General features: G+C 65.8%; 77 protein-coding genes, 3 pseudogenes and 1 riboswitch. Of the genes and pseudogenes, 47 read left to right on the forward strand and 33 right to left on the reverse strand.

The window, feature by feature from the left end:
• Nucleotides 1–44 precede the first annotated feature (44 nt).
• From dgoD to ACWEO2_RS18215, 8 genes are read right to left on the reverse strand one after another with little or no spacing between them, the layout of a single operon-like run.
• Nucleotides 45–1,190 (reverse strand): galactonate dehydratase, encoded by a 1,146-nt coding sequence (gene dgoD, locus ACWEO2_RS18180; protein WP_355181361.1) that lies wholly within the window; start codon nt 1,188–1,190, stop codon nt 45–47.
• The gene (locus tag ACWEO2_RS18185) at nt 1,187–1,942 is read right to left on the reverse strand and encodes an SDR family NAD(P)-dependent oxidoreductase (protein ID WP_452406365.1); all 756 of its coding nucleotides are present in this window, start codon (nt 1,940–1,942) and stop codon (nt 1,187–1,189) included. Before ACWEO2_RS18185 ends, dgoD begins: the two co-directional genes overlap by 4 nt.
• 10 nt (nt 1,943–1,952) lie before the next feature.
• Nucleotides 1,953–2,897: a sugar kinase gene (locus ACWEO2_RS18190; protein ID WP_452406366.1), complete on the reverse strand. Its 945-nt coding sequence runs from the start codon at nt 2,895–2,897 to the stop codon at nt 1,953–1,955.
• 28 nt (nt 2,898–2,925) lie between these two features.
• Complete coding sequence (locus ACWEO2_RS18195; RefSeq protein WP_452406367.1) at nt 2,926–3,540, reverse strand: bifunctional 4-hydroxy-2-oxoglutarate aldolase/2-dehydro-3-deoxy-phosphogluconate aldolase; 615 nt, start codon at nt 3,538–3,540, stop codon at nt 2,926–2,928.
• Nucleotides 3,537–4,424 carry an SMP-30/gluconolactonase/LRE family protein gene (locus ACWEO2_RS18200; RefSeq protein WP_452406368.1) on the reverse strand — a complete coding sequence of 296 codons (888 nt, stop codon included), beginning with the start codon at nt 4,422–4,424 and terminating at the stop codon, nt 3,537–3,539. The genes ACWEO2_RS18195 and ACWEO2_RS18200 overlap by 4 nt, the downstream gene beginning before the upstream one ends.
• Before the next feature lie 36 nt (nt 4,425–4,460).
• Nucleotides 4,461–5,519, reverse strand: coding sequence for an ABC transporter permease (locus ACWEO2_RS18205; protein WP_452406369.1), 1,059 nt, complete (start codon nt 5,517–5,519; stop codon nt 4,461–4,463).
• The gene (locus ACWEO2_RS18210) at nt 5,516–7,036 is read right to left on the reverse strand and encodes a sugar ABC transporter ATP-binding protein (RefSeq protein WP_452406370.1); all 1,521 of its coding nucleotides are present in this window, start codon (nt 7,034–7,036) and stop codon (nt 5,516–5,518) included. The genes ACWEO2_RS18205 and ACWEO2_RS18210 overlap by 4 nt, the downstream gene beginning before the upstream one ends.
• Nucleotides 7,027–8,076: a substrate-binding domain-containing protein gene (locus ACWEO2_RS18215; protein WP_452406371.1), complete on the reverse strand. Its 1,050-nt coding sequence runs from the start codon at nt 8,074–8,076 to the stop codon at nt 7,027–7,029. Before ACWEO2_RS18215 ends, ACWEO2_RS18210 begins: the two co-directional genes overlap by 10 nt.
• 147 nt (nt 8,077–8,223) lie before the next feature.
• Between ACWEO2_RS18215 and ACWEO2_RS18220 the strand changes: the two genes are divergently transcribed.
• Complete coding sequence (locus ACWEO2_RS18220; protein WP_452406372.1) at nt 8,224–9,450, forward strand: ROK family protein; 1,227 nt, start codon at nt 8,224–8,226, stop codon at nt 9,448–9,450.
• A gap of 327 nt (nt 9,451–9,777) precedes the next feature.
• Here ACWEO2_RS18220 and ACWEO2_RS18225 read toward each other — a convergent pair whose 3' ends face one another.
• On the reverse strand, nt 9,778–10,155 hold the full coding sequence (locus ACWEO2_RS18225) for a hypothetical protein (protein ID WP_452406373.1): 378 nt from the start codon (nt 10,153–10,155) through the stop codon (nt 9,778–9,780).
• Between the two features lie 7 nt (nt 10,156–10,162).
• Here ACWEO2_RS18225 and ACWEO2_RS18230 point away from each other — a divergent pair, with 7 nt between their 5' ends.
• Nucleotides 10,163–10,420, forward strand: a complete 258-nt coding sequence (locus ACWEO2_RS18230; RefSeq protein WP_452406374.1) for a hypothetical protein — start codon at nt 10,163–10,165, stop codon at nt 10,418–10,420.
• A gap of 269 nt (nt 10,421–10,689) precedes the next feature.
• On the opposite strand, the gene ACWEO2_RS18235 is transcribed toward ACWEO2_RS18230, so the two are convergent.
• From ACWEO2_RS18235 to ACWEO2_RS18255, 5 genes are all read right to left on the reverse strand, one after another.
• The gene (locus ACWEO2_RS18235; RefSeq protein WP_452406375.1) at nt 10,690–11,343 is read right to left on the reverse strand and encodes an ester cyclase; all 654 of its coding nucleotides are present in this window, start codon (nt 11,341–11,343) and stop codon (nt 10,690–10,692) included.
• Between the two features lie 17 nt (nt 11,344–11,360).
• A complete protein-coding gene (locus tag ACWEO2_RS18240; protein WP_452406376.1) occupies nt 11,361–11,840 on the reverse strand; it encodes a hypothetical protein in 480 nt (159 codons plus the stop codon).
• A gap of 67 nt (nt 11,841–11,907) precedes the next feature.
• Complete coding sequence (locus ACWEO2_RS18245) at nt 11,908–14,400, reverse strand: FtsX-like permease family protein (protein WP_452406377.1); 2,493 nt, start codon at nt 14,398–14,400, stop codon at nt 11,908–11,910.
• Nucleotides 14,397–15,125 carry an ABC transporter ATP-binding protein gene (locus ACWEO2_RS18250; protein WP_452406378.1) on the reverse strand — a complete coding sequence of 243 codons (729 nt, stop codon included), beginning with the start codon at nt 15,123–15,125 and terminating at the stop codon, nt 14,397–14,399. Before ACWEO2_RS18250 ends, ACWEO2_RS18245 begins: the two co-directional genes overlap by 4 nt.
• The gene (locus tag ACWEO2_RS18255; RefSeq protein ID WP_354959430.1) at nt 15,125–15,565 is read right to left on the reverse strand and encodes a type II toxin-antitoxin system Rv0910 family toxin; all 441 of its coding nucleotides are present in this window, start codon (nt 15,563–15,565) and stop codon (nt 15,125–15,127) included. The genes ACWEO2_RS18250 and ACWEO2_RS18255 overlap by 1 nt, the downstream gene beginning before the upstream one ends.
• 337 nt (nt 15,566–15,902) lie before the next feature.
• Here ACWEO2_RS18255 and ACWEO2_RS18260 point away from each other — a divergent pair, with 337 nt between their 5' ends.
• The 13 genes from ACWEO2_RS18260 (at nt 15,903) to ACWEO2_RS18320 (ending at nt 39,173) form a co-directional block, all read left to right on the forward strand.
• On the forward strand, nt 15,903–22,310 hold the full coding sequence (locus ACWEO2_RS18260; protein WP_452406379.1) for a type I polyketide synthase: 6,408 nt from the start codon (nt 15,903–15,905) through the stop codon (nt 22,308–22,310).
• Nucleotides 22,307–23,221 carry a metallophosphoesterase family protein gene (locus tag ACWEO2_RS18265; protein WP_452406380.1) on the forward strand — a complete coding sequence of 305 codons (915 nt, stop codon included), beginning with the start codon at nt 22,307–22,309 and terminating at the stop codon, nt 23,219–23,221. Before ACWEO2_RS18260 ends, ACWEO2_RS18265 begins: the two co-directional genes overlap by 4 nt.
• Nucleotides 23,218–23,451 carry a hypothetical protein gene (locus ACWEO2_RS18270; RefSeq protein ID WP_354959426.1) on the forward strand — a complete coding sequence of 78 codons (234 nt, stop codon included), beginning with the start codon at nt 23,218–23,220 and terminating at the stop codon, nt 23,449–23,451. The genes ACWEO2_RS18265 and ACWEO2_RS18270 overlap by 4 nt, the downstream gene beginning before the upstream one ends.
• A complete protein-coding gene (locus ACWEO2_RS18275) occupies nt 23,448–24,014 on the forward strand; it encodes a hypothetical protein (RefSeq protein ID WP_452406381.1) in 567 nt (188 codons plus the stop codon). Before ACWEO2_RS18270 ends, ACWEO2_RS18275 begins: the two co-directional genes overlap by 4 nt.
• Nucleotides 24,011–25,531, forward strand: a complete 1,521-nt coding sequence (locus tag ACWEO2_RS18280; protein ID WP_452406382.1) for a flavin-containing monooxygenase — start codon at nt 24,011–24,013, stop codon at nt 25,529–25,531. Before ACWEO2_RS18275 ends, ACWEO2_RS18280 begins: the two co-directional genes overlap by 4 nt.
• Entirely contained in the window at nt 25,528–26,388 is an 861-nt protein-coding gene (locus ACWEO2_RS18285) for a class I SAM-dependent methyltransferase (protein ID WP_452406383.1), read from the forward strand. Before ACWEO2_RS18280 ends, ACWEO2_RS18285 begins: the two co-directional genes overlap by 4 nt.
• Complete coding sequence (locus tag ACWEO2_RS18290) at nt 26,385–27,791, forward strand: NAD(P)/FAD-dependent oxidoreductase (RefSeq protein WP_452406384.1); 1,407 nt, start codon at nt 26,385–26,387, stop codon at nt 27,789–27,791. The genes ACWEO2_RS18285 and ACWEO2_RS18290 overlap by 4 nt, the downstream gene beginning before the upstream one ends.
• A gap of 128 nt (nt 27,792–27,919) precedes the next feature.
• The gene (locus ACWEO2_RS18295) at nt 27,920–28,813 is read left to right on the forward strand and encodes an alpha/beta fold hydrolase (RefSeq protein ID WP_452406385.1); all 894 of its coding nucleotides are present in this window, start codon (nt 27,920–27,922) and stop codon (nt 28,811–28,813) included.
• Nucleotides 28,810–35,013: an SDR family NAD(P)-dependent oxidoreductase gene (locus tag ACWEO2_RS18300; RefSeq protein ID WP_452406386.1), complete on the forward strand. Its 6,204-nt coding sequence runs from the start codon at nt 28,810–28,812 to the stop codon at nt 35,011–35,013. The genes ACWEO2_RS18295 and ACWEO2_RS18300 overlap by 4 nt, the downstream gene beginning before the upstream one ends.
• A gap of 16 nt (nt 35,014–35,029) precedes the next feature.
• Nucleotides 35,030–36,514 (forward strand): beta-ketoacyl synthase N-terminal-like domain-containing protein, encoded by a 1,485-nt coding sequence (locus ACWEO2_RS18305; protein WP_452406387.1) that lies wholly within the window; start codon nt 35,030–35,032, stop codon nt 36,512–36,514.
• Nucleotides 36,515–36,545: 31 nt separating this feature from the next.
• The gene (locus ACWEO2_RS18310; protein WP_452406388.1) at nt 36,546–37,049 is read left to right on the forward strand and encodes a PaaI family thioesterase; all 504 of its coding nucleotides are present in this window, start codon (nt 36,546–36,548) and stop codon (nt 37,047–37,049) included.
• 132 nt (nt 37,050–37,181) lie between these two features.
• On the forward strand, nt 37,182–37,391 hold the full coding sequence (locus ACWEO2_RS18315; protein WP_452406389.1) for a hypothetical protein: 210 nt from the start codon (nt 37,182–37,184) through the stop codon (nt 37,389–37,391).
• Nucleotides 37,392–37,613: 222 nt separating this feature from the next.
• On the forward strand, nt 37,614–39,173 hold the full coding sequence (locus ACWEO2_RS18320) for an alpha/beta hydrolase (protein ID WP_452406390.1): 1,560 nt from the start codon (nt 37,614–37,616) through the stop codon (nt 39,171–39,173).
• Between the two features lie 249 nt (nt 39,174–39,422).
• Here the strand turns inward: ACWEO2_RS18320 and ACWEO2_RS18325 are convergent, their stop codons facing one another.
• Both ACWEO2_RS18325 and ACWEO2_RS18330 read right to left on the reverse strand, forming a co-directional pair.
• Complete coding sequence (locus ACWEO2_RS18325; RefSeq protein WP_452406391.1) at nt 39,423–40,289, reverse strand: LLM class F420-dependent oxidoreductase; 867 nt, start codon at nt 40,287–40,289, stop codon at nt 39,423–39,425.
• A 48-nt stretch (nt 40,290–40,337) separates the two neighbouring features.
• Nucleotides 40,338–41,585, reverse strand: coding sequence for a cytochrome P450 (locus ACWEO2_RS18330; RefSeq protein ID WP_452406392.1), 1,248 nt, complete (start codon nt 41,583–41,585; stop codon nt 40,338–40,340).
• A gap of 283 nt (nt 41,586–41,868) precedes the next feature.
• On the opposite strand from ACWEO2_RS18330, the gene ACWEO2_RS18335 reads away from it, so the two are divergent.
• On the forward strand, nt 41,869–43,539 hold the full coding sequence (locus ACWEO2_RS18335; protein WP_452406438.1) for a bifunctional 3'-5' exonuclease/DNA polymerase: 1,671 nt from the start codon (nt 41,869–41,871) through the stop codon (nt 43,537–43,539).
• A 30-nt stretch (nt 43,540–43,569) separates the two neighbouring features.
• On the opposite strand, the gene ACWEO2_RS18340 is transcribed toward ACWEO2_RS18335, so the two are convergent.
• On the reverse strand, nt 43,570–44,202 hold the full coding sequence (locus ACWEO2_RS18340) for a glyoxalase (RefSeq protein ID WP_452406393.1): 633 nt from the start codon (nt 44,200–44,202) through the stop codon (nt 43,570–43,572).
• Between the two features lie 162 nt (nt 44,203–44,364).
• Here ACWEO2_RS18340 and ACWEO2_RS18345 point away from each other — a divergent pair, with 162 nt between their 5' ends.
• Together ACWEO2_RS18345 and ACWEO2_RS18350 are read left to right on the forward strand one after the other, a co-directional pair.
• On the forward strand, nt 44,365–46,722 hold the full coding sequence (locus tag ACWEO2_RS18345; RefSeq protein WP_452406394.1) for an arylsulfatase: 2,358 nt from the start codon (nt 44,365–44,367) through the stop codon (nt 46,720–46,722).
• A gap of 350 nt (nt 46,723–47,072) precedes the next feature.
• Nucleotides 47,073–48,419, forward strand: a complete 1,347-nt coding sequence (locus tag ACWEO2_RS18350; RefSeq protein ID WP_452406395.1) for a family 1 glycosylhydrolase — start codon at nt 47,073–47,075, stop codon at nt 48,417–48,419.
• A gap of 40 nt (nt 48,420–48,459) precedes the next feature.
• Here ACWEO2_RS18350 and ACWEO2_RS18355 read toward each other — a convergent pair whose 3' ends face one another.
• Nucleotides 48,460–49,158, reverse strand: a complete 699-nt coding sequence (locus tag ACWEO2_RS18355; RefSeq protein ID WP_452406396.1) for an AIM24 family protein — start codon at nt 49,156–49,158, stop codon at nt 48,460–48,462.
• Nucleotides 49,159–49,351: 193 nt separating this feature from the next.
• Between ACWEO2_RS18355 and ACWEO2_RS18360 the strand changes: the two genes are divergently transcribed.
• Both ACWEO2_RS18360 and ACWEO2_RS18365 read left to right on the forward strand, forming a co-directional pair.
• Nucleotides 49,352–50,782 (forward strand): serine hydrolase domain-containing protein, encoded by a 1,431-nt coding sequence (locus tag ACWEO2_RS18360; RefSeq protein WP_452406397.1) that lies wholly within the window; start codon nt 49,352–49,354, stop codon nt 50,780–50,782.
• A gap of 28 nt (nt 50,783–50,810) precedes the next feature.
• The gene (locus ACWEO2_RS18365) at nt 50,811–51,530 is read left to right on the forward strand and encodes a MerR family transcriptional regulator (protein ID WP_452406398.1); all 720 of its coding nucleotides are present in this window, start codon (nt 50,811–50,813) and stop codon (nt 51,528–51,530) included.
• A 491-nt stretch (nt 51,531–52,021) separates the two neighbouring features.
• On the opposite strand, the gene ACWEO2_RS18370 is transcribed toward ACWEO2_RS18365, so the two are convergent.
• Entirely contained in the window at nt 52,022–52,753 is a 732-nt protein-coding gene (locus ACWEO2_RS18370; protein WP_452406399.1) for a TetR/AcrR family transcriptional regulator, read from the reverse strand.
• Nucleotides 52,754–52,763: 10 nt separating this feature from the next.
• Between ACWEO2_RS18370 and ACWEO2_RS18375 the strand changes: the two genes are divergently transcribed.
• Together ACWEO2_RS18375 and ACWEO2_RS18380 are read left to right on the forward strand one after the other, a co-directional pair.
• Nucleotides 52,764–53,735 carry a zinc-binding dehydrogenase gene (locus ACWEO2_RS18375; protein WP_452406400.1) on the forward strand — a complete coding sequence of 324 codons (972 nt, stop codon included), beginning with the start codon at nt 52,764–52,766 and terminating at the stop codon, nt 53,733–53,735.
• Nucleotides 53,736–54,077: 342 nt separating this feature from the next.
• Nucleotides 54,078–54,524, forward strand: a complete 447-nt coding sequence (locus tag ACWEO2_RS18380; RefSeq protein ID WP_452406401.1) for a hypothetical protein — start codon at nt 54,078–54,080, stop codon at nt 54,522–54,524.
• Here ACWEO2_RS18380 and ACWEO2_RS18385 read toward each other — a convergent pair.
• From ACWEO2_RS18385 to ACWEO2_RS18395, 3 genes are all read right to left on the reverse strand, one after another.
• Complete coding sequence (locus ACWEO2_RS18385; protein WP_452406402.1) at nt 54,521–55,900, reverse strand: flavin monoamine oxidase family protein; 1,380 nt, start codon at nt 55,898–55,900, stop codon at nt 54,521–54,523. The genes ACWEO2_RS18380 and ACWEO2_RS18385 overlap by 4 nt on opposite strands.
• A gap of 457 nt (nt 55,901–56,357) precedes the next feature.
• On the reverse strand, nt 56,358–59,249 hold the full coding sequence (locus ACWEO2_RS18390; protein WP_452406403.1) for a hypothetical protein: 2,892 nt from the start codon (nt 59,247–59,249) through the stop codon (nt 56,358–56,360).
• Nucleotides 59,250–59,482: 233 nt separating this feature from the next.
• Nucleotides 59,483–59,794: a hypothetical protein gene (locus ACWEO2_RS18395; RefSeq protein WP_452406404.1), complete on the reverse strand. Its 312-nt coding sequence runs from the start codon at nt 59,792–59,794 to the stop codon at nt 59,483–59,485.
• A gap of 1,937 nt (nt 59,795–61,731) precedes the next feature.
• Here ACWEO2_RS18395 and ACWEO2_RS18400 point away from each other — a divergent pair.
• Nucleotides 61,732–62,076: a hypothetical protein gene (locus ACWEO2_RS18400; protein ID WP_452406405.1), complete on the forward strand. Its 345-nt coding sequence runs from the start codon at nt 61,732–61,734 to the stop codon at nt 62,074–62,076.
• 13 nt (nt 62,077–62,089) lie between these two features.
• The gene (locus tag ACWEO2_RS18405; protein WP_452406406.1) at nt 62,090–62,638 is read left to right on the forward strand and encodes an HNH endonuclease; all 549 of its coding nucleotides are present in this window, start codon (nt 62,090–62,092) and stop codon (nt 62,636–62,638) included.
• 243 nt (nt 62,639–62,881) lie between these two features.
• Here the strand turns inward: ACWEO2_RS18405 and ACWEO2_RS18410 are convergent, their stop codons facing one another.
• Nucleotides 62,882–63,505, reverse strand: a complete 624-nt coding sequence (locus tag ACWEO2_RS18410) for a TetR/AcrR family transcriptional regulator (protein WP_452406407.1) — start codon at nt 63,503–63,505, stop codon at nt 62,882–62,884.
• Nucleotides 63,506–63,662: 157 nt separating this feature from the next.
• Between ACWEO2_RS18410 and ACWEO2_RS18415 the strand changes: the two genes are divergently transcribed.
• Both ACWEO2_RS18415 and ACWEO2_RS18420 read left to right on the forward strand, forming a co-directional pair.
• Complete coding sequence (locus tag ACWEO2_RS18415; protein ID WP_452406408.1) at nt 63,663–65,057, forward strand: MFS transporter; 1,395 nt, start codon at nt 63,663–63,665, stop codon at nt 65,055–65,057.
• The gene (locus tag ACWEO2_RS18420) at nt 65,054–66,292 is read left to right on the forward strand and encodes an FAD-dependent monooxygenase (protein WP_452406409.1); all 1,239 of its coding nucleotides are present in this window, start codon (nt 65,054–65,056) and stop codon (nt 66,290–66,292) included. The genes ACWEO2_RS18415 and ACWEO2_RS18420 overlap by 4 nt, the downstream gene beginning before the upstream one ends.
• A 341-nt stretch (nt 66,293–66,633) precedes the next feature.
• Here ACWEO2_RS18420 and ACWEO2_RS18425 read toward each other — a convergent pair whose 3' ends face one another.
• Nucleotides 66,634–67,767, reverse strand: coding sequence for an FAD-dependent oxidoreductase (locus tag ACWEO2_RS18425; RefSeq protein ID WP_452406410.1), 1,134 nt, complete (start codon nt 67,765–67,767; stop codon nt 66,634–66,636).
• A 110-nt stretch (nt 67,768–67,877) separates the two neighbouring features.
• Between ACWEO2_RS18425 and ACWEO2_RS18430 the strand changes: the two genes are divergently transcribed.
• From ACWEO2_RS18430 to ACWEO2_RS18450, 5 genes are all read left to right on the forward strand, one after another.
• The gene (locus tag ACWEO2_RS18430) at nt 67,878–68,564 is read left to right on the forward strand and encodes a TetR/AcrR family transcriptional regulator (RefSeq protein WP_452406411.1); all 687 of its coding nucleotides are present in this window, start codon (nt 67,878–67,880) and stop codon (nt 68,562–68,564) included.
• Entirely contained in the window at nt 68,561–68,686 is a 126-nt protein-coding gene (locus ACWEO2_RS18435) for a hypothetical protein (protein WP_452406445.1), read from the forward strand. The genes ACWEO2_RS18430 and ACWEO2_RS18435 overlap by 4 nt, the downstream gene beginning before the upstream one ends.
• Complete coding sequence (locus ACWEO2_RS18440) at nt 68,637–69,197, forward strand: class I SAM-dependent methyltransferase (RefSeq protein ID WP_452406412.1); 561 nt, start codon at nt 68,637–68,639, stop codon at nt 69,195–69,197. The genes ACWEO2_RS18435 and ACWEO2_RS18440 overlap by 50 nt, the downstream gene beginning before the upstream one ends.
• Nucleotides 69,198–69,291: 94 nt before the next feature.
• Nucleotides 69,292–70,287, forward strand: coding sequence for an IS110 family transposase (locus ACWEO2_RS18445; protein ID WP_452406413.1), 996 nt, complete (start codon nt 69,292–69,294; stop codon nt 70,285–70,287).
• An 834-nt stretch (nt 70,288–71,121) separates the two neighbouring features.
• Entirely contained in the window at nt 71,122–71,715 is a 594-nt protein-coding gene (locus tag ACWEO2_RS18450) for a DUF6461 domain-containing protein (RefSeq protein ID WP_452406439.1), read from the forward strand.
• A 696-nt stretch (nt 71,716–72,411) separates the two neighbouring features.
• On the opposite strand, the gene ACWEO2_RS18455 is transcribed toward ACWEO2_RS18450, so the two are convergent.
• Complete coding sequence (locus ACWEO2_RS18455; protein WP_452406414.1) at nt 72,412–72,777, reverse strand: hypothetical protein; 366 nt, start codon at nt 72,775–72,777, stop codon at nt 72,412–72,414.
• Between the two features lie 203 nt (nt 72,778–72,980).
• Between ACWEO2_RS18455 and ACWEO2_RS18460 the strand changes: the two genes are divergently transcribed.
• From ACWEO2_RS18460 to ACWEO2_RS18480, 5 genes are all read left to right on the forward strand, one after another.
• Nucleotides 72,981–73,580 (forward strand): alpha/beta hydrolase family esterase, encoded by a 600-nt coding sequence (locus ACWEO2_RS18460; RefSeq protein ID WP_452406440.1) that lies wholly within the window; start codon nt 72,981–72,983, stop codon nt 73,578–73,580.
• Between the two features lie 78 nt (nt 73,581–73,658).
• The gene (locus ACWEO2_RS18465) at nt 73,659–75,218 is read left to right on the forward strand and encodes an AMP-binding protein (protein WP_452406415.1); all 1,560 of its coding nucleotides are present in this window, start codon (nt 73,659–73,661) and stop codon (nt 75,216–75,218) included.
• Nucleotides 75,219–75,345: 127 nt separating this feature from the next.
• Nucleotides 75,346–75,894: a transposase gene (locus ACWEO2_RS18470; protein WP_452406441.1), complete on the forward strand. Its 549-nt coding sequence runs from the start codon at nt 75,346–75,348 to the stop codon at nt 75,892–75,894.
• Between the two features lie 595 nt (nt 75,895–76,489).
• Nucleotides 76,490–77,038: an IS110 family transposase gene (locus tag ACWEO2_RS18475; RefSeq protein ID WP_452406442.1), complete on the forward strand. Its 549-nt coding sequence runs from the start codon at nt 76,490–76,492 to the stop codon at nt 77,036–77,038.
• Nucleotides 77,035–77,283, forward strand: coding sequence for an IS110 family transposase (locus ACWEO2_RS18480; RefSeq protein ID WP_452406416.1), 249 nt, complete (start codon nt 77,035–77,037; stop codon nt 77,281–77,283). Before ACWEO2_RS18475 ends, ACWEO2_RS18480 begins: the two co-directional genes overlap by 4 nt.
• 86 nt (nt 77,284–77,369) lie before the next feature.
• Here the strand turns inward: ACWEO2_RS18480 and ACWEO2_RS18485 are convergent, their stop codons facing one another.
• Nucleotides 77,370–77,579 carry a hypothetical protein gene (locus tag ACWEO2_RS18485; RefSeq protein WP_452406417.1) on the reverse strand — a complete coding sequence of 70 codons (210 nt, stop codon included), beginning with the start codon at nt 77,577–77,579 and terminating at the stop codon, nt 77,370–77,372.
• Nucleotides 77,580–78,186: 607 nt separating this feature from the next.
• On the opposite strand from ACWEO2_RS18485, the gene ACWEO2_RS18490 reads away from it, so the two are divergent.
• The 3 genes from ACWEO2_RS18490 to ACWEO2_RS18500 all read left to right on the forward strand — a co-directional run bounded on the left by ACWEO2_RS18490 (nt 78,187) and on the right by ACWEO2_RS18500 (nt 81,268).
• Entirely contained in the window at nt 78,187–79,218 is a 1,032-nt protein-coding gene (locus ACWEO2_RS18490) for a tyrosine-type recombinase/integrase (RefSeq protein ID WP_452406418.1), read from the forward strand.
• Entirely contained in the window at nt 79,215–79,550 is a 336-nt protein-coding gene (locus ACWEO2_RS18495; protein WP_452406419.1) for a helix-turn-helix domain-containing protein, read from the forward strand. Before ACWEO2_RS18490 ends, ACWEO2_RS18495 begins: the two co-directional genes overlap by 4 nt.
• Before the next feature lie 284 nt (nt 79,551–79,834).
• Nucleotides 79,835–81,268, forward strand: coding sequence for a hypothetical protein (locus tag ACWEO2_RS18500; protein WP_452406420.1), 1,434 nt, complete (start codon nt 79,835–79,837; stop codon nt 81,266–81,268).
• A 211-nt stretch (nt 81,269–81,479) separates the two neighbouring features.
• Here ACWEO2_RS18500 and ACWEO2_RS18505 read toward each other — a convergent pair whose 3' ends face one another.
• On the reverse strand, nt 81,480–82,109 hold the full coding sequence (locus ACWEO2_RS18505) for a TetR/AcrR family transcriptional regulator (RefSeq protein ID WP_452406421.1): 630 nt from the start codon (nt 82,107–82,109) through the stop codon (nt 81,480–81,482).
• A 71-nt stretch (nt 82,110–82,180) separates the two neighbouring features.
• Between ACWEO2_RS18505 and ACWEO2_RS18510 the strand changes: the two genes are divergently transcribed.
• From ACWEO2_RS18510 to ACWEO2_RS18520, 3 genes and pseudogenes are all read left to right on the forward strand, one after another.
• Nucleotides 82,181–83,053, forward strand: coding sequence for a ketopantoate reductase family protein (locus ACWEO2_RS18510; RefSeq protein WP_452406422.1), 873 nt, complete (start codon nt 82,181–82,183; stop codon nt 83,051–83,053).
• Between the two features lie 469 nt (nt 83,054–83,522).
• Nucleotides 83,523–84,480, forward strand: a pseudogene (locus ACWEO2_RS18515) (Tn3 family transposase); the annotation flags it as partial.
• Between the two features lie 48 nt (nt 84,481–84,528).
• Nucleotides 84,529–84,609, forward strand: a riboswitch (ZMP/ZTP riboswitch).
• Nucleotides 84,610–84,631: 22 nt separating this feature from the next.
• Nucleotides 84,632–85,786 (forward strand): annotated as a pseudogene (locus ACWEO2_RS18520) (phosphoribosylaminoimidazolecarboxamide formyltransferase); the annotation flags it as partial.
• A 915-nt stretch (nt 85,787–86,701) separates the two neighbouring features.
• Here ACWEO2_RS18520 and ACWEO2_RS18525 read toward each other — a convergent pair.
• Nucleotides 86,702–87,877 (reverse strand): ROK family transcriptional regulator, encoded by a 1,176-nt coding sequence (locus ACWEO2_RS18525; RefSeq protein WP_452406423.1) that lies wholly within the window; start codon nt 87,875–87,877, stop codon nt 86,702–86,704.
• Nucleotides 87,878–88,059: 182 nt separating this feature from the next.
• Between ACWEO2_RS18525 and zwf the strand changes: the two genes are divergently transcribed.
• The 5 genes and pseudogenes from zwf to glpX form a co-directional block, all read left to right on the forward strand.
• A complete protein-coding gene (zwf, locus tag ACWEO2_RS18530; protein ID WP_452406424.1) occupies nt 88,060–89,550 on the forward strand; it encodes a glucose-6-phosphate dehydrogenase in 1,491 nt (496 codons plus the stop codon).
• The gene (gene edd / locus ACWEO2_RS18535; RefSeq protein WP_452406425.1) at nt 89,547–91,364 is read left to right on the forward strand and encodes a phosphogluconate dehydratase; all 1,818 of its coding nucleotides are present in this window, start codon (nt 89,547–89,549) and stop codon (nt 91,362–91,364) included. Before zwf ends, edd begins: the two co-directional genes overlap by 4 nt.
• Nucleotides 91,364–91,582: a hypothetical protein gene (locus tag ACWEO2_RS18540; protein ID WP_452406426.1), complete on the forward strand. Its 219-nt coding sequence runs from the start codon at nt 91,364–91,366 to the stop codon at nt 91,580–91,582. Before edd ends, ACWEO2_RS18540 begins: the two co-directional genes overlap by 1 nt.
• Nucleotides 91,579–92,217 (forward strand): bifunctional 4-hydroxy-2-oxoglutarate aldolase/2-dehydro-3-deoxy-phosphogluconate aldolase, encoded by a 639-nt coding sequence (eda, locus tag ACWEO2_RS18545; RefSeq protein ID WP_452406427.1) that lies wholly within the window; start codon nt 91,579–91,581, stop codon nt 92,215–92,217. The genes ACWEO2_RS18540 and eda overlap by 4 nt, the downstream gene beginning before the upstream one ends.
• Nucleotides 92,218–92,594: 377 nt before the next feature.
• A pseudogene (gene glpX, locus ACWEO2_RS18550) lies at nt 92,595–93,566 on the forward strand (class II fructose-bisphosphatase); the annotation flags it as partial.
• A gap of 766 nt (nt 93,567–94,332) precedes the next feature.
• On the opposite strand, the gene ACWEO2_RS18555 reads toward glpX, so the two are convergent.
• The 5 genes from ACWEO2_RS18555 to ACWEO2_RS18575 all read right to left on the reverse strand — a co-directional run.
• A complete protein-coding gene (locus ACWEO2_RS18555; protein WP_452406428.1) occupies nt 94,333–94,992 on the reverse strand; it encodes an HNH endonuclease in 660 nt (219 codons plus the stop codon).
• Entirely contained in the window at nt 94,904–95,515 is a 612-nt protein-coding gene (locus ACWEO2_RS18560; protein WP_452406429.1) for a reverse transcriptase domain-containing protein, read from the reverse strand. Before ACWEO2_RS18560 ends, ACWEO2_RS18555 begins: the two co-directional genes overlap by 89 nt.
• A gap of 13 nt (nt 95,516–95,528) precedes the next feature.
• Nucleotides 95,529–96,221, reverse strand: a complete 693-nt coding sequence (locus ACWEO2_RS18565) for a hypothetical protein (protein ID WP_452406430.1) — start codon at nt 96,219–96,221, stop codon at nt 95,529–95,531.
• A gap of 164 nt (nt 96,222–96,385) precedes the next feature.
• Nucleotides 96,386–97,735 (reverse strand): alpha/beta hydrolase-fold protein, encoded by a 1,350-nt coding sequence (locus ACWEO2_RS18570; RefSeq protein WP_452406431.1) that lies wholly within the window; start codon nt 97,733–97,735, stop codon nt 96,386–96,388.
• 833 nt (nt 97,736–98,568) lie between these two features.
• Nucleotides 98,569–99,416 (reverse strand): LLM class flavin-dependent oxidoreductase (locus ACWEO2_RS18575; protein ID WP_452406432.1); only part of this gene is annotated, 848 nt, incomplete at its 5' end.

Raw genomic sequence — 99,416 nt, forward strand, 5'->3', positions numbered from 1 at the left:
GGATAACGAAGCCCGGTGCGATACCACGCCGCGCGAGGGGCCCATCACCATTCGGCGAATGACCCGTCCTTTCGATACCAGATCGGGTTGCGCCATCGATGGCCCTGCACGGCGGCTCGCGCCACCGCTTGCTCGTCGATTTCGATGCCGAGGCCGGGGGCTCGCAGCAGCTCGACGTAACCGTCGCGGTAGGCGAAGACGGCCGGGTCGAGTAGGTAGTCGAGGAGATCGGAGCCGGTGTTGTAGTGGATGCCGAGACTTTGTTCCTGGATGAGCAGATTCGGGGTGGCGAAGCCGACCTGCAGGCTCGCGGCGAGGGCGATCGGGCCGAGCGGGCAGTGCGGGGCCAGGGCGACATCGCGGCCTTCGGCCAGTGCGGCGATGCGGCGGACCTCGGAGATGCCGCCCGCGTGCGATAGATCGGGCTGTACGACGGCAATGCCCTGATCGAGGACAGCGTTGAAATCCCAACGGGAATACAGTCTTTCGCCGGTCGCGATGGGAATGCTCGTCGCGCGGGTGATCTCGCCGATCTGCGCACTGCATTCCGGGACCAGCGGTTCCTCTACGAAGAACGGCAGATACGGCTCTAGCAAGGGCAGCACCCGCCGCGCCATCGGAATCGACAGGCGGCCATGGAAATCGACGGCGATATCGAACTCGTCACCGGTCGCCGCGCGCACCGCGGCCACCCGGTCGACGATCTCCCGGGTTGCGCGTGGTGTATCGATCGGCTCCAGTTCGGCCGAGCCGTTCATCTTGATCGCGGTGAAACCCTGCGCTTTTCGCTCCAGCGCGGCCTCGGCGACATCATCGGGACGGTCACCGCCGATCCAGCTGTACACCCGGATCCGATCGCGGACCGCGCCGCCGAGCAACTGCCACACCGGCACGCCGAGCGCCTTTCCGGTGATATCCCACAGCGCCTGGTCGATGCCAGCGACCGCACTCGACAGAATCGGCCCGCCCCGATAGAAACCGCCCTTGGTGAGGACCTGCCAGTGCGCCTCGATACTCATCGGATCCTTGCCGATGAGATAGTCGGCCAATTCGTCGACGGCGGCGGCGACGGTGTGCGCGCGGCCCTCGATTACCGGCTCGCCCCAGCCGGTGATGCCCTCGTCGGTTTCGATCTTCAGGAAGCACCAGCGCGGCGCGACCAGGTAGGTGGTCAGTGCGGTGATTTTCACCGGGACTCCTTTCGCACGCTCCAGCCGCCGTCGACGACCAGGTTGGCGCCGGTGATGAAGGAGGCGTCGTCGGAGGCGAGGAAGGCGACGGCGGCGGCGACCTCCTCGGGTGCGCCCATCCGGTCCAGGGCGGTGGCCGCGGCGGACAGCCGCCGACCGGCCTCGTCGACGTCGTCCCATACCGGGGTGAGGATCGGGCCGGGCAGTACGGCATTGACCCGGACGCGGGCGCGTCCGTACTCCACGGCCAGCTGTCGGACCAATGCGGTCAACCCGCCCTTGGCGGCGGCATAGACCGGATAGCCGGGCAAGCCGAAATGTGCGTGCACGCTGGAGATCGCGACCACATTGCCGCCGCGGTCGCGCAGATCGTCGATGAAGGTGCGCAGGCCGAGGAACAGCGGGGTCAGATTGACCGCGAGGCCGTCGTCCCAAGCCCGGCGGGTCAGCTCGTGTACCGGGATGGTGGCCTGTTGGGATGCGTTGCTACACAAGAAGTCCAGCGGTCCGAACAACTCGTTGACCCGATGCCGGAGTTCGATCCAGGACTCTTCCGAGGACACATCGCAGCTGACGAATTCGGCCCGATGGCCCGCCGCCCGGATCTTCGAGGCGACCTCGCGTCCCGCCGTTTCGGCAATATCGGCGATGACGACCAGGGCGCCATCGGCGGCGAGCCGGTGGGCGGTGGCCGCACCGATGCCGGAGGCGGCCCCGGTGACGACCGCGACCCGGTCTGCCAGACGACTCATGCTCTTCCCCTCATCGGTTGATGTCGGCGCCGGTGATCAGGCCGAGTTCGTGCCGCGACGGCAGTCCCGCCCAGTCACCGGATACGGATACGGCGAATGCGCCGCAGGTGGCGGCCAATCGCAGGCGGTGGCGCGCGGACCCGTTGTCGAGTACACCGGCGAGGTAGCCCGCGACGAATGCGTCACCCGCCCCGACCGGGTCGACACTGCGGACCGCCACCGCGGGCTGTCGGATCAGCTCGCCGCTGTGCAGTGCGAGTGCGCCCTCGGCTCCGAGTTTGACCACGACTTGCGAAGGGCCGAGTGCGGCAAGGGATTGCGCCATGGCGTCCGGGCTCGCGGCCGGGACGAGCAGGGCTGCTTCCTCGAGCCCGCCGAAGACGATATCGGCTCGGGAGACCAGCTTCGAAAGCTCCACCGTGGCATCGGCTTCCGACCACAGTGCACGGCGATAGTTGATGTCCAGCGAGACGGTCACTCCGGCGTCGACGGCGGCATCGAGTGCGGCGTGCACGGCGTCGCGGGCGGATGGGCTCAAGGCGGGGGTGATTCCGGTGAGGTGCAGTATGCGCGCGGCGGCGATCTGGGTGGTATCGATATCGGCTGCCGACAGTCGCGAACCCGCGAAACCCTTGCGGTAGTAGGTGACTCGGATGTGGTCGGCGGTGCGGCGCTCGCGCAGCATCAGACCGCTCGGCAGTTCCGGATCGATCCGGCACCGCGAGATATCGACGCGTTCGGCGCGCAGCCGGTCGAGCACCATGGTGCCGATGGCATCGGCGCCGACGCTACCCACCCATGCGCTGTCGTGGCCGAGCCTGCGGACGCCGATGGCCACCGTCGCTTCCGCGCCCGCGAAATCCATGCGGAGTGCGGCACCGGGAGCGAGCGGACCGGGTTCGGTGGCGGCGACAACCCCCAGTGCCTCGCCCAGTGTTACCAAGCCACCGGTCATGGCAGTTGCTTCCGCGCAAAGCACTCACTCATAACAGTGCCTTTCGCACGGCGACTGCCCGCTCACGCAGCGCGTCCAGATCGCCGCTGATACACGCGTCACCGACCAGCGGCGAGCCCATCCCGAGCGCGGTGGCACCGGCGTCCAGATACGCGCGGGCGTCGGCGAGCCCGATACCACCCGTCGGCACCAGCGGGATCTGCGGCAGCGGACCCCGAATCGCCTTCAGATATCCGGGACCGCCGACCGCGGCCGGGAACACCTTGACCATGGTGGCGCCCGCTGCCCAAGCGCTGTGGATCTCGGTGGGTGTGAACGCGCCGCAGATCACCGGGACACCCAAGCGGCGGCCCTCGGCGATCACCTCGGGACATACAGTCGGCGTGATCAGGTAGGCCGCACCAGCGTCCACGGCTCGTGCGGCATCGAGGGCGGTGAGTACCGTGCCCGCGCCGACCGGGTGGGCGAATCCGGAGCTGTCGCGCAATGCGTCCAGTGCGCCGGGGGTATTGAGCGTGAACTCCACCGCGGTAATGCCCGCCTCGTGCAGGGTGGCGGTCACCTCGGCGAACCGGGCGGCCGAGGGGGCGCGCAGGATCGCGATCGCCGGCAGATCCAGGGGCAGGCCGTGATCGGTGGTCATGGGTTGCTCACCAACCTTGCGTCGGAGTAGGTATTCGTCGGGAGGCCGGTCGCACCGGGCCGGCAGGTGAACAGCGAGCCGGCACCCGGTGCCGCGGCACCTTCGGCGGCGGTGGTGATCACCAGCACATCCAGATCCGGTCCGGCGAAGGCGCAACTGGAGACCTGTGCCGGGCCGATATCGATGACCGCATGCGGTCGGCCCGCGGGGTCGAATGCGCGCACCTGTCCCGCGCCCCAGACCGCGACCCAGACGAAACCCCGGGCGTCCACGGTCAATCCATCGGGGAGACCGTCCGGGAATTCCGCGAAGGTCCGGCCACCGCTGAAAGTGCCGGTGGCCATGTCGTAGTCGAAGGCATCGACCCGATGCGTCGGGCTGTCGGCGTAGTACAGCGTGGTGCCGTCCGGGCTCCAGCCGAGACCGTTGGAGATCGTCACCTGCTCGCGCACGACGCGCACCGTCGCATCGGGATCGAGTCGATACAGCGCGGCAGTGCCAGCGATTTCGTCCTCGGACATGGTGCCGGCGAACAGCCGGCCGTGTGGGTCGGCCTTGGCGTCGTTCATCCGTCGGCGCACCCCGTCATCGGGCAGGGAAAGCGCCGCGACCTCGGTGATCGTCCCGGCATCGGTGATGTGCAGGAAGGTATCGACGGCGGTCGCGATCAGCCCGCCCGATGCGCACGGCACCACCGCGCTGACCCGCCTGCCCACCGCAACGGTGGACCGGCGTTCGAGGTCGCCGTCGTGCAGCGCGGCACGATGGATGCGCCCGGCCGGAATGTCCACCCACAGCAGCTCATTGGTGCGCGCATCCCAAACCGGTCCTTCACACAGCCTGCCCGGCCGAGGCGAGCACCGGTCGGCTTTCAGTTCGATCATCGTTTGCTCCTGGTATGAGTCGGCAACGGCGACGGGCTACGTCGGTAGCCCGACCGCGCGCTCCCCGCTGCGCCGCTGCTGAATAACGACCGCGGCGACCAGCAGTGAACCCTGAGCAACGTTCTGCCAGAACGTATTCACCCCGACCACGTTGAGCCCGTTGTCCAAGGCACCGAGCAGCACGACCGCCAGCAGCGTGCCGCCGATGGTGCCCTTGCCGCCCTTCAACGCACAGCCGCCCAGTGCCGCCGCGGTGATCGCCTTGAGCTCGAGCCCTTCACTACCCGAAACCGGCTGTCCGGAGCCGGTCCGCGCGGTCAGGATGATTCCTGCGATCGCCGCCACCGCACCGGCCAGCACGAATACCGCGATGAGGTACTTGTTGATATTGATTCCGGAAAGCCGTGCGGCCGTGTCATTTCCGCCGATGGCGTAGATATTGCGGCCGATATCGGTGTACTTGAGCAATACGTGCATGCCCGTCGCGACCACCGCGAGGATGACCACCGGCACCGGCAGGCCGAGAATCTTGCCGCGGGCGATGAAGATGAACACATCATTGCCCAGCACGAAACCCTGTGCCTTGCCGCCGGATATCAACTGCGCGACACCCTTGAATGCGGCCAGTGTGGCCAGCGTTGCGATGACCGGATTGACGCGACCGTAGACGATGATCAGCCCATTGATCGACCCGAGCACCAGCCCGACACCGATCGCGGCCAAAATGCCGAGCAAGGCATTGTCGGTGGTCGCGGTGAACGCCATCGCACTGATCACCGACGCGACACCGGCCTGCGAGCCGACCGAAATGTCGAGTGCGCCACAGATGATCACCACGGTCTGCACCACGGCAAGCAGGCCGAAAACCGTGACAGCTTCGCCGATTCCGGCCAGATTCGCCGGATCGAGATAGCCGTCGTTGAGCCAGGCGAAAATCGCGACGACCACCGCGAGCGCGCCGATCAGACTGAGATTGCCGGTACCGATCGCCTGCACCAGACGCCGCGGGGTGAGCGAGGCCGCACCGCGCGCCAGCACCGAGGGCGGCGCGGCCGCGGCGGTCTCCACCGGGAGTGAGAGTTGTTGGTCTGTCATGGGTTTCCTCGAGATGTATGCGACAGGTCTTCGGCCATGGCCAGCGCGAGAATCGCCTCCTCGCTGGCCTCGCTCCGCTCCAGCTCGCCGGTGACCCGGCCGTGCTGCATGACGACGATCCGGTCGGCCAGGCCGAGCACTTCGGGAAGTTCGGAGGAGATCACCAGCACCGCGACACCGGATTCGGCCAGTTCCTCGATGACGTGGTAGATCTCGACCTTCGCCCCGACATCGACGCCGCGGGTCGGCTCATCCAGGATCAGCACCTTGGGTTTGCGGGCCAGCCAGCGGGCCAGCACCACCTTCTGTTGATTGCCACCGGAGAGCTTGCGCACCTCCTGCTCGATCGAAGGTGTTCGCACCCTGAGTGATTCGACGTACTGCCGAGCCAGCTGCCGTTCCGCGCCGCGCCGGATGAAGCGCAGCCGCCGCAACCGGTCGAGCATCGCGAGCGAAATATTGTCGCGCACACCGCGATGCAGCAGCAGCGCCTGCGCCTTGCGCTCTTCCGGCGCATACCCCAACCCTGCCCGCACCGCATCGCGCGGCTGCCGCAGTCGCAGCTTCTTACCGTCCACCCGCACCTCCCCCGAGCGGATCGGCAGGTCACCGGCGAGCGCACCGGCCAGCTCCGAGCGACCCGCGCCGACCAGTCCGGCCAGCGCGACCACCTCACCGGCGCGCACCTGCAGGCTCACCTCCCGCACATCGTCGGTCGTGACCGCATCCGCGTCGAGGACGACCCGCCCCGGCGTGCTGTGCTTGCGCGCGAACAGCGTCGACAGGTCCCGGCCGACCATCATTCGGACGATCTCGCGATCGGTGGTCTCATCGGTCGCCCGCTCGCCGATGAGCGTGCCATCGCGCAGCACCGCAACCCGGTCGGCCAGCCGGAAGATCTCCCGCATCCGGTGCGATACATAGATGACCGCGAGGCCCTGCTCCCGCAACCGGCCGATCAGCGCGAACAGCGATTCGGTCTCATGGTCCGATAGCGATGAGGTCGGCTCGTCGAAGGCGATCACCTTCGCGTCGGTGGTCAGCGCCCGCATGATCTCCACCAACTGCCGTTGTGCGGCAGTGAGTTTCGAACCGAGGGTGTCCGGATCGAGATCACGGTCGAAACCCAGTCGGGCGAGGTCGGCACGCATGCGCTCGCGCAGTGCCGCCCGGTCGAGCAGACGACCCGCGCGCCGCGGCAGCGTACCGAGGTAGACATTCTCGGCGACCGAAACATGCGGAACGATCTCGGGCTCCTGGCCGATCACCCGGATCCCGGCCGACCGCGCGGCGGCCGGGGTGGCCACCTCGAGTCGCACACCATCCAACTCGAGGTGGCCACTGTCCGGGCGGTGATCGCCACCGAGGATGCGGATCAGGGTGGATTTACCCGCCCCGTTCTCACCCATCAGCGCGGTCACCGCACCAGCGGGAAAGTCCAGGCTCACTTCGCGCAGGGCCGGCACCCCGGCGAAGCTCTTGCTCAGCCCGGACACCCGCAGTCCGGTCAGCTGCATGTGACGCCCGCCTGCTGCCAGTTGGTCGAGTCGACCATCTTGGTCGGCGCGTACGCCTCGGGCGGCATCTGCTTGCCGTTCTTCAGGTAGTCGTACATCGTCTGAACCGACAGCGCGCCAACGTCTTTGCCATTGATGAACAGTGCGGCCTTGAATCCGGTCGGCTTGCCGCCGCGCCATTCCTTGCAGGCCAGATAGGCGCCGAGACCGACACCGAGCACATTGTCGGCGGAGTATCCGGCGTTCTGGATCGCCGCGACACCGCCGCTGACGTTCTCGTCATTGCAGCCCATGACAATCCAGTTCTTCACCGACCGGTTGCCCGACACCGTTGCCGAGATCTTGTTCTGCGCATCCGATGGGGTGTTATCGGTGCCGACCTCGATCACCTTGACATCCACACCGGCGGCCTCCCGGAATGCCTTCTGATTGGCCTTGACCCGATCGGTGCAGACGGTCACGTCCTGCTTCCAGGCGTCGATGATCGCTGTCTCCTCCGGCTTCCATCCCGCCTTCTTGAAGTCCTGACCGGCGCGGGTGCCGACCTCGGTGCCCATCTGGGTGCCGCTGAAGCCGACCCGGGGCACGAGATTGTCCTTGGCGCAGGACGACGGATCCGGACCGTTCGTACAGACCTGGTCATCGGAGGTCAGCAGCGCGACGCCACCGGCCTTGGCCAGCTGTGCGACCTGCGGGCCGACCGACGGATCGGGCACCACCACGATCACGCCGCTGGCCTTCTGGTTGACCGCGTTCTGTACCTCGGTGACCGCCTTGTTCGCATCATTGCTGAGATTGACCACCTTCAGATCGATGCCCAACTCCTTGGCCTTGGCCTTGGCGCCTTCGGCCTCACCGATGAAGTACTCCTGATCGCCCTGCTTCTGGGCGTAGACCAGGCTGATCGAGCCGCTGGTGTGTTGCGGCCCGGTCGCCTTCGAGTCGTCGTCCTTGCCGGATGAGCAGGCCGACACGGCTAGTGCGAGCGATACCCCGCAGAAAACGGCTCTGGTCCAACGGCTTTGGTGGGTCCAGGACATGGGGTGCTCCTTGTGTTATCTGCCGCGCACTCGGCGTCTGGTGGTGACCTGGGTTACAGTAGGACTTCCGCTAACGGTTGTAAATACTGTTGGCCGAAGTGCTCGGGTAACGTCTGCGAATATCAATCGGAAGGAGATGGCCCGACCGTGTACCAGCTGACCGCGCGCGATATCCGACGGCGGAATCGGTTCTATGTGCTGCAGGCGGTCTATGCCGCCGAGGGCCACACCAGCCGTCAGGAGATCGCCCGCGTCACCGGGCTTTCGTTCGCCACGGTGGGCAATATGATCGCCGAGCTATTGGATGTCGGGGTGCTCGCCGAACTCGGCTATGACGCGCCGGGGGTCGGCAGGCCGCGCGCCCAGCTTGCGATCAATCCGGAGCGGGGCATGCTCGTCGGCGTCGATATCGCCGAAACCAGCATCCATTTCGACCTTTTCGACCTGGCCATGACGGTGCTGCGTTCGGTCGAGATACCCGTCGATCCCGAGGCCACCCGGCCCGACGATGTCGCCGAACTCATTATCCGCGGCATCCGCGAACTGACCGCCGACGAGGCCGACAAGGTGCTCGGCGTCGGATTGAGCGTGCCCGGTCTGGTCGAGCCCGAGGGCGGGGTCTCGGTGTTCTCGCCGTACTGGCACTGGCACGACGTTTCGCTCAAGTCACTGCTCGCACCGCGGCTGCCGCATCCGCTGTACCTGGACAATCCGCTGAAAGCCAGTACGGCGGCGCATCTCTGGTTCGGGGCCGGACGCGATGTGGACGATCTGATCGTCGTGACGCTGCGCGCCGGTGTCGGCATCGGTGTCGTCATCGACGGCGCGCTCTACCGCGGCGTCACCAATAGCGCGGGCGAATGGGGCCACACCAACCTCGTCCTCGACGGACGCGAGTGCCGATGTGGACGCCACGGCTGCGTCGAGGCCTATGTGAGCGCACGCGGCATCGTGCAGACCCTGCGCGAACTCGCCCCGACCAGCCCACTACTCGCGGCCGACGACGCCACCACCATCACGGCCATAGCCGCCGCCGACGATGACCCCATCGCCCGCGAGGTCATCGAAAAGACCGGCACCTACCTCGGTGTCGCCGTCGCCAACCTGGTGAACCTGTTCAACCCCCGCACCATGGTCTTCGGCGACCTGGTCGCAAATGTGTTGGGCGAACGCCTATTAGAAGTAACCCGCCGCGTGGCCGCCCATCACGCAATGACCGACCCCTACGCTGCCGTCACCCTCCAACTCTGCACCCTCCCCCACAACCCCTCCAGCCTCGGCGCCGCCACCTTCGCCCTGGAAGGCTTCCTCGCCGACCGCGAAACCTTCGGCTCGATCGCCGCCCGCCGCGCCATCCGCACCTCAACGCCCTAAATGCCCCGCCCACCTAGCTCGAATGCTCGCCGAGCGTAGTCGTACGGCGATCGAAATGGCCTGGGCGACCACCATTCGACAGACCCCGGGGTGCCCGGCGCGGAACCAGGATTGGGGACCGAACCACCTCAGCTGGAGTGTCTGGAATCAAGAACTCGGCAGGGCCGGTCGGCGATGGGAATTGATCAGCGAGTGGGTTGCTGCCGGTGGTATTCGGCGCAGCCGGTATCCGATCGGCGGTCTAGCCGCGGCCAGCCCGAGCACCCGGTTGGCCCGGGGTGGAAGGGGGCTCCGGAACGGGCGGCCGCGGTGAAAGGGCTTGCTGGGCTACGGTTCAACGGTGATGGGCAAGGATGCCGTGGGGGTCGCGCCGATCGGCTTGTTGGTGGAGACGTCGGTCATTGTTACGTCGATCGCGGACTCACCCGCGTCGACGGGATGGTCGGTGGGGAGCGCCAACTCCAGTTCATAGGTGGTGGTCTGCCCGTGATCGAGCTCGAACGGCGCAACAAGGGTTTTGGTGAGGAAATCCGTGCCACCCCCTTCCGCCACGTAGGGCACCGTCTGCCACGTGTTGGTGGCGGCGTCGAGCATGCGCATCGACCCGGTGGGCATCATCTTGAGCGGGCCCGGATTGCACGTGCAGTGCGCCAGCGACACCACCAAGCCCACCTGAGCATCGTCGGTAGCTTCGGTGTTGACCAATGTGACATTGAAGCGCATCGGCGATCCGCCCGGCCGGATGGTGGTCGGGGTTTGCGCCGTGATGGCCACATCGATGCCGCCGGCCGATCCCGTGGCCGGCAGAGCGGCGGCCGAGCCGGCACCCGACCAACCGACAAGAGCCGAGACCACCGCCGCGAAGCCGAGCGCGGTGCCGAAACGCGAAGAAGTATTGATGATGTCCTCCTACATGATTCGTGGCTGCAACGCAGCCGATTCTCGTACCGTGCTGTTGCCGGGGATATGAACCATTCACCCCCGTTCACACCCTGCCACAGTACAGCCGCTCCGCTCTGGGGCTTGCCCCCAAAACCACTGGGGACACGACAACGGCCCCCGGTCACGAGTGCGAGAAATTCACTCCCCGCCGAGGGCGTTTATGGTCCGGATCACCGGCACTCCCGAATCGGATTACCCACCCCCGCAACGGTTCACGGCACGACCACAGCGTTGCGGGCCGAACGCGGCAAGATACTGCGGGCCACGTGCGGTTGAGCTAATGGATCGGGCCCGTGACTACCGCTGTGCACGTTCTCCGTATCGGTGGATCATGCGAAGTAGCGGTGCGCCCAGGCGTTGCATGCGAATCCCGAACTGGAACAGTCGGGTTCGCGGACCGGGGAGCATGCCGACCTGTTGGGCGAGATCGAACAGATCGGTTGTGGTCGACCATCGGCAGAGCAATCCGTCGCTCAGCTCGTAGATGTCGACTCCGTGGGTGTCGAATCGCCGACCCGTCGGTGCGATTCCCAATGGCGACGGGCCACCGCCCATATCCCCTGCGAATGTGGCGCGCATTCGCCAAGGCACTGCCATGCCGGTGCCGAGCACGGCCAGGTAGGGAGTTCCCGAGAGCTCGAATCGCACATCGGGGAACGCACGCCACGTCATCGCCACGACTTCCCGGAGGGCGGCTTTGCCGGCGAGCCGCTCGCCGAACAGCGAAGGGTCCTCGTAGACGACATCGTCGGTGACGAGCGCCAGCACCCCCTCGAGGTCGTGCTCGCTCCACGCATCGAGCCACCGCACCGACCAGTCACGCCACATGATCGCTTGATCGGTGGCTCGCCCGACGAATGTCGTCACCAATTCCGGCATCGCCGCGGCGAGTTCATCGGAGGTCATGCCTTCGACGAGGGTGGGCTCGAGACCCGCGATCTCGATGCTCATGGTGTCCTTCCCTCCGGCTACTTGCAGGCTGACGAGGCGAGCTGCGCATTGGCGAGCATCTGACAGGCCCATGCCTTCTGCAGCTTCCAGCGACCCCCCTCGGCTATGAAGGGGATCTGCGCTTGGCCATCCACCGGCTTGCCGTTGAGCGTGAGCGTCGCGCTCGCTTGCATTACGCCGTCACCGACGTACTCCACCTTCGTGACGGTCATGGTCACGTTGTTGGCCGCTCCGGCCTGGCTCATCTTGTCGATCAGATCCGGATCGGCATCCGCGCCCTGCACGGCGCCGATCTTCTGCTCCCGCGGCGTATTGGGGTCCAGCGCCAACAACAGGCCGGCATTGAGGTCACCCGGGCCGGGCAGCGGCAGCGGTGGTTGGTCACCGGCAGGCTTTGTCGTGCTGTGTTGTGCAACAGGTTTCGCGCTGTGGTCGTCGGAACCACCGCATGCGGCCATGGTGGCGGCCACAACTACGGCGAGCATGATCGCGGCCATGCGGCCGCGAGTAGCCTTGTGCCCCTTCATCTGCAGTCTCTCCTGATCTGTAGTCTCTGCTGCTCGGTCATTCGATGCTCACTGCCTCGATGATGTTCAGTCGCGATGCTCGGACGGCAGGTGGAATCGAGCCGAGCAGACTGAGTCCTATTGCTGCCGCGGCGAAGACGAGAACCATCGAGCTCGGTGCATATGCGACATCGATGTTCATGATGTCCGGGGTGACACTGTCGAAGAAGTACTGGCTGGCCATGCCGAACAGCAGCCCGAGTCCGCCGCCGACAACGCCGATGCCGGCGGCTTCGGCGAGCACCATGCGCAGCATGACGCGACGGCTCGCGCCCATGGCCCGCAGGACCCCGATCTCTCGTCGCCGCTCCAATACCGAGAGCGTGAGGGTATTCAGCAGTGCTATTGCCGCGATCAGCACGACGATCACCCAGACGGCGTTCGCCACGGCCATGCCTTGCCGGATAGCGCTCTCGACACCTGCCAGCGATTCCGCCCCGGAGTAGACGTGCACCTCGGCAGGACTCGCCTGTCGGATCGATGCCAGCAGCTGTGCCTTCTCGACGCCCGGTGCGCCTTCGACCTGCAGCAGTGTGGCCCCCGGGCGGTCGAACCAGTCGCGCATCTGATTCAGGCCGATCCCGGCGGTACCCGTCAGCGCCGAGAAGTATGAGACCACCCCCAGCACCCGGATCCGTTGGAGTCCGCGCGGAGTTCGAATCGGCAGTTCGTCGCCGACCCCGACGCCCAGGGTGCGGCTGAGATCTCGGGAAAGCACCATGCCGTGCCCGGCGACCACATCGGCGCGGACCGCCGGGTCCAAGTCCTGGTACATCGGGCTGACGCTGCCTTGATCCAGGCCGTAGAGAATGACCTTCTCGTCGCCGAGGGTGGCATAGGCAAGCTGTCCCTCGGTGACGCGCGCGACGCCGGGCAACGCTGCGACTTCGGCGGGCAGGTTAGCTGGCAATGCGCTGGTCGGAAACTGTTCCGGTGGATGCGATGCCACCCAGACGTCGACATCTCCGACGGCTCCCAGTGAGCTGCGCACCGAATTCAGCAGGTCATTGTTCGCGCCCGTGATGGTGATGGTCACCGTCACGGCCATGAAGACCGTCATCATGGTCGCCCAGACTCGCCGCGGGGCGCGCTCGAGCGTCGCTGCGGCGAGCTCGCCCGACCGGCCGAAACGCCGGGACACCCATGCGGCCGCGCGGACCAGACCCCCGATGCTCGCGAAGCACAGGGCGATACCCGCGCCGAAGAACATCGACAGTGCGACCCCGGACCAGAGGAAGTTACCCAGCCGCAGGACCACCAGGACAATGGAAACCGTCAACCCGCCGACCGTCACGCAGATCGCGGCCAGGCGCAGCCAGGGGCGCACCTGATCGGCGACCGACGCTCCGACCGGGGCGAGTGCTTCGATCGGTGACACCTTGTACACCTGGTGTGCGGCTACCGCCGATGCGGCGACACTGGTGCACACCGCGGCACCGATGGCGAGCGGAATCGCGTAGCGGGGAAGGGAATACACCGTTCGCGCCTCTACCGACTGCATCAGGGCAACGGGCAGGGTCCCGATGGCGGTGCGGCCGAAGGCGATTCCGATCACGGAGCCGATCGCACCACCGATCAGCCCGATCACCGCGGCCTCGGTGAGCAGATCGGCGACGATGGTGCGACGACGCCCACCGACGGCGCGCAGCATCGAAATCGTCGGCCGCCGTTGGGCTATTGCCATCGTCATGGTGGTGTAGATCAAGAATGCCGCGACGATGAACGCCAGCGCGGCACCCATCAGCGTCATGTACTGCAGTATTCGCACGCCGTTGCCGGTCTGCACGGCCCGAACGCTGGGTTCGGCCACCAGGGCCCGGCCGTTCACCGCACGGTCGACGGCCGCACGAAGTGCCTTCGAATCCGTATGCGGTGCGGCGACGATCATCACCGAATCCAGCCGTCCCGCGTGCCCGGTCACCTGTTGCGCGATAGCGAGGGACGTCAGGACGTAGTGGCCCTCGTTGAGCCGCGCCGCTGTGCCGCCCTGGATCACGGCGGCGACCGTGACCTGATGCGATCCCAGCCGAATGGTGTCGCCGGTTGTCGCGTCGACACCCGGACCGACCAAGACCCCGTTCACCGTGGACACGAGCGCCGCGAACTGATGCTCGACCGCCTGCTGGAGATCGCTGCCCAGTGCGGTCGCGGTCGCGTCGGCGCCCAGCAGAAGCAATGGGCCGCCATCGGAGTCGATCTGGGTCCGCACCATCGGGACCGCTGCCGCGACCCCGGGGGTGGTGGCGATGTCGTCGCGGATCGACGCGGGAAATCCGGAATCGGTGACTCCGGTGACCTCGAGCGCGGCGTTACCGGCGAGGCCTCCGACCAGCCGGTCCACCGACCCGGTCAGTGAGCCGAAGATGCCGAAGACCGATACCAGGAATGCGGCGGACACCGCCATCACCGTTACCGAGGCAATGGTCCGTCCGCGGTGGATCGTGAATTCGCGCAGGCTGAACAGCCGCCAGCGATCGATCAGTGCGGTCATCGAACCTCCGCGACCGGGTCGTCGAGAACCACTGCATGGCAGGAGGATTCGTCGCCAACTAGGCGGCCGTCGGCCAAGGTGAGTATCCGGTCCGTGGTGTTCGCGGCCTCGGTATTGTGGGTGACCATGACGACGGCGCGTTCTCGCTGATCGTCGTGGGCGATCCGGGCCAGCAATGCCATGATATCGGCGCCGGTCTTGGAATCGAGGTTCCCTGTCGGTTCGTCCGCGAGGATGAGTGGGGGATCCATCACCAGGGCGCGTGCCAACGCGACTCGCTGCATCTGCCCACCGGACAGTTCCGACGGTCGATGTTCGGCACGCTCGCCCAATCCGACCAACTCGAGCAGCTCATGGGCGCGAGTCTTGGTGGCGCGAAGCCCGGTGCCGTCCAACAGCTTCGGGACCGCGACATTCTCCCACGCGGACAGCGTCGGCAGCAGGTTGAAGAACTGGAACACGAATCCCACATGGTGACGGCGGAATTCGGACTGCTGATCGTCGTCGAGATGCCCGATCTCGCGGTCGCGGAATCGGATCGATCCGCTGTCGGGCAGATCCAGCGCACCGAGTAGATGCAGCAGGGTGCTTTTGCCGGCACCGGACGGGCCGACCACTGAGACGAATTGCCCTGCGTCGATGCGGAGATCGATGCCATCCAGTGCGCGCACGGATTGTCCACCGATTCGGTAGGTCCGGACCACCTTGCCGAGTTCGAGCATCATCAGGCATCGGATCCGGTGATCTTGCACAGCCTGGCCATGGATTTGGTCAGCTGCGCCTGCGCGTCGCCCTCGATCACCTTGGCCAGCTGTCCCGTCAGAATCGGACCGGCGAAGTCGCCTGCGATGGTGAGCCGGCAACCACCCGGGCTGCGTTCGATGATGAAGCTGAACTCACAGGTGACGCCAGCAGGACTGCTGCCCGAAAGGGTCAATTGCATCGGCGGTTTGAACGCGGCGATGGTCAGTTCCAGCCGCTGGGTCGTGCCGAGCATGCGAATGTTCTGCACCAGCTTCGTGTTCACGCCGATCCGCTCCGGCGGCTGCTCGGCGAACCCGCCGTGCAGCAGGAACCAGTCCCCCCACGTCGAGGTGTCGGCAATGAGTGCGTACAGCTGCGCCGGGCTAACCGCCAATGCGCTGGTGACTTCGAACTCGGCCATGCTTCACCCTTCTCTGTAATTAGCTAGCAAACTCATGGGCGCGAAGCGCTTTGATTGCTGAACGAGAGGATTTTCCCCACCCCATACGAGCCCCACTGGTTTGAACTTGACTGTGAGCGTTCATGATTCACCGGGAGTTTGCAAGTTACCTACTGTCACATCAACTTCGTTCTGAAATGTGTTGCAGTCGTAACCGGCCTGGGTTACGGTGACTTTCGCCGCATCGATGCCGAGCGCTCGGCGCGGACTCGACTTCTCTGGCCACTCACGGTCAACCAATCATGAGAACGTGTTCTATCCGCAGGCTTTGCCTGCATGCCGAGGAAAAGGGGACCTCATGGCGAATGAAGAAATCTCGTCGAATGCTGTCGCTATCGTCGGAATGGCGTGCCGCTTCCCCGGGGGAATCGACTCACCGGAGTCGTTATGGCGCTTCCTGGTTGAAGGTAAGCACATATCCAGCAAATTTCCGTCGGATCGATCCATGACGGAGCTGGCAGATATGGCCTCGCCCGAAGTGGCGGCGGCCATGGCACCGATGGGTGGATTCATCGACGAGCCCGGGCAATTCGACCCGGAGTTCTTCGGGATCAGCCCCCGCGAGGCCAGAGCGATGGATCCGCAGCAACGGATGGTGCTCGAGGCCACCTGGCAGGCGCTCGAGGACGCGGGCATCGACCCGACCACGTTGCGCGACACCGACACCGGTGTCTATGTCGGTGCGATGGGCGGTGACTACGCCTATTTGATCCCCGGTCAGAAGGACCTCGACCCGGGATATGTCTCATTGGGCGTCAGCCAGAGTGTGCTGTCCGGGCGCGTGTCCTACGTCCTTGGGTTGCAAGGTCCCACGATGAGCATCGACACCGCCTGCTCGTCCTCGCTGGTGGCGATGCACCTGGGTGGTCAGGCGCTGCAGGCCGAGGAATGCTCGCTGGCGCTGGTCGGTGGCGTCTCGATCATGTCCACCCTCACCGGCTTCTTCGCACTGGGCCAGCACGGCGCTATCTCCAAAGAGGGTCGCAGCAGGCCCTTTTCGGCCGATGCCGACGGCTTCTGCATGTCAGAGGGCGTGGCGATGCTGGTATTGGAGCGGCTCTCCGACGCCCGCCGCAACGGTCATCGGGTGCTGGCCGTCATGCGTGGCGCGGCCGTCAACCAGGACGGCGCCACCAAGGGCTTGACTGTGCCGAGTACGCCGGCGCAGCAGAAGCTGATCAGTGCGGCGTTGGCGAACGCCGGACTGGCTGCCGCCGATGTCGATGTCGTCGAGGGACATGGAACCGGTACTCCGGTAGGCGATCCCATCGAACTGCGGGCGCTGTTCGACACCTACGGTCATGATCGCGCCGCGGGGCAGCCGCTGAAATTGGGGTCCATCAAGGGCAACTTCGGCCACACTCAAGCGGCGGCCGGTGCGGCCGGAGTCATCAAGATGGTCCAGGCGATGCGGTACGGCGTGCTGCCGCCCACTGTCAACGTCAGCGAACCGACCCAAGCGGTGGATTGGTCGCACGGCGCGGTGGAATTGGTGACGCAGGTCGGTCCGTGGCCGGACCATGGCCATCCGCGTAGAGCTGGGGTCTCGTCGTTCGGCATCGCCGGAACCAATGCGCACGTCGTCCTCGAGGAAGCCCCGCCGGTTGCTGAGCAGCCGTCTGCCTCGTCACCGGAATCGGTTGTGCCCGTTGCTGTGTGGCCGATCTCCGGCAAGACCCCAGAGGCATTGGCCGACCAGGCGGCCCGGCTGGCGGATCATGTCAAGGCACACCCGGAATTCGCCCTGCGTGATGTGGGTTGCGCCTTGGCGACCACGCGGGCGACATTCGAGCATCGTGCCGTGCTGCTCGGCACCAACCGAGTCGATCTACTCGCCGGTCTGGCCGAGGTAGCGGAGCGCAAGCCGGTCGGGCCGATTCGGGGCCAGGCGCATCCGGATCGTCGGGTGGCCTTCGTCTTTCCTGGTCAAGGCGCGCAATTCGCCGGCATGGCAGCGCAATTGATGGCGGAATCGCCCTTCTTCTCGGAGCAGATCCGCGCATGTGAGGACGCGTTCGCCGAATTCGTGGATTGGTCGCTGACCGATGTGCTGCGCGAAGCGGACGGCGCGCCGTCGATCGAACGCGTCGATGTAGTGCAGCCTGCCTTGTTCGCAACCATGGTTTCCCTTGCGGCGCTGTGGCGTTCGTACGGCATCGAGCCGGCCGCCGTGATCGGGCATTCGCAGGGCGAGGTCGCGGCAGCCTACGTGGCGGGCGCGCTGTCGCTGTCCGACGCCGCCCGGATCGTGACCATGCGCAGCAAGCCGCTGCGGAGCCTCCCCGGTTCCGGCGGCATGGCCTCCATCAACGCTTCGGCCGACCGGGTCCGAGAACTCATGGACGGCCTCGATGACCTTTACCTCGCCGCGATCAATTCCCCGACCACCACCGTCGTCGCCGGTGGCGCGGCGGCGGTGACCCGAATCGTCGAGCTCGCCGAAGCAAGTGGAGTGCGTGCCAAGCGCATTCCGGTGGACTATGCCGCACACACTCCGCATGTGGACCCACTGCGGGAGCAGTTGCAGGCGGCTGTTGCGCCGATCGTGCCGACAGGCACCGATGTGCTGTTCTTCTCCACCGTGACCGGCGACGTATTGCCGGCCGAGCAGTTGGGCCCCGACTACTGGTTCCGCAATCTGCGCGAGCCGGTCGACTTCGAGCGGGGCTTCCAAGCAGCGTTCCAGTCCGGATTCGACGCGTTCATAGAGATGAGCGTGCACCCGGTGCTCACCTCCGCGATGCACGAATCCCTGGACCACGCCGGATCTTTTGCGGATTCCTGCCTCATCGTCGGCTCGCTCAAGCGTGAAGACGCCGGCATTCGCCGGTTCCTGACCTCGGTGGCCGAGGCGCACGTCAAGGGCGTCTCACCGGACTGGTCGAAGATCTATCCGGTCGGTACCGCTCGGCCGGTTACGTTGCCCACCTATGCTTTCCAGCGTCAGAATTACTGGCTGGCGAGTGTTGCCAACACCGGTGGCGGGAAGCCGAGCGGCTTGGGCCTGGTCGCCGCGGGCCACCCCCTGCTCGGTGCGGTGTCCGAGCTGCCCGGCGCCGATCGATTCCAGTTCAGCACCCGCCTGTCGGTGACCAGCCATCCCTGGCTGGCAGACCACGCCCTGCACGGCAATGTGCTGGTGCCCGGCGCCATGCTGCTGGAACTCGCACTGCATGCCGGTGACTCGCTCGGCTGCCCGCGGGTGGAGAAGCTGAGTATGTACACCCCGGTCACCTTGCCTACGGAGGGCGCCATCCACCTGCAATTGGTGGTGGGCGAGCCGGAGAAGGGCGGGCGGCGCAAAGTAGCGATCTATTCGCGTCCGGAGGTGAAGGACGAGCTGCCCGGTGCCAGCCAGTGGAGCCTGCACGCCGACGGATTGCTGACCGCTGCGGCCAAAACCGATGAGACCGACGGGCACAGCCTCGAACTGTGGCCACCGGTGGGCGCGGAGCAGGGCATGGATCCCGAGACCGCGTACCGGACCCTGGCCGCGCTTGGCTACCAGTACGGTCCCGTCTTCCAGGGGATGAAGGCCGTATGGAAGCGCGGCGAGGATGTCTTCGCCGAGGTCGCGCTACCGGAGACGGTGGGCGACGCCGACAAGTACGGCCTGCACCCGGCACTGCTGGATGCCGCTATGCAATCCGCTGCCGCCGCCGCGGCGTTGCTGCCTTCGGAAGCGGGCGCGATTCGGCTGCCCTTTGCCTGGGAACGGGTAGAACTGCGTGCGGTGGGCGCGAAAGCGCTGCGGGTCAAGCTGACTCCGGTCGGAAATGACCGACTGCGCTGGGTACTGGCAGACAACACCGGCCGCGTTGTCGCCATCGGCGACCTACAGGTGCGGTCCATCTCCATGGGCAAACTCGCGACCGGCGGCTTGTCGGGACGCCAGGAATCGCTGTTCGGCGTGGACTGGCTGGCCCTGCCCGCTCAGCGCGCCCGGTATTCGGCACGGCGGGGTGAATGGGTCGTCGTCGGCGGCGAACCGTTCGGGGTGTCCGACGACAGCGAACTGACGAGCTATGCGGATATCGACGCGTTGCGCGCGGCGACCGACTCCGGTGCAGAGGCTCCGAAGGTTGTGCTGCTTGCGCGGCTTGCGGGATCCGCGGGCGCCGAGCCGGGCGCGCACCTGACGGTCACCATGCGCGACGAACTGCTGCGGACGCTGACCCAGCTGCAAACCTGGTTCGCCGATGCACGATTCGCCGAGACGAAGCTGGTCGTGCTCACCAGGCGGGTGCAGGCGCTCGACATCTCCGAAGAGGTTTCCGACTTGGCCGGCTCGACGGTGTGGGCGCTGGTGCGAAGCGCTCAGTCGGAGTTCCAGGACCGGATCCAGCAGATCGATCTCGATGAGGCTGATATCACCCTCGATCAGCTCAGCGCGGTCCTGCAGACCGACGAACCCGAGCTGGTAATGCGTGCCGGCGAATTCTTCGGCCGCCGACTGCGCTCGGGCCTGGAAGCCGCGGCCACCGTCGGGGGGCGGCTGGGCGGCACGTGGCGGCTGGCGATCCCCGCGTCCGGCAACCTCGACGACGTCACGCTGTCCGAAGCCGACGACGACTCCGCCGCGGACACGCTGCCACCGGGCACGGTCTCGGTCGCGCTGCGTGCTGCCGGTCTGTCCTTTCCGGTCGCGCTCACCGGATTGGCCGCGTCGTCCGGGACGCCGTCGCGGCTGGTGCACGAGGCGGCCGGTGTTGTCGTCGCGATCGCTTCGGACGTGACGGATCTCGCGCCAGGTGATCGGGTGTTCGGTCTGTTCGACGAGATCGCCGGTACCTCGGTTGCCGATCACCGGCTGCTTGCCGCGGTTCCGGCGGGATGGTCGTTCGCTCAGGCCGCCGCCGCACCGGTCGCCTATCTGACCGCACTGTACGGCCTCCGCGAGGTCGCCGAGGCCCGAGCCGGGGAGCGAGTGCTCGTGCACGCCGCCACCGGTGGCGTCGGCACGGCTGCGGTGAACCTGTCCCGGCATCTCGGCCTGGAGGTTTTGGCGACCGCAAGTCGCACCAAGTGGGATGACTTGCGCGGCCTGGGTTTCGCCGAAGATCATCTGGCGGATTCCCGTTCCTCGGACTTCGCCGCCCGGTTCGCGAACCACGACATCCAGATCGTGCTGAACCTGCTGCCGGACACCTTCACCAACGACTCACTGGGACTGCTCGCATCCGGCGGCCGGTTCGTGGAGATCGCCCGGGACGTGGTGCGCGATCCGGCGGAGGTGCGTCGCACCCACGATGTCACCTACTCCTCGTTCGAGTTGGGTGCACTGGCTCCGGACCTGGTGGGCGGACTCCTCGCCGAGTTGGCGGAGCTGTTCGCGAATGGCGTCCTGGCCCCGCTGCCATTGACCCGTTTCGATGTGCGGCATGCCGCCGCGGCGCTGCGTCTGATGTCCGAGGCGCGGCACGTCGGCAAGGTGGTGCTCACCTGGCCGACCGCCTTCGATCCGGAATCGACGGTGCTGATCACCGGCGGCACCGGCACGATCGGTGCGATCATCGCCCGGCATCTGGTCTCCGACTACGGTGCCAAGCATCTGCTGCTGACCAGTCGCAGTGGCATGCAGGCCGACGGAATCGCCACTCTGGTCGGGGAATTGGATGCCATGGGCGCCAGCGTGACGGTCGCCGCGTGTGATGCCGGTGATCGGGACGCGCTGGCAGCGGTGCTCGACTCCCTGCCCGCGCAGCATCCGCTCGGCGGCGTGGTCCATCTTGCGGCCGCGTTGGCGGACTCGACTTTCGCCGGGCTGACGGCCGAACATCTGGACGCGGTGCTGCCTGCCAAGGCGCACGGTGCCTGGCATCTGCACGAGCTGACCCAGCACCTGGATCTGTCGATGTTCGTGCTGTTCTCTTCGGCGGCAGGCACATTCGGTAGCGCCGGTCAGGCCAACTACAGCGCGGCGAATGTCTTCCTCGACAGTTTGGCCGTGCACCGTTACCACCGTGGGTTGCCCGCCACCGCGATGGCGTGGGGCTGGTGGGCGGAGGACACCTCCAATACCGGTGGCATGGACGAGAAGGATCGTTCTCGCCTGACCCGCATGGGCGTGACGCCGATCCCGACGCAGGAGGCCTTGGAACTGTTCGACGCGGCGTTGCGTACCGGGCGGCCGCATGTGCTGCCGGTCGGTATGGATCTGTCGCTGCTGCGAGTGGCCGCTCAGGTGACCGAATTGCCGCCGTTCTTCCGTGCGCTGCTGCACACCCGGCCGCGTGCCACGCAGCAGATGGGCGATCCCTCTCAGCTGGCCAAGCGGCTGGGCGGACTCGGCCCGTCCGAACAGCACGAGGTGATCGTAGATCTGCTCAAGACGCCGATCTCGATGGTCTTGGGCTACTCGTCTCCCGATGCGGTCCAAGCGGATCGGGAGTTCACCGAGATGGGTATCGATTCGCTCAGCTCTATCGAGCTCGGTGCGCACCTGCGGGCACTCACCGGTGTGAAGCTGGCGAACTCGGCCATCTTCCAGTACCCGACGGTGAACCTGCTGGCCCGGCATGTTCTCGACCAGGTGACTCCGCAGGATGCGGAGCTCGCCGATCCGATCGTCGCCGAGGTGGAGATGCTGCTGGAGCGGCTGACAGCGATTCACACGGACGGCGATGTGCCCGACGAACTGGTCACCCGGCTCTCCGGGGCGGTGCGCAGGCTGGGTGGTTCCGTTGCCACCGAGGCGGTTTCGTGAGTCGGTTGCTCGCGGTGAGCGACCTACATATCAGTCATCCGGGGAATCGGGAAGTGGTCGAGCAGATTCGGCCCGATTCCCCGGACGACTGGCTGATCGTCGCGGGTGACGTGGCGGAGAAGACCGATGCGATCCGCTGGGCGCTGGGACTGCTGCGCGAGCGCTTCGCGAAGGTGATCTGGGTGCCCGGCAACCACGAGATGTGGACCACTGCAAGGGATCCGCGCCGCCGCCGCGGCGAGGGGCGGTACCGGCATCTGATCGACTCGTGCCGGGAGCTCGATGTGATCACACCGGAGGATCCGTACCCGACCTGGGCGGGTGCGGGCGGTCCCGCGGTGTTGGCTCCGCTGTTCCTACTGTACGACTACAGTTTCCTGCCGCGCGGCGTGCGGACGAAGCAGGAGGGTCTGGCGCGCGCGGAGGCCACCGGATCGGTCGCCACCGACGAGCAGCTGCTCGCCTACGACCCGTACGTCTCCCGGGAAGAGTGGTGCCGGCAGCGGGTGGAGTACACCCGCGCCCGGCTCGACGAACTGGATCCGGCGGTGCCATTGGTACTGATCAACCACTTTCCGCTGCTCCGGCGGCCGACCGAGAGGCTGTTCCGGCCGGAGTTCGCCATGTGGTGCGGCACCGAGCTGACCGCGGATTGGCATCGCCGCTACAACGTGCGGTGCGTGGTGTACGGGCACCTGCACATTCGCAAGACCGACCACTTCGACGGAGTGCGGTTCGAGGAGGTGTCCATCGGCTACCCGCGGGAATGGCGGCGCCGGGGGCTCCCCGAACCGCTGCTGCGGGAAATCCTGCCAGGTCCGGACGATTCGTCGCGATCGGTCGGCGCGCTGAGCCGGCGCGCCGCCGGTCATGCCTGGCGAATGGCTCGAAAAGGAATGTTGCCACGATGACCGAGAGAATCGGCGCGAGACGAAAACTCGAGAGTGAGCTCGGCGAGGGCCTGACCGCGCTCTACCTGTTGTCCGAAGACCAGTGCGCGGACCTGCTCACGCTGCTGAACGAAGCGCCCGGACGTGACCGCGCCCTTGCTGAGACCGCGTTGGCGGACAATATAGCCCGACTGCCATGGGGAACCAGATCCATTGTGCGTGCGGCACTGCTGGGGAGGCGGCGGCGGTGACCGATCGTGTGACGAGCATTCATTTGACGAAGCTGGCCCACGCGCTGCACGTGCCCATCGAGCGCATCGAGTACCTGGGCGTGCTCGGTGGCGAACATCTGGCGGCGCTGCACGAGCAGATCGTGAGCAACCTGCGATCGCGCTATCCCAGTGAGTACCAGCGTTATTCGGCACTGGGACGGCGGGTGCCGTTGCGGCTGGCGGTACCGTTCGCCACCCGGGTGCTGCCGCCCCGGCTGCTGGGCCGCTCGATCGGCAGCGAACTGCTCGACGGGCGTACCGACAAGTCTCTGGCCATGCTGTCGAATATCGATCCCGTGGTCATCGCGGACGCCGCGCCCTATATGAACCCCGCGGTGGTCGGCCGGCTGGCGGAGATCGCCGCACCGGAACTGATCAGCGGTGTGATAGCAGAGCTGATGGCGCGCGAGGATTTCGACACCGCAGACCTGTTCGTCGATTACGTCACCGAGTTCTTCATGGCCGCGGCGGAACCGGTCGGCGATTCGGATGCGCGACGGCCACGTCGGGGCCTGCTCCGGAGACTGCGGAGGAAGCGGTGACACCGGCGGGCGAGCGCGAATTCGAAGTCGTGGTGGTGGGCGCCGGCTTCTCCGGCATCTGCGCCGCAATCCGATTGCGGCAGGCCGGAATCCACGACTTCATCATGGTGGACAAGGCCGACGACGTCGGCGGCATCTGGCGTGACAATACCTATCCCGATGTGGCCGTGGACATTCCGATCTGGGGATACTGCTACTCCTTCGAGCCGAATCCGGACTGGCGATACGCCTATGCCAAGGGCGACGAGCTGAAGTCCTATGCGGACCGATGCGTCGACAAATACGGCGTGCGCCCGCATCTGCGCCTCGGCACCGAGGTGACCGGCATCCGATTCGACGACGAACTTCACCACTGGGACGTGCAGACCAACCGGGGTCCGCTGCGCGCTCGATTCGTGATCAACGCCTACGGTGCACTGGGGCGGCCGAAGTTTCCCGACATCGCGGGTCTGGACACCTTCGCCGGAGCGGTGATCCACAGTGCGCGCTGGGATCACACGGTGTCGCTCGCAGGCCGGGTCGGGGTGATCGGCACCGGGTCGTCGGCGGTCCAGATCATCCCCGAGGCCGCCGAGCGCGCGGAACGGCTCGCGGTATTCCAGCGCACACCCATCTGGGTGATTCCCAAGCCGGATTTCCCCATTCCGCTGCTCCTGCGCTGGGTGTTCCGCCTCATCCCCGGACTGCTGAGACTGCCGCGCTGGATCGTGCTGGTGTGGCTGGAACTGCTGTACAACGGCATCTTCCGGTTCAAAGCGCCCAGTGCGGTGACCGCGCTGGAGTGGATGGCCCGGCTCGCCCTGCGAGCGCAGGTGCCCGATCGCTCGGTCCGCGAGCGGCTTACGCCGCAGTATCGCTTCGGCTGCAAATTCCTGACTCTGTCGAATAGGTACTACAAAACTTTCGCGCGCGACAATGTCGACCTGGTCTATGCGGACATCGTGGCGATCACGGCCACTGGTGTCACCACCAGCGACGGTCACCATCACCACATCGACACCCTGATCCTGGCAACAGGTTTCGAGGTCTTCGAACGCACCAGCCTGCCTCGGTTCCCCATCACCGGCAGCGGCGGCGTAGATCTGGGCGACTATCTGGATCGGAATCGCAACGCCGCCTATGAGGGCGTCACGCTCCCGCCCTGCCCCAACGCCTTCATCATCCACGGTCCCTACTCGATGACCGGATCCTTCTTCATGACCATCGAAAATGCGGTGGCGCATGCGATTCGGTGCATCTCCGAGGCGCGGCGGCGCGGCGCCACCCGGGTGGCGGTAAAGCCGGCAGCCTATGCACGCTTCATCGAGGAGATGATCACGCGTCAGGCCGGGTCCATCTTCTACAACTCGAACTGCGAGCAGGCCCGCAGTTTCTACTTCGACCAGTTCGGCGATGTACCGCTGTTCCGGCCGTCGACAAGTGTCGAAGCGTGGTGGCGTATGCGGAGATTCCCACTCGCGGACTACGCGTTCACAGCGTGCGAGGAGCGGACCGCCGAACATCAGGAGGCGTCATGACTTCACCGTCGATCGGCCACGTTTCCGATACCGCGCGCTGGGTGGCGGTCTACCGGGCGCTGGAATCGGCACGACCCGATGCGCTGTTCCAGGACGAGCTTGCATCGATGCTGGCCGGTGCGCAGGGCGTGACGCTCGGTGCATCGGGCATGCTGCCGCGCGGCGCGCGCAACCACTGGCCGACGGTGGTGCGCACCAGGCTGGTCGACGATCTCGTCATCGACTCCCTGCAACGGGGATGCGACCGGGTGATCAATCTGGCCGCAGGTCTGGACACGCGTCCCTATCGGCTCGACATTCCAGCCGAAACGATCTGGTACGAAGCGGATCTGCCGGAACTGATCGCCTACAAAGACGCGCGACTGGCCGGTCGGCGGGCTCGCTGCGAGCGGGTCACCCGGACCGTCGACGTCACCGACCAGGCCGCGACCGCGGAGTTCCTCGCCGAGGCGTGCGACGGTGCACGCGCCGTCCTCGTCATCACCGAGGGGCTACTGCCGTATCTCGAGGCGGCGCAGGTCCGGATGCTGAGCAACGCCCTGCTTCGGCCGGAAATCCGCTGGTGGGCGCAGGATCACTGGTCACCCGCCATGCTGCGGATGGTCAATCTCACGATGGGGCGCGAACTCGGCTCGGCGCGTTGGACTTTCGCGTCCAGCCTCAACTTCTATCAGGACTGGTCGGTCGAGACCGCGCACTCGATATTCCGGGCCGCGGCCCGATGGCAGCGTTCCCCTCTGGCGCTGCGCGGGTGGGCGCTGCTGCCGGACACCGAACCGGGAGCGAAGCTCGACCGCTCCCGACTGTGGTGCGGCGCAGTGCGTCTGACCAGCCGTGACCGGGAGGGAAGAGGATGACCGCGGCAAGAGCGCAGGTGGTTGTGCTCGGCGGCGGCTTCGCCGGCTTGCTGGCCGCCTCGGCGGCGGCCCGGCACGCCGGTGCTGTCACCGTAATCGAGCGAGACCGATACCCGGAGCGACCGGAGTCACGCCGTGGGCTGCCGCAGGCCCGACATCCGCACTTTCTCGCGCCCGGCGGTGTGCTCGGACTCGAGCGGCTACTGCCCGGGATCGCCGACCGGCTGCTCGCGGCCGGCGCGCATCGCATCCGCGTCAATGCCGACTTGCTTTTCCGCCCCAACGTGGGCGGCTGGATGGCCCGCAACCATACGGGCCGATTCGGGATCACCTGCAGCAGACAGCTGCTCGACCATGTCGTTCGTGCGATGGTCAACGAGCAGGATGGCGTCACCGTTCGGCAGGAGTGCGAGCCGATGGGGCTGCTGGGCTCTGCGACCGCAGTCCGCGGTGTGCGGTTGCGGGACACAGCGACAAGCACGACAGAGCAGTTCGACGCCGACTTGGTGATCGATGCCACCGGCCGCGGATCGCAGGCCGGCCGGTGGCTGGACGCGCTGGGAGTCGTTGTGCCTCCCCCGGAAATCGTCGACTCGGGGCATACCTATGCCACCCGGGTCTTCCGCGCGGCATCGGGCGCCGAATCGGGTTTTCCCGCAGTGCTCATCCAAGCCGAATCCCGTTCCGGTGAGCCCGGTGGCAATGCCACCTTATTGCCGATCGAAGGCGGCCGGTGGATCGCGGCCGTGGGAGGTACCCGAGGCAGCAAGCTGCCCACCGAGGACGACCATTTCATCGACTTCGCCCGGCACGGCGTATCCGATCCGCTGATCGCCGAGATCCTCACGGCAGCCGAGCCGTTGACCGGGACGATGCGCTCGCGCAGCACCGGTAATCGGCGCTATCGGTTCGACCGCATCCGAACCTGGCCCACCGGATTCGTGGTGGTTGGCGATGCCGCGACGGCATTGAATCCGGTATACGGCCAAGGACTTTCGGTTGCGACACGCTGCGCCGGCGCGCTCGGTGCGGAATTTGCGCGCAGCGGCGTCGGTGCCGGTTCGGCACCTCGCCTGCAACGCTCGATCATCCGGGCGGCTGCTGATCCGTGGCAGATGGCGACCAGCCAGGATCTCGCGTTCCGCAATACCGAAGGCCCCGGACAGGCCGTGCTGCATCGCTGGATGCTTCGCTACGGCGCGCGGGTGTTCCGCGCTGCGGAGTCGCGGCCCGCGGTGGCCACCGTGGCGTCGGATGTGATGTTCCTGGCTCGCCCGGCCCTGGCCATGGGGCATCCGGCGGTGCTGGCCGGAGCCGTCCTGGGCCCACGGAAGCCGCCGCTGACCGAGCCGCCGCTGACCGGCTGGGAACGCGGATTCATCGCCGGGAGACGTCTCGGATGATCCGGAGCCTACCGCGGGGCGTGGCGCGGGCAGCGCTCGCACTGCTCGCGATGGTTATTATCGTACTCCCGAAATCCGCTGTAGCACTGGCAGATGCAACGCAACTGGCGGACGCAGCGGTACTGCCGATGCCTGCCTCGACGGACAGTTGGGTGCTGAGTTCCGGCGACGTTCGGCTGCGCGTGCACGAGTACGGACCGCCTGCCGATTCGGCATCGACCGTTGTCCTCGTGCACGGTTATCTGTCCACCTCGCGCGCCTGGGATCAGGTCGTCGCGCGACTGGCACCGAACTATCACGTGGTCACCTACGACACCCGCGGCAATGGCGAGAGCGATCATCCTGCACGGCAGGAGAACTACGCGCTCCCCGTGCTGGCCGCCGATATCGGCGCGGTCATCGACGCTACCGCCGGCGGCCGCCGAGTGCATCTGGTGGGCTGGGATTGGGGTGCCGGCGAGGGCTGGGAGGCTGCCGCTACCCCGGCTGTCGCCGCCGAGCTCCTCGACTTCACCGCTCTGTCCGGGCCGAATCTCGATCTGTGGGGGCGATGGCTGGCGCGCACCGTGCGGAATCCAGCGGACCTACCGGCAGTGCTCGACCAGGCGGCGCGTTCGGTGTACATCCCACTCTGGAACCTACCTGTCGTCGCCGAGGCCATGTGGAACACGGGCATCACGGGAGCCACACTCGACGCGTTCATCCAATGGGAGGGCGCTCCGGCGCCACATGTGCCGCCCGCCGACGGGATCGCGGCGTTGAACCGGTACCGGGCCAATGTGTTTCAGCGCCTCGCCGATCCGACCTACAGCCGCCTCATTGTGCGTGACGTGCACGTCATCGTCGCGGTGCACGACCTGTATGTCGGGATTCCGGTCATGACGCGGGCGATCGAAGGCGCGGCAGACCACCTGACCTTCACCGAAATCGATTCGGGCCACTGGGCCCCCATCACCGATGCACAGCAGGTCGCGGACGCGATCGTCGGCGGATTCTCGCCGCAGCCGGAAGGAACGCCATGAACGAGCCCATCGCGATCGTCGGCATGGCCGGCCGATTTCCCGGGGCCGACGATCTCGACGCGCTCTGGGATCTGCTGATCTCGCGCGGTGACGCGATCAGAACGGTCCCCGCCGACCGCTGGGACGCCGCCGCTCCACTGGACGGATCCAAACGGGTGCAGTCGGTCGGCGGCTTTCTCGACGGTATCGACGGCTTCGACGCGGCACTGTTCGGCATCTCGCCGCGCGAGGCCGTCGATATCGACCCGCAGCAGCGACTCATGCTCGAAACAGCCTGGCGTGCAATGGAAGACGCGGGTGTGCCCGCACACACTTTGCGCGGCACCCGGACCGGGGTGTACGTCGGCGCCTCCTGGCACGACTATGAGACGCTTCGCGCACAGCGGGGTATCGCCGCCACCCAGCACAGCCTGGTCGGCACCGCGCTCGATGTGATCGCTTCGCGCGTGTCGTATGTTTTCGGCCTGGCCGGACCCAGCCTCGTGGTCGAGACCGGATGTTCCTCGGCACTGGTGGCGCTCGATCTGGCGGTTCGCGCGATCCGCACCGGCGATATCGAATCCGCTCTCGTCGGCGGCGTGAACCTTATTCTGGCGCCGGATATCTCGATCGGACTCACACATTTCGGGGCGCTGTCCGGTGCCGGACGGTGTGCGGCATTCGGTGCGGGTGCGGACGGATTCGTTCGCGGCGAGGGCGTGGCGGCGGCATATCTCAAGCCGCTGAAGGCCGCACGACGCGACGGCGACCGGGTGCGAGCGATCATCGTCAACACCGTCGTGAACAATGACGGCGGCGGCGAAAGCCTGGTCACGCCGAGCATCGACGGCCAGCGAGAGCTTCTGCACCTGGCCTACCGGGAGCGCGGGCTGGACCTCGACCGACTGGCCTACGTCGAAGCGCACGGAACCGGCACCGGCAGAGGCGACCCCATCGAAGCCCAAGCTCTGGGCGAGGTCCTCGGAATACCCAGGAATTCCGAGCGCGGCCCGCTGCTGATCGGTTCGATCAAAACCAATATCGGGCATCTGGAGGCGGCGGCCGGCCTCGCGGGTCTGATCAAGTGCGTGCTGTGCCTGGAGCGCGGGAGCGTGCCGCCGAGCCTGCACTCCGGTGAACTCAATCCCGAGATCGCCTTCGACGACCTGAATGTGCACGTCGCGCGTGATCGCGTCGAGCTGCCGGCCGATGCGCCGGTCTATGTCGGCGTCAACTCCTTCGGATGGGGTGGCACTAATGCGCATGCCGTCCTCGAGCGCACGGAATCCGCAGACAGCGAGCGTGATTCGTACCCATCGCGAATCGGTTTCGTGCCGGTCTCGGCGCACTCCGACGAAACGCTACGTCAGCGGTGCAATGACATCGCGGACCTGCTGACCGCTGATCCGGAGCAGCTGGATCCAGTGGCGGCCACACTCGCCCACCGTGCGCCGTCGATGTCATGGCGCGCCGCCGTGCTGGGCTTCGCGCCGGATAAAGTGTCGGCGGCGCTGCGTCGTTATGCCGCGGACCCAGCTGCCGAGCAACCCGAGGTGCTATCCGGCCGCGCTCGCGACGTCGGTCGGGTGGCCTTCGTCTTTCCGGGTCAGGGCGCGCAGTGGCACGGTGTCGGCGCGGCGCTCTATGGGAATGACCAGGCATTCACCACCGCCGTCGAGGCATGCGCAGCCGCGCTCGAGCCGCATGTGGACTGGAGCCCGCTACCGGTGATATCCGGTGCGGCAGGGCCAGGTTGGCTCGAGCGCGTCGATCAGGTGCAACCGGTGCTGTGGGCGCTGTCGCTGGGCATCGCCGCCATGTGGCGGCGCATGGGCATCGCTCCCGATGTGGTGGTCGGCCACAGTCAGGGCGAAATCGCGGCGGCCACGCTAGCCGGCGGGATCAGCCTGGAGGACGGTGCGCTCGTCGTGGCCCGGCGCAGCGCGGCGCTGCGAGCGCTGGCGGGCTCCGGCCGAATGCTTGCGGTCGAACTTTCCAAGGATGAGATCCCCTCGGTCCTAGCGGGCTTCGAGAATTCCGTTGGACTGGCAGTCGACAACGGTCCGAGATCCTGTGTGCTGTCCGGTGATACCGACTCGATCGAAGCGCTGCACGAGATTCTCACGGCCGAAGGCGTGTTCTGCCGGATGGTCAAGGTGGACTACGCCTCGCACAGCCCGCAGATGAACCAGCTCCGGCCCGAACTGTCGGCGGCGCTCACCGCGGTGACAGGGCGTGCGGGCAGTGTCGAGATGCATTCCACCGTCACTGGGCGCCGCGTCGGGCCCGATGAGCTCGGCGGTGACTATTGGATCGAGAACCTCTGTCGCCCAGTGCTGTTCGCCGAAACAATGACAGCGCTGTTCGACTCGGGCGTCACCCACGTGATCGAGATCAGCCCGCATCCGGTGCTGACACCGGTCAGCGAGCAGCTGGCCGCCACGCGGCCGCACCCACCCATCGCGCTGTCGTCGCTGTACCGGGACCGCGATCCCCGCACCGAGATGTGTCGCAGTCGCGCCCGGGCGTACATCTCGGGCCTGCACCCATTTGCTGATATCGCCGCCCCGGCCGCCACACCGCTGCCTCCGTATCCGATGCGGCGACAGTCCTTCTGGCTTCCGGCGCGCGAAGCGGGTGTATCGGCGGTAGCTACGCTGCGAGTTCCCGCGTACCCCAGTGTCGTCGAATCCGGGGCATGGCACGCCACCCTTCCCATCACACTCGACGCCATGGCGTGGCTGGCCGACCATCGCGTCGGCGACGCCGTAGTGCTGCCCGCGGCCATGATGATGGCCATGGCGGTCGCGGTCTGCCGTACCAGATACGGGCACGCACCAGCGGCGTTGCGGGACTTGCGGTTCACCCGTGCCTTGACGCTCAACGACACCCCGACCCGCCTCGATGTGATGCTGCGCGAAGACGTCACGGCGGGTGCGAGCGTCGAGATCAGGTCGCTCGACGACGGAGCGCAGACGTGGACGCCGCATGCCCGAGGCCGGGTGATGCACGTGGTGGAGCGCACAGATTCTCCGAACTTCCCGGCCGAATCACCGGGCGACGATCCCATGGGCTCCGCGGACTTCTACGAGCTGTGCCGACGGCGAGGACTGAACTACGGCCCCGAATTCCAAGGTGTGCGCGAGATCCGGATTTCGCGCGACACCGCGCTCGCCCGGATCGCACTCGGTGCACAGGGACGGGCACAGCTGCACCGAGGTGAGCTGCACGCGGCAGTGCTCGACAGCGCAATGCAGGTCGCCCTGGTGCTGTTCGACGAGGAGCGAACGGTCGTTCCAGCGGCGGTCGAAGAGCTCAGGCTGTACGCCGAACCGGCCGATTACATCGACACGGCCTGTGTGTACGCCGTTCGGAGGTCGGCGAATTCGGCGGACATCCATCTCTTCGATGCGCAGCGGACGCCGTTGGCCGCCATCCGCGGACTCGAGCTGATCGCCATCGACGGCGAACGGACCGCTGCCCGGCGATTCGATCGAGAGTTCCACTTCGTGTTGCGGCGCGAGGACACCGCTGAGCAGGGCTCGGCGGATGTCATTGCGCGCGGCTCGGCGGATACCCAGTTCGTCCTGGACGGTGCGGCAACACATCAAGAGGCATTGCGGGAAGCCCTTCGTCGACGCGGCCTGTCCGTGCGCACCGCCGAGCACAACCGCATCGAACAGACCACCACGGTGGTCTATCTTGCGCCCACCGCCGACCTCGATTCGCAACGTCGAGGACTTGTGCAGCTCGCCGAGCTGGCACGCGCCCACGTCGGTTCCGCAACCGTGCCGCGGCGGCTGGTCGTGGTGACCGCAAATGCCTGCGCCGCCGAGTTTGCGGATCGACCAGATCCAGGTGCCGCCATGTTCTGGGGATTCGTCCGGGTCCTGCGACGTGAGCATCCCGAACTGTCCGCCGAGATCATCGATATCGCCCTGCCCGACGGGATCGACGACTGCGCAGACGAACTCCTGGCGGCGACCGGAGAAGACCAGGTGGTGCTGCGTGCCGGGCGACGCTACATCGGCCGACTCGAAGGCGGTGAACGTCCGAGCGAGAGCGTAGTGCGCCCGTGGCACCCACTCCCGCAGCCCTTCCGGCTGCGGTCGGCTCCGGACCGATTCTGGGACGGGCTGCGCTACGTACCGCTCACCCCCCGTGCACCGGGCGACGGTGAGGTGCTGGTCGAAATCGAGTCGGCCGCAGTGAATTTCATTGATGTGATGAAGGCGGCTGGAACCTATCCGGATACCTCACCGGGAGCCGGGGATTTCGGTGTCGAATGCGCCGGTGTGATCCGCCGGATCGGGCCGGGCGTGACCGGTCGAGCCGTCGGCGATCGGGTGGTGGCCTGCGGACTGGGGACATTTGCCTCGCACATCACTGTTCGGGCCGATCACACCGCGCCGATCCCCTCCGGCATGACCGCCGAGACCGCTGCGGCGCTGCCCATCGTGACGACCACCGCCTGGTATGCGCTGGCCGTACTCGGGCGCGTGGGACCGGGCGATACTGTGCTGATTCATTCCGGTGCGGGTGGATTGGGCCTGGCGGCCATCAGCGTGGCCCGCTATCTCGGCGCGCAGGTGTTCGCTACTGCCGGGTCCGCAGCGCGCCGCGCGTTCCTGCGAAATGCGCACGGTATCGAGCACGTCTTCGACTCGCGCGCGCTGACCTGGGCAGACGAGGTAAAGGCCGGGACCGGTGGGCGCGGAGTGGATGTCGTGCTCAATTCGCTGTCCGGCGCGGCCATTGATCACGGTCTCGACGTGCTCGCCGAGGACGGCCGTTTCATCGAGGTCGGGAAGAAGGACATCTACGCCGATCGCCGACTCGGCTTGCGGGCGTTCGCCAAAGGCATCGGGTTCCTCGCCGTCGACCTGGCCGGGATGATGACCCGTCGACCCGAGCGCTTCGCGGCCGCATTGCATGAGTCGTGGCAGTTGGTCCTCGACGGTCACCTCGCACCGGTACCGACCACCACCCGCGTGCTCGCCGATGTCGCGGATGTGCTGCGGGACATGGCCCGCGGCGAACACATCGGCAAATTCGTGCTCAATCGCCCCGAAACGGTGCGCGAGATCGCCCCGGAGCCCATGCCGGACGGCCGATTCCGGGCGGACGGGACATATCTGATCACCGGCGGCCACGGTGCGCTCGGGCGCAGCCTCGCCAGCTGGCTGCTCGCGCACGGAGCCGGAGCGGTCGCGTTGCTCGGGCGCAATGCACCCGGGGGAACGCTGCCGATCGGCGAATTCGAGACTGGAACGAGCTCCGGCGCGACGGTGCACAGCTATCGTGCCGACGTCTCAGATCACGAAGCTCTCGCTGCCGCACTGGATTCGATCCGGACGGAGCTTCCGCCGCTGCGCGGGGTGTTCCATGCCGCCGGAGTGCTCGACGACGCCACCGTGCTCGGACTCTCCGCCGAACAGGTCGAACGCGTATTAAGACCGAAGGTCGACGGCGCGCGCCATCTGGATGCACTGACCGCGCACGATCCACTGGATTTGTTCGTGCTGTTCTCCTCCGCTGCCGCGCTCGTCGGTAACCCGGGCCAGTCCGCATACGCCGCAGCGAACTCCTATCTCGATGCGCTCGCGGTGGCGCGCCGCTTCGACGGCCGACCCGGACTGAGCATCCAGTGGGGACCCTTCGCGGACATCGGTTTGGCTGCGGCGCAACAGAATCGAGGTGAGCGGTTGGCCGCGCATGGCATGGCCGGCATCACCGAGACCGACGCATGGACGGCGCTCGGCGGATTCCTTGCCGAGGACCGCCAGATCATCGGGTATCTGTCCTTCGATTCGCGCCGGTGGTTCGACGCGTATCCCGACTGTGCCGCACAGCCGAGCTGGAAAGCATTGCGGCACAGCACCGATACCGCTGCTGCGCCGGGGCTCGCTATGAGCGAGTTCCGCTCCGTCTTATCCGATGCGACGGACGCCGAAGGGCCCGGGCTCGTGCTGGACAAGATCGTCGAAGTTGCCGCAGGCGTGCTCCGGATGGCCGCGGATGGCGTCGACGTGCGAACGCCATTGCGCGCCATGGGGCTCGACTCGCTCATGAGTCTGGAGATGCGCAACAGGCTCGAATCCGTATTCGCCCTGCGGATCTCGCCGACGCTGCTATGGACCCACGGCACCGCCGAGGCACTGGCCATCGCACTCCACGGCGAACTGGTCGCCGCGCCCGGCGAACCCGCGCGAACAACGTGACATCAGGAGATACAGGATGGATGAAATAGCCACCGCGAGTGCGGGCGCACCGGACAACATCGCCCTGCGCCGCGCCACCGAGACCATCAAAAAGCTACGCGCACAGCTGGATCAACGATCCGAGGTCGGACCCATCGCGATCATCGGCGTCGGGTTGCGCCTCGCCGGCGGGATCAGCGACCTCGACGGATATTGGGCGGCACTGCTGGAAGGCCGGGATCTGATCGGCGACATGCCGATGCACCGGCGCTGGCCATTCGAAGATGAATGGGCGCAACTGCCGACCCGGGGCAGCTTCATCTACGACGCACTAGATTTCGATCCGGACTTCTTCGGGATCAGCCCGCGCGCCGCGCAGGCCATCGATCCGCAACATCGGATGCTGCTGGAGGTCGCCTGGGAAGCTTTGCAGCACAGCGGCACTGACCCGGATCGGCTGCGCGGGCAAGCGGTAGGCACGTTCATCGGGATCAGCGGTCGTCAGGACTACGCCGACTGGGCCGGGCAGCACGGCGACGCGCACTGGGCGCTCGGCAACGGGCACAGCTTCGCGGCCGGCCGAATCGCCTACACGTTCGGGTTCACCGGGCCCGCCGTTGCCTTCGATACCGCGTGCTCCTCCGCACTGGTCGCGATCACCCACGCGGTGCAGTCATTGCGGCGCGGCGAAACGGAGATCGCGGTGGCCGGCGGCGTCAATCTGATCCTCGCGCCGGGCTCCACCCGGACGATCAGCCGAACAGGCTCACTGGCGCCCGACGGCCTGTGCAAGGCCTTCGATGCGCGGGCCAACGGCTTCGTACGCGGTGAGGGCTGCGCTCTGATCGTGCTGAAGCGCCTCACCGACGCCCGGCGCGACAATGACCCAGTGCTCGGCGTCATTCACGGAGTCGCGCTCAACCAGGATGGCCGATCCTCCGGATTCACCGCGCCCAATGCCGACGCCCAGCGTCGGTTGATCGAGGCCGCGCTGGCCGATGCCGCCTGCAGCCCAGCGGATCTCGGCTTCATCGAAGCGCACGGCACCGGAACCGCCTTGGGTGATCCGATAGAGATGAGCGCTATCGTTGCGGCGCTGGCCGCTCGAAACGGCGGTAGGCCATTGCATGTCGGATCTCTGAAGACGAACTTCGGACATCTCGAGGCAGCGTCGGGGGCCGCGGGCCTCATCAAAGCCCTCATGTGCGTTCGAGAACGTGTGATCCCGCCGCTCCTGCACTTCGATACCCTCAATCCGCGAATTGATCTGAACGGCACCGACATTCGGGTATGCAACCAAGCTGAACCGTGGATAGCGACGCAAAGCGGCCCGCTGGCCGGTGTGAGCTCATTCGGCATCATCGGAACAAATGCTCATGTAATCGTCGGCCCGGCCGACTCGGCGGAAACCATACGGGGTGACCGACCGTCGGTCGAAACCGGACAACCCCAGTGGAACCGGGTGCCCTGCGTGCCGGGGTTCCTCGGTGCGGCTCCACCCGCATACGCCACAGTGCGATGACCCCACATCATCAAGTGAGGAAGGTTCGTTCATGAAACCGCTGGACTCCACGGCTGCTGGTCATCCGCGCGCACCCCGCTCACTGCCGGCGGACCCCTCGCGGTTCCGGCTGCTGATGAGCCTGTATCCGCCGTTGTTCTTCTCGGGCGTGCGAGTGGAAAGTGTCGCCGAAGACTGGACCAGGATCCGGGTCAGCCACCGGGTTCGTCCGTGGAATTGCAATGTCAACCGCTCCGCCTTCGGCGGCACCCTGTTCGCCATGACCGACCCTTTCTATGCGGTCATGGCGGCTGGTCAGCTGGGCAGCGGCTACCGCATCTGGAACATCGTCGGCGGCATCGAATTCCTCGCGCCCGGACGCGGAACTGTCAGCGCGACCATGGAACTACGCGCTGACCAGGTCGACAAGATCCACGATCAGATCCGTGCAAATGGTCATTCGGTGACCACGCACACCACCGAGATTCGCACGGCGGATGGCAATTTGGTGGCGCGAGCGTCCCAAGATCTCTCGGTGCGCCCAGTTCGCAGCTAGTGCCGCATCCAGATACCTCCTGCCGTGCAGCGACCCAGCACGCGCACCGGAAACCCCGTCATCTGGTTCTCGGCTTCGCGACTACCGTCACCGAGATACCGTCGATCCGCACCGGACGAATGTGTAGTCGGCATGGTGGACACCTATGCCAACCTCACCCAGGTACTGCGGCAGTTGCTGGACGCGCTCCAGCGCATCGACGCACAGGTGTTGTCCATCGATCTGCTCGGTACAACCTTGGTGGCCACCGCGATCGAGGCGACGCCGGCCGAAACCGTCTACGTCAGACCCGAAGCGGATGTCCTCGAGCAGCTGGCCGCACTGGCCGCCGAGGCCGGATAGCTATTCGTCGTCAAAGGCATGTGACCCGCTGTGATAAGTGGCGGCGTTTCCCGCCGGGTGTCGAGCAGCCGCGCCGATGGTCGACGTAACCCGACATTTGCTCGATGGTCGGCTACGGTTAGCGAAATTTCCTTGCAGCACAGCCACGCACTTTCCCCGTGACGATAGCGAGGATCCGTGTCGAACCGCCCGCATTTCCCCCGACGCGTGGTGACTTCCATAATGATGGCCGCAGTCCTGGCCTGCGGTGCTGCACCCGCCGCTGCCGAGCCACCGGACCCGACACCCATGGCGACGCCCACTCCGGTCTGGACCCCGTGCCCCAACGCCGCCGGTTTCGAATGCGCCACCGTGACCGCACCGTTGGACTATCAGCATCCGCAAGCGCGCACGATCGAGCTGGCGGTCATCCGGCACCCAGCAACCGACCCGGCGCATCGGATCGGCAGCCTGCTGTTCAACCCCGGTGGGCCCGCACCGGCTATCGACCTGTTCATCATCGAGTATCCGTTCTTTCCCCAGGAGATGCGGGAACGGTTCGACATCGTCAGCTGGGACCCGCGCGGGTTCGGTCGCTCAACCGCCGTCCAATGTTTCGCCACTGCCGCGGAGTACGCAGCCTGGTTCGCGCAGATGCCCAAAGGGTTTCCCGTCGGCCACGAGGAAGAGCGGCAGTGGATCGAAGGCAACATCGAACTGGGTCGGCGTTGTGAACAGCGTGACCCGGTCTTGCTGCGGTTCGTCTCGACCACAGACTCGGCACACGACTTGGATCTGCTGCGCGCAGTCTTGGGCGACCAGCGGTTGACCTACCTGGGGGCCTCCTACGGGACGCTGCTGGGCGCCACTTACGCCAACCTGTTCCCCGACCGAGTGCGGGCGATGGTGCTGGACGGCAATGTCGATCCCACGGCCTGGTACGACGACGACCCGGCGCTGCCGACGTTCCTGCGCGAAGGCTCCGACCTGGGGACGGCCCAGACACTAACGCAGTTCCTCGACCTGTGCAGCCGAGCAGGCCCCAGCGGCTGCCCCTTCGCGGCCGACACTCCCTGGGCGACCCGAGTCAAGTACGAGCGACTGATGGACCGCCTGCGCATCCACCCGGAGGGCATGTTCACCTTCGCCGTCACCGCCTCCACCGTTCGCACGGCCCTGCAACTGGTCCATCCCCTCGACGCTGCCCCGAACTGGTCGACGCTGGCCGAGCTGCTGCAGGATCTCTGGCTGGGCCAGACGCCCCAGAGCATCGCATCGATGGTCTCGGTCCCGACGATGCCGACCGAGGTCCTTCCATCCTCTGCGAGCGACTTGTCGCTGGCTGCCTCCGACCAAGACCAGAGCTACTCAGGCATCGAGCAGGTCTATGCCCTGATATGCAGCGAGAGTCCCAACCCGCGCGATCCGCACCTCTACGGCCCCCTGGCCAAATTCGCCACCCTGCGGGCCGGGACGGTCGGGCCCTTCTGGGCGTGGGTGACCGAGGCGTGTTCCACCTGGCCGGGCAAGGCGGCCCACCGCTACACCGGCCCGTGGAACCGGTCCAGGACACCGATTCTCACAGTCAACACCGTCTTCGATCCCGCCACCCCGTATCAGGCTGCCCAGTCCATGACCGCCCATCTCGGCAACGCTCGACTGCTCACCGTCGCCGGATACGGACACACCACACTATCCAACCCGAGCAGTTGCGCGAATGCCCACGAAAGCAACTACGTCGTGCGCGGCGTGCTGCCCCCGCGCGGCACAGTATGTCGACAGGACACCCCACCGTTCACCTAGACCGATTCCGACGAATCCGCCCCGCCGCGCCGAAGACCGCGCTGGAGCCGACCGCAAAGCTGGTCTTCGGCCGCCTGTGTGGCAGGGCGTCTGTGCAGGTGGACGGTGTAGGGGAGCTGGGCATCCCACACAGTGAGTATGTTGCGAGCGACTACGGTTATCCGCCCGTCGCGAAAGGTGCTGCGCCGGATCATGAACCGCCGGGTGAACCGCCCGCGGCGGCAATCGCGGATGCGCTATGCGGTGCCGTCAGAGGTCACTGACCGCGAGGGTCAATTCGAAGATCTTCTCGAAGTCCTCGTCCATGAACGGGCCCTGGCGGCCGAGCACCACGTGCTGGATGCCGACCTCGGCGAACTGGGTGAACGAATCCGCCTGCTCCGCAATCGGTTTATCCGGGTAGTAGTACGCGACCATGGTCTTCTCGATGTCCTCGTATGGTCGGCCGACCGCCTCGCAATGTCCGCGCAGAACGGCGAGTTTGGCCGTGACGGCGTCGACGGATCCACCGAAGAGATTGCACGCGTCCGCGTACTGCGCGACCAGGCGCAGCGTTTTGCGCTCGCCCTGGCCGCCGATCATGATGGGCGGATGCGGGCGGGTCAGCGCATTGGGCACGTTCAGCGGTCGTTCGAGCGTGTAATGCCCACCGTGGAACGGCTTTTCCGAACCCTCCCACATCTGCTTCGCGATCCGCAGCGTCTCCTCCAGTCGTTCGTACCGCTCGGATCGCGGCGGAAAGAACAGGCCGAGCCCCGCGGCTTCCTCGGCATACCAAGCCGCGCCGATGCCGAGCCAGGCGCGGCCTCCGGAGAGCACATCAAGGGTCGTGACGCTCTTGACCAGCAGCCCCGGATCCCGGTAGCTGACGGCGGTGACCAAGGCGCCGAACCGAATTCGTTCGGTCCGAGCCGCGATATAGCCGAGTGCGGCATAGGCCTCGAGCATGTCGTGTTCGGCCGGGCCGTTCGGGCCGATCTGGAACAGGTGATCCATGACGAATACCGAGTCGAGCCCGGCCTGATCGGCGGCGCGCACGATCCGATCGACCCGAGGTCCGATCGCATCCGGCGAATCCGGCCAGGTGAAGTCGGCGAGGGAAATACTCAGTCGCATAGGCCGAGCGTGGCACGAACAGCGCGCGCCGGGGAGGCTCCGCCGGTCCTAGGAGGGCAGCGGCAGCGGCGGCGACTTGGGGAAGACGGCCGGTAGTGCGGTCAGCGCCCGGTGGAATGGGCCCGGCCGCCAGGTCAGTTCATCCGCCGGCACTGCGAGGCGGATCTCGGGCAATGCGTCGAGCAGTTGGTCGATGGCTTCCTGAGCGATCAGATATGCCAGGGAATTCGCGGGACACACATGCGGTCCGGCGCCAAAGGCCAAATGGGATCGATTGCCCGCGTACTGGTTCGCGGCAATCGTCGGATCGGTATTGCAGGCGGCAATGCTGATGACGACCGGCTGATTCGCGGGCAGCCAGACATCATCGATCAGGATCGGCTGGCGCGGGAATGTGAAACAGAAATTCGCCATCGGCGGATCGTTGAACAACACCTCGTCGAGCGCGTCCCGGGTGGATAGGGTCCCGCCCAGCACACTGCCGCCGAAGCGCTCATCGGTCAGGATCAACAACAGCGTATTGACGATCAGGTTCTGCTGCGGCTCGATGCCCGCGCCGTACAGCGTGCCCAACTGGTGCACCATCTCGTTATCGCTCAGCCCGGCCGGATGCCGCAGCATCCGCGTGGTGATATCGTCGCCCGGTTCGACCCGCTTGAGCTGGGTCAACTCCAACATCGCACCGGCGAGCAACTGGTTGCCACGCTCGGCGTCGACACCCTCGAAGATCGCCGCCATCCCGGTCGCCGCCTGCTGCGCGATCTCGGCCGGACATCCGAGCATGGCATTCAACACCGCGAAGGCGAGCGGAAATGCGTACTGGCGCACCATATCCGCGGACCCATTAGCACAGAACTCATTGATCAGCGGCACCGCGAGCTCGGCCACCGTATCGTGCAGGCCGTACTGATCGACCTTCTCCAGACCAGCGAGATTGGCCTGCCGGTATCTGGCATGCGCGTCACCGGCATTGCGCAAAGCGTTCGGCCGCCACTGCATCATCGGCAATACCGGACACTCCGCGGGCACATTCTTCTGCCATGCACGCGGATCCGCCGGAAAGTGGTCCGGATCATTGAAAATCCGCAACGCCGTGTAGTAGCCGACCACCAATGTCGCGGGCACCCCCGGCGCCAGATCCACCGGCACCAGCGCCCCGTACCGCCGCCGCATCTCCCGATACACCGCGTGCGGATCCGCCGCGAACTCCGGGGTGTACAACGACACCCGGGGTCCATCGGTGTCGATCGGCGAGGTGAGCGGAGCGCGACTGTGTGCTGGCGATGGCATCGTCATCGAGAAAAACTCCAGGCGTTTCGAAGAATTGGCCTCGTGAGCCTAAGCACCCGGCACAGCGCGTGCATCCGGAACATCGAAACGTCGGCCCGCGTGGCTCATCCGCAGGGGCCTCGGCGCCGCTGAAATGTCGAAGGCGTCTTCCACCCGACCGTCGCCCGGCTGCCGCCGCTACGCGCCGCCCGCTGAGCCGGACGACCTCACCCGCGTTGTCAATATCGGCTCGGTGGACGGCATCCGCCCGGGTGTCGAAGGCCGTCGCCCCGGTGCAAGACTCGACAATGTGCGATGGGCGGTGGCGGAAACGGGCGACGGAGGTGCCCGGCTGTGCCCACTCGATCAGTACGGTCGGCCCGCCGGACCGGTGCTACGCGAGCCCTCGCTCGCCGAGGCGGTGCGCGCACGCCCCGAGGTCGAGCGATGGGTCTGGCGATCGACAGCCGAGATCTACCGACCGCTGCTGGCGGTCGGCGTGCCGGTCGAACGCTGCTACGACGTGCAGGCCGCGGAGGCCCTGCTGATCGGCCACGAGCAGGGCCAGTCGGGCCAGGCCCACTCGCTGGCGGCCGCCTGGGCACGACTGCACAACCTGCCCGTCCCGCCGGACGGGCCCGCACGTGCCGCAGAGACCCAGCCGTCACTCTTCGATTCCGGCCCGGTACCACTGCCACCCGGCACGGACGAATTCGACGCCCTCCTCGAGGTCTACGCGGATCAGCTGGCCCGTACGGCGAAGACCGAAAATCCGGAACGCATGCGGCTGCTGCTCGCCGCCGAATCGGCGGGCATGCTGGTTGCCACGGAGATGTCCCGAGCCGGAATACCCTGGCGCGCCGACGTCCATCGCGAACTGCTGGACAAGCTACTGGGTGAACGCTTTCCCGGCGGGCTGGAGCCGCGCCGGATGGCGGAGTTGGCCGACGAAGTGTCACGCGCCTTCGGGGCAGGGGTGCGGGTCCGGCCGGACCTGCCCAACGACATCATCCGAGCCTTCGCCCGCACCGGAATCTCGTTGTCCTCCACCCGAAAATGGGAGCTCCAGCAGATCGATCACCCCGCGGTAGCGCCATTGCTCGCCTACAAATCGCTGTACCGCTTGTACACCGCCCACGGCTGGTCCTGGCTCGAGCAGTGGGTACACGACGGCCGCTTTCGTCCCGAATACCTGCCCGGCGGAACGGTTTCCGGCCGCTGGACCACCAACGGTGGCGGCGCCCTGCAGATTCCCAAAGTGATCCGCCAGGCGATTCGCGCGGACCCGGGATGGCGTCTGGTAGTGGCCGACGCCGACCAAATGGAACCGCGAGTACTTGCCGCAATCTCCCGCGACCCGGGATTGATGGCGGTGGCCGGTCGCGACGAAGACCTGTACGCGGCGCTGGCGGAAAGTGTCTTCGGCGGCGACCGTGCCCAGGCCAAAATCGCCCTACTCGGCGCCATTTACGGCCAGACCTCCGGCGATGCCCGCACCCATATGGCCGAACTCCGCCGACGTTTTCCGGCCGCGATGGCGTACGTCGACGATGCGGCTCGCGCCGGTGCGGAGGGCCGCTTGGTACGCACCTGGCTGGGGCGCACCTGCCCACCGGTCTCCGTCACATCGCCCGACCCATCCCACGAGCAGGAGCAGTTCGGCGAGTACGGCAACACCTCCGCAACACGCGCTCGCGGCCGCTTCACCCGTAATTTCGTGGTGCAGGGCAGCGCCGCCGACTGGGCCCTGCTGCTACTGGCAGGTGTACGTCATGCGATGGCTCGCGCGGGGCTCCGCGCCGAACTGGTCTTCTTCCAACACGACGAGGTAATCGTGCACTGCCCAGCCGAGGAAGCCACGGCGGTCGCCGAAATGATCGCAACCGCGGCGCAGAACGCAGGCCGAATCGCCTTCGGGCCGACACCGGTGCGGTTCCCGTTCACAACAGCGGTGGTGGAGTGCTATTGGGATGCCAAGTGAGAAAGCGCGCGAGATCCTTCCCCGACCGGCTCAGGCCGGTGCGACCTCCCAGGCGAACCCGTCCGGGTCGGTGCAGGGCCCGATACCGCCGCCGATGACGATCCGGTGCGATCCGGTGCCCTCTGCAGGAACGCCCGCATCCTTGGCAGCGGCACGCCGCCCGTACAGCGCCAACTTGACCGAAGACGGCGCCGCATCGAACTCGACGTACTTGCTGCCGAAACTCTTCGCAACGGTCAATCCGCGATCGACGTAGAACTGTTTGGTCGCCTTGACATTGTCGACCCCGAGCAGGACCACGAAATCGTCGATCTCGCGGGTGGCCGGACCGGTGTCCTTCTTCGCCGACGTCGCGATCTTCCAAATCGCCCCATCCGGAGCCTGCACGACGCCGCCGTAGCCCCAGAAGCTCTTCTTGGCCTGCTTCAGTGTCGTCGCACCCGCCTCGACAGCGGTACCGATGAGGCTGTCGACGGTAGTCGGCTGCGACACCACGAGAGACAGGATGAAGCCGCGAAAGCCGCTGGTCGGCGTGTCGGAAGCGCGCACCTGCACCCGGTCGCCGAGACCGAACGCGGCGGTGTAGAAAGCCGCGGCGGCCGCGGCGTCGGGCACCTCGAGGATGACGGATTCGATAGCTGCCTGATCAATGGTGATGTTCATGGCAGTAACGCTATTTACTGCCCGGCAGCCAGCGCTTCTCGATTCCTGATCGCTTTTCCATGTCCCTCGACGGCACTGTTCGGATCCTCTTGGCGACCCCTTGGCAACCACCGACGGCCAGTGCTTGGCTGAGAAAGGGGAGCATCACAGAGGAGACATACCATGACCAAACCGTTCAGGGGTGTAGTCAACCTCGACATTCGCGACTCCGTCCCGGACTGGGGTCCGTACGAGCAACCAAAAGCGCCGCCCCGCTCTCCGAATGTGCTGTACATCGTCCTCGACGACGTCGGATTCGGCGCTCTCAGCTGTTACGGCGGGCCGATCGATACTCCGAACATCGACAAGATCGCCGCGAACGGTCTGCGCTACAGCCAGTGGCACACCACTGCCCTCTGCTCACCGACCCGCTCCTGCCTGCTGACCGGGCGTAACCACACCACCAACGGGATGGCCTGCATCAGCGAAGCGGCGGTCGGATTCCCGGGTGCGAACGGGCACATCCCGCCCGAATGCGCCACCCTCGCCGAGGTTCTGGTCGAGCACGGTTTCAGCACAGCGATGGTCGGCAAGTGGCACCTGTGCCCCGAGGACGAGATGAATCTGGCCTCCACCAAACACAATTGGCCCGTCGGCCGCGGCTTCGAACGCTTCTACGGCTTCCTGGGTGCCGAGACCAATCAGTGGTATCCCGACCTCGTCCACGACAACCACCCCACCCAGCAAACAGCCACTCCGGAGCAGGGTTACCACTTCAGTGTCGACATCACCGACAAAGCCATCCAGTACATCGACGACGTCAAAGCAATCCTCCCCGAGCGACCGGTCTTCCTCTACTACGCGCCGGGCTGCGCACACGCACCACACCAGGTGCCCCGCGAATGGGCCGACCGCTACCGGGGCCGGTTCGACGACGGCTACGAGGCCATGCGTGAGCAGACCTTGGCACGGCAGAAGGACCTCGGCCTCGTCCCCCACGACACCGAACTGCCCCCACTGAATCCGATCGGCACCCCCGACACGCGTACCGGACCCGACGGCCAGCCCTTCCCACCGCTGGACTACACGCGCCCCTGGGACACCCTTTCCGGCGACGAGAAGCGACTCTTCGCCCGCATGGCGGAGGTGTACGCGGGGTTCCTGTCGCACTGCGACGATCAGATCGGCCGGCTACTGGACTACCTCGAGGACATCGAACAACTCGACAATACGATCATCATGCTGGTTTCCGACAACGGTGCCAGCGGCGAAGGCGGCCCCAACGGCTCGGTCAACGAGAACAAGTTCTTCAACGGCATCGCCGACGATATGGCCGAGAATCTGCGGATGCTCGACGAACTCGGCGGCACCAGGACCTACAACCACTACCCGAACGGGTGGGCGATGGCGTTCAACACCCCGTTCAAGATGTGGAAGCGGTATTCGTTCAACGGCGGCACCTGCGACCCGTGCATCATCTCGTGGCCTACCGGGATCGCCGCCCGCGGCGAGACCCGCGACCAGTACCACCATGCCGTCGACCTGGTCCCGACCGTGCTGGACTGCCTCGGGATCGAACTCCCGGCCACGGTCAAGGGGTACACCCAGCGCCCGCTGCAGGGCGTGAGCATGCGGTACAGCTTCGACGCGGCCACCATCCCGACGGCCAAGCACACCCAGTTCTATTCGATGCTCGGTACCCGCGGCATCTGGCACGACGGCTGGAAGGCCGTCACCACCCACCCCGCCGTCAGCGGCTGGGGCCACTTCCCGGAGGACACCTGGGAGCTCTACCACGCCCAGGTCGACCGGTCGGAGTTGCGCGACCTCGCCGCCGAGCAGCCCGGGAGGCTCACCGAACTGGTCGGGCTGTGGTTCCACGAGGCCGGTGCCGATCAGGCGTTCCCGCTCGATGACCGGTCCGCCGTCGAGGTGCTGGCCACCCCGCGTCCGCAGCTCGCGGCGCCGCGCAACCGGTACGTCTACCGGCCGGGTGGGGCCGAGGTGCCCGAGTCGGTGGCGGTCAACATCCGCAACCGCTCCTATTCGATCGGTGCACTCGTCGACATTCCCGGACCGGGTGCGGCCGGGGTGCTGTTCGCGCACGGCGGCCGGTTCGGGGGCCATTCGCTGTACGTCAAGGACAACCGGCTGCACTACGTGTACAACTTCCTCGGCAGCGAGGCACAGCGAATCGTCGCCACCGAGGACCTGCCGACCGGCGAAAATGTAATCCTGGCAGCCTCTTTCGACAAGGACGGTGAGGACCCGCCCGGCACCGCCCGCGGCACCTTGAGCCTGTTCTACGGGGATCTGAAGGTCGGCGAGGGCCGAATCCGAACCCAGCCCGGCAAGTTCACCCTCGCGGGCGAGGGTCTCACCGCTGGCCGCGACAGCGGGGAACCTGTCACCGACGACTACCCCGGCACCGCGCCCTGGGCATTCACCGGCGCCACCCTGCGCCGGGTTGCCGTCGACGTCAGCGGCGAACCGTACGTCGACCTCGAACGCGAAGCCGCCGCCATGCTCTCCCGCGAATAACACCATCGCCCCCGTCACCCGGTCTTCCATACCGGGTGACGGTCACGAAGCGCCCGGCCAGATCCAACGCCGTCCGAAACCAGGACAACAACGGCCCAGTCGAAGGCGTCAACACGAAAACCGAACTGCCCGAAGGGCGAACGTATGGCCGCACCGGATTCCCCGGTGCCGCCCAACACCTTTCGATCAGCCGAAACCAGTAGCGGTTCGGCCCAGGCGGCTATCGCTGGTACCGGGTCGAGATCAGCGCGATGGTACCGCGGAACCGACCCGGACGGAACGCGAAACAGTTTGTCGCCCAACATTCCTGATTCATCCAACGCCGACCGTGATCGCGTTACCCTGAGTCGATGCGATCCCGGCTCCATCGATACCTTCTGGCCGCGCTCGCCGCCGCCGCGTCGACATTGCTACTGTGCACGCAATCCTCGGCCGTCCCGCCGATCCGGTCGAACCTCGCCCTACCGGTGCTGGACCCGGATTTCCTCTGGGGTGTCGCGGCCTCCGGATTCCAGTCCGAAGGCCATGCGCCAGACAGCAACTGGACGCGGTACATCGCGAACTCCGGCGACGACGAACTGCACGATTCGGTCGACTTCTACGACCGATACGCCTCCGACATCGACATGGCGGCCGCGCTGGGTGTGAAGGTGTTCCGCCTCGGGATCGAATGGGCTCGTGTGCAGCCCGCGCCGGGCGCCTGGGATGGCGCCGCGTTCGGTTTCTACGACGCGGTGATCGCAAAGATCGTGCAGGCCGGGATGCGACCGATGATCACGCTGGACCACTGGGTCTATCCCGGCTGGGCCGCCGACCGCGGCGGCTGGCGCAACCCGGGCATGGTCGGGGATTGGCTGGCCAATATGCGCACGGTCGTCGACCGCTATGCATCCCGAAATCCACTGTGGGTCACCGTGAACGAGCCGGTCGCCTACATCGTGCAAGAGACCCGCCGGGGCGCCGCGAATGCGGACGAGATGCTCGACCGGGTCGCGCAGGCCCACAACGCCATCTACGACTACATCCACCGGATCCAGCCCGGCGCCCAGGTGACCAGCAATGTCGGCTATGTGGCAGGCTCGGAGGCTCAGGTCAACGGCGAGTTCATCGATCGCATCGCGGACCGGCTCGACTACGTGGGCGTCGATTACTACTCCGCCTACGACCCGGTGCAGCCGCTGCTGAGCTCCATCACCCGGGCCATCGGATCGGCGATGCCGGAGCTGCCCGGACAGCGCATCTGGGAGCTGCCGGTGCGCACCGAGGGCATCTACTATGCGCTGCAATACTATTCGCGCCGCTTTCCGAACAAACCGCTCTACATCGTCGAGAACGGTATAGCCACCGAAAACGGTATGCCCCGAGCCGACGGCTACACCCGCGGCGATCACCTTCGCGACACCATCTACTGGATCCAGCGCGCGAAGGCCGACGGCATGAACGTCATCGGCTACAACTATTGGAGCCTCACCGACAACTACGAATGGGGCAGCTACACACCACGATTCGGCCTCTATACCGTCGACGTGCGCACCGACCCGACCCGCACACGCCGCCCGACCGATGCGGTCGGCGCCTACACCCAGATCATCGCCGCAGGCGGTCTCCCCGCTGACTTTCGCCCCACCCGCAGCCCAGCGATCTGCGTGTTCGTCGACCCCCCGGCCAGCTGCCTGACCCCGGTCGCAAACCCGTAACGCGCACGCCGCCGAGGGCAGGTCAGAGTCCAGTAGCGGGTCAGTTCGCGTGGGGCTGTGGGAGATATGGGGTCAGTGCGTGCGCGAGGTTGCTGATGGTCAGTGATTGCAGCCAGACGCGTCCAGGGCCGGTGAGCGCGGCCAGGAACAGGCCGTCGCCGCCGAAGAGAATATTGCGGATGCCGCGCAGCAGCGTGATGTCGAATCCGACAGTGGCGTCGAACATTCCGACGTGGCCGGGATGCACGCGCAGCGTTTCACCGGGTGCGAGGGTGTATTGCACAACTTCGCCGGACAACTCCACCCAGGCCTGCCCGGCGCCGCTCAAGCGCTGCAGGGTGAATCCGGCACCGCCGAAGATGCCAGCGCCGAGACGGCGTTGAAAGCTCAGCGTGACGCGCACATCGCTGGTGCCGCACAGGAATCCGTGTCGATGCACCAAGTACTCGCGGCCGGGCTCCAGTCCGATGGGCAGGATCTGGCCGGGCAGCTTGGCCGCGAATGCGACCCGGCCCGGATATTTGGACGCGGTGTATTCGGTCATGTACCAGCCCGCCCCGGCGGCAGCGCGTTTGACCGCCCCCAGGAGTCCGCCCGAACTCGACAGCCGAGATGAGGTGTGCAGCCGGATCGAGTCGGTCATCCAGGACAACTGCCCGGCCTCGGCGACCAGGCCCTCACCCGGGGTGAGCAAAACCTCGAGGACCGGCATCACGGTACCGATAATTCTTGCGTCCATCCGGTACTCCGGTTCCGGCCAGGCATCGTGATGCCTTGGACTACAACGACATCCACCAGGGTAGGCGCTCAACGTCCACCGTGCCGGCCCGTGCCCGGATACCCGGCTACCGATGGCGGCGCGGCGCCGTATCTGATGAATAAACGGAACGGGCTTGACCTTGCCCCTGGGGCAAGCTTCGACGATGGTTCGCATGAACAACGCACTGCATCTCGTCGAAACCCGGATCCGCGAGCAGGCCGCCGCCTACTGCGAGTCCAATAACGTCCCCGGATTCGTCGCTGGCGTCTACCACGCCGACCAGCAGATCATCGTCGCGCACGGCACCGCGAACCTTGCCACCGGCGCACCGATGCACACGGACACCGGATTCCTGTTCGGCTCGGTGACCAAGGTCCTGACCACCACATTGGTCCTCCGGCAAGTCGAGCGTGGACTGTTGGACCTCGACACTCCGGTAGTGACGTACCTGCCCGAATTCGCCCTGACCGTGCCGGGCGCGACGGACAAGATCCGGGTGCGGCACCTGATCTCGCACACCAATGGCATCGATGCGGATCTGTTCTTCCCCGATGCCAAGGGCCGCGACGCACTGCGGACCTACGTCAATGGACTCGCGAGCAGCTGGGGCACCCTGTTCGAACCCGGAGAGCAGCTCAGCTACTCCAATGGCGGCATGATCGTTGCGGGCCGGCTGCTCGAAGTGGTGACCGGCCTGTCCTTCCCCGACCTGCTGGAGCGCGATATCTACACACCCGTCGGCATGCAGAACTCCAGCACCTCGGCCGAGCAGGCCATCCTGCGCAGCACCGCAATCGGCCACTTCCCGGACCCGGAAACCATGGCGGCCAGGCCAACTCGCATGTTCATGCTGCCCGACACCTGGGGGCCAGCGGGCGGCACACCGATCGGCACCGTCGCCGACCTGCTCGCCTTCGGGCGCACCCACCTCGCGGGCGGCGTTTCGCCATCCGGCACGCGCGTCCTGTCGAGCGAGTCGACCACACTGATGCAACAGGTCTCCCACGATATGGCCACCCCGAACGTCCCCCCGATGGGCCTGGGCTGGGTGCGGTATCCGTTCGGCGACACCACCGTCCTCGCCATGTCGGGCGCATCGCCGGGCGGTGTGTCCATCCTGTGTGTCATACCCGAACACGACCTGGTCTTCACCGCCTTCGGCAATACCTCCGGGGCGATCATGCTGCAGGACCAGATCCTGCAGTGGCTGCTGCGCGAACACCTCGGCATCCAGATCCCCACTCTGATAACCGAATTGGAGCCTGACGTCGACCTCACCCGCTATGTGGGTACCTACCGCTCCAACCAGCTCCGCATCGACGTCAGCATTGTCGACGGCCAGCTCGAGGAACGGATGACCTACGAACCCGCGGACGAATCGCAGGCGCACATCTTCACCGAATTCGCTGGCGGTACGACCGCCGCCCCACCGCAGCGCTACGTGCCGATCCGCCCCGGCCTCTTCGCACCCGCCGGATACCCACTGGAGATGTTCGACGGATACCTGCGCCTGCTGCTCGTCTCCTACCACGACATCCGCGACGGCCGAGCGCGCTTCCGCAATGGCGGCGGTCGCCTGACCCGACGGAACCATTCGGAATGAGCCGACCGCGGGTGGAAGGATATCCAGCATGATCACGATCGGCCGACTCGCGGACTACGCCGGAGTGACCACGAAGGCCATCCGCCACTATCATGAGCGCGGTCTGCTCGCCGAGCCCGACCGCGACTCGTCCGGCTACCGGCGCTACACCGCCCAGCACGCCATCGACCTCGTCAAGATCAGAACCCTCGCCGAGGCGGGCGTGCCACTGGCCCGCATCAAAGGTCTCCTCGACGCCGACCCGGACGCGCTCACAACGGCCATCGCCGAAATCGACCACAACCTCGAAGACCGCATAGCGCAGCTGCGGCGCACCCGCGAACACCTCGCCCAACTCCGCGGCGGCGACCGCCTATTCGTCTCCCCCGACGTCGGCGACTACCTCGACGACCTGCGCGAACTCGGCATCAGCGAACACCGCATCCAACTGGAGCGCGACGGCTGGATCCTCATGCAAACAGCCTCCCCCGAAGACGCCGCCAGCTGGCTCGCGGAAAAACGCGAACTCATAACCCATCCCGAAGTCCGCGCCCTCTACCTCGACTACGACGCCGCCTACAACTGGTCCCCCACCGACCCCCGCCTCCCCGCCCTGGCCGAACGCACCCGAACCTGGTTCGCCACCCACCCCACCAACTCCGAACGCCGCTCCATCCAAAACCCGACCATCGCCGACCTGGCCGCCCAATCCCAACCCGGCGCCACCTCTCCAGCCTGGGACCGCCTCAACCAACTCATGCGGGAGTAAGTCCCCCTGCCCGGCCGCCCCGACTGACCGCAGCCAGCTCGAGGGCCGAAGTCTGCCCCGAAGCGAGACCGCATCTCGCCGAACGCCCCGCCCGTCACGAACACCGCAGGCGGTGAGCGTTTCCGCATAACCAGTGGTGTCGGGGGCGTATCGGCCGGTGGCCAGAACACGGCCGGCGGAGTCGATGGCTTCGATGGTGGCCGAGCGTTTGTGCGGATCCATCCCGATAACGACGGTCATCGCCCTGTCTCTCCCATGATCGGCGAAGTGTGGTGTCCGTGCGGGAGGACACCGCTAGTTCGAGCTTGGGCAGACCCCTTTCCAGCCACTCCCTGCACGGCACCCGGTGGGAGGCAAGCCAATTAGAGAGCCACACCAATCGCGACGGTGGGCAGCCGCATGAGGGAGCATCCCGCCGGGCACCTGGCCGGGATCCGATCCTGACACCAGTGTCTAACTAGCCGATGACATGGCGTTGAGGCGCCGCCTGGTCACCATGCGTCTGGTCTGTTGGTTTTGTGTCGGGGTACCGAGACCGCGGGCATCAATCGTGGTACCGGCGGCAGTGGTGCAGACGCGGGGGAAGCCTGGAACGCTTGGATCATGAGGGCGGCGAAGCGTCGGGAGGCCGCGATGCGTGCTGCCGGCGTGCTCGCGTGGATGCCGTTGTTGGCCATGATCATGAGGATGAGGTCGTCCAGCACTATGTCGGGGCGCAGGCGCCCGGTGTCCTTGGCGCGGCGGATCAATTCGGCGGCACCGGTCAGCGAGGACGTGCGGATCGCAGCGAAATCCAGCGCATGCGGGTAGGCGGACATGAAGGCCGCGGTGAAGCCGTGGTCGCGTGCCAGCAGCTCGCAGAGCTTCTCGATCGCGAGGCAGAAGCCGTGCCAGGGATCCGGGTCGGCGAGCCCCTCGTCCACGATGCACCGGCAGGCCAGCATCTGATCGGTGAGCGCCTCGGCGACCAGCATCTCCTTGGTCGGGAAATGGCGGTAGAGGGTCGCGGGTCCGACCCCGGCCCGCCGGGCGATCTCCCGCATCGGCACATCCAGGCCGGCGCTGACAAATACCGTGCGAGCCGCCTCGAGGATGCGTTCGCGATTGTCACGCGCGTCCGAACGCTGTGCGTGAGGCAAATGGGCAGTCACCGCTCTCACTTTAGCTAAACGGACGGGGCCGTCCGTTACGGTCCGCTGGTTGGTTCCAATCGAGAAGAACATGGAGAAACCGGTGAAAGCAGTGATGGTCCCAGCGTTCGGAGGTCCCGAAGTGCTCGCGGTGGTCGACCTCCCCGACCCGCATCCGGCCGCCGGGCAGGTGTCGATCACGACCGAGGCGATCGGCGTCGGTGGTCTCGACGCCCTGATCCGAAGCGGCGCGCTGGCCACGTACGGCGCCATACCCGGTCGCGTCCTCGGCAGCGAGGTCGCGGGGACCGTGACCGAGGTCGGCGAGGGCGTCGACACCGCATGGGTCGGCCGGCGCGTGTGGGCGCTCACGGATGAGAGCGGCGGCTATGCCGAACAGGCGGTCGCATCGGCCGAGACGCTCGTCCCTCTCCCGGCGGACCTGTCGGCCGTCGACGCAGTGACGCTCGGCAGCTCGGCAATGGTGGCCCACTTCGCCCTGCGCCATGCCCACTTCGCTCGCGGTGAGTCGGTGCTGGTGCGCGGCGCGGCCGGTGGTATCGGGGTCATGGCGGTCCAGCTCGCGGCTCGTGGCGGTGCCGGCGCGGTGGCGGTCACGACCTCGTCGGCCGAGCGTGGCGCTCGCCTGCGCAAGCTGGGCGCGACCCACGTGCTCGACCGCGCCGGCCGGGATGCACAGGACGCTCCCGCGGGCTACGACCTCATCCTCGACATCGTTGGCGGGTCGGATCTGCCTTCGTTCTTCGCCAGGCTCGAGCCGAACGGTCGCATGGTGGCCGTCGGCGCGATGGCAGGCATGCCACCGGCGGACTTCGGTATGGAGATGGTCGCGGCGTTCCGGAAGTCGATGTCGTTCGCGACCTTCAGTGCCGACACCGTGCCCGCACCCGAGCGATCGGCCGCGACCGCCGAACTGTTCGCTGCCGCAGGTCGTGGCGAGCTGGAAGCAGTTGTGCACGAGGTGCTTTCCCTGGATCAGGCCGTTGTGGCCCACCAGAAAATGGAAGCTGGCGAGGTGTTCGGCAGAATCGTGCTCATACCATCGGCGCGATAGCCGAGACCGCATCTCGCCGCAACATCAACGCGCAGCAGTGGGTCGTCAGCTCACCTCCGTGACACGCTACGTGACGATCGAGCAGAACTCGTCACCCGCAAGGATTCGGTTGGAGTACCGACGTCGGCATCTCCCGACGAAATCGCTGGACCACGAGCCGGACTGCTCGACCGCGCTCCCGGGCAGGCCGTCCAAGATGGCTCGCAGGCGGTGAACCCGGCTCCCCGAACCCGAATCCCTACCTCCTGGCCACTGACCTCCGTCTGGTCTCGGGCTCGGGTACCGATGAGTCCGATCGTCTCGCGGCGTCGATATCAGTGATCCACTGGAGAGGAGAGCACGATGAACCAGTCCACCAATGAATCGGCACGCAAGCGCCTGCAGGTCCTCGTCGGGGAATGGACAATGCAGGCCGGACCTCCCGGCGGGCCGCCGTGGCCGGGTGCGGGCCGCGTCACCTTTGAATGGCTCACGGGCACACCGCTGTTGGTCCAACGCTGGCATATCGACCTGCCCGAGGCTCCCGACGGCGTCGCAGTCATCGGTTGCGATGGAATGAGCGACACCTACTACCAGCTCTACACCGACGACCGGGACGTCCAGCGAATCTACGAGATGACCCTGACCGACGGCAGCTGGACGCTGCACCGCGACGGCAAGCCGTTCGCACAGCGATTCACCGGCAGATTTTCCGACGACGGGACCACGATCCGGGGGCGCTGGGAGCTAGCCGAGGACCGCAGGACCTGGAAGACGGACTTCGACCTGACCTACACGAAGATCACCTAGCGCGACCTTCCTCCGGCCACGGTCACAGTTTCGTGTTCCATTACTTCGCTCGCTGCCCGCTCACCCGAGCGAATGGCCCCATCGACCCAACCACACATGACCGCAGAACTCTCCGTTCCGGCCCAATGGACGCGGCCACAAGGTTTGCGCAGGGCATGACCGAACTGCGTCAGCACACCGGTCGGTGCGTGACTGAGCATCCCGCCACCGGAGTAACGCTCGACACTCCAGTTCTGCTCGATGTAGTCGACGGGTGAACCGGCCTTGTCGCCGAACCGCTCGACGAGTGCACCGAGTATTGCCGTCCTCCGCTCGGCCTCATCGAGTAGTCCGATCTGCCGCGCGATGGGCCCCTCGGTGATCACACACATGATCCCGGGTCGCCCGGTGTCCGTGCAGGCATCGATAGTGATGGTTGCCGGCGACCCCGGGGCGGCCGACTGTCCCGACAACCCGTCACTGCGCCAGAACGGTTCGTCATACACGGCAGCAGTCTTGACGATCGAGCCGCTCGGCATCCGCTGATGCAAGAACGATCGATCGACCGGCAGCATCGGCTCGTAAATAATCTGGCTTGCAATCGCCAGGGGAACCGCCACGATCACCCGGCGTGCCCGCACGGTCAACTCGTCGGAGCGCACCGTCACTGCGTCGGCATCCTGATGGATGTGCCGGACCGGCTGCAACAGGTGGATCGAATCACCGATCTCAACCGCCATCGGCCCGGAGATGGCACCCATCCCCCCGACCGGTCGAGCATCCTGGGCGCTGTCCTTGACTCCCAAGACGAAGCCGGGCCCGCCGCCCGACGCCATCTGGTACAGCACAAACAGCAACGACACCTCCGAGGCGTCGGAGGTATAACAGCCAGCGATCGCGGTATCGAGGAGCTCATGGGCGGGCCCGGACAGCGTGTTGCTATCCAGCCAATGCGCCAAACTGACCCGATCCCACTTGTCGGCATTCTTCGCTGACCACGGGGCTTCCAGCGGAATCGACTTGCACATATGTCCCAGCTCGAGCAGCACCGCACCGAGGTTCATTGCCGCCCAAGGGCTCATCGTCCACGGGATCGTGCCCGTATAGCGATGTTGCTTGCCGTCGACCATCATCATGGCCTCGCCGTCGGTGTACTGCTGGTAACTCGATACCCCGAACTCGTTCATCAATGCATAGATCCGGTCCTGCCCCGGCCCGATCCAGGCGCCACCCCGATCGATCCAGGACCCGTCCGCGCGCACTTCGGTGAACGTGCGCCCGCCGAGCCGGTCGCGAGCCTCCAGCAGCGCCACCGATCGCCCCGCCTGTTTCAGCCGCAGCGCCGCCGTCAATCCGGCAAATCCCCCACCAACTACGCAATAGTCGACGTCTGTCATGGAACCCCGCCCTCGTGTTGAAGTTCCGCGCAAGGCCGCCGCGCAGCCGCGCACTGCTTACCGCACCCCCGATACAACGGGTGCAAAATCGCCTTCGATCAGGCTCGAATTATCCAGCAATTCTATAGCAATCACGGCGGCGCCCCAGCTCTACTGGGACATCGGTGATGTGCGAACACCCCTGCCATAGCCGCATACCGGGGCCCGACGACACTCATGATGGCGCTCCTGGATCACGAGCCCGTCTTCTACCGACTGCTGCACGAGGACGATCGCAACAACTGATGAAAGCCTCGAGCCGTGACAGTCGACAGTGCGGGTTCTCTCCCGGCAACCCAAGCCGGACTCGCCGAGCCGGACCCACATCGCGTCGGCGAGTTCGCCAGTTGACCGACTGGTCCCTGCTCGTGCGGCTCGCCTCCGGGCAACGACCAGTAAGGTGGTGCTCCTTCGGCACTCAATCCAGAGCGGTCGCCACCGCTTCTACAAGCGCTATTGCGCGGCGGTCCCGAGTCGGCGCGGCCATCCACCGGCCGAACCGAACTACATCGAGGAACCAGGGTGTTGGACCATAGCGGCCGGCCGGTTCCAACGTCTCGTTTCCCAGACGGACAAGGTCAACATGATCATCAAAAATGAGGGCAAGCAGTGGCCGCGGACCCAAAGCTGGGACAGCTGCGACGCGCCGTGCCTCGCCAGTCGACTGCAGTTTGCCTTCCTTGCGGAACTGTGACCCATTCCCATCGACGATGCGAATACCTCCGGCCTCGACCAGCACAACAGCGCTTCCAATCGCGAGGACGTCGCTGGCCTCTTCCGCGTCGATCCTGCCGACTTCGGCGAGGGACAGATCATGAGCGACCAGCTGTCCGTCTCCCAGAATCCAGAGGCGCTGATTTGCACAGATCGCACGTCGCACCGGAGTCTCGTCGCTCCAGTCAACTAGCGACCGGACTCGGCCGGTGATTGATTGCGTGAGTAACCCGATTCCTCGATCCCCCCAAACATATAGTCCGCCATCACAATCCACGATGCCGCGTGCGCCCGGGATGCCCGCCGACCATGCAAGCGCCGGCTGGTCGGTGTGATCGACATCGAACGCCTCGACGAGTCCGGAGGTCACTGCGATCAGAACCGATGATCGGCCCGACATGAACGGCAGAATCTGGCGGCACCGACCCGATATCGGGATCGTCTTGCCCTGGAGGAGCCGCGTCTGCCGCAGGGTTACGCTCCGGTCAGCGTATTGATCCCCAGCCATCGTCGCCGGCCCGGGCATGTCTTGTTGCAATGCGGCGTGCTCCGCTGAGGGGGTCATGCCCAACTGCGGGACATCGGCGAAGCCGTGTTCCCGACTCACCTCACGGATGACGGTTAGCGCCGGATCCGCGGCCTTGACCGACGCCAGGGCGGTAAGCAACGCTGCACCGTCGGTATCAGCGATTGCGACGCCCAGCGTCTTTCCACCTGAATCGACGATTCGCACGTGCTCTGCGGCACCGAGGCCCTTGACATCGATCTGCCACACGTACGCGCCCTCTTTGTCCATCGGCGGGTCGACCCGCCATTCGCGCTCCTCGAAGATTTTGTGCTTGGGGTTCTGGCAGTCGTTGACGTACCTGATCTGGATCTCCTTCTCCATCTCGCGCACTCGCTCGATACTCAGTCGTTCAGGTGGTGTAATGCTGACAATGCGAATACCGCCGTTGGTTCGCACTACGATCCGACATGGATATGGATTGCGGAAATAGGTCTCCGTAAGCGCGTGGATTGGCACGCCGACACGCAGCCAATGGCGATTGCCGCTATCGCGATCGTAGGTGACAGCCTTGCGGAAGACGCCGAGCGGGTCGTCGATCACCTCGAATCCACACAGGGAGAGAAGTGCCTGGTCCCCTGGCAGCGTCGCCTCCAGATCGAACAACGCATGCACGCCAAGGGTATTCGAACAGCGACTGCCCGATCCCCAACTGAATTCCACTCGTTCAATATCGGCCAGCGTCGGAAGTCGGCGTGTCCTGATGGTGACTGTTCCGGCAGTCAACAATCCCCGCGCCTCATTGTTCTGCGACTCATCCACGGGGCGCGCGGAGGTGAGTGTCATCGTCCCAAACGAGGGATCGCCCCCGAGGATGAGAGGCTGCTCGCGGAATAGATGGTCACCGTCCTCGTCATCCTTTGTGAAATCAGTTGGCGGATCCAGTTTGGACGATGCACCGAGGACTTGGACGAGCGCGCCCACCAGTGCGACGAAAGGTAGGAACCCGAGCAGATATTCTCCTTCGTTGATATTCTCTTTCTTCAACTGCTCGGCGCCAACGATCGGCCAGAACATGGTCGCGGTCGCAACGCAGCACGCGGAGTCCCAAAAGTTTGGCGAGACGTCCAACCATACGTCTTGGCGCAGCGTGTTCGGCCTCGGTACCGACATGTCGATGTCAAGTGTGACGTCGGCGTTGACATCGATCTCCTTGGTTACGCACCGGCACGCGTCGATCGAGTCGCCGTTGAACTTGACAGAGATCCGGCCGACACCACCGTTATTGCTCCAGGAACCGAACGGACCCGAACGCAGTCGTGTGTTCGCCGAGGCCGTGAAGCTGTCCTTGACCAGCGCACGCGCCTGATACACAAGCGCGGACTGATCTACAAAAACCGCCCACTGCTCGTTAGGTTGGAGTTGTTGGGCGACAACCCCCGCATAGAAGCGCTGCCAATAGGGCAGCGTTTTGGCGGACTCGCCCGTCAGCGACTCCCAGACCGCGTCCCAGAATTCCATTCGGATGACAACCGACTTGTCGTTGGGGCCGAGGATCATATGTGAGTTGATCAGCCGCGGGCACTGGGGCACCGCTTGCTTGAGCACGCTATCGATTGGAAGTGCGATGCAATTGGGGGAAATTAGGGAACGTATGGCCTGATCTACCTCGGACAAGTATGGGTCAATTGTTGCGTATCGGAAACACAGATTACGCATCGAACCACAAGAATCGGTTTCAACGGTAAAGATTACGTCTATCTGTATCGGCACGATCGGCCCGATCCCACCATTCGCTTGGACCAGCGCAGTATGCCCACATGTGAACACGGTGATGTGCTGAACGAGTTCAATGGTCCGGATCACCAGCTTTGTGACTTTCCCCGGATCGGTGGGATCGACGTGCGCGCATGCCTCACCATTGTCCGCCTGCGAACGGCGCAGCCTCGTATCGCCGATCTCGTATCCGGTGATCCATTCACGGACTTCCCCTACGGGGAACTCGACCAACTGGCATGCGAGCTTCTGGCGCATCTGTTCTCGAAAACTCGCGACCAGCGTAGCGGTATCGATTTCGACCTCGACTATCATATTCGTGCCATCCCCTCTGTAGACCCAGAAACCCTGCCGTCGCGATTCGGTGGTCCACGATGCACGCGCCTAATAGCCAAAAGGTGGAGAACCGGCCCAACCACGTGCCATTCGTCCGCCCCGTTGCCGCGAGCCACTTCTCCGCTCGCTAGATTGTTCTCATTGGCGGGCCGGTACGCCAGAACAGGCCACAGCTGAGGGCGAGCCAGCATCCCGGCGCGCCGTCCGTCGAATTAGCTCGAACTTGCCCGCCGAGCTAAGGATGGGCCTCGGCCTCGACGTTCAAGGACCATCTGTTCTTGGATTTCACGGAGACTCATATGTTGAAGTTCGGGTGCCAGCTCTATGATCTCCGACGTTATCAGGTCATCCGCCGGATAGTTGGAACCAGAACGCCCACGGGCGGCGTCCAGTTCGGAACGGCTAATTTCTGCCTTGATCTCGACTTCTTCCGTGAATGTTCCAACCTCGCCTGTATCAGATCGGCGACACACTGCGATGGCGATGATTTCGCCTGCATCATCTGCAAGTACAGCAAGTCTCATGGCTTCAGCTCCTTTGAATTTACCAGACGAGATAGAAGTCAACGGATTGGACCGCCTTTTCCACGACCACGCTGGTGAAGATGTCGGGATATGGATTCGGTCGATCGAGGCGTGGTTGATACATGCCAAAATCATGACTACGAATAACCGTGTCAGGCGACAAGGCGGACGGACGCAAGATGGACTCTCCCCCTCCCTGGCCTGGCGATATGCCAGTTACATGCCACCGCACATCTGTCTTAGGTTCTTGTCGATGCGGTCCGGTATATGACATTTTTCTTTCGCCTCCATTCCGAGTGATGAATCCGTTCGCGGGAAGCTGATCAGCCATTCCGTGTGTGCCGATATTTCTAGTGTCCTGAGCCGCGAGTTCATTGGCGGTCGACGATCGCCGGATGCCGCCGCAGGTCGAGCCTGTGGAGTTGTCGGATAGCGAGCGGGTTGTGTTCCGCGGGTGAGCGCTGCACTGAAAGCGCCTGCAGGCGTTGACGATTCGATGCGGATCGTGCTGGCCTGTGCGGATGGGGGACCAACAGTGAGGTCGCCAGGCAGGTTGATGTGAAGCGAGAAATGATGCGTAAGTGGAGAAATCGATTCGAACGCGATATGGCTCGAGGGCCGTCGGACGAGCGACAGCCGGGTGCGGCGCGTAAGATCACCGACGAACAGGTGAAGCAGGTGATCATCACGGCGCTGGTATAGCAGCCGGTCAACCGGGACACGCATTGGTCGCCGCGCTCAACTTGGCCAGCGGCTCGGCTATCGCCAAACACTATGCGCGCCATCGCCATCAGGAGTTCCTCCGGTTCCTCAAATCATCGATACCGCCCTGCTGGCCGAGTTCGACTGCGACAACTACGGCAATCGCAAGATTGCCGATGTCGAAAAGCGGCTGCTGCGCCACCCGCGGTTCCATGTGCACAAGCCTGGATCAACGCCTGCAATGCCAACCTCAAACCATTCATCTGGACCGAGACCGCCGACGAGATTCTCGAAACACCCGCCGCTTACTGCCAAGGAGTTAACGACTCAGGACACACAAGAAGGAGCCAAACTCGTCGGCGCCTCGCGTCATCTCCATGTCAATGCCACTTCCACCAAGTGATCTGAGCTGCTCATCAGAGTCAAACTGATCCAGTTGCGCTCGAACCAGCCATCAACCTCTTGATGCGGTGCTACGCCGTTGTGAGAGACCGGTCTGTATACATCATGCTCCGAGACCCCTGCGCCTGTCATCGATGGTTAGTTGCTCTAAGGGGATTGAGGTTCCATCGGTCTTTCCGGACACCAGTCGTGAGGCGGGATACCTGTCTCTGGAAGGAGTCCAGATGCCTCCACCACATCCGCGGGAATTCCGGCAACGCACGATCGACCTGGCCCGCGTCGGCGACTGCTCGATCGACTAGGTCGCCGCGAGCCTGAACATCTCCGAAACGTGTCTGCGCAATTGGCTCGCGCGCAACGACATCGACGCAGGCAACGTGAGGGCTTGGCCAGCACCGAACTCGCCGAAGCCGGTGTCCCGGTCGCGATCTCGTGTCAGATGCTGCCCGTGGCCGAGTCCGGGCCCTATGAACGGAGCGGCCGGGGACCGCCGGCGCGCGGTCGCCGATGCAGAATTGACCACAGTGACCACCCAGATCCACGCCCTCCCGCGGCACATACGAATCGCCAAAAGTCCATTCCGAGCTCTGGCTCGATATGGGAATCTCGTTGGGCCGCAGACATGTTGAGCGGCTCATGCGATGCGTCGGCCCACGTCCGGGCAGACCATCGCCCATTCCAACCACGGCTTGGTGCAACGGCGCGATCGCCGTGTCGTAGCGCAATCCATGCTGGACTACCTGGCGGTCGCACGGGTTGTCCGGAGCCCATCGGCATACTGATCACCGCGACCGGTGCAGCAGTGTGTCGGTGCACCTGCACGGAGGGGAGCGATGGAAAACAACGTGGTGGACCTGCTCGGGGCGGATCAGCGTGCGTGTCTGGTGATGTCGAAGGCGGAGTATGTGCGCTTGGGGGATGGTCGCAAGTACGACGATGACCCATCGCGGCACTACAGCTGGGACAGCTTCGTGCCGAACTTCCGCCAGGTCCGCCCCAGGGATCGGACCAAGCACCGCGGTCGGTGCCCCAGCTGCAACGCAACGGGTTTCAAGCGGCGGGTGAAGGCGAAGCCGACGTACCGCTGCGACTGCGGCGCCGAGTTCGACGTGCCAGTGCCGCAAGAAGCGCGCGCCGGCCACACTGTTCCGTTCCAGTCACGAACAAGCATGGGTTGACCTGCCAGGAGTATTGAGCGGCAAGGAGCTTCGCGCACTGTGTGTGAAGGACAGTTCCCAGAACAGCTTCCGTGAGCTGGATTGGAACAAGTTCCGCGCTGCGGTGAATGAACGCATGGGCGGTGACTACCTGGCGCCATTGGATGTGACCGGCGAGCAGGTCCGTGGTGGTCACACCGAGCGGCCGGTTCGGGTTCGCTTGGGGCAAGCGGTATTTCGAAACAAACTGCTGCGGGCCTATGGGCCACGCTGTGCGTTCACCGGAGACCTGCACGCCAGTGTGCTCGACGCATGCCACCTCTACATCTACGCCAAAGTCGGCAAGCATCACGAACACGGAGGAATCGTGCTGCGCCGCGATCTACACACCCTCTTCGACCGAGGCGACCTGGCGGTCGATAGCGATGATCTGATCGACGTCGCCGAGCCATTCCAGGCATTCTCGATTTACCGTGAGCTGCACCGGAAACCGTTGGCGATCGATGTCAACGACAAGCAGCGGGAATGGCTCGAAATGCACTGGACCCTGCACCGCAAACAGACCCGTCAACCAGGTAGCTGAGCGTCTGATCGGCAATCCGGCTCAATCGGACTGCACCGGTCACAGGACTGCGGCAGCGCATCAGATCGTGGACGTGCCCCAAGGACCGGCGGTGTTGTACGGGCTACCGGCATTCCAGCGATACCGGACCGAACTCGAGGCTCGGTGCGACGAGCCTCCCGTGACGACCGAACTGCGCGGGGTCGGCTCGTACCGCTTTAACTAGTGTCCCGCGCCCTGGGGCGTGGAACATCCACGCACGCCCTACTCGGCCCGGTACGCCCGGAGAAAGGTCCGCACTCCCTCGACGATGAGTGGCCGAACGCGGGAGTCCTCCACGGCATTCGCGGAACCGAACCTGTTGATCGCAACCCCGAAGGTCAGCGCGATGAACTGGTCAGCCGCGAGTCTGGCGTCGGTGACGTCGAGCAGCCCGGCCGTAGCGAAGGCGGCGAACCGCTCGGCAAGCGCCTCGTCAGGGGTGTCGGCCATAGGGTTTTCGCCTTGGCGGCCGGGTTCCGCCCGGACCAGTCGTTGCAACGTTGCGTACTCCGCCGAGCCGAGCATGTCGTCCGCAATGCGCATCGAGAATGTGACCAGAACGTCCTCGAGGTCGGCGGCGTCGGTGTGGTCGGTGAGGGTGTCGTCGAGGATGCGCCGGACCGTGGTGATCAGTGACTGGCCGACGGCATCGACGACTGCTTGCAGCAGCGTCTGCTTGTCGCCGAAGTAGTCGTAGACCGTCCGCTTGGACACCTCGGCCCGGGCGGCGACCGCGTCGAGGCTGGACCGGTCGAATCCGTCGGCCAGAAACAGTTCTCGGGCCGCGGAGAGGATGGCGGCCCGCTTCTGCGTGGACCCCTCGCGCAGTGTCTTCGTGGTCGGCATGGCCATATCTTAGCTCGACTACACTGCACGGTGTAGTGTAATCTTCGGTCAAGACCCGTGCAGCACATGCGCACCCGCTCCGTCCAGCGGAGCCACCTCGGGTACCGCTTCCCCGGGTTCACCAATGGCCGCTATGTCCGCGAGGAAAAGGACGTTCATGACCACAACCCTGGCTCCCCCGGTCCGCATCGGGAAAGCCGCTGTCGGGGCCCTCGGCATGCTGGCAACCGCCACCGGGGCCCTCGAGTCGGTAGTGACACCGACGCTCCCGCTGTTGCAACGCGAATTATCGATAAGTCCTGCTCGCGGGGCCCTACTCAGCATCACAATGCTCATCACCGGCGCTCTCGTCACGCCCGTCGCGGGCAACCTCGGTGACCGTTACGGCGCGAAATGGGTCATGCTCCGGCTGATGGCGGTGGTCTCGGCCGGTGGTCTGGTGTCCGCGCTGGCACCGAACCTGCCGGTGCTGCTGCTCGGTCAGGTACTGGAGGGCGCGATGGTCGGCGCGATGCCACTCTCGTTCATCCTGGTACGCAAGCACCTCCCAACGGGAGAGTCCCAGGTGGCCATCGGGGTGGTCAGCGGGCTGTTCGTGGGCGGCGGCATGCTGGGGACGCTGATGGCCGGGCCCATCGCGGAAGGGCTGTCCCGGCACTGGATGTTCGCGATACCGACGATCGCGATCGTCGTGGCGACCCTGTTCGTCCACCAGCTGATGCCGAACGATCCGCCAGCCCGATCGGATGCCAGGATGGACTGGCCCGGCCTGGTTCTCCTGAGCGGCGTTTTGCTGACGCTCATGTTCGGGCTCTCGATGGCGCCCAGCGCCGGCAGCCGGCCACTCGCGCTCGGCGCCCTCGTCGTACTCTTGGCCCTGCTCGTGACCGGATGGATCTTTGTCGAACGCCGGTCACCCTCGCCGATGGTCGATCTGCACCTGCTGGCGCAGCCTGCGATGTGGAGCTCCTATGCGATCACATTCGCCGTCTGCGTGGGTACCTCGGTATCGATGTATCTCGTTCCGCAACTGTTCGCGGTGTCCGCCGGCGAGTACGGCTTCGGGGCCAGCTCCACCGACATCGGGCGGTACCTTTTGCCCGGCGCCGTCGCGGCGGCGATCAGCGGGCCGCTCGGCGGGGTCGCGGCGCGACGTTTCGGCTCGAGTGCCGTGGTCGCTGCCGGAATCGGCGTCATGGCGGCCACGTTGGTCGCCCTGGCGTTCCTGCACACCGAGGTCTGGCACCTCATTATCGGCAAGGCGCTGATCGCCCTGGCCAGTGGTGTCTGCATCACGGCGATGGTCGTCAAGACCGCCACCTCTGTCGATCACGGCAACACCGGCATCGCCACCAGCCTGGTCCTGGTGACCCGCGTGATCGGCTTCGCCGTAGGCGCACAGGTCAGCGGTGCCATCCTCACCGCCGGGACCCACCCCGGGATGGAAGACCCGGCCGAATCGGCGTTCATCACCGGCTTCGTCATCGCAGGCGCCGTCACAGCGCTGTCCCTGCTTGTCGTCCGCACCATGCGCAAAGGAATCGAGCAATGACCCGCACCGATCTGTTGACGGATATCCGCACCACGCCGAGGCGCAAGGTCCTGATATCCGGGGCCAGCATCGCGGGTCCCGCCCTCGCGTTCTGGCTGAACCGCTACGGATACGCAGTCACGGTGGTGGAGAAGGCGGGCACACTTCGTAGCGGTGGTTACCCCATCGACGTACGCGGCACCGCACTGGAGGTCGTCCGGAGGATGGGGATCTTGCCACAACTGCAGGATGCACAAATCGACTCACGTCGGTTCACCTTCCTCGACGGGGACGCCAGCTTGGTGGCCTCGGTCAACCCGCATGCCGTCGACGGCAGTGTCGCGGGACGGGACCTCGAGGTGCGGCGCGGAGATCTGACCGACGCTCTTTACACGGCGGTCCGTGACGACGTGGAGTTCTTGTTCAACGACTCCATCCACACCCTCGACCAGTCCGACCACGGGGTCGACGTCACCTTCCGCGGGGGCAGCAGACATACGTTCGACATGGTGTTCGGCGCGGACGGTCTGCACTCACATACCCGGGAGCTCCTGTTCGGCCCCGAGGAGCAGTTCCACCGATACCTCGGGTACTGCTTCGCCGGGTTCACCATGCGCAATACCTTCGGCCTCTCCCACGAGATCATGATGTGGAACACCCCGGGCAGAGCCGCGGCTCTCTACGCCGTAGGGGACAGCGACGAAGTTCACGCCTTCCTGAACTTCGCCCACCCGGAACCACCATTCGACGCGTTCGGTACCCCAGCAGCCCAACGGGACCTGGTCGCCGCGATCTTCGCCGACGCGGGATGGGAAGTCCCGGGCATGATCGCCGCCATGCGCGACGCGGATGATCTGTTCATCGACATGGTCAGCCAGATCCGCATGCCTCGCTGGTCCAGCGGCAGAGTCGCGCTGGTGGGCGACGCCGCGTACGCACCCTCATTCCTTACCGGACAAGGCTCGAGCCTCGCGCTCGTCGGTGCGTACATGCTCGCCGGTTCCCTGGCCGACCGGGACGCCGCCGCGGGCTTCGCCGCCTACGAACACAACACCCGTGAGTTTGTCACCGTGAACCAGGAGCAGATCGGCGAGGGCGACGCCACACTCTTCCCCACCACCGCTCGAGCCCTGGAACAGCGCAACGACATGCTGCGCAATCTCACCACCATGCCCGCCACGGAGGGACGACCGGCCCACTCGGCCCTCACTCTGCCCGAATTCATGCCCAGACCGACACCTGGACGTTGCCCCTGAGACATGGCCCAGAATCCGTGCCACGACCCGATCACTGATCGACTGGGCATCGCAACCTGATGCGGTCTGCGCTGCCAGTCCCCCACGTTCACGCCAAAGTAGAGGAAGCTCAGTGCCCGACAACGTGTCCGCGAAGAAGAACTCATCCGCGCCACCGAACGCTCCAGACTCGCCGCCCTCGCCGACGTCGACACCGCGATCACTCACCACGCTGCCGACTTTCAGCTCATCACCCCGATCGGCGTGGCCCTCCGGGTTGCGGACTCGCGCGAAATGCAACGGGTATGGCGTAGACCGCCGGTAGAGCGGCGGCTTGTAGCCGCTCCGCGCTGCGCCGTGAGTCACGATTCCTGCTCGGCTCCGGTCATCAGGGCGAGCACGCTGTGGGGTGCGTCGTCATCGATCATGATCGTGTAGAAGCCGTCGTCGTCTGCTTCTACGGCGGCGGCACGGGCGTACATGCTCCGTTCGTGTTCAGCGAGCGCGGCCTCGGCATCGTCCGAGTGCGCGGCGAGTGCCCGGCCGAGCTCGGCGCCGTCCTGCATGGCCAGGTTGGCGCCTTCACCGTTCGGCGCCCGCAGGTGGGCGGCGTCGCCGAGGAGGGTCACCCCCGGTACGCGGTCCCAGCGGTGCCCGGCCGGCAGCGTGAAGATGGGGCGCAGGACCGGCGGGGTGTCGCTGTCGGTGATCAGGGCGGTGAGTTCAGGGGCCCAGCCGTCGAACTCCGTCACGACCCGCGCGGTCAGGGCTGCGGCATCGGTGGTGTCGAGGTCGGCAAACCAGTCTCGGGGCTTGCGCAGCTGCGCGTAGATGTGCAGGGTTCCGCCGCCCTCCCGATGGGCCAGCAGCCCCCGTCCCGGCGCGAGCGCGAACATCGATCCGCCACCGACCGCTTTCGCGGAAGCGGGATGGTGGGTGTCGCCGTCGAACAGAAACGTCTCGACACTGCAGACGCCGAAGTAGTCGGGGACAGCTCCGGACAGCACCGGGCGCACCCGCGACCAGGCGCCGTCGGCCCCGATGAGCAGACTCGCGACGACGGTGGTGCCGTCGGCGAAGCCCGCCTCGTGGCGGCCCTCGCCCAGGGGCCGCACGCCGATGACCTTGTGCCCCCAGCGGACGGTGCCGGCGGGCAGCGAGTCGAGCAGCAGCTGCCGCAGCGCGGCGCGCGGCACCTCGGGGCGCTGGCCGATGCCATCGTCGGGCAGGTCGAGCAGCACGCTCCCCACGTGGTCCAGGACCCGATATGCCTCGCGGCCCGGCAGGATCAGCTCGCGGAACTCCTCGGTCAAGCCCGCCACCTCCAGCGCCGCCTGACCGTTTTCGGGGTGAATGTCGAGCAGCCCGCCTTGACGACGCGCGTCCGGCGAGGGCTCCGCCTCGTAAACCGTGGCCGCGATGCCGTGCACATACAGCACGCGGGCCAGCATCAGACCGCCTAGACCTGCCCCGATGATCGTGACCGGTGTCGTCATGGTTTTCCTCCCAAGCTCGCTGGATCCTCAGCGGATCCACATTGGATCGTCACTCCAAACACGCTAACACGACATTGGATCAACGATCCATACGTGTCATACTGGCCCGCATGGCGAAGAGAGCTGCGACGGGTTCTGCGCGGAGCCCGCGGCGTACGGACGGCCTGTCCAGGGAGCTGATCGTTCAGGCCGCGACCGACCTGCTGGACGGCGGCGGCGAGTCCGCGCTGACGCTGCGCGCGCTCACGGTTCGCCTGCGCACCGGCTATGGGGCGATCTACCACCATGTCGCGGACAAGGGTGAGTTGCTCGCGGCGGCCACCGACGACATCATCACCCGCGTGCTGGCCGATGCGGTCAGCGATCCGGACCCGCGCGAAGCCCTGCGCCGCCTCGCCCTGGGCCTGTTCGACGCGATCGATGCACACCCCTGGGTCGGGGCGGAGCTCTCCCGGCAACCGTGGCGGCCCGCGCTGCTGGACTTCTACGAGAGCATCGGCAGACTGCTGAATGCCCTCGCCGTCCCCGAGCATGCGCGCTTCGACGCGGCCGGCACGCTGGTGAACTACGTCCTCGGCGTCGCCGTGCAGAACGCCGCGAACGCCCGGCTCCGAGCCGGCAGCGACACGGACCGAGCGGCCTTCCTGGACCACGCCGCCGCGCAATGGGCGCAACTGGACCCCAGCCGGTACCCGTTCGTGCACGCGGCAGTGACGCAGCTGCGCGAGCACGACGACCGCGAACAATTCCTCGTCGGAGTCGACATCTTCCTGACAGGCATCTCAACCCTGCGTTGAAGGGCCACAAGCGCCGCCGCCCCCACCGCGCATTGGCCGTCGAACAGGCGCGTAACGAGGACCGGATGTCGGGTGAGCGGATCGTGTCCAAGAACTCCTGCGCCGAGGTCTGCACGGTGTAAAGATGCGCCACCGGGTATCACCTGGCTGCGCGGCGATGCCACGGACGTACCCGAGACAGGTGCCGACCTGGCAGTCATGAGCGGGAATGTGGCGCAGGTGTTCGTGACCGACGACGAGTGGTCGGATGCCTTGAACGCTATTGGCCGAGCTCTGCGACCAGGCGGCCACGTCGTTTTCGAGACCAGACGCCCCGAACGGCGTGCCTGGGAGGACTGGGCGAGGCACACAGGGCCGGTGGTCCGCGACGTCCTCGGCATCGGACGCGTGGAGCAACGTCTCGATGTCACTGCCGTGCAACTCCCGCTTGTCTCGTTCCGGCACACCTACACCTTCGCCACGGATTACGCTGTCGTCGTGTCGGATTCGACGCTGCGGTTCCGCCACCGGGCGGAACCGAGACGTCCGGGACGCGCCCGATCGTCCCGGACGAGAGTTCGTGTTCATCGCCGAGAAGACGTCCTGAACCAGCTCCGAGGACCCACGCTATTCGGCTACTTAAGACTGGTGTGAGGGCTTGATCCCGGCCAGGATCGGGTCCTAGGTACCCGGTGGGAGGCTCCCTAAGCGGCTGCCCGCCGATCGTTTGGTGTGGCTCACTCGTGGCTTGCGTCCCACCGGGTTACCGTGGCGCTACAGCACCGATGCCGTCGGCTACGGCGAGATGCTCACCGCAGTAGGACAATTCCCAGACCGCGTGTGGGCGATCGAGGGCTGCAACGGCGTCGGCCGCCACCTCGCGCACCGGCTGGTCTACGACGGCGAAACCGTCATCGACGTCCCGGCGAAGCTGTCGGCGCAGGTGCGGGTGTTCGCCACCGGAAACGGCCGCAAGACCGACCCGGTGGATGCACACTCGGTCGCGTTGGCAGCCGTGAGATCGCCGAATCTGCGTCGGGTGCAAGCGGATCCGGAACTGGTCGCGTTGGGTCTGCTGGTCGATCGCCGCGACGAACTCGGCCGCACACGCACCGAGCTGTTGAACCGAATCCACCGGCTGTTGCTCGAGCTGGTGCCCGGCGGCGCCAAGCGGTTCCTGTCCGCTGTGCAGGCCCGCGCCCTGGCCGAAACCATCACACCGGCCGATCCCGCTGCCCGGGTTCGCCGGCGTCTGGTGCTCGAGTTGATCGACGATCTCGAGGTTATCGACCGGAAAACCAAAGGGGCGGACAAGGAACTGAAACAGTCGGTTCTCGACCGCGGCTCGACCTTGATGGACGTGTATGGAATCGGCCCGTCCAGCGCCGCCCGACTCCTCGCCGACACCGACGGCATCTACAGATTCGCCTCACGAGATCGGTTCGCGTCGTGGAACGGCACCGCGCCTTTGGCTGCCTCCTCCGGGCAGCAGCAGCGACATCGGCTCTCCCGTGCCGGGAACCGGAAAATCAACCGCGTCCTACACGTCATGGCGATTGTCGGGCTGCGCAACCCGACACCCGGCCGTGTCTACTACGACGGGAAACGAGCAGCCGGGAAAACCTCGATGGAGTCGATGCGGGCGCTCAAACGCCGATTGTCGAACGTGGTCTACAACCGGATGCGCGCTGATCAGCGGACAGGACGCGGCAAGCCCGGGAGGGCATTCGGGAACGACGACTGACTCCAGCGCGACCGGCCCTACCCCGCACACCGATCCTTCGGACAAACCACAACTCGGACCTACCGACACCCAGCCTAACGCCGGACTCCCAACCGCCTCTTGACATAAGTAGGGGAGCCTACTGAATGCCGTAGCCGAGATTGAGTTCAACGACTATACAGCGATCGGAACAACCAGTACCGCACCAATTTCCGAGGAAGAATCGCAGACTTTGCGACTCCTGGCGAGCGAGCTCCGTCATCAGCTAGCAGAGGATGTCGGAGCTGCGAACCCTCCTCATCTCAAATGGATTCACCCGGGCCCCCTTCCCTCCGCACCGTGGTCCAGCTAGTTGGACGTGTTGCCGGTTGCATTGCCCGTTGAGCGAGATCCGGTATGCGGCTACAGGACTTCCGCTGAGGAGCCGCACCTCGAGCAATCGCCCACGACCGTAGCTGGCGTAATCGCTGCCCGACCTAACGGCCACCGATCCAGAAGTGCAATCACGCTGTCCACGCGACATGAGGTCAGGTCTGTCACCACGGGCACGCGCGTCCCGCGGCATCATCAGATGGTCTGCACCGCAGTGGATCTCACTGCTCAGATCGCCCGCCCAGCGGCACGTTGGACTTCCATCGAGTCCCCAGCCCGGCGCGTGGAACCGGCTTGTCCGCCGGAGCGGCCGTCGCTGCTAGACGACGGTCCCGCGCGGGGACGCGGCCATGGATGTCGGTGGCACATGGCAGTGTCAGCCGCTGTGACTGCTTCAGCTGATGACGACGCCTGGGTTCATGATCGTGAACTGTGTTTCCCGACCTTGATCGCGATCAACGAACCGGGGGCGTCGTGAACACCATGACCGGTGGCCTTGGGTGGATGTACGGCAGGGATCTGCCGCTGGTCAACCTCACCTTCGCGCGTCAGATCAGCGCCCAGGAGCTATTGGAGCGGATGGGCGTCGACCACAACACCGTGGCGGTGCGCGAGCAGGATGACTTCCACTACGAGCTGGGCGGCCTTCTCTACGCAGACGACGGATATGTGGTCAGCGCAGGACATTACCGAAGCTGGGCCTGGGCGTGGGAGCACGGCAGTTGGAAAGGCATCCAAGACCGAGGACTGGTGCTGCGCGCCTCAGTCGGAACCGCGGCACTGGAGCTGCACGCCAGCGAGAAACCGGGAGAGGTGTTCCGGTACGCCGAGGACGGCCGCCTCATCACCGGACTCGACACCACGAACAGCTTCGCACGGACAGGCAGCGACCCGCACCGCTTCGACACCGAGATGCAGGCCCTCGGCGCCCGACCCGAAGAAGACGAATACGGTCCCTTGGGGTCCCTCGGAATGTTCTACAGGCTTGCAGAGAACCTCGGCGTCGGGGTGCCTCTGGATGACCTCAACAACCGTCCCGTCCTCAGCGGCCGGCTCCTGCCCCCAGCCTCGCGGTAGCTGCCGAGTCACCCAAACACGCGTGCCGGCGTTTCGTGTGATGCAGACGAACCATCACATAATCGGTATGAGCGCGCACTTCAGCCCACTGAAGTCAGCTAGCTAGATGCGGCCGGAGACCCGGCCTTCACACGGTGTCCGCGGCGATTGGGCAGAAGTCGTGTGCAGAGGTTTTCGGCTTCGGAACTTGGGCCAGGTCCTGAACAGAGCATCTGACGTGTCGATATTGGATCCCAAGGGGGTCGAATTCCGAAAAGCGCACATGCACAGGAACATGACGCGATCAGATGCGGGGCTGACCACTTCTCGGGATACGGCCAAACACTCCCGACACCGGAAAGCACAGCCTTAATCGGCCGGTGAGGTCGTGACCTGTCGACGTCGACGAAATCTGAAGTCCCCCATGGGCGTGCCCACTCGATCCGCCGTTTGTGTGTCATGGATACTGTCCAGCCGAAGGTGGAACCATGCATATCGAATCAGTCGCCCGACAGCGCGAAACCAGCTGGTGCCTGTCAGGACGGACCGATCGCGTGTCAGCCTAGCTATCAAGCGAATTCACTTCGCAAACGTCACCGTACTACCCGCGCCTGCACTCATTCATTGGCGGCCTGCGTCGCGACCAGGAGGTCGATCTCCAAGGTTCTTCTCCACCGGATTCGAGCGTTGACACCCGTCGGCGACGTCTCGATGGGGTCAGTTTTCGAAAACGAGCCCCGGCCGCATGTCGTCTCCCACTGGTCGGATCAGGCATGTCAGGAACCTGGGTAGCCCGTGGGGTAGTCGTATGCAGTAAAGCTCAACGAGTTGCCAATCATGTTCAAGGGTGAGCAGCCGAACGACCGATCGGGCCGATTTGATGCGGTCTTTCACTAGGTCCAACAGCGGTGTGAGGTAGTACCCAAGATCGTCGGGGTGGATGAGATGCGTTGTGGTCAAGTTGAATTCTTTGCGATCCGCCGACGGGTCGGTGCCACGGGATGCTGGGTGATGCCGCCAGGCGATGCTGGTCAGCGGCGGCGTCAGCCACTCGACAATCTGGAGGGTTTCGGTGTCGATCAATGCGATGGTTCCGCCTCGTTCGATCCCGGCACCTACGTCCCGACGCCGCACTGGTGATGGTTCTGCACGGCACCCTCCAAACCGGCGATTCCATCCGCGAGTTTGCTGCCGGAGCCTTCGACTCTCTCGTGGAGTCGGGTGGCGCAATCGTGGCCTACCCCGACGCTGTTCAGCGGGAATGGAACGGGGCGCGCAAAGCAACCATGCTCGCCCGCAATGTGAAGAACATCGATGACGTCGGTTTCCTCGGCGCTCTGGTCGACGAGGTCTCGTCGGCCTGGTCGATCGATCGGCACCGGGTGTACGCAGTCGGATTCTCACTCGGCGGGCAGATGACGATTCGGCTGCTGCACGACGCGCCCGAACTGCTCGCGGGAGCGGCACTTATCGCAAGTAACCAGCCCGCTGGGGAAAATCTCACGACATCATCTCGACCACCGCTGGCAGTGCGAGTGGTCCTTATCCATGGCACCGACGACCCTCTCGCGCCCTACAGCGGTGGCTACGTCAGCTTCCGGGGATGGTTTCCCGAGGGGCCACACTTATCGGCAGCGCAAACGGCGGCGTACTTCGCCCACCGTAACGGGATCACCGTGCCGCCGTCATTTCACTGGATAAACGCCCGGCACGACCGCGGGCGAGGGGCGGGTATGTCGGACCGACTATCGAGAATCCGGTCTCGCACCAGTCACCCTCTACACCGTCGTCGGTGGCGGACATCAGATTCCTGGTGCCTCGACCGGGATGCGATGGGTTTGCGGCAATCCTGTCTCGGGCTTCGACGCTACCGGCGCGACCGCTGACTTCTTCGACCTCACTCCCGGCTGAGTCAGCAGCAGTGCAAGCCGCAACTTGCCGCCGGTAGTGGCACACTGCGGCTCATGGATGACGTCTCGCCGAACGACCCGACGAACCCCACCATCGCCTGCGGAACCCGGACCCGCAATCAGCACGACGCCCACAATCGGGCCGGCCGACTCGCCGCCGCCCTCGTCGCCGAAGGTACCAACCGCGGCGACCGCGTCGCGGTCATGCTGCGCAACGACATCGAGTTCCTGGAGACTTCTCTCGCGATCGCCGCATGCGGAGCAAATCCCGTCCCGATCAACACCCGGTGGCAGGGACCAGAGGTCGCCCACGTCCTTACCGACAGCCGCGCGCGAGTCATCATCGCCCACACCGAATTCATCGACACGATCGAACAAGCAATCGCCCGATCCGGCGTCGACGCACACATCATCGAAGTCGCCATGCCGGTCGAACTCCTTGACGAGGCCGGCCTCGACCGGGCGCTCGCGCAGCCGACGCACCGCCACTGCACCCTCGAGGAGCGGATCAGCGATCACCTCGAACCTCTGGGCTACCTCGAGGGAGCCATCGCGGATTCAATGGGACTGATCTACACTTCCGGAACCACCGGCACACCCAAAGGCGTTCTCCGCGAACGCATGACACCGCATCAACTGCTATCCATCGCGGGCGGCACCGCCAACCGCATGGGACTCACACCCGGCGGGCAGATGCTCGTGGCCGGTCCCCTGTATCACACCAGCCCGAACGCGGTCGCGGTACTCGCGCTGCGGATGGGCACCAACATCACAATCATGCCGCGTTGGGACAGCGAGCGATTTCTCCAACTCGTCGACGAACGCCGCATCACCCAGGCCAAAGTCGTCCCAACGATGCTCTCCAGGCTCCTGTCGCTTCCTCCCGAAATCCGTAGCCGCTATGACGTTTCCAGCCTCACGCATGTGATCCACTCCGCCGCCCCCTGCCCGCCGACGGTCAAACGCGCCGCGATCGAATGGTTCGGCGATGCACTCATCGAGTTCTACGGCTGCACCGAAGCGGGCACCATCACCTGGATCACCGCCTCCGAATGGCTCGCACACCCCGGCAGTGTCGGCCGCGGCGCCGACGGCTCAACCGCCGTGGTCGTCAATGACGACCGAACCCCCTGTCCCCCAGGAGAAATCGGGCAAGTATTCGTCCGAGGAGCCGACTACTGGCCGAGTTTCACCTACCTCAACCAGGACACCGCACCCGCGGGCTCGGTCCCCGGATTCATCACCGTCGGCGACACTGGATACCTCGACCACGACGGCTACCTGTATCTCACCGGCCGCTCGAGCGAGATCATCATCTCCGGTGGCGTCAACATCTACCCCGCCGAAATCGAAGCAGCCATCGCCGCGGTCAACGGTGTCGAGGACGTCGCTGTCTTCGCCATCCCCCACCACGGAGACCTCGGCGAATCCGTTGCCGCCCATATCGTCCCACAACCCGGCACCCAGCTCACCGAAGAACACATCCGGGCGAGCCTGGCAGGACAGATCGCCAACTACAAAATTCCGGCCGATATCCGCATCGTCAGCATGCTGCCGCGTGACGACTCGGGCAAGATCTACAAACGGCAACTGCAAGCCCAATACCAGAGATGACCAAGCCCGACGACAGGCGCTTTGGGCCACTCAGCGCCATCACCGCCCGTAGCAACCTGATGTTGCCCGGGTTTCGCGGAGTCGGTTCGGATGACTTCTGGGTCACGATTTCGTCGAAGGAGAGGAGATCGCCGCCGAGCTCGAAGTCTCGGTGGCCACGCTGTACAACTGGCGCCGCCAGTACGGCGGCATGGACACTGATGCGGCCAAGGAGCTCAGGGAGCTGCGGGACCAGAACGCTCGGCTGAAGTGGTTGCTGGCCGATGCCGAGCTGAGAAGGACGCGCTGCGGGAGATCGCGAAGGGAAATTCTGAGCCCAGCCACGAAGCGGCAGGCCGTGGACATGCTCAAACAAGTTAAGGGCCTGTCGGAGCGGTTCGCCTGCAAGGTGGTTGGGCTGCACCGTGCCACGTATCGGCGGCTGCCGGTGGCGCAATCGCGACGGCGACATCTGGGATCCACACAACTTCAGCCGGCTGTGGCGCCAAGCTCGAGGCCAGAAGTTCGCGTGGGTCACTCCGAAGACCTTCCGCAAGCTGTGGTCTCCCTGGTCGCCGATCAGTACACAGCCCAGCACCTCGGCCATGCTAACGACTCGGTTCCCAAACGCCATTACATCGACCATCCCAGCGAAGCGCCCGACTTCACCGCAGCCTTGGGACGCCTCGCGGGCTGAAAGCGTGTCGTCCGACCCCTGAAACGGACAAAACCAGGGTCGAACTGATACGTTCGCCCTGGTCACAGCTCCCCCATCTGGACTCGAACCAGAAACCTGCCGATAACGAGCTATGGAAAGGCGCTGGTCACACCAAGCATTGAAGGCATTGTGCGCTTAGGGGGTCGAGTTGAAACGCACGAAATGCCCTATGTACCCAGCAGGTTCGCACACGGCCCCCAGAACCGACTCGAATCTCTGGCGAATATTTGGGGAGGGGTCGAATCCGAACGCGCGCCGCCGACCACGCCGAACAGCGGACGAACGGCACGTGATCGACACCGGCACCCCGTACCGCCAGCCTGCAGTCGATCGGTGAAACACATTGCGAGCGCACCGGCTGCTGATCGCGTGTCCGAGGCGGTCAGTGCTCGACGACGCAAAATCGGCACCCTCCAAAACCAGAACGCCGAGATGATCTCGGCCTGTTGGCCCTTCCAGACTTGGCCCCGACTGATACGAAGCGCGCGATCATCGGCATAGAAAGACGTTTAGTGCGTCGGTTTCCGGGACGTGGGGAACGTCCTCCTGATGCGCTTGTCGGGCTTGGTGTCCCATCGCAAGAGCAGGAGGACGTTCCGAGGACCTCACCACCGACAAAACCGACGAGAAAGACGCGGTGCTGATCGCGCGATTGACCGCGCAATTGCGCTGCTATGCACCCGAACCGGTCGATGAAACCTGGGGTCGGCTGCGGCATCTGGGCGCCCGTCGCGAACGACTGCTGGTCGAGGTGGTCGCGCAGATCCAGCAGATCCGCGCTCTACTCGAATGCGTGTGGCCGGCCGCGCTCGAGGCCGCCCAGCAGCCGTTCAAATCCCGGACCTGGATGGCAGCACTGCGAGTGATCTGCGGCCGCGACGGCGGCGACTTCGCCCGCACCCGCCGGTTGGGCCGAGACCGGCTCGAATGCCTCGTCCGTGGCGAGGTCACCCGCGCAGGCGCGAAGCGACCGTGCTTTCGGATCACCAGCAAACTCTTTGCGGCACTGGATGATCCGGCCGGAGTGCTCGCCCACCGGCGCGGTGCGCTGGAGCGGGTGCACTTGCTGCTCGAAGACTGGGCCGAGGCCAAGCGACGCCTGCCGACACCGAAACCCGCATGACTGGGGTGCTCGATGAGCTCCGGCTCACCGAGCTGGTCACCTCGATCGTCGGTCTGTCCGCGGTGGGGGCCGCAGCGATCCTGGCCGAAACCGGCGACCCTGCACGGTTTCCCACCGCCAGGGCAGTAGTCAAACACGCTGGTCTTGCACCCCGGGAGAAGAAATCCGGGACCTTCACCGGCCGCGCCCGGCTCACCGGAGCCGGGCGCCCTGGACTGCAGTTGGCTGCCTGGAGAGGCGTGTAGGGCACCCAACGCGCCAACCCCGTCTATGCCGCTCGCTACCGACATCTGACCACCCGAGAGGCGAACCCGCTCACTCCTACCCAGGCTCAGGCCGTGATCGCCGCGGCGATCCTGCGCCAGCTCCACGCCGTGGTCACCACCAGGCAACCCTGGAACCCGCACATCGCCACCCACGGCACCACCACAACGGAGGCCGCCATGATCTCGACCGCCGCCTGAGCAGGCGGATCGTCGAGCGGTCGGTCGGGGCGAGCCCCAGCGGCATCGAGACACCTGGTGATCTCGCCGGTAATCATGGGCAGCCCCGACCTGTCGTCACACAACCCGATTACACGCTGCCGGGATCAACCCCATTACCGCTATGCCGGGACGACGACAGACGAGGCACCGGCCGAACCGCTTGACACAAAACGACTTACGCTGATTACCGCGCGTTCGAGGAGGCGGTGAGGGCTCCCGGAGTCCGGTCCTTTCCGTCGCTATTCGTGAACATCTTCGAAGTGGTGTAGGTGGCGACACGCCACCAGGATTCGCGAAACAACTGACGTCACAGTTCGCGGACAGAACCAAGCTCAACGCGCGAGTGCTCGGCTCATCACGCGGTAGCGACCGCGGGCTCCAGGTTCGCGGCATCACCGCGTTGAACAGCTTCGGCACCACCACAGGTGTGCGGCAGAATTAGATAACCGTCTTGTTCGACGGCCCTTCGGTCTGCGTGAACGGCGGTGTCGCGCAGTGCCGCAGCCCTTCTGACCCATCCGTTGACGTCGGGGCGACGAATGAAGTTTCGTCACTCCGGTCGGCGGTTTCGCGGTTCGGGTGAAGAAATTTCATCCACGATGAACATCGAGGGGTTGGGTTGACGCTGGCGGTGGTGCGGTCGCTGCGCGAGCCGCGGGCCCGTTGTCCGAAGAGGAGCTGGCCGACTTCGAACTCGACGTGCTGTCGGAGTATGTGCTCGCGCGGGCATCGTCCGGCGTGCGCGACAGCACGATCCGGGGTGATACCACGCACCTCGAGCAGGTGCGGCAGTGGTTCGCGCGGCCGTTGTGGGAGATGGAGCCGCGTGATGCCGATCGGTATTTCGGTTCCGTACTGCGCGGGGTGTCCTCTGCTACGAGGGCGGCCCGCGCGCGGATCGTGGTGTCCTACTTCGAATTCCTGGAGATCCGGTACAAGGTCGAGCTGCACGAGCTGACCGGCCGTGTGGTCGAGTGCCCGATCGACGAAGTGAACCGGCCCCGGATGTCGGTGGACAATATGGTGCGGATTCCGCCGACCGACGCCGAGTTGGAGCGGTTGTTCACCGGGTGGCGTGAGGATCTGGTGACGTGTCGCAAGTTCGCGCCGAGCGCCCGCAACTACGTGGTGTCCCGGCTGTCGGCCGATGTCGGGTTGCGAGTCAACGAGGCATGCATGCTCGACTTGGACGACGTGCGTTGGGAGCTGGGCCGGTTCGGCAAGCTCAACGTCCGCCACGGCAAGGGCGCGTTCCGCAGCGGACCACGCCAGCGGCTGGTCCCACTGATCAATGGAGCGGATCGGGCGTTGGCCTGGTTCGTCGAGGACGTGTGGTCGCAGTTCGACGCGGACGCAACGTTGCCTCGTGCACCGCTGTTTCCGTCCGAGCGCCGACGCTCCGGCAGCGCAGGCACTCGGGTCACCAAGGACGTCGTCCGCCGCGCGCTCGGCGTCGCTGTTGATAGGCACCTTCCGACCTGGTCCGGCCGACTCACCCCGCACGTGCTGCGCCACTACTGCGCCAGCCAGCTCTACCGCGACGGCGTGGACATTCTGGCCATTCAGGAACTACTCGGACATTCGTGGATCACCACGACCATGCGGTACGTCCACCCCTACCGAACGCGGGTGGAAGACGCAGTCGCCGTGGGACACAAGCGGGCCGCCGCACGCTGGGAAGGACTGATCCGATGAAGTGGAACCTGCGCATGGTCGCCGCGAACCGCGGCATCTGGAAGGCCAGCGAACTACGCCGCCTGCTCGCCGCGCGCGGCATCGACATCAGCACCGGCAAGATGTCCGGAATGTGGTCCGGCACGCCCGCGGTATTCCGGCCGGAAGAACTCGACGCGCTCTGCGTCGTACTCGACTGCGGAATAGGCGAACTGATGACCGCCGAGCCCGACGCCGTGGCGGCACCAGCCGCGGCCGAGGAGACCGGCCGCGCGGTCGGCGAGCAGGGCGCCGGGCCGGTACGCCGGATCGTTCCCAAGCCCCGAACGGGCCGATCCCTGCCGCCTCGATGACCACCGGCACCGCACGAACCTGCGAAGGATGCGGCGGGCCGATCCCGCCGAGTCACTGCCCGCGTGGCGGCCGCCCACGCCGGTACTGCCTGACCTGCCGACCGTCGAAAAACACCGCCCGCAGGCAGGACGGTCTCACCGGTCGATACCAGGACGTTCCGTGCCCGCTCTGCGGCACTCTGGTCGACCGCAGCGACCAAAGGGCCGGACGGCAGATGGGCCGGAGCGTGGGTCCGCCCCGGATCTACTGCGAACCGTGCCGCGGTCGGCGACTCCGATTGCAGATGCACCGCGCACGCCAGCGAGCACGGAAAGCCACCACCGCCGGGCCTGCCGACACCGCCAGCACCCAGAACGCTCCGGCCTGCGCGGAATCCGATGCCTACCGCGACGGTCCGTGCATCGTATGCGGAACGCTGGTGGACCGCAGCCAGCAACGCGAAGAACACCGGCAAGGCCGCAAGACGGGACGGCCCCGGGTCTACTTCGACACCTGCTTCGGCCACAAGGCCCAAAAGCAACGACCGATCCAGCACCGCCGGGCCGAGGAGTTCCGGTTCGCCGACATCTTCAGCGAACCGATCGACGAGGCGGACCGCGAAGTCCTCGAGCGACTGTTCGACATGGCCCACGTCGGCCGCTGGAGCGTCAAGACACTGCGGCACCGAGGCGACCAGTTGCGGCGGGTGCTGGACGCCAACAGAGACGATCGGCCGATCCCGCTGAGCCGCGTGCGGGCTGAACTCGGCAGCGCCGTCCGCTCCCGCATCGTGGCCCAAGTACTCGATCAGAGCGGCCTGCTGGTCGACGACACCGTGCCGACGACCCGGCGATGGATCGACCGCCAAACCGCCAGCCTGCCGCCCGGATTCCGCGACGACGTCCGGGCCTGGCTGCTGGTGCTCCACAAGGGAGAGCCACGGGCACGGCCCCGAGCCGAAGCCACCCTGCACACCTATTTCAGCCGGGTGCACGCGCCACTGACCGAGTGGGCACACACCCGCTCACACCTGCGCGAGGTCACCAAGGAAGACGTCGCCGCAGTACTGAACCGGCTCACCGGGCACAAACGGTTCGGGACATTCGTCGCGCTGCGCTCGCTGTTCAGGTTCGCCAAGAGCCACCGCTTGATCTTCCTCGATCCAACGCGCCGACTGCACTGCGGCGCCGCTCCGCGCCGCACGCTGCTGCCCATGACCGACGACCAGGTCGACACGGTCACCGGAACGGCCGTGACACCGATGCAACGCCTCGTCGTCGCCCTGGTCGCGATATACGCCGCCCGCGCGACCCCACTGCGGCTCCTGACCCTCGACAACATCGACCTGCCGCGCCGGCGGATCCGGATCGGCGGAACCGTCCACCCGCTCACCGAGTTCGCGCACGACACGCTCACCTCCTGGCTGACCTTCCGGCAGCACCGATGGCCCGGCACGCCGAATCCTCACCTGATCGTCTCCGCCGACTCCGTACTCGGCACAGCTCCGGTCACCGACGACTACCTGACTTGGCACCTGAACCTGCTCGGCGTCCAGCTCGAACACATCCGCGGTGACCGCATTCTGCAAGAAGCGTTCTCGACCAATGCCGACCCGCTGCGCCTCGTCATCGCGTTCGGGCTCAGCGAGAAGACCGCGGTCGAATACACCGACCTCGCCCGCACCCTTATGGAACGGCCCGTCGAGGCCGCTACTCATGCCTCCGCCGAATGGGATTGACCATCCGAACGGCGGCCCAACCCTCTCCACAGCCGACGTTCTGACGTCGGTTCATGTCCTGTCTGATTGAAGATGAGGCATTGTGTTGTCTCTGCCTGCGGGTGGGATGGTCGCCGAACTGTTGGTCGCATTGATCATGAGGCAAATCGTCAAGTTGTCGAATCGATGCGTTGCCCACCCGGGGGTACTTCGTGACGGCCTTGCCGAGTCGTCAGGTCCCGGTGGGTGGCGCACTCATCGCTGCCGCCAGGAACGTGATCGCCCAGCGCTGGGTCGCCTCGCCGGCCGCTGGGGACGGGCAGACCGGGGGGCACCGGTTGTAGACCTCGACGCGGTCCACGGCCGTCACAGCGAGGATGCCCCGCATCCGGAACCACAGCTCCTCCGGGGAAAGGCCGGGCAGTGCGCGTCCGAAGGCCGCCAGGTAGCGATTACCGACCGTCTCCTGGGAGGGGCCGGTCCAGGTGCGCATTTCCTCGGCCGGGTCCCCGAAGATCATCACGATCAGCCGGGACGTGCGGGCGCCGCCCTCGTCGCCGACCGGTGTCTCGTCGAACAGCGGCCCTGCGAATGCCTTCACCAGTTCGGTGACCGTCGGGTCCGGGGACCGGGCGAGCAGTCGGTCGAGCTCGGCGCACTGCGCGGCGTTGATGGGTTCGATCACGCGGCGAACGACCTCGGCCAGGAGTTCGGCCTTCGAACCGAAGTGGTACCCGACGGCAGCCAAGTTCGCCCCGGCGAGCTCGGTGATCGCGCGGATCGAGGTGCCGTGGAAACCGCGCTCGGCGAAGATTCGTTCGGCCGCGTCGAGGATCTGGGTGCGGGTGTCCGGTGACGCCATATGTGCGTACTATACATATGTTCGAATGAAACGAACGTATGAATTAAACGAACGTATGAGAGAGGGTTGTTATGAAGCTGCTCGTGTACGGTGCCGGGGTTCTCGGCAGTCTGCTCGCCGCCCGGATGCACGAAGCAGGGCACGACGTCTCGCTCCTGGCCCGGGGTGAGCGCCTTGCCGCATTACGTCGGCACGGCGTGCAGCTCGCCGAGGGAACCAGCCCGCACGTCAGGCGAGTACAGGTTCCGGTGGTCGAGCACCCGGACAGCCGGTACGACCTGATCGCCGTCGTTGTCCGCGCCCATCAAGTGGACACGGTGCTGGAGTCGCTCACCGGTATCGAGGGCGACGTGCTGTTCCTGCTCAACTGGGCGGCCGGCGCGGAGCCGCTGGGTGCGGTGATCGGAAACGAGCGGGTGCTGCTCGGCTTTCCCCCGACCGGCGGCACGATGGACGGCGACGTGGTCCGCTACCGCGCGACCAATCTCATGACCCGCCTGCTCCCGATGCCGATCGGCGAACCCGGCGGCCGGACCACGCCGCGACTGGAACGGATCGTGCGGGCGCTCGGTACCGCCGGGATCAACGCCAAGGCCGAGCCGCGGATGGATGCCTGGCTCAAGACCCACGCCGCTTTCGCGGTGCCGCTCGAGCAAGCGGTGCACGCGGCGGGCGGCCCGGTAGCGCTGGCCGATGACCCGGACGCGGTCCGCGGCATGATCCGCCTCATACGACAGCACTTGGCCGCCATGCCGACGCCGCCGGTCCCCCGCGGGTTCGTTGCGTTACAGACCCTGCCGGAAGGGCTGCTGACTGTCGTACTGCGGCGCTTCTTGCGGAGCTCGACCGCCGCGCACAGCGGGCTCAACAGCGCCTCTGCTGCATCTATGGCCGAGCTCGAACGGGTGGCCGAACAAATGCGCGTCTATGCAAGGGGCCGATAGACAGAGGCACTGCCGGACTCCGACCATCCGTCTCACACAGATGAGGCCAACTCGCCGGATACCTCAGATCAACGAGACTGCCTCAGCCTCAACGAGGACAGTTCAGCCGGAACCGGACGCGTTCCAGCACGCGGGGTCACGAATCGCGTTGGGTTCCCACTGAAAAAGCTTCAGCGTGGATGAACCCACTGTTTTCCGTTCAGCAAGTTATGGACTCAGGGTGCGGAGAAAGTTCATCAGCTTTTCGTCCACGACTTGGTATGGATCGCGCCCGTCATCTTTGCGCTGAGCCATTGTGACCAGGTCATCGTCGCTCAGAAAGACGATCATCTTTCCAGATCCAAAGTTTGGCTCCGTCCACGCTCTCCGACGTGCAGCAATGGCCGATTGACTTGGGTCGCTTCGAGATACGAGCAGGCCGAACATCCGAAACGCCATGGGAAGGAGGTACTGACTTATTGATTCGACTTCCCGCTTCGACGGGCAGCGGTTCCCCACACGCGGCAAATCCCTCACCGCCAGAGCTCTGAGCAGATATTTCGCCGAGGAGGGCTCTCCACCTACACCCATGTCACCGATCAGCATGCGACCTATGGAACGAAGATCATCGTCGCGACGAAACGGGAGGCACATTATGTGCTCGATGAAATCCTGGGCAACGCAACCGATCTGCCGATCACCGAGCACGCGACGGATACGCACGGGGTCACCCTGGTGAACTTCGGTCTGTTCGATCTGCTCGGGTTGCAGCTCTCGCCCCGGATCCGGGACCTGGGCAGGGTCACCCTGTACCGGTCGGGCCCTCGGGCCGAGGCCGAGGCGCGGTTCCCGCACGCGGGGCCGCTGCTGACCCGCAAGCTGAATCTGGATCTCATCGCCGAGCACTATGACGATCTGCTGCGGCTGGCCGGATCGCTGAAGTTCGGACACGCCACCGCCTCGCTGCTGGTCGGCAAGCTCTCCGCGTCCGGCCGCCAGAACGCTCTCGCGGCGGCGCTCAAAGAGTACGGGGCGCTGCGCCGCACCATCTACGCCGCGAAATACCTGTCGGACCCGGACTATCGGCGGCGCATCGCCCGCCAGCTCAACAAGGGCGAGTCCCTGCACGCGCTGCGCCGAGACCTGCTGTATGCCCATGAGGGCATGATCCGCGCGAGGCACCTGGAGGGCCAGACCGAGCAGGCATGGTGCCTGACCCTCGCCGCGAACGCGGTAATCGCTTGGACTACAGAGTATTACGGGCTCGCGGTCGAGCAGATGCGGCGCGAGGGTCGCCGCATCGATGACGAGGTGCTGTCCCATATCTCGCCGGCGCACAGTGAGAACATCAACTCTTCGGTGCCATCGAGGTCGATATCGACGCCGAGCTCGCCCAGCTCGGCCCCACCGGCTACCGACCGCTACGGGTTCGCGACACCTTGTTCTGATCCACGCCCCATCAGGTGGCGTGACTTGGTCGCGCCGTCGTGCTCTACAGTTGCACGTGCGACTGGCGTCACGTGGACCTGACCACGAGGAAGCGCAAGATCGGAGCGTCGTCCGCCTGGGTGCTCCCGAACTCGAGTTCGGGAATGGAGCACGACAATGGATTTGCGGTACGGCATGAATCCTCATCAGCGGGCCCGCATCGTCGACGGCAGCGCCGATCACATCCGCGTGCTGCACGGGTCCGCATCGATGATCAACTATCTCGACGCGCTCAATGCCTGGCAACTGGTTACAGACGCGCAACACGCGACTGGCAGAGCGGCTGCTGCCTCGTTCAAGCACGTCTCCCCGGCAGGAGCTGCGCTGGACGGGATGCTCGACGACACCATGCGCGAGACCTGGGGGTTGGGCACCGCGCGGCTGGGATCGCTGGCCGCAGCATATGTCCGGGCTCGCGACGCCGACCCGCGATCGTCATACGGAGACATGATCGCGGTGTCCGAGCCCGTCGACGACGAGCTGGCTGAAATGCTAGGCGCAGTGGTGTCCGACGGCATCATCGCGCCGGGCTACGCGCCCGGGACCGTAGCGAAGCTGGCCCGCAAAAAACAGGGCCGCTTCCTCGTGGTCGAGATCGACCCCACCTACCAACCCCCGACCACCGAGATCCGGACCGTATTCGGCGTCGCAATCGAGCAGGACCACGATCGGCAGCCGATCACCACCGAACTGCTCCGCTCGGCCGACGGCCCCACGCTCACCGATGCCTCAGCCACAGATGCGTTGCTGGGCATGATCACTGCCCGTTTCACCCAGTCGAACACGGTGGTCTTCGTGCGCGATGGAATGACCGTCGGCGTCGGAGCCGGGCAGCAGTCCCGTGTCGACTGCACCCAACTGGCCGGGGCCAAGGCGCGAACGTGGTGGATGCGCCGCCATCACAGCATCCGGACCCTTCCCCTGCCGACGGATCTGCCACGCCAGCAGCGGCTGAACTGGCAGATCGCCCTCGCCGCAGGCACTCTCACCGAGACCCAGCACGGCGAACTCGCAGAACTACTCACCCAGCCGGGCAATCCGATCGAGGACCGGGAACGTGTCAGATGGAACCGACGGCTCGCCGGCCTCACCATGGTGTCCGACGGCTATCTCCCGTTCCGAGACAATGTCGACGTCGCTGCCGAACACGGAGTCGCCGTCATTGTCGAACCGGCGGGAGCCCTTCACGCCGACACGATCGCCAACGCGTGCCGCGAGCACCACATCAGACTTGCACGCACGGAACTCCGAATGTTCCATCACTGACCGGATTGCACCGCGTGAACCGCAGCGACGGGCGCCATGCAACTTCGCATGGCAGTCGGACCCCGTCTCGCGAACGAAGGTTCGCGAGACACAGTGAGCCGCTGAAGATTCCGGCAGGTCGGATACCGTCGAATCTGTAACGCTTGTCGTGTACGCGCCAACGTCAACCTGTCGGAGGTTCGCAATACACTCCTGAGCCATGCGCATCGGCTAGGGACGGCGGCTACGCCGATATCCGTTGTTTTTTCGGCGATTACTACCGGGACCCCAAGACCGAACAGGCTGCCGAACCGGCAGCGTGTCCCCTCCCCCACGATGATCGCGGTCCACCGGCTGTCGCGGTCGAAGTCGTCGACCGCTGGACCGGGACGTCCCGCGGGCCCGTCACCGTCGCGGACGGGTACTGCCCCGGCGCGGCGCACCCACGAAGAGATCTTGCGTGAGGCCGGGGTTCGGCCACGCCACCGAGTACCCTCTGGCGGGATTCGTCAGGTCCGCGAGCAGTCGCGCGGCTTCCCGGCGACGGTGCCATGGCACCGACCGCGACTGCCCGATAATTGCGCCCGGCTACACGCTGGCCGACCCCGTACACGCCGCTATCGCACATGAATTCACCAGCACGGCCCGCATCGCCCTAGCCCGCATCAACCCACGCCAAGCCGAGGCACCTGATCCTGCGCTACGGCCTGGACGGCCAACCAGAACGGTCATTCAGCCAGATCGGCCGTCACCTCGGTCGTGCTCGGCGGGAGGCTATGCGACATCCCTGGTCACCGATGGGACCGCGGCATGCCGGATGTTGGCGCTGAGCGCAGCCGGCTGACCGAAATCTGCAGTCTCCCAGTGTCGCCCACGGTGTCGTCGGCGTGTGGCACCGTCGCTCCACACATCCGGTGGTCCGGGTGCCGATGCCGGTCAGTGACGCACCTCGTCGAGCAGTGCGTTGATCGCGTCCGGGGCCAGGATGCGGTCGAGGATCATGGCGGCGCAGGCTTGGATGCCGGTGGGGGCGTCGTCGGCGCCGGGCTCGATGCGCAGGTTGCTGGTGGCCAGCGCCGAGGAATACTGGTAGATCCGTTCCCGCAGGCCGGCCACCATCGGTTCGAAAGCGTGCGAGAGATCGCCGCGCACGACGACGACGGCGGGGTTGAGCAGGTTGACCGCGGCGGCCAGCACCTCACCGATGCGCCGGCCGGCCTCGCGCACCAGCCGCACCGCGTCCGGGTCACCGCCCCGTGCGAGCTCCGCCAGTTCCGGCAGGCCGGACAGCGGTCGGCCGAGATCGGTGAACCGGTCCAGCAGCGCCCACCCGGCCGCCTCGGTCTCCAAGCAGCCGCGGTCGCCACAGCGGCAAGGCCGATCATCGACACCACCGAGCTTGATGTGCCCGATCTCGCCGGCCGCGCCCCAGGCACCCCGCAGCAGCCGTCCACCGGCGATGATGCCCGCACCGATACCGGTAGACGTCTTGAGCACCAGCAGGTCGTCGACCCCAGGGTGGTGCCTGTGCTCGGCTAGTGCCAGCACGTTGACGTCGCTGTCGACTCGCACCGGGGCCGCGAACTGCTCGGCAAAGAACTCCACGACTGCGACCTCGCCGAGACCGGTTCCGGCGGCCAGGCTGTGCCCGGTGGCGACATCGACTGCGCTCGGCACACTCACACCCACCCCGTACACGGATTGCTCCGGCGGCAGCTTTGCCGTCAGCCGCTGCAGGTGCTCGGCCGCCACAGCGAACACTGCCTGGGCGTCACCGGTCGACGGCACCGCGAACTCCGATTCGGCCCGCACTCTCCCGACCAGATCACAGGCCGCGACCTGGGCTCGGCTGGCGCCGATGGAGGCGGCCAGCACTGTGCCCGATTCGGGGTTGAACGCCAGGCGGGTCGGGGGGCGACCACCGGTCGATCCGCCCTGTGCTCGTTCGGCGACCAGTCCGCTTTCGAGTAGCTGCTCCACGCGCAGCGTGACCGCGGTGCGGGACAGTCCGGTTACGCGGCGGATATCGGCTCGCGTCACCGCTTTGTGACCGCGGATGAGGCCCAGCACATCCCCGGCCGAGGTCCCGAGCATTGCCATCGGTCGACCCACCAGCGTTCCTCCTCGCCCCGGCCTGCACCAACTGTATTCCGGACAAGCACAGTATCCGTCCTGTTCAGGCTGACTTACGCCGAAGTTAGGTCTTTTCAATACCAAAGTTTGCTTGTAAAAAGTCCTAAGCCGCTCTAGCGTTCTGTGCGTTGGCTCACAACGGTCGACCCAAGGAGTCCGTAATGACGGTCCCTGCTCGCATCCCACCGTGTGACATCGTCGTGTTCGGCGGCACCGGCGACCTGGCCGTGCGCAAGCTGCTGCCCGCCCTCTACCTCCGCGGCCTCGATGGTCAGCTGACCGAGGACACCCGCATCATCGCGGTCTCCCGGGCCGGGCTGGACGATGTGGGATACCGCGTGAAGATCTCCGGTGACCTGGGCCAGTTCCTTCCCGCCGGCACCCATACGGCCGCTGCCGTCGAGTCGTTCGTGCGCCGCCTTCACCACGTCACCCTCGACGTCGGTGTAGACGCGGGGGAAGACGACGCCTGGCGCGACCTGGCGGTCGCGTTGCCGGCCCCGGGCCGAACCCGGGTGTTCTACCTGGCGTGTGCACCGAGCCTGTTCGGGCAGATCAGCTCCGGTCTGCACCGCAGCGGGCTGGTCACCGCGCGGTCCCGGGTGGTGCTGGAGAAGCCGATCGGCCACGACCTGGCCTCGGCCCGGCGGATCAACGACGAGGTGGGCGCGGTTTTCGCCGAGGAGCAGATCTTCCGCATCGACCACTATCTGGGCAAGGAGACGGTGCAGAACCTACTGGTGCTCCGGTTCGCCAATGCGCTGTTCGAGCCGCTGTGGCATTCCGGCTCGATCGACCACGTGCAGATCACCGTCAGCGAGAATCTCGGTGTCGGCGGCCGGATCGGCTACTACGACGGCGCCGGCGCGCTGCGGGACATGGTGCAGAACCACCTGCTGCAACTGCTGTGTCTGGTCGCGATGGAACCGCCCGCCCAGGTGCAGCCGGAGGCGGTGCGAGACGAAAAACTCAAAGTGCTGCAGGCACTTCGGCCGCTGCGCGGCTCGGAGGTGGCGCGCGCCACCGTCCGCGGCCAGTACACCGCCGGGTTGGTTGGCAACTGCCCGGTGCCCGGGTACACCGATGAGCTGGATGGACGCCACAGCGACACCGAGACCTTTGCAGCGCTGAAGGTCGAGGTGCAGAACTGGCGCTGGGCTGGGGTGCCGTTCTACCTGCGCACTGGCAAGCGGCTGGACCGGCACGCCGCCGAGATCGTGGTGCAGTTGCGCGGCGTGCCACATTCGGTGTTCCCCGAGGTTGATGACGTCGAACTCGTCGCCAACCGATTGGTGCTGCGGCTGCAGCCCGACGAGGGCGTGCATCTGCGACTGGTCACCAAGGTGCCCGGTCCGGGCGGGCTGCGACTGCGGGAGGTACCGCTGAGCCTCAGCTTCGCCCAGGCCTTCGCCGACCGGCTGCCCGACGCCTACGAACGGTTGCTGGGCGATGTGATGCGCGGCAACCCCACCTTGTTCATGCGCCGTGACGAGATCGAAGCGGCGTGGGCCTGGGTCGAACCGATCCTGGCGGCCTGGGCCGAATCCGACCAGCCGCCGCGCCGCTACGCCGCCGGCACCGGCGGACCGGCCGCGGCGACCGCGCTCATCGAACGTGACGGCCGCACCTGGCATGAGGAGAATCAGCAGTGACCCCGCACCCCGTCGTCGGCGAAGTTACCGCCCGCATCACCGCCCGCAGCGCGGCCACCCGCCGCGCCTACCTCGATCGCATCCGGCGCTCAGCCTCTGCTGGCCCGGCCCGGATGTCGTTGGCGTGCAGCAATTTCGCGCACGGCTTCGCCGCCTGCAACCCGGCGGACAAACTGGCGCTGCGCGGCTCCGCCCACCCCGATATCGCGATTGTGTCGTCCTACAACGATCTGCTGTCCGCGCACCAGCCCTTCCACGACTACCCCGACTCGCTGCGCACCGCGGTCGCAGGCGCCGGGGGCGTGGCTCAATTCGCCGGGGGTGTACCAGCGATGTGCGACGGCATTACGCAGGGACGGGCGGGGATGGAGCTGTCGTTGTTCAGCCGGGACGTGATCGCAATGTCGACCGCCGTGGCGCTGGCACACGACATGTTCGACGGCGCCCTGCTGCTCGGGGTATGCGACAAGATCGTGCCCGGCCTGGTGATCGGCGCGCTGGCCTTCGGCCACCTGCCGGTGATCCTGGTGCCGGCCGGGCCAATGCCCTCCGGCCTGCCGAACACCGACAAGAGCCGGGTCAGGCAGCGGCACGCCGAGGGCACGGCGGGCCGGACCGAGCTGCTGGCCGCGGAAGCTGCCAGCTACCACAGCCCGGGAACCTGCACCTTCTACGGCACCGCCAACTCCAATCAATTACTGATGGAAGTGATGGGTCTGCACCTGCCCGGCGCCAGCTTCGTCGCACCGGGCACACCGCTGCGCCGGGCGCTGACCGCCGCAGCCGGCCAGCGCATCGTCGAACTCACCACATTGCGCGGCGGAGCGAAGCCGATCGGCGCAATCGTCTCCGAGCGCGCGATCGTCAACGCTGTGGTCGCGCTGCTTGCCACCGGCGGCTCCACCAACCACACCATGCACCTGGTGGCGATCGCGGCCGCAGCCGGAATCGACCTACGCTGGGACGATTTCGCCGATCTGTCGGCAGTGGTGCCCACGCTGACCAGGATCTATCCCAACGGCGCCGCGGACATCAACGCCTTCCACGCTGCGGGCGGCACACCCTACCTGATCGGCGAACTGCTGGACGCCGGGCTGCTCCACGACGACGTTGACACCGTGGCCGGTCCGGGCCTGGGTGCGCACTACCGCGACGTCCCGGTGCTCAGTGACGGCGCACTCGCCTGGCGCACAGGGCCGTCCGAAAGCAGCGACAAGACCGTGCTTCGGTCGGCGACCGACCCGTTCGCCCCTGACGGCGGCCTGCGGATGCTCACCGGATCGCTCGGCCACGCAGTGATCAAGGTGTCCGCGGTCCGCCCCGAACACCGTGTCGTACGCGCTCCCGCACGAGTTTTCGACGATCAAGAGGCATTCCTCGCGGCCTTCCGAGCCGGCGAACTCTACCGCGACTTGGTAGCGGTCATGCGATTCCAGGGACCTCGGGCCAACGGCATGCCCGAACTGCACAAGCTGACCCCGGCACTGGGCGTGCTGCAGGACCGCGGCTTCGCCGTCGCACTCGTCACCGATGGGCGCATGTCCGGCGCCTCCGGAAAGGTTCCCACCGCAATGCATCTCACTCCCGAGGCAGCAGCCGGAGGACCTCTCGCCCGCATCGCTGACGGCGACATCGTCGACCTCGACGCCGACAACGGCCGACTGGACATCCTCGCCGACCCGGCCGAATTCGCTGCCCGGCCAACAACTGCCGCATCGGCCGAATCCCACGGTACCGGCCGCGAGCTGTTCGCTGTCTTCCGCAGCGCGGTCGGCCCCGCCGACCGGGGAGCCACCGTCTTCGGAGCAGCATGATGACCACAACCCGCCCCGGCATGCCCCGGACCCCGGAACACAGCCGTGCCACGGCACCGCAAGGCACCGCAAATGACGACTCCGAGACCGAATCCGATTCGGGAGCGGTGCGCGGGTACCTCGATGACGGTGCGACCGACCTCATCGTCGCCGACGCTCCCCCGCTGACCGGCGCCGCGGCCCGGCTCGCCATTAATCCAGCCCAGGAGGTCCGATGAATCCGCTCGAGATCGCACCGGTTGTTCCCGTCGTCGTCCTCGACGACCCGGACAACGCCGTTCCGGTGGCCCGCGCGCTGTTGGCCGGCGGGATCGGCATCATCGAAGTCACGCTACGTTCGCCGGCGGCGCTTCCCGCGATCGAACGCATCGCCGCGGAAGTTCCGGATATGACCGTCGGCGCCGGGACCCTACACACGCCACACCAGATCGAGACCGCAACGGCAGCCGGTGCCCGCTTCCTGGTCAGCCCCGGCACCACTCCCGGCCTCTTGGATGCCATGGTCGACAGCGGGCTGGCCTGTCTCCCCGGTGTCGCCACCGTGTCCGAGGCGATGGCCGTCCTCGACCGAGGCTTCACCCACATGAAATTCTTCCCCGCCGCATCCGCAGGCGGCCCATCCGCCCTATGCTCCATACACGGCCCACTCCCCGGCATCCTTTTCTGTCCCACCGGCGGCATCACCCCCGACACTGCGCCCGACTATCTCGCGCTGCCGAACGTGGCCTGCGTCGGCGGATCCTGGCTCACGCCTCCCTCCGCACTGGCCTCCGGCGATTGGAATGAGATCCGAAACCTGGCCGCCCGCGCAGCCACTCTGCGAAATGGCACCGACACCGGCGCACACCAATAAGGTGTGTATCCAAAACCGGCTACGAGTCCACTTTCGAGAGCCCTCCCACTCCGTGCCGGCCACAGATCCGCCGCTAATCCGACAGTCCCCGCGCAAGGACTCACCACAGCCGGATCTCTGCCCCCGCAAAAACATTCGGCCGCGCGGTGCACGGCCCGGCTACCGGGATCATCGACGGTGAGGCACTGGTCACCGCCCACGTACCCCTCACCGACATCGACAAGGCCCTCGACCTGGTTCGCCGCAGCGAAGGCACCAAACGCAGATCACCGACCCTGAGGAACCGACCGCCCTCCCGGGCTCGGTTGTCACGCAGGGCGAAAAGCGGCGCCCCACCCATCGCACATATTCGTACCGGCCCTCACGAAGGAACCAGCATGCCCCTCGCCAACTCCGCTGTCGCCGGACTACTCCCCGACCGAAATCTCGCCATGGAACTGGTCCGAGTAACCGAGGCAGGTGCCCTCGCCGCTGCCCGCTGGGTCGGACACGGCGACAAAGAACGCGGCGACGGAGCCGCCGTCGACGCGATGCGCCAACTCGTCTCCACCGTCTCGATGCGAGGCGTCGTCGTGATCGGGGAAGGTGAGAAGGACAAGGCCCCAATGCTGTTCAACGGCGAGTTCGTCGGAGATGGGACGGGCCCCGCGTGCGATGTCGCGGTCGACCCGGTCGAGGGCACCACCTTGATGGCCACAGGAATGCCCAACGCCCTCTCGGTTCTCGCCGTCGCCGAACGCGAAGCCATGTTCGACCCCTCCGCGGTCTTCTATATGGACAAGCTCGTGGTCGGGCCCGACGCCGCAGACGTCGTCGACATCACCGCACCGGTCGCCGAAAACATTCGACGGTTGGCCGCGGTGCGCGGCGCGAAGGTTTCGGATCTGATGATCTGCATTCTCGACCGGCCACGCCACCAGACCCTCGTCTCCCGGGTGCGTGCAGCCGGCGCCAGGATTCGCCTCATCACCGACGGCGACGTCGCCGGTGCGATTGCCGCTTGTCGACCGGGATCAGGCACCGACATGATGATCGGCACCGGCGGCACACCCGAGGGCATCATCGCCGCAGCCGCGATCCGGTGCATGGGCGGCACTATCCAAGCACGGCTGGCGCCGACCAGCGACACCGAACGCCGCAAAGCCCTCGACGCCGGACACGACCTCGACCGCATCCTCACCACAGAGGACCTGGTCGCAGGCGATAACGTCTTCTTCGCGGCGACCGGCATCACCGACGGCGACCTCCTCCGCGGAGTGCGCTACACCCACGGCACCACCGCCACCGAGTCCATTGTCATGCGCTCGAAATCCGGAACTGTCCGCACCATCGACTCCCGATACCAACTCCACTGACCTGGAAGCCTTCCGGTCCTTGGGTTCCCGGCGAAGCTCCCTCACCTCCCTGGTCTCCGGAAACCCCGATCAGCCCAACGTGCCCGCGACCACGAACCACACCTTTTCCGGCCCGTCGGCCTACTGGACAGCCAGGTGAACGAGCCGGCACTCTACAACTACGTTGTATCGAAGTGAGTTCAGGGGTGGTTCCGCTGCGCGGCGCCACCCCTGAACTGGCTTTTTCGAAAGTCGTTGTCTGCGTTGACGGATGGGCGAGATCTGACCTGGTAGCCCCGGCGACGCAGATACGGGGTCATCTTGCGGCGCCCATACATCCCCTCTGGAGTGCCGACGGTGGCGCGCAGCGCGTCGGTCAGGTACGCGTCCGTCCACGCCGAAGCAGGGGTGGTTTTCCAGTTACGTGCGTCCGGCGACCTGCACGCCTTGCTCGGTAACACGCGTCAGGTCGGATCGACCCGGTAACCCTGTGCACGTATCTGATCGATGAACTGGATCAACGGCGGCGCGGGTCGGTGAAGTCGGCCCGGGACGCGGTGACAACTGTGTGGGTTGTTCCGTTTTCCCGGGCCGCTTCCCGAGTGAAGTGGGCCGCCGACGAGGTGTCCGTGGCTCGGGTCCTTTTCCGACGGCCTCTTCCCGAACCGGACGGGCGGGTAGGGTAGGCCGCCGACGAGGTGCCAGCTGGGCTGGTCCTTTTCCGACGGCCCCCCTCCGAACCAGCCGTGCCCGATTTCCGTGGCAGCTGGCTCTCCAGTGCTCATCGTGGCCTGCCAGTCGGGCGTCCGGCGTGGATGTCCTCGTGGCAGGCGCGGCAGACGACAAGGGTCTTGCGGCGGCGAGCCGCCATCTGCTTGACCCAATCCGGTTGTGGTTTCCTCCCTTTCGGGTTGAGGTCTTTCAACGCTCGCACGTGATGGACCTCGACCTTGCGGGTGGAGCCGCATCGTTCGCAGACAGTGGCGAGCAGGCGTTGCACCAGCTCGGACCGGCCGCTGTTCCAGACGCGGGTCGGATTGTCGTCGAGGGGTCGTGGCGTGATGTCGCGGGCCAGGCTGATCCCGCCCCACTGTGCTTCCAGTGGTGCCCGTCCGTCACCTCGGTCCTGCGTGGCCCGAAGGCCGCGCCGGGGGCCTTGCTCGGTGTCCAGAACGGCACGGTAGCGGCGGTAGACCTTCGGCACCGTGATCCGGTATTTCCGGGCCAGGGTCTTGGTCAGCGACTGCTCCATGACGAACTTCAATCGCCCGAGCCGGTGACGGTTGAATGCCAACCGGTAATACTCCGCGACGCCCCGGAATTCGGCTTGGAACTGCGCGACAATACTGACATCAGTGTTGACGATGCGTTCGGTCCGCCGAATCGGTTTGCCGTGGTGCAGGTAGGTTTTGGCCTTTGCGCCGATCACATCTAGTGGCACTTTCAGCCCGATCGCCGCGTTGATGCTGCGGTGACCGCGCTGGTCGCGTTTGTGATCGGCATGCAAACAGGTTCGCCAAAATCGGCGAAACCGCCGACCCCTGCGGGGTCCCTCGGTCTCGTGTCTCCAGCGTCCCGTCTGGGCGTTGCAGCGGAGCCGAAAGCCACCGCCGCACATACAACACCACCCAATCGGCATCGGTGTTGGCCCGGACCGCCTTCACCATCAGTTCGTGATCCACGGTGTCGAAGCACTTCCGGATATCCAGGTCCAAGACCCAGCCACCGGAGCCCGGGCACCGCCCGCGGCACGCCGCGACCGCATCCAACACCGAGCGATTCGGCCGGTACCCATAGGAGTCCGGATGGAACATCGGCTCCACCCGCTTTTCCAACTCCATGGCCACCACCGTTTGCGCGACCGGGTCCGCGACCGTCGGCACACCCAGAACACGAACCCCACCACCGGCTTTCGGGATCTCGACCGCCCGCGCAGGCGGCGGGAAATACGTCCCCGACGACATCCGATTCCACACCTTATAGAGGTTGTTCCTCAGGTCGGCCTCGAACTCGGCGATCGACTGCCCAACGACACCGGCAGCACCCTTGTTGGCCCGCACTCTGCTGAACGCTTCCTGCACAGCCCATTTCGAAATCTCGAACGGCTTCAACGACAACGGATCGGTTCGTCTGCGCCAACAGTCGAACATTTCGCCGTTCGGGATGGCGAACGCGCATGCTGGAAATTATGTGTGAGCCGTGATCGAAGACGACGTGTGCTATCGCGGTCAGCGGCCTGTCTCGCAGCAGCCCTCGGACTTCTCGGGTAAACCCTACGATGAAAATCAATACAGCATTCGACCATTCGCCTGGCGCGGCGATGTGGTGACCACGAAGTTCGATGTCCTTCAAGCCTCCGGTAAGGCAATACACGGACTCTCCGTACCGATTGAGAGGAAGGATGGATGACATCCCGACCGACACGAAGGCGTCGTGCACCTTGGCTTCCACCAGGGCGAAAGAAAGCGCATTGACTTCGAATATGCTCAGGTTTCGCTCAGTGATCGCGTGCAGCGGTGCCGAAAACGGGCTACGCGAGAAAAGTTCGTGGTTGATGCGGCACAGCAGGTCGAGTTCGTTCGGCTGTATCAGCCGAGTTCGATACTCCAGGGAATGGTGCACTGAGAGCCGTGAGCTCACCGAATATTCGTGCTCGGAGTTTTGCTTCACAGCAGGGTTTTATTCTTCGTCACCCGCGGGTGGTCGATCCGGCCGTGCGGAGATGGTGGGATCGTCATACAGGGTTTCTCGTCTTTCGGATCGCTCATTTACCTGGACGCTTAATGCGCGGCGACGGCGCGGCCAGGCTCTTCGTGCCAGGCCAGTTACCGGTGTCAGTTGTCGGAGTGGAGTGCGTGGATGATGGTCGACCAGGACCGGGCCAGTTCATCGGCCCAGTACGGCCACGAGTGGGTGCCGGTGGGTCGCAGGTTCACCGTCACGGGGATCTGCAGTCGCGCCAGCTGGTCGGCGAGGGCCACCGCGCAGGCGTAGGCGCCGGCTTCCAGCGGTCCGCCGACGGTGAGGGTGTCGCCCATGTTGGTCTGGTCGGGGGTGTCGTGTTCGCCCGGGATGCCGCTACCGCTGGACAGGTAGATCGCGGTCCCGCGCAACGCTTCGGCATGGGACATGACGTCGTGGGCGAGCCAGTCCGGGTCGGCCGGAGGCCCGAACATATTGTCGGGGTTACCGCCGTAGGTTTCCACGATCGCGCGGGCCTGGGCCTGACCGGGACCGGGAGCGACGGTGTAGCAGCCACTGTGTGCTGCCACCGCCCGATACAGGCCCGGGTTGCGGACCGCGAGCATCATCGCGGCCTCGCCACCCATCGACACCCCTTCGATAGCGTTGCGGCCGTTGCCCTCGAAGCGTGCGTCGATCAACGGAGGCAACTCGCGGGTGAGGAAGGTTTCCCACTTGTTGGTGCCCAGCACCGGGTCGCGGCGCTGCCAGTCGGTGTAGAGGTTCGCAGGTCCACCGGTGGCCAGCACGACGTTGACGTTCTTGTCGGCGAAGAACTCCACCGCATGCCCGTGCTCGGTCCAACTGCTTTCGCGCTCCGGGGCACCGCGCCCGTCGAGCAGGTACAGCGTCGGCCGCGGCCGACTGCGATCGGCAGGCAGCAGGACCTGCACCTGCACGACCCGGTTCATCGCCGGTGACTGCACGAACACCCGCAGCCAACGCTCGGTGATCGGCTCGACCCCGGTGATGACCGGCCCAGCGGCAACACCAGCGTCCTCCGCGGGAGCGTGGTATCCGCCCGGCGGACCCAGATCCGGACCTGAGGTCGGCGGGTCCGCGGCAGCCACCCCAGCCACCAGCATCAACACCCCCGCCACCGAGGCAACCTCGCCGACAACCCGCCACGCCCGAACGCGCCGCCACCGGACACCCTCGTTGGTGTTTTCGTCCGATTTATTCCGTTTACTCCTCGGTCTGTCGTCGGCGGTCCGCTCGGCAGACTTTCCGAGATCGCAAGACATCTTCACCACTTCTGACAACCGGGACTGTTCGGGCTCCCAGTCGGTTCCGCCCAGGGCGGCGAAGTTGCGGCCTTCATCCCAGGGCACGTAGTCGTGCGGATTCCAGTCCTTCGCCGTCGCCGAATGGCTGTCCAGATTCTCCGCAACAACCGGCGCCAGCTCGGTGAGCAACTCCAGCTGCGTCAAATCCTTTGCCATGCAAGTCCTTTCGAGAAGCGTGCACTATCGATCCTGTGGCACGCAGGTGCGTGGGCGTCGGTCCGGTAGGTCGAGTCCGGTATGTCGACCCGTTTGGCTATCAGCCACCGCAATGTTGCGCTGGCAACGGGTCGAGGGAAGTTAGTGTGTGCGGGCTGCGAGGATGTTGGGTTGAGCTTTGTCGAGTTCGCCTCCCGCGATTGGTTCTCATCTATTTTCTTACTGGATTATTCGACACACTCGTCGCTGAGCCCATCCGCGGATCGGCAAGAACATCGAATGGTCGCTCGATCGGAATATCTTTTTAAAGACGCCAGGTGGGGCCTGGTCGACAAGTGCACGCATTACTTACTACCATTTCTCCCACTTTCCCGCCGCTCGTGATGTAACCCACGACATGTCGCGACAGTCTTCAACCGGAAACGACAGATGCCGAATCTGGATAATCCGTGCGTAATTCGGATAGCGCTGCGGTCGGTTCGCTTGTAGGTTCGCCTTTCTATGGAAGACCGTAATGCTCGGTGAAATCGATAGCTACAAAGCGTCGGGTAGTAATCCCCTGATATTCCACAACAGCGCCCTGCGAGGAGCCTCCGAGGGACCATCGGCCGTACCCCAATTCGACCGCCCTGCCCACCCCGCTGGTGTTCCAGGTCAAATGCCTGGTCCAGCACAGCCGGACCAGACATCACTCCTGATAACAAACCGGGCGGTGAGCGCGCAAACGTAATCGAACGGTCGACCGGTCCGGCGCGATCAGCTCACCGCCAGGGGGTCGGGCGCTCGACTGTCGGTACAAAAGCGCAGCGGATGGCGTCATCCGGGCGGGGGTCTCAGGTGCAGAGTTCGGTGAGGATTTGGGTTGCCGTACGCAGCTGGATGTCCGGGTCTAGGCTCCCGATGCGGAGCAGGATGTGGCGGGTGCCGGCGTTGACGTAGGAGCGCAGCCAGTCGACGCATTCTGAGAGTCGTCCAGCATGGCAGGCTTGCAGGGCTGAGACGGCTTCGAGTGGGAAGCCGTAGAAGGCGCGGACGTAGTGGTCCAGCTCGGCGTGGGCTTGGTCGGGGTCGTCGTTGACGGCGACGGTAGCCATCAGCGCAGGGGTGACCGCGGCGCTGCCGCGCCCGGCGTCGTTCGCCGCGGCGCGGGTTGCGGCCCACAGCTGGCGGTACTGCTCTGGGGTGGGCGGGTAGGGCAGCCATCCGTCGAAGTGTTCGCCGGTGCGGCGGGCACCAGTTGCGGTCGTAGTGGCCAGCCACAACGGTGGGCCACCCGCGCGGGCGGGCACCGGTGCTATGGCGATGCCGTTGAGGGTCCAGTTACGGCCGGTGAAGGTGACTGTGTCGCCGGTCCAGAGTCGCCTCCAGATCGCGGCGGTCTCGACCAGTCGCCCGACGCGCTGGGCGAAAGGGGCGTCTACGGCGGCGAACTCGGCGCGGTTGGCGGGCAGGCCGAGACCGCTTCCGAGCGCGAGGACCAGCCGCCCACCGGCCAGCTGGTCGAGGGTGGCCAGAGCGTGCGCCAGGGTGACGGGATGGCGCAGCACGGGCAGCAGCGCGGCTGTGCCGATCGTGATCCGGGTTGTCCGCGCGGCGACCGCGGCGAGGAGGGTAAGCGGTTCGAGGATGGGCGAGGCAAGAAGTGAGTCGCCGGTCCAGATCGAGTCGAATCCCGCATCCT

It is taken from the genome of Nocardia sp. NPDC004278, from assembly GCF_053602975.1.

What these genes read in the sequence shown, in the direction of transcription:
- ACWEO2_RS18300 (WP_452406386.1), top strand. Translation starts at nt 28,810, where the DNA reads ATGAACGAGCCCATCGCGATCGTCGGCATGGCCGGCCGATTTCCCGGG.
- ACWEO2_RS18465 (WP_452406415.1), top strand. Translation starts at nt 73,659, where the DNA reads ATGGATGACGTCTCGCCGAACGACCCGACGAACCCCACCATCGCCTGC.
- ACWEO2_RS18210 (WP_452406370.1), bottom strand. Translation starts at nt 7,036, where the DNA reads ATGCAGCTGACCGGACTGCGGGTGTCCGGGCTGAGCAAGAGCTTCGCC.
- ACWEO2_RS18365 (WP_452406398.1), top strand. Translation starts at nt 50,811, where the DNA reads ATGATCACGATCGGCCGACTCGCGGACTACGCCGGAGTGACCACGAAG.
- ACWEO2_RS18325 (WP_452406391.1), bottom strand. Translation starts at nt 40,289, where the DNA reads ATGCGACTGAGTATTTCCCTCGCCGACTTCACCTGGCCGGATTCGCCG.
- ACWEO2_RS18430 (WP_452406411.1), top strand. Translation starts at nt 67,878, where the DNA reads ATGGCGAAGAGAGCTGCGACGGGTTCTGCGCGGAGCCCGCGGCGTACG.
- ACWEO2_RS18240 (WP_452406376.1), bottom strand. Translation starts at nt 11,840, where the DNA reads ATGGCCGCGATCATGCTCGCCGTAGTTGTGGCCGCCACCATGGCCGCA.
- ACWEO2_RS18510 (WP_452406422.1), top strand. Translation starts at nt 82,181, where the DNA reads ATGAAGCTGCTCGTGTACGGTGCCGGGGTTCTCGGCAGTCTGCTCGCC.
- ACWEO2_RS18200 (WP_452406368.1), bottom strand. Translation starts at nt 4,424, where the DNA reads ATGATCGAACTGAAAGCCGACCGGTGCTCGCCTCGGCCGGGCAGGCTG.
- ACWEO2_RS18305 (WP_452406387.1), top strand. Translation starts at nt 35,030, where the DNA reads ATGGATGAAATAGCCACCGCGAGTGCGGGCGCACCGGACAACATCGCC.
- ACWEO2_RS18485 (WP_452406417.1), bottom strand. Translation starts at nt 77,579, where the DNA reads ATGATTACCGGCGAGATCACCAGGTGTCTCGATGCCGCTGGGGCTCGC.
- ACWEO2_RS18185 (WP_452406365.1), bottom strand. Translation starts at nt 1,942, where the DNA reads ATGAGTCGTCTGGCAGACCGGGTCGCGGTCGTCACCGGGGCCGCCTCC.
- ACWEO2_RS18410 (WP_452406407.1), bottom strand. Translation starts at nt 63,505, where the DNA reads ATGCCGACCACGAAGACACTGCGCGAGGGGTCCACGCAGAAGCGGGCC.
- ACWEO2_RS18260 (WP_452406379.1), top strand. Translation starts at nt 15,903, where the DNA reads ATGGCGAATGAAGAAATCTCGTCGAATGCTGTCGCTATCGTCGGAATG.
- ACWEO2_RS18360 (WP_452406397.1), top strand. Translation starts at nt 49,352, where the DNA reads ATGAACAACGCACTGCATCTCGTCGAAACCCGGATCCGCGAGCAGGCC.
- ACWEO2_RS18290 (WP_452406384.1), top strand. Translation starts at nt 26,385, where the DNA reads ATGACCGCGGCAAGAGCGCAGGTGGTTGTGCTCGGCGGCGGCTTCGCC.
- ACWEO2_RS18370 (WP_452406399.1), bottom strand. Translation starts at nt 52,753, where the DNA reads ATGTTCTTCTCGATTGGAACCAACCAGCGGACCGTAACGGACGGCCCC.
- ACWEO2_RS18380 (WP_452406401.1), top strand. Translation starts at nt 54,078, where the DNA reads ATGAACCAGTCCACCAATGAATCGGCACGCAAGCGCCTGCAGGTCCTC.
- ACWEO2_RS18270 (WP_354959426.1), top strand. Translation starts at nt 23,218, where the DNA reads ATGACCGAGAGAATCGGCGCGAGACGAAAACTCGAGAGTGAGCTCGGC.
- ACWEO2_RS18340 (WP_452406393.1), bottom strand. Translation starts at nt 44,202, where the DNA reads ATGAACATCACCATTGATCAGGCAGCTATCGAATCCGTCATCCTCGAG.
- ACWEO2_RS18285 (WP_452406383.1), top strand. Translation starts at nt 25,528, where the DNA reads ATGACTTCACCGTCGATCGGCCACGTTTCCGATACCGCGCGCTGGGTG.
- ACWEO2_RS18570 (WP_452406431.1), bottom strand. Translation starts at nt 97,735, where the DNA reads ATGGCAAAGGATTTGACGCAGCTGGAGTTGCTCACCGAGCTGGCGCCG.
- ACWEO2_RS18500 (WP_452406420.1), top strand. Translation starts at nt 79,835, where the DNA reads ATGCACCGCGCACGCCAGCGAGCACGGAAAGCCACCACCGCCGGGCCT.
- ACWEO2_RS18495 (WP_452406419.1), top strand. Translation starts at nt 79,215, where the DNA reads ATGAAGTGGAACCTGCGCATGGTCGCCGCGAACCGCGGCATCTGGAAG.
- ACWEO2_RS18350 (WP_452406395.1), top strand. Translation starts at nt 47,073, where the DNA reads ATGCGATCCCGGCTCCATCGATACCTTCTGGCCGCGCTCGCCGCCGCC.
- ACWEO2_RS18540 (WP_452406426.1), top strand. Translation starts at nt 91,364, where the DNA reads ATGACCACAACCCGCCCCGGCATGCCCCGGACCCCGGAACACAGCCGT.
- ACWEO2_RS18205 (WP_452406369.1), bottom strand. Translation starts at nt 5,519, where the DNA reads ATGACAGACCAACAACTCTCACTCCCGGTGGAGACCGCCGCGGCCGCG.
- ACWEO2_RS18420 (WP_452406409.1), top strand. Translation starts at nt 65,054, where the DNA reads ATGACCCGCACCGATCTGTTGACGGATATCCGCACCACGCCGAGGCGC.
- ACWEO2_RS18310 (WP_452406388.1), top strand. Translation starts at nt 36,546, where the DNA reads ATGAAACCGCTGGACTCCACGGCTGCTGGTCATCCGCGCGCACCCCGC.
- ACWEO2_RS18395 (WP_452406404.1), bottom strand. Translation starts at nt 59,794, where the DNA reads ATGAGACTTGCTGTACTTGCAGATGATGCAGGCGAAATCATCGCCATC.
- ACWEO2_RS18400 (WP_452406405.1), top strand. Translation starts at nt 61,732, where the DNA reads ATGGAAAACAACGTGGTGGACCTGCTCGGGGCGGATCAGCGTGCGTGT.
- ACWEO2_RS18390 (WP_452406403.1), bottom strand. Translation starts at nt 59,249, where the DNA reads ATGATAGTCGAGGTCGAAATCGATACCGCTACGCTGGTCGCGAGTTTT.
- ACWEO2_RS18330 (WP_452406392.1), bottom strand. Translation starts at nt 41,585, where the DNA reads ATGACGATGCCATCGCCAGCACACAGTCGCGCTCCGCTCACCTCGCCG.
- ACWEO2_RS18505 (WP_452406421.1), bottom strand. Translation starts at nt 82,109, where the DNA reads ATGGCGTCACCGGACACCCGCACCCAGATCCTCGACGCGGCCGAACGA.
- ACWEO2_RS18295 (WP_452406385.1), top strand. Translation starts at nt 27,920, where the DNA reads ATGCCTGCCTCGACGGACAGTTGGGTGCTGAGTTCCGGCGACGTTCGG.
- ACWEO2_RS18460 (WP_452406440.1), top strand. Translation starts at nt 72,981, where the DNA reads ATGCTCGCCCGCAATGTGAAGAACATCGATGACGTCGGTTTCCTCGGC.
- zwf (WP_452406424.1), top strand. Translation starts at nt 88,060, where the DNA reads ATGACGGTCCCTGCTCGCATCCCACCGTGTGACATCGTCGTGTTCGGC.
- ACWEO2_RS18250 (WP_452406378.1), bottom strand. Translation starts at nt 15,125, where the DNA reads ATGATGCTCGAACTCGGCAAGGTGGTCCGGACCTACCGAATCGGTGGA.
- ACWEO2_RS18480 (WP_452406416.1), top strand. Translation starts at nt 77,035, where the DNA reads ATGACTGGGGTGCTCGATGAGCTCCGGCTCACCGAGCTGGTCACCTCG.
- ACWEO2_RS18245 (WP_452406377.1), bottom strand. Translation starts at nt 14,400, where the DNA reads ATGACCGCACTGATCGATCGCTGGCGGCTGTTCAGCCTGCGCGAATTC.
- ACWEO2_RS18190 (WP_452406366.1), bottom strand. Translation starts at nt 2,897, where the DNA reads ATGACCGGTGGCTTGGTAACACTGGGCGAGGCACTGGGGGTTGTCGCC.
- ACWEO2_RS18320 (WP_452406390.1), top strand. Translation starts at nt 37,614, where the DNA reads ATGATGGCCGCAGTCCTGGCCTGCGGTGCTGCACCCGCCGCTGCCGAG.
- ACWEO2_RS18255 (WP_354959430.1), bottom strand. Translation starts at nt 15,565, where the DNA reads ATGGCCGAGTTCGAAGTCACCAGCGCATTGGCGGTTAGCCCGGCGCAG.
- eda (WP_452406427.1), top strand. Translation starts at nt 91,579, where the DNA reads ATGAATCCGCTCGAGATCGCACCGGTTGTTCCCGTCGTCGTCCTCGAC.
- ACWEO2_RS18450 (WP_452406439.1), top strand. Translation starts at nt 71,122, where the DNA reads ATGACCGGTGGCCTTGGGTGGATGTACGGCAGGGATCTGCCGCTGGTC.
- ACWEO2_RS18345 (WP_452406394.1), top strand. Translation starts at nt 44,365, where the DNA reads ATGACCAAACCGTTCAGGGGTGTAGTCAACCTCGACATTCGCGACTCC.
- ACWEO2_RS18425 (WP_452406410.1), bottom strand. Translation starts at nt 67,767, where the DNA reads ATGACGACACCGGTCACGATCATCGGGGCAGGTCTAGGCGGTCTGATG.
- ACWEO2_RS18195 (WP_452406367.1), bottom strand. Translation starts at nt 3,540, where the DNA reads ATGACCACCGATCACGGCCTGCCCCTGGATCTGCCGGCGATCGCGATC.
- ACWEO2_RS18415 (WP_452406408.1), top strand. Translation starts at nt 63,663, where the DNA reads ATGACCACAACCCTGGCTCCCCCGGTCCGCATCGGGAAAGCCGCTGTC.
- ACWEO2_RS18315 (WP_452406389.1), top strand. Translation starts at nt 37,182, where the DNA reads ATGGTGGACACCTATGCCAACCTCACCCAGGTACTGCGGCAGTTGCTG.
- ACWEO2_RS18385 (WP_452406402.1), bottom strand. Translation starts at nt 55,900, where the DNA reads ATGACAGACGTCGACTATTGCGTAGTTGGTGGGGGATTTGCCGGATTG.
- ACWEO2_RS18215 (WP_452406371.1), bottom strand. Translation starts at nt 8,076, where the DNA reads ATGTCCTGGACCCACCAAAGCCGTTGGACCAGAGCCGTTTTCTGCGGG.
- ACWEO2_RS18235 (WP_452406375.1), bottom strand. Translation starts at nt 11,343, where the DNA reads ATGAGCATCGAGATCGCGGGTCTCGAGCCCACCCTCGTCGAAGGCATG.
- ACWEO2_RS18560 (WP_452406429.1), bottom strand. Translation starts at nt 95,515, where the DNA reads ATGTCGTCGGGGACGTATTTCCCGCCGCCTGCGCGGGCGGTCGAGATC.
- ACWEO2_RS18355 (WP_452406396.1), bottom strand. Translation starts at nt 49,158, where the DNA reads ATGGACGCAAGAATTATCGGTACCGTGATGCCGGTCCTCGAGGTTTTG.